This is a genomic window from Corynebacterium oculi, assembly GCF_001412105.1.
Lineage (GTDB): Bacteria > Actinomycetota > Actinomycetes > Mycobacteriales > Mycobacteriaceae > Corynebacterium > Corynebacterium oculi.
Genome location: NZ_LKST01000002.1, coordinates 622,106 through 721,185 on the forward strand (window position 1 = coordinate 622,106; position 99,080 = coordinate 721,185).

The following is a 99,080-nucleotide window of genomic DNA, read 5'->3' on the forward strand; positions in this document are numbered from 1 at the left end:
TATCGCACCAAGAGAACACACCGCAACCATTCTGATAACTCACAGGAAATGATCGGTATACCTCTAGCTCAGCAGTGCATAGTAGTGGACATGACAGCAAAGAACCCCCGCTCTCGCTTCCTGCCCCTCGCCGCCTCCGCCCTCGTCGTGGGCTTGACCCTCGGCGCCTGCTCCACTGCGGAATCCTCCACCGCAGCCACCGCCGCAACCACCAGCACCGCGCCCTCCGAGACCACGACCACGGCGGCGTCGGCAAGCACCGGCGGCACCCAGGCCACGGTGCAGGCCACGGCCACCGCCGCCCAGGAGTTCCTGGACACCCTCTCCGAGGAGCAAAAAGCCACGGTGCTCAAGGATTACACGGACGATAACAAATCCATCACCTGGTCCAACTTTCCCGTCACCTTCGTGGAACGCGCCGGCATCAACCTCAAAGACCTCAACGAGGAGCAGCGCGCCGCCACCATGAACGTGCTCAAGGCCCTGCTTAACGACGAAGCCTACGCCACCGTCACCAACATCATGGCGAGCGATGAATACCTGCTGGAAAAGAGCAATGCCACCGAGGATTCCCTGGGCCAGTACTACATCGCGTTCTACGGCACCCCCAGCGAGACCGGGGCCTGGACGCTGCAATTCGGCGGGCACCACCTGGGCCTCAACGCCACGATGGATACGGATTCTCTCACTTTCGCCCCCACGCACCTGGGCACCCAACCCACCGAGTGGGTCAACGACGAAGGCGAAACCATCACGACGATGGATAAGACCTACACCACGGCTTTTGCCTTCTACGATAGCCTCAGCCCGGAGCAGAAAAATCAGCTCTACCAGGGCGAACAAGTAGCCACCATGGTGTGTGAACCCGGCGGTACCTGCGATTATCCCACCGGCACCGGGCTCAAAGGCTCCGACCTCACCGACGAGCAAAAGGATTTGCTTATCGACGTCATCGCTAACTGGGTGGGAATGGCCGACGAGGAAACCACCACCGCGCAACTCAACGCGATCCGCGCCACCCTCGATGACACCTACGTGAACTGGTCCGGGGCCACCTCCTATGACACCAGCACCGGCGAGGGGATCTACTTCCAGATTAGCGGCCCCAAGGTGTACATCGAGTTTGCCAATCAGGAAGGCTCCGCCGGAGCCGACGTAGAAGGCGTGATCACCGCCGGGTGGGGGCACGTTCACACCATCTACCGCGACCCCAGCAATGACTACGCCAACTCCGTGGAACAGCAAGAAAGCAGCGGACCGGGTGCGGGCGGCCCCGGCGGTGCCGGTGGGCCCGGCAGCGGGGCCACCCCTCCCGGCGGTGGGGCAAGGCCGGGAGGGGCACCCGCTGATTTTTAGCAGCTACCGACTTTTGGCCTCGGCGACCGCCGGGGCCTCTCTAGGAAAACACCTGGCCGATATTCACCGCCGCCACCACGGCGCTCAGGGCCGTCATGCTCAGGCAGTTGAGCCAGAACTCGCTGCGCAGGAAGTTCGCCCGAATATGCGCCACGATGGCAAAGAGGAAATACCCCAGCACTCCGCAGGAAACCGTGGCCGCGATGCCGGGGGCTTGCCGCAGCGCCCCCACCACCAGGCCTAAAGCCGCCAGGGTCTTGATCCCGATGAGCGCCCACCACCAATCCCGGGGAAAGTTCACCCCGGAAAGGCACCGGGAGATAAAAGCGGGCGGCTTGAGGGAAAGCAGCGCGTCCCCCGCAAGCACGGCGGCGAGAACATAGGTAAGAATAATGCTGATGGTGCTCATGAGGCCCCTTCTACGAAGTGACGAATAATAGTGAACACCATATCAGGGCCATAGGTCACACGGGTTGCGCGGAATCTCCCAGCACGGAGAGAAGATCGGTAGCGTCGGCCCGCATGAATAAGTGCGTAAGGGATCGATGCCAGTCCTCCTGCCGGTTCCCCGATATTGTCAGCGGCATGAAACCGTGGGTCACCAGTTCCAGGCTGGACGTCATCACCGCCGTGCGTTTATTACCGTCCCAGAAAAACTGCGAGCGGGCCATGAAGGGCACGCGGATCAACGCTCGTTCCGCCACGTTCTCTGGTGCGTGAGATTCCCACCAGCCCCACAGATCTTCCAGTTCCGAGCGGCCGGGTGCTTGATAATTTCCCTCGGGGGTTCTCGCCGTTCCGCCCTCTCCCCCAATGTCCGAGCACGAGCGGAACGTTCCCGGATCGAGGGATACGGTGCGAGAAACAGTGCGATTAATGCTCTCTACCAGTTCCCGCGTCACCGTCCTTTGTTCCTTGGCCGCTCGCACCACTAGCCCCCAGCCCTCCGCGATAGCACGAACCTCATCGAGGTCATGGAGGGGATGTCCGCCCACCGTCATGCCGGACATGATGATCTGTACCTCGGGGAAGGTAAAGTCCAACCCCTCAAGGCGTGCCGTGGACCACGTGGCAAAGGGATGATTTTTTAAGAGCGAGTGATAGGCGGCACCAAAACCCACGCTCGGTAAGGAGGGAATATTCCCTCGATAAGAAAAATCCCGGAATGCCCGCGCCATACCCGGCAACACCATAAATCGAATAAAACGGCTTTACGGAATGTTCCGCAAACCCTCATCAATAAAAATACGTGGAGCATAGGAGAATCGAACTCCTGACCTTCTGCTTGCAAAGCAGATGCTCTACCAATTGAGCTAATGCCCCATTGTCCCTTTGGTGGGCCTAGCAAGAATCGAACTTGCGACCTCATCGTTATCAGCGATGCGCTCTAACCGACTGAGCTATAGGCCCTTGGAACGAGTATGTACTTTACATACCCGCCCGCTGGGGGCACAAATCACCAGGTCATTCCGGCAATCCGTGCCATCTCCCGCTATCCCCAGCGCCTCCAATCTGGGCAACCACCAGGCGTTTACCCCTAACGGATGTCCTCCACCTCGACGGCGAGTCCGCCGAAGAGGTCCACCACGGAGTTGTAGATCACCGCGCATAGCGGGGCGAGGAGCGTGGTAAGGATGGCGCCCAAGGCTCCCACCAGGGCGGCCACGCTAATCACCACACCAAAGTTGATGATCCCGTCGCCGCCAATCCCGCCGATCACGGAGTTGAGGCTGTCCCACACCCCGGCGGCGTTCAGCCCGATATAGAGGAGCACCACGCAGAGGATCCAGGCCACGAGCCCCACGAGGGAAAGCGCTAGGGCCACGCGGAAGGCCGCCATGGGGGGTATGCGCGATACCACTACTTCTCTGTATGCCATCTGCTTATTCCTCTACTCTTCGCTATCGGAGCTATCTGAGGTAGGAGCGCCGGAGTCGGAATCAGATTCTACCTTGGCCAGGGCGTCCGAGGCCTGGGCGGCAGCTTGCTGTTGCACCGGGCCGCCGACCTTGCCGGTGGCCACGGCGGTGGCTTCTTCCTCACCCTCGCCTTCCACGTTGCGGTCGATGGCCAGCAGTTCCACGTCCTTTTCCAGGTTCACCAGGCGCACACCCATGGTGGCCCGGGAGGAGGGACGAATCTGGGCCACCTCGGTGCGGATCACCCCGCCAGCGGAGGTGATGGCGAAGATTTCGTCGTCATCGTCCACGGTGATGGCTCCGATGAGTTTGCCGCGCTTGGGCGTGTACTTAAAGGTCACTACGCCCAGCCCACCGCGCCCTTGGGAGTTGTATTCCTCGATCGCGGTGCGCTTTCCGTAGCCGCCGGAGGTGGCCACCAGCAGGTAGTTGCCGTCGCGTACCACGCACATGGCCAGCAGTTGATCCTCGCCGCGGAAGCGCATGCCCTTCACGCCGGCGGTGGCGCGGCCCATCGGACGCAGTTGCTCGTCGTCGGCGGTGAAGCGAATGGCCTGGCCTTCCTCGGAGACCAGCAGAAGGTCACTATCCTCCCCACACAGGGCGGCGCCGATGAGGCGGTCCCCCTCGCCGAGGTTGATGGCGATGAGCCCGCCGGAGCGGTTGGTCTCGTAGTCCGCCAGGCGCGATTTCTTCACCCGGCCCTGCACCGTGGCCAGAACCAGGAAGGGGGCGTCCTCGTAGGACTGGATCTGGATCACCTGGGCGATGCGCTCTTCTGGCTGGAGTTCCAGCAGGTTTGCCACGTGCTGCCCGCGCGCGGTGCGGGATGCCTCGGGCAGCTCGTAGGCCTTGAGGCGGTACACGCGACCGAAGTTGGTGAAGAAGAGGATCCAGTCATGGGTGGAGCACACAAAGAAGTGGCGCACCACGTCGTCGGACTTCAGCTCCGCGCCGCGCACCCCCTTGCCGCCGCGCTTTTGGGACTTATAAGCGTCCACCTTGGTGCGCTTGGCGTAGCCGGTGGAGGTGATGGTCACCACCACGTTTTCCCTGGCGATGAGGTCCTCCTCGGACACATCGCCGGAGGCCGCCACGATCTGTGTGCGGCGCTCGTCGCCATGCTTTTCGACGATCTCCGCCAGCTCGTCGCGCACGATGCTGCGCTGGCGCGCGGGGGAGGCCAGGATGTCCTTGAGATCCGCGATCACGGCCTCGACCTCGTTCAATTCGTCGATGATCTTCTGGCGCTCCAGGGCTGCCAGGCGGCGCAGCTGCATTGCCAGGATGTGATCGGCCTGCACCTCATCGACGTCCAGGAGGTCCATCAGGCCGGTGCGCGCGATGTCCACGGTGGCGGAGCGGCGGATCAGTGCGATGACCTCGTCGAGGGCGTCGAGGGCCTTGACCAGACCGCGCAGGATGTGGGCGCGTTCCTCGGCCTTTTCCAAGCGGAACTGGGTGCGGCGCACGATGACGTCGATCTGGTGCGCCACGTAGTTGCGCAGCATCTGATCCAGGCGCAGGGTGCGCGGCACGCCGTCCACGATGGAGAGCATGTTGGCGCCGAAGTTGGTCTGCAACTGGGAATGCTTGTAGAGGTTGTTGAGCACCACGCGCGGCACGGCGTCGCGCTTGAGCGTGATGACGATGCGCAGGCCCACGCGGTCGGAGGTTTCATCGTCGATCTTGGAGATGCCGGCGAGTTTGCCGTTGGCCACCTGCTCCGCGATATTGGACACCAGGTTATCGGGATTGACCTGGTACGGAAGTTCCGTAATCACGATGGTCTGGCGGTTGCCCTGCTCCTCGATGCTGGTCACGCCGCGCATGCGGATCGAGCCGCGCCCCGTGGTGTAGGCGTCCTTGATGCCTTGGTCACCCACGATGAGCCCCGCGGTGGGGAAATCCGGCCCCTTGACGTGCCTCATGCACGCCTCCAGGGCCTCCTTCTCCCCAGCCTCCGGGTTTTCCAGCAGCCAGTAGATCGCCTCGGCCAGCTCGTTGAGGTTGTGCGGGGGAATGTTGGTGGCCATGCCCACGGCAATACCGCCGGAACCGTTCATCAGCAGGTTAGGCACGCGCGAGGGAAGCACGTCCGGTTCCATCGTCTTGTCGTCATAGTTCGGGGAGAAGTCCACGGCATTCTCCCGAATGTCGCGCACCATCTCCATCGCCAGCGGCGTGAGCTTGCACTCCGTATAGCGCATGGCGGCGGGGCCGTCGTTGCCTCGGGAGCCGAAGTTACCCTGGCCGTCCACCAGCGGGTAGCGCATGTTCCAGCTTTGGGCGAGGCGCACCAGGGTGTCATAAATCGCGCTATCGCCGTGCGGGTGGAACTGACCCATCGTGTCCGAGACGGGGCGCGCGGACTTCACGTAGCCACGCTCCGGGCGGTACCCGGAGTCAAACATCGCGTAAAGAATGCGGCGGTGCACGGGCTTGAGGCCGTCACGCACCTCGGGCAGGGCGCGTCCCACGATCACCGACATCGCGTAGTCGATATAACTCGACTGCATTTCCTCATTGATGTCGATGGGATGGACGCGATCAAAGAGATCGTCGCTCATACTCACCTTTTCTTAGGGAAGATCGTTCAACGCCCCAGTTTAGTGCCCAGCGGCCCTTCTGCGCCTATTCTCACCCCCACCCGGTATCATCTTGATACCGTGGCCATGACGTTGCGACTCACCGATGAACAAGACCGCGCCCTCAGCCTGCTCGCTCGTGCCCAGGATTGCAGCAAACAGGAGGCCGCCACCCGCGCCATCCTCGCCGCCGCCACAAGATTGCTTGACGACGCCCACGTGGCCCACCTCGCGCGGCAATCGCTGCGGGAATACCTGGACGCGGAACGGCGCCTGCACCCATGAGGGGCCTGAGCTTCGAGCAGATGGTGCGCGTGGCAGACGAAGTGTGCGCACATACCGATTCCCGCATACGCAGCTATGCCGCCCTGGCCTCCTGCGCGGCCATCACGAACGCGCGTCTGCACGGAGTACCTTTACACCATCACATCACGCAGATGACCAGGGACGTGCAAGACCATATCCGCGCACTGCGCCCGCTCACGCATAACAACGATGTGTTTTCCCACGTGGTAGCGGATATTGTGCAGGATCTCAACACCGAGCCCCTCTCCCGGCGTGACAAGTGCAGGTCTGACGTTTAGTATTCTCTACAGCACATTTGACTCTTTAATTCGACCCACAAGGAAGAAGTATATGCGCAAGCGCGTTTCCGCCGCCGCCATTTCCTTTGCGCTGGCTGGCTCGGCCTTTGCCACCCCCCTCGCTTTTGCCGAGGACGAGGAAGTACCCACCGTTGAGGTCACGGAGGCCGCAGAGGCCGACCTGACCGATGAGGCCGCCGAGGTCGCCGAGGAAACCACCCCCCGGGCCACCACCACCGCCGAGAGCGCCACGGTTTCCCTGAGCTACGGCACCGATAACAAGGTGGAGATCCCCTGGAACACCGAGCAGGAGTTCGAGGTCGAGGGCACCGTTCCCGCCAACGCAAAGTTCATCGCCCCCGAGGAGAAGGTGGACGGCTGGGAGTACAAGGTCGATGAAAAGACCGGCAAGCTGACCATCAAGGCCGAGGAGAGCCGCCGTCCTGGCTCCACCCTGACCCTGCCGATCCTGGTGAGCGGCACCAGGACCATCACGCAGATCGACGTAGTGGCTACCGTGGTCAAGGGCGAGACCTCCCAGAACGAGGGGGTGACCTTCACCTACCCGGAGGAGTTCACCGAGATCGCTCCCGGCGATTCCGCCACCATCGAGCCCACCGTGGAGGGCGAGATCCCCGAAGGCACCGAGTTCGTGATGAACGAGAAGAACTCGGACGGCTGGACCTTCAAGGTGGACGATAAGGGCGCGGTCACCGCCACCCTGCCGGAGGACGCCAAGATCGGCCGCACCTGGACGATGGGCCTGATCGCCGTGTTCCCCGACGGCACCACCCAGGAGTACAAGGTTCCCGTGAAGGCCGTGGCCTCCGAGGATTCCCCCAGCAAGAACCTGGAGCTGAGCTACGAGGACTTTGAGGTTCCCTTCGGCGGCGAGGCCACCCAGGAGATCACCGTCGAGGGCGGCGAACTGAAGGACGCCACCTTCGAGTTGGTTCACGAGTCCTACGCGGGCCTGGACTTTGCCATTGATTCTGCCTCCGGCGAACTGACCGTGAAGGCCGGCGAGGCCAAGCGCGGCACCGGCGTGTGGGTTCCCATCAAGGTCACCTACTCCGACGGCTCCACCGCCTATGTGGTTTTCCACGCCACCGTGGGCGCCCCGGAGAACCCGATGGCCGAGGCCCAGGAGAACGCTCCGGCCTACGAGGACGTGGAGCTTGCCGCAGGTGAGTCCGTGGAGGTCAAGCAGAGCGGTTCCGTGCCCGAGGGCACCCGATACATCGCCCCGACCACCGAGGATACCGATTGGACCGTGGACGTGGCCGAAGACGGTACCGCCACTGTGACGGCTCCGGCCGGTACGGTGAAGGGCTCCAAGCTCTTCATCCCGGTGATCGTGAAGTACATCGACGGTTCCACCGAGTCCGTTCGCTTTACCGCCACGGTGAAGTAAGCTTCCTCTTTCAGGAACGACCGCCGCGCCGAGCGCGGCGGTTTTTTCATGCCTACGCTTGTTCCCGGTGCGCTATTTGAGTAGAATTGAGGTTGTTGTGGTTGCAGTTAATTTTGTGACATTTGCTGTGGCGGAAGAGCCGCAACCTATAGCGATTTCCGTTGTTGATATTCCCCACTATAGGAATGCTAACCGTGGGAATCGCCTTTTTCTTTCCTCGCACATTCAGGAGCACCCATGACCACCCTGCACTCCATTCTTGATGATCCCCAGCGTTCCACGGCCATCGCGGAACTCGCCGCCTTCGCGGAAAAGGTGGCCCGGAGCCAATCAGGAATGACCGGCATCACCCTCAAAACCGGCCTGAAGGCCGCCCGCAAGATAGATTCTGAAATCGTCCCGCGCGGGGTCTCCCGCCTCCTGCCGGACGTGGTGGAGGCCCTCACCCCGCTGTGGCAGGAATATGCGGACTCCACCGCACAGGGCTTTGGTACACACTTGGAGTCCCACTCCTCGCGGGCCATTGATGCGCTCCTCGCCGTGGCCGACCGCCACGCCGAAAAACTGGGCGGGCCGCTGGGAACCGCCTATTCCGCCCTACGCGGCAAGGCGAGCACCATCATTGAACCCACCCTGCCCGAACTAGGCGCGATCCTGGAAAAGCACGCGGCCTAGACCGCAATATACCGCGTATCCAGGTATTCCTCTATCCCCTCGATGCCGCCCTCACGGCCGAAACCGGACTCCTTGATACCCCCGAAGGGGGCGGCGGGATCCGAGATCACGCCCCTGTTGATCCCCACCATGCCCGCCCGGAGATTCTCCGCGAGGTACCGGGCCGTGTCCAGGCTGCGGCTAAAACCATACGCGGCCAGTCCAAAATCGGTGTTATTAGCCAGCGCCACCCCCTCCTCCAGCGTGGCAAAGGTGCTCACCGTGGCCACTGGTCCAAAGATCTCCTCATGCAGAATCCGCGCGTCCTCGGGAATATCCACCACCACGGTGGCCGGGTAAAACCAGCCTGAGCGATCAGGAATCTCCCCACCCGTGGTCACCCTGGCTCCCATGTCCACGGCCTCGCGTACCAGCTCAGCCACCTTATCGCGCTGTTCGCGCGTAATCATGGGGCCCAGATTTACCCCCTCCTCTAGGCCATGTCCACACCGGATCGCCGCCATTCTTGCGCTCAGCCTCCGGCTGAACTCCTCCGCTACCGCCTCGTGCACCAGGAAACGATTGGCTGCGATGCATGCCTCCCCACCGTTGCGCATCTTGGCCTGCATGGCGGCGTCGATAGTAAGGTCCATGTCCGCGTCCTCCGCCACCACGAAGGCCGCGTTGCCGCCTAACTCCATGGAGGTGCGCAGCAGGTTCTCCGCGGACTGCCTGACCAGGTGCTTGCCCACCCCGGTGGAGCCGGTAAACGTGATCTTGCGTAGCCGCTTATCCGCCATGAGTGTGGAGGACACCCCCGAGGAATCGGTGGTGGGAAGGATGGAGACCAGGCCGGAGCATTCCGCAGGCAGCGCCTCACGCAACACATCCCCCAGTAGCAGCATGGTCAAGGGGGTTTCCTTGGCCGGCTTCACGATGATCGGGCAGCCGGCCGCCAGGGCCGGGGCAATCTTGCGTGTGGCCATCGCCAGCGGGAAGTTCCACGGGGTGATGGCCAAAACCGGGCCGACGGGCGCGCGCGTGACCAAGATTGATCCGTTTCCGGCGGGAGCCTGCTGGAAGCGACCGGGCCACCGCACTGCCTCCTCCGCAAACCAGCGGAAGTACTCGTTGCCATAGGCCACCTCCCCGCGGGATTCCGCCAGGGGCTTACCCATCTCTAGCGTCATCACGCGAGCGAAGTCCTCCCCACGCTGCTCAACGCCCCGGAAGATCCGGCCGAGAACCTGGGACTTTTCCCGAGGCGATACCTCCGCCCACCGCTGCTGCGCGGTCACAGCGGCGTCGAGAGCCGCGAGGGCGTCGGGCGCAGAGGCGTCCGCAACCCGGGTGAGAACCTCCCCGGTTGCGGGGTCGTGCACCTCAAATGTCGCGCCACCCGTGGCCGGGCGCTGCCGCGCCCCGATCCAGAGATCCGTGGGTATATCGGCTGGTAATAGCGTCATGAGGCCCACCGTACACTTGGCACCATGAAGGCCTTATTCCGCTCGATCCTCCTGGGGGCCATCGCCGGTGAGGTTCTGCTGGTCACCCTCACCCTGACCTCCCATTCCCCGCCCACGTGGCTTTTCTTCCTCATCCTCGGGGTACTGCTTCTTGCCCTTGCTCTCCCGCTGTCCTCGCTCCTACTTACCGCGAAAAAGGAACGCAATTGGATTCGAGCCATTGACCGCACCGCCACCCGCTTTGGAATACCGCGCAAGGCATTGAGTTATTGGGTATCCGAGGTACTCATGCTCGGTGGCTTTCTGCGCAAACAACCCCGGGGCACCGCCTTTGGATATGCCGGGCCGCTGCGCATCATCGTGTGGGCGATCAGCGCCCTGGTGATCGTGGAAATAGCCGTGGTACACATGCTCCTGACTAACACAGGGTGGCGAATAATCCTCGCGGTGCTGAGCCTCTACGGCCTGTGGGTGCTGCTGGGATTCTACGCCAGCCAGCGCCACCGGCCGCATAGCCTCACCGAGGAAAACCTGACGCTGCGCTCCGGGCATCGCTTTGAACTGGTAATTCCCCGGAATCTCATCGCCCGCTCCGGTGCCCAACGGCCCGGAGATGGGGCAAGCATTAGCGTGGATGAGGCGGGACTGTGCCGCCTTCCGGTGCTCAACCAGGTAAACACCGTGGTGGAATTGGCGGAGCCGGTGGTGGCCCGCGATCTCTTACTCGGAGAGATTCCCGTGCGGCGGGTGGAGTTCTCCTGCGATGAGCGGGACGAACTCCTGGCCCGTCTGGGCCCCCGCGCTTAACGACGCCGCTATACGTCCGCTACACGTCGAGGAAACGCACGTCCTTGGCGTTGCGGGTGATAAACGAGCGACGGGCCACCACGTCATCGCCCATGAGCACGGAGAAGAGCTCGTCGGCACGCTGAGCATCATGAAGATCCACCCGGCGCAGGATACGGGTGGTGGGATCGAGGGTGGTCTCCCACAACTCGCTGGGATTCATCTCACCCAGACCCTTGTACCGCTGAATGCCGTCATCCTTGTTGATCTTCCGGCCCTTATCCAGGCCCTCGGCCAACTGCTCATCGCGCTCGGCATCGGAGAAGGCATAACCCGGCTCTCCCTTTTGCCACTTCAGCTTGTACAGCGGCGGATTAGCGAGGTACACGTGGCCCTCCTCCACCAACTGCGGCATGAACCGGAACAGAAGCGTGAGCAGTAGGGTGGCGATGTGCTGGCCATCTACGTCCGCGTCCGCCATGAGCACGATCTTGTGGTAGCGCAGCTTGGAAATATCAAACTCATCGTGCACACCCGTGCCCAGGGCGGTGATGATGGCCTGCACCTCGGCGTTCTTCAGCACCTTATCCAGGCGGGCCTTCTCCACGTTCAAGATCTTGCCGCGCAGCGGCAAAATCGCCTGATACATGGAATCGCGGCCGCCCTTGGCGGAACCACCGGCGGAATCACCCTCCACGATATAGAGCTCGGATTTCATCGGATCCTTGGAGCGGCAATCCGCCAACTTGCCGGGCAAACCACCCATATCGCCGGCGGACTTGCGGCGCACCATCTCCCGAGCCCTGCGCGCCGCCTGACGCGCCTGGGAGGAGGAGATCGCCTTGTTCACGATCGCCTTGGCCTCCGCGGGATTAGCCTCCAGCCAGTGCCCCACGTGCTCGTTGGTCATGCGCTGGACAAAGGAGCGCACCTCCGTGTTACCCAGCTTGGTCTTGGTCTGTCCCTCAAACTGCGGATCGCCCACCCGCACGGAGATCACGGCCGCCAGACCCTCGCGACAATCCTCGCCGGTGAGGTTGCTGTCCTTAGCCTTGAGCATGTTGTGCTCGCGGGCGTACTTGTTCATCAGGGAGGTCAGCGCGGAACGGAAACCCTCCTCGTGCGTGCCGCCCTCGATGGTGTTGATGGTGTTGGCAAAGGTGTGTACCGACTGGTTAAAGCCGGAGGACCACTGCATGGCCAACTCCACCTCGTGATCATCACCCTTGGCATCGAAGGAGATAATGGAGGGGTGGATGGGGTTCTTGGACTTGTTGAGGTGGTTAACGTAATCCTCTAGCCCATTGGGGTAATGGAATACGCGCTTCTTCTCCCGCTTCTTGGACGCGGAATCCTCTTCCCCGTCGCGGGCGGCGTCGGCAGCCGAATCAATGTCTTCCAGGGAGGTGGCGTTCTCCCCCGCCTCCGCGAGCGCCTCAAGCTCTACCTCCTCGGCGGTGGCGCGCTCGTCGGTAAGCGTGATGGTGAGGCCCTTGTTCAGGAAGGCCATCTCCTGGAGGCGACGCGAGATCGTCTCATAGTCAAAGGTGGTGGTCTCAAAGATCTCCGCGTCCGGCCAGAAGCGAATGGAGGTGCCGGTTCCGCGAGCGTTGCCGCCCTCGATGAGATCCTCGGGGATGGCGTTGGTGAAGTTCTGCTCCCAGTGCTTGCCATCGCGCTTGATCTTGGCCTCGACGCGGGTGGACAGGGCATTCACCACGGAAATACCCACGCCGTGCAAGCCACCGGAAACCGCGTAGGAATCGGAATCAAACTTGCCGCCGGCGTGTAGCTGCGTCATCACCACCTGGACGGTGGGTATGCCGGAGGCGTGCATCTCCACGGGAATACCGCGACCATCATCGACGACCTGGACGCCGCCATCGGCAAGCAGGGTTACATCCACCTTGGTGGCGTAACCTGCCATCGCCTCGTCCACGGAGTTATCCACGACCTCCCACACCAGGTGGTGCAGGCCGCGGGTGCCCGTGGAGCCGATGTACATGCCCGGCCGCTTGCGGACGGCTTCAAGCCCCTCAAGGATCGTGATGGATGAGGCGCCATATTCGTGTTCGGTGGTAGCCACGTGAAACGTGCACTCCTCGCATTGAAAGGGTTCTAGACCGTTTCATTCTACACGCACGTACCCCGCCCCGGAACCACACCATCAATGCGTTGAAGCGGCTTTCTCGTCCGCCTGCGTGGTAGTCACCCCCGCGTGAGAATGACGGCTACCCGTAGGTATCGCGGGGACCCCGGCCCGCGACGTGCAGCGCACCATGACGCCACGAGGGAGCCTTGGGGCCAAAAATCTTCAACTTCGTGATCCCATCCGGCCCCACCTTGGCGGCGATAGTACGCAGAATCTCACGCTGCATCATGCGCAGATTCGTGGCCCAGGCGGTGGAATCGCAGGAAATGAACAACGTGCTTCCCTTCAACATCTCCACCGTGGTGTGCGCGGCGATCTTCTCCCCCACCAACTCCGGCCAATGGCCCGTCACCCACCCGCCGGCGATCTCGCGCGTCCACCCGCGATGACGGATCTCCCGGCTCACGATGCTCCCCAGCGTATCGACGTCCCGACGCCGCGGGAGCCTGCGCCCGTCCGGGCCCGTGGGAATACCGCGCCGCCTGCGACCCCCCGCGCGTGGTGATTTCTGAGTGGTTTTCTGGCCCTGGGAGTCTCCGCTCAGCCCCGGTACTCGCACCTGCCTCTCGTTCCCTTCGCCACCGGGTTCCTGAAGATCGCCGAGGATATTGCCCCTATGTACTGTGCTGCCTTTGTCTCCCGCGCCCCGGCCCCGTTGCAGGGATAAATCGGGCACCGAGCCATTGCGCTTAAGCGCCGCGCTGCGCATAGCCGCAAAGGCCTGCCCGATGGGATCGCTGGTACCGCTCGGACTTCCGCTAGGCATGCTCGGCTCCCTGGGTGGCGTCCGCGCCCTCGCTGGATGTGGTTCCTCCGGTGTCGGCGGGTTTTTGAGCAAGATCGGTGATCAGTTTCGCGTGGTCGGGGGCTTCGGGAGAACTCGGGGCTAGTACGGAGTACCGCTGCGGGGCCTGGTGGTTAGATTCTTCTTTCCCCGCTGCGCGTACCTCAATGCGGTGGCTCGCCACCACCTTGCGGCTGAGATTCTCCGGCAGATCCTCGTCCACCGCCGCCGTAATCAGCACCTGCTCCGCCTGCGTGGCGAGATCCACCAGTTTGATCCGACGCTTGGCATCGAGCTCGGCAAAAACATCATCGAGAATGAGGATCGGATCCGAGCCCTCGCTACGCAACAAAGAGAACTCACCAAAACGCAGCGCGATGGCGAAAGACCAGGTTTCCCCGTGGCTGGCAAAGCCCTTGGCGGGCTGTTGGCCCAACAACAACTCCAGGTCATCGCGGTGCGGACCCACCAGGGACATACCGCGCTCAATCTCACGCTGACGCTTAGCCCCAAGTTCCGCAAGCATGGCAGCCTCAATCACCTCGCGCCGATTCCCGTCCGGGGACCCCTGTTTCTGCCCCGCGTTCACCGCATGGGGTGGCCCCAACCGAGGCACTGCCGAGGCGAGGGGAGGATGTGTGTCCCCCGTGCCCGTGGTACCTGATTCTTCGGGGGTGCCGGAGGTCTCCCGCTCTGGGCAGCCCGATGCTTGCGTCATCTGTACGCCATGTTCTGAACTTTCGCTATGTTCAGCGTGCTCGATGTGATTGGTGCGCTTGGTGCTCGCAGGCAGGGATACCGAACACCGATAGCGCAAGGCTGCCGGACGCGATTCCGGGGCTAAAGAGGCATAGGCCTCATGAACCTCCACGTTAAGACGACGCACCAACTCCTGGCGGGCCACGATGAGCTGCGAACCCAGATAGGCCAGGTGGCCGTCCCAGGCGTCCAACGTACCGAGGGCCGCCGCACCCTCCTCCGAGGAATAGCCCCGGCGCAGCGCGTGCTGCGCGGACTTTAATAAAGCATTACGCTGCTTTAACACCTTGTCGTAGTCCGCCTTCACCCCCGCCAGGCGCGGCGAGCGAGTGGCAATGATGGCATCCATATAGCGGCGTCGTTCCGCAGGTTCCCCGCGCACAAGGGCCAAATCCTCGGGCGCGAAAAGCACTGTGCGCACCACACCCAGAATCTCCCGAGGGCTTTTAAGGCGAGTGCGATTGATCTGCGCCTGATTGGCCGCATGGGGCTTAATCAACACGTGAGCGGTGAGTTCACGCCCCTGATTGATCGCGGTGACCGAGACCCGGGCGCTCCCCGCACCCACCCGCACCAGCGGGGCATCCTGGCTGACCCGGTGGGAGGATAAATGTGCCAGATACCCCACGGCCTCCACGATGTTGGTCTTGCCAAAGCCATTGCGGCCCACAAAGAGCGTGACCCCGGGCTGGAGGCCCAAGGATAACTGCGGCCAGGAGCGAAAATCCCGCAAGGACAATTCGGATAAGTACATCTTCTTCCGATCCTCCCCTCGTATGCCCTGCTTAACGTGGCTGACTGCACAGACGGGTGATCTCCCCGCACCGGCCTTATCCTCCATCGAGTACGGCGCCGTACTCGGTGGTTCCTCTCTCCCCTACATCTTTCCTGCGATGTTCCTACTGTGGCAGGCGCACCGGCATGAGTAGGTAGGTGAAATACGTATCCGGCGTAGGAAAAACCCCCTCCTCGTTGCGCTGCGGCATCTCCTCCGGTTCCGGGATCATAATGGCGGGGCGGGAGGGCTCCGTGAAGCCAAAAACCACACGCTCCGTGTTCACCACCGCCAAACCGTCCTTGAGATAACCAGGATTGAAGGCGATGAGAAGTTCCTCGGCTCCCTGGAAAGCACAGGAAACCACCTCCTCCGCGTGGCCGGAATCATTGCCGCCGGCGGAGAGAATCACCTGCCCCTCGGAGAACTGCATGCGGATCTGCGCATTGCGATCCGTGACCAAGGAAACGCGGCGAATGGCCTCCTGCAAGGGGGCGATCTCCACCAGGGCCATGGAGGTGTGATTCTTCGGCAATAGGGGTTGCACGTTAGGAAACTCGGCGTCAAGCAGGCGGGTGGTGGTCTCCCGATTATCGGTGTGAATACCAAACAGGCCCTCCCGGCCCACCTGATCCTCCGTGCCCACGGCGAAGTCAATGGGATCGCCACGCTGCGCGTCCAGGGTGCGCGCGTTATCCAGGAGGGTCTTAGCCGGGATCAGAAGATTAACCTCCACGTCCTGCGCCGTGGGATTCCACTCCAGCTTGCGCAGCGCCAACCGGAAGCGATCCGTGGCCGTGAGCGTCATATCCTTGCCCGCGGCCTTCATGTTCACGCCGGTGAGCATAGGAACCGTGTCATCCTTACCCGCGGCTGCGGCAACCTGCGTGACGGCCTCCGTGAACAACCTCGGGTCAATGGTGCCGGTGACTTCCGGCAAGGTGGGCAGCTGAGGATAATCGTCCAACGGAATCAGGGGAAGCTCGAAGCGAGCCTGGCCGCAGGTCATCAGCACCTTGGAGCCCTCCACCGTCATGTCCACTTGCTTATTAGGCAGGCTACCGACGATCTCCGCGATGAGTTTGCCCGCCACGGCGATCCGTCCAGGACTCATCACCTCGGCGGATAACCGAACGCGGGTGGAAATCTCATAATCAAAGCCCGCCAGTTCCAGGCCATCCTCGTCCGCGTGAATCACCAATGCGCGCAGCACAGGCTGGGCCGGCTTAGAGGGCAAATTACGTGCCACCCACGCCACGGCATCCCCGAGGTCATCCTTGGCTACTCGGAAGGAAACCTGCTCTGATTCCATGTTTTCTCAGCTCCTTGACCACAACGTGTGATTCGGGTGGACGTGTAGGCGCATCACACGATCCCGCGCGGTAAATAACAACATCTCCAAAGTACCGGGACACTCCCCCGGAGGGGCAAGTTTTGTCATTCCAGGCGCGGCGCTTCGGCGCCGCTCGGTGCCCCGCCACGCGGAGGATTCGTGTCATTTCCTCACACCCCCTCTTTCCTCTAGGTAATTACAAGAAATGAAAGAGCAACAGCAGTAAGTCCTGTGCACTCTGTGGATGAGGCCTCAAATAACAAGGTAACGCCGTGATTCCGGGGTGTGAACCGAGATGTGGAGGGGCTGTGGAAAAACAGGGGTGGGTGTGGATAACTTGGGCCCGGCGGGATCTATCCCCACCTAGGGCTTGTTTGTACACAGATCATTCACAGTGCTCAGGGGTGTTATCCACATGGCTGAGCGGGGGTGTAGTGGGTGTCAAGGTGATGAACGTCATGGAGTTACATTCTTGTAATTACATGGGTGTGGATAAATCTGTGGAAACTGTGGACAGGGTTGAACAGAGCCGCTGATGATGCTGCTAGCGGGGTAATTTGGGGAGGGGTGAAGCCGGAAACCGGCGCTCGGTGCTGGTTTCTTGGGCTTCTTGATGTTGACGGAGACGCGGTGGGGATTCTCCGGCGAGAGGCCGCGATGACGCTACGCCGCCATCATGCGGATCTTGCGGGCAGGGTGAAGCTGCGATGAATCAGGCTGTAGTTTGTGGCCCGGCGGCCCTACAACTGGCGCTACGGCATGTTTGCCATCTAGATGCCGCGTCCCCTGGACTTGATGGTTTGGGTGAGCTGCTGGATCTCGTCGTACGTATCCCGCTTTTCCTGCATCTCCTTGCGGATCTTGCGATCCGCATACATGACGGTGGTGTGATCCTTGCCGCCGAACTGGGCTCCAATGCGCGGCAAAGAAAGATCAGTGAGTTCCCGGCACAAATACATGGCGAGCTGGCGGGCATGAGCCACCGCGCGGGTTTTACCCACACCACACAGGGCCTCCGTGGTGATGCCAAAGTATTCCGCCGTGACCTCAATGATGGTGGTGGGGGTTATTTCCACATCGGCGGCCTCGGGAAGAATATCGCGGAGAGCAATTTCCGCCATGTGCATGTCAATCGGCTCATTCGTGAGGGAGGAATACGCGGAAACGCGAATGAGAGCGCCCTCTAGCTCGCGGATCGAGGACTCGAATCGGGAGGCGATAAGCTCCAAGACGGAGCGATCCACGCGGGTACCGTCAGCCGCCGCTTTTTTCATCAAGATGGCGATGCGGGTTTCCAAATCCGGCGGCTGAATATCCGCTATCAGGCCGGCCTGGAAGCGGGTGCGCAGGCGATCCTCCAGCGTGGTGAGCTCCTTGGGGGGACGATCCGAGGAAAGGATGATCTGCTTCTCTGCCTGGTGTAATGCGTTGAAGGTGTGGAAGAACTCCTCCTGGGTTCCCTCCTTACCCTGGAGGAACTGAATATCGTCCACCATGAGAATATCGAGATTGCGATAACGGCGCTTAAAAGATTCCTGGCGGTCATCACGAACGGAGTTAATATAATCGTTGGTGAACTCTTCGCTGGAAACGTATTTGATTCTTAAGGTGGGTTGAAGGGCCTTGGCATAATTTCCGGCGGCGTGGAGAAGATGGGTTTTACCCAGCCCGGAGCCGCCGGAAATGAAGAGGGGATTATAAGCCTGCGCGGGATTTTCCGCGACGGCCACGGCGGCACCATTAGCGAAACGGTTGGAGGAACCGATCACAAAGGATTCAAAGGTATATTTAGGGTTAAGGGAATTTTCTTTGTTGGGGTTATGCGCCGGGGTTTCCCGAGGGAGCCGCTGACCGGTGAGCGGCTGCGTGGATTGAGTGGGGTCCATAGAGGTGTGGAGGGCGTGGTGCGCGGCCTCGGTTTGCGGAGGCTGCGCCGGGGCATGACTGGTTTGCCATTCCTGGCTGCTGCGGTAATACGGCTCGAAGGCCTGGGGGGTGGGTGCGGGCTCCTGCTGAGGGGGCTGCGCCGCAGGTGCAGGGGCCTGAGAAGCGGAAGGAGCGGTGGCTTCCCCTGCTCGCTGCGGGTCAATGCTGACCGCCAGGCCACAGGGTTGGCTCATGCGCTCGGAGAATACCTGGGTGATGTACTGGCCCAGCTCATTTTCCACCACGTCCTTGGCCATCTTATGTGGCACAGCAAGGAGCACATAGCCCTGAACGATGGTGATGGGCTTGGCCAGATTCAAGAATGCCTGTTGGCGGGCGGTGAGCGTGGGGATGGCGGAATCGGGAAGCTCCGCTTGGCGGAGTAGCTCCGCTAGTACCTCATGCCAGGTGTGGTGCAGCGCCGCGGCGTCGTCTGTCACTGGTGTTCTTATCCTTTGGTGCCTCTAGTAACCGTCAAAATTCTTGTGAGTAAACGGGTGGAAGCACCCACTTAAGCTTCTATCTTCATACGTAAGTGGGGTGCGGCTGTTGATGGAGGAAACTTGTCATTCACCGCTTCCTCCACAAGCCGAATGGTGCCGTGCCCTGGTCTTCCACATAGTTACTCACACCTGTGGATAACTCTACGTCATGGGGTTATCCACAGCCTATCCTCGCCCCTGTGAATAGCGACACCCCGGCGAAGAAGCTCTCTGACCAGGTATTTTTAGGTCTGAGCTGCATTCTCTCAAGGTGAGGTTGAGAGTTATCCACAGGGGTGAGCTTTCCTCAGGTGTGAAAACTGTGATTGCCGATCCACTTCTACACGCTTCCCTGTGGAATTGTCTAGGTACAAAAGAGCCAACTTTCGGGGAGTCGAGGGCGGCCGAAGAATGACATGTTTTCCCGCTGGTGAGTCCGGGTGGGAAGAGCGCAGAACCGAAAATACGAAGAATGTGATTCCGGGGGTACCTGATAGATCGGGCGATAAGGTGACACGTCGATTTGTTCCGGGGTTGAGCGCTCGCGTATCCTTTATTCGTCTGTTACATCCGTGGAGGCACACCCAGCCCTGCGCATGTACCTAAGTGAGAGCGACACGCGCCGATCATGTTTGCGCGCGCAACCAGACATGGCTGTGCGCCGTAGGCAGGAGTGCGACGCTGTGTACGGCGGCCGGAGCAGGGGTTAACCCTGGACAACAATTCCGGCGGCTGTCTCTCAGGAACCAACCAACAGGTTGGCCGATGAAAGCCCGGTGGGTGGCGCGAAGCCGTCGGCCGACATGCACATACTTGAGGAGAATGAAAAGTGGCAAAAGGTAAGCGCACTTTCCAGCCCAATAACCGTCGTCGTTCGCGCAAGCACGGCTTCCGCACCCGTATGCGCACCCGCGCCGGTCGCGCCATCGTGGCGGCTCGTCGCCGTAAGGGCCGCGCCAAGCTCACCGCTTAAGGTTCGTCGGGGTGCTTCCCGCGAAGCATAAGCTGACCTCGTCCAGGCAATTTCGGCACACCATAAGCCTGGGGTGGCGTGTGGGAAGCCGCACTGTGGTTCTCCACGTCTGGGAGGGGGAACCCAGTGGGGAGATCGCTCGAGTAGGCGGCCCCCGCTTTGGGCTTGTGGTATCTAAGGCCGTTGGGAACGCTGTGGCTCGTCACCGCGTTTCCCGACGGCTTCGTCATATCTGCCTTAACCTAGCGGCGGAGATGAATCCGCGCACTCAGGTGGTAGTGCGAGCCCTACCCGCCGCCGGAGAGGCAAGTTCTGAGGTTCTGGAGCGGGATATTCGCAAGGCCTGGAAAAAGGCAGCACGGAAAGCTCAGGAAGCCCGGGAAATTCCACAGCCGGGTGCGCGATGAGGGACGCTGAGCCGCCGAGGCGGATGGAAAAGCGGGATCACGGGGGCGTCGATAAGCAAAGCTCCGTGGCCGCGCGAATCCTCATCGGTGCGGTGCGCTTTTACCAAATCTATCTTTCACCCCTTAAAATGGGTTCAACCTGCCGCTTCGAACCAAGTTGCAGCGCTTATGCCCTGGAGGCTTGCAGGAGTCACGGGGCATGGCGCGGCGCGCTTTTGAGTTGCGCCCGGTTATCCAAGTGTGGCCCCTGGCATCCTGGAGGATACGATCCCGTTCCTTCCTATGTGTGGGGGCACGGCACGCGGGGATAACTTGGGCACGGAGCGCCTGTTTCCTACAATCACCAACCACACCAGGAGTTTGGACGTACAGTGCTCAACTTCATTTACTGGCCGATTTCTGCGGTCCTGTGGTTCTGGCACAAGATTTTCGCCTATCCCTTCGGGGCGGATTCCGCGGTGGCGTGGATTCTGGCGATCATGTTCCTAACCTTTACGCTGCGTCTTTTGCTGTTTAAGCCGATGGTGAACCAAATGCGGTCCACGGTAAAAATGCAGAAGTTCGCCCCGCAGATGCAGGCCATTCGAGAAAAATATAAGAATGACCAGCAGAAAATGATGGAGGAAACCCGCAAGCTCCAAAAGGAGATGGGCGTGAATCCCCTCGCCGGCTGCCTGCCGGTGCTGGCGCAGTTCCCCGTGTTCATTGGTCTGTTCCACGTGCTGCGCTCCTTCAACCGCACGGGCAGCGACGTGGGGCTGACGGTGGAACAAAACCGCCTTACCCCCAACTACATCTTCAGCGCCGAAGATGTGCAGTCCTTCCTGGACTCTAATCTTTTTGGTGTGCCGCTGTCCGCATACATCAGCATGCCCTCGGAGATGTTTGCCGCCTTCCCCAACGCGGAAGGCCTCACCCGGGGAACGATCATCGCCGTGGCGGCCCCGCTCATCATCATGATCGTGCTGGGAACGCACTTTAACGCTCGTCTTTCCGTGGAGCGCCAGGAGGCCCGTCGTGCCTCCGGGAAGCAGCAGGCCCCGGCCTCCGAGCAGGCGGCCATGCAGATGAACATGATGAACCGCATGATGCTTTGGGTCATGCCCGCCACGATCCTGTTCACCGGCTTTATCTGGCACATCGGGCTGCTCTTCTACATGGTGGCCAATAACCTGTGGACCTTCTTCCAGAACCGCTACATCTTTAGCAAGCTCGACAGGGAGGAAGAGGCCGAGGAAGCAGCCATCAAGGAGGCCAAGCGGGCGACGGCCCCCAAGCCCGGCGTGAAGCCCAATAATCCGAAGAAGAGAGGCAAGAGAGGATAGTTCTTCTGTTCCTCCAGGTTCTTCCAAGCGGCGGTCTTTTGTTGAGGCCGCCGCTTTGCTTTTACTTCCCTGTCCTGCGCCGTTGTGTGTCACGATCTGTCTTTGTTTGTCGCGGGGTATCGCTTCACCGTGGAGTGAGTGAAGGGGTAGAGCCACAGGCAGAAGTTCAACCTAGTCCGACGCCCGTGACCTCGTTGAGGTGGCGGGCGCTGACTCGTGCGGCTGATAGTCTTTTCTCATTGACCGGTGGCCGTTGATGGACGGTTGGTTAGCCCGAGGATCACGATGACCCGGGTGCGCCAGTCATCGGCATCTTTCCTGCGATTGTGCTTGGTAAGGGCAATCTAGAAAAGATGTTCGGCCACCGACGGGCGGTGACGTCCACCTACGGAATCTGCACGACCCAAGCACGAGAGCAAGGATGTTTCACGTGAAACCAAGCGATTTTCCCGCGCCACCGCCCGCCGCCGAGCGGATCTTTGGTGAGAATGTAGAAAAAGCGGTGGCCTATCACCTCTCCCTGGCCACGGTGGGATCGCAACGAGGTTTCATTGGCCCACGCGAGGTGCCGCGCCTGTGGGATCGGCACGTGCTTAATTGTGCGGTGATCGGCGAGGTAATGCCGGAGGAGGCCTCCGTGATTGATGTGGGATCGGGCGCGGGGCTCCCCGGCATCCCCTTAGCTCTAGCGCGTCCCGATCTGCGGATCACCTTGGTGGAACCCCTGCTTAAACGCTCGGTGTATCTAGGCGAGGTGATTGAGCAATTGGAGTTGAGCAACGCGCGGGTGGTGCGTGGCCGCGCAGAGGAGAAGGCCTTGCGTGCCAAGGTGGGTAAGGCCGAGGTGGTGACCTCCCGCGCGGTGGCTCCTTTGGGTAAACTATGTCAGTGGTCGATGCCCCTGGTGGGTAAGACGGGGGCGATGATAGCGATGAAGGGGGCCTCAGTGCACGAGGAATTGGAAAGAGACGAACGGCAGATTCGCGCGGCCGGAGGGGGACGCGGCGAGGTCATTCAGGTGGGGACCGAATTGCTGCCGGAACCCTCCACCGTGGTGCGGATACCGAAGGTACGTTAGGCCTCAGAGAGGTTCCTGGAATGCCCTCGCGGGGTGTGATGTCAACCCGTCATGAGGATTGCCCAGGAACAAGGAAGCCAGGAGAATGATGCAGGATCATCAAGGACAGGATCGACGAGAAAAAGGGGCGTGCGTGCGCGATGGTCGATAACGAACAGCACTACCGCGGCGGTGCCTCGGCAATACCGCGGCGGTCACCACTGCCGAGGCCGGAGAAGCCGAGGCTGATCACCATCGCCAATCAAAAGGGCGGGGTGGGAAAGACCACCTCCTCGGTGAACCTCGCCGCCGGGCTGGCGGCCTGCGGGCTGAAGGTCCTGGTGATTGACCTTGACCCCCAGGGAAACGCCTCCACGGCGATGGGGGTGGAGCATCGCGCGGGCACGGTATCGAGTTACGAGGTGCTCATTGGAGAGGCGACGCCGGAGGAGGCGCTTCAGGCCTCCCCGCACAGCGAAAATCTCCTGTGCATCCCCGCCACCATCGACCTCGCCGGGGCGGAGATCGAACTGGTATCCATGGTGCGCCGCGAATACCGGCTTTACGACGCCCTCAAGGGCGAGTTCCTGGATCGGTGGGGCTTTGACTTTGTATTTATTGACTGCCCTCCCTCCCTCGGTTTGCTGACGATCAACGCCATGACCTTCGTGGAGGAGGTGCTCATACCTATTCAGTGCGAGTACTACGCGCTGGAAGGGGTGGGGCAGCTGCTCAATAACATCTCCATGATCCGCCAGCACCTCAACCCGCAACTGCACATCTCCGCGATCCTGCTCACGATGTATGACGCCCGCACCAAACTCTCGGAACAAGTGGTGGGCGAGGTCAAGGAGCACTTTGGCGATGTGACCCTGCGGACGGTGATACCGCGTTCGGTCAAGGTATCCGAGGCCCCGGGCTATGGGATGCCCGTGCTGGCCTACGATCCCTCCTCGCGGGGGGCCATGGCGTACGTGGCGGCCGCGGAGGAGTTTGCTGTGCGGGGGGATTACGTTCCCGCCGAGGGGACGGGGCCGATCGGGGTGAGCCCGCAGACCGCCCAGCGCCTGGCAGGTCTGGCAGATCAGAGTGAGCAGGGTGGCCCGACCGACCCGGCCGGAGGCGCGAGGGCCGCGTCCGCCGGGGCCGCACAGGAAGAAAGGGAGTAAACGATTTGTCTTCGCAGGAAACTCGCAAGGGCGGCTTGGGTAGGGGCCTCGGCGCCTTGATTCCCCAGGGGCCCTCCAAGCCCCGGCTTTCTGATTCCGCGGCGGACGCGATCATCGGAACGGGTCTGCCGCGCCGCCGTGGGCAAGATTCCGCGGCGGCCGATGGTTCTCCGGCGAGGGAGGGCGTTTCACGTGAAACATCTGGGCGTTCGAGCCTCCCTCCCTTAATCGCCCAGGCGGGGAGGCGGGAGGCCGCCACTCCCCCGCCGGGTAATGACTTTGGAGCCTCCTATCGGGAAATCCCCATCGGGGAGATCATGCCGAACGAGAAGCAGCCTAGGCAGGTCTTTGACGAGGAGGCCTTGGACGAGCTGGTTCACTCCATCAGGGAGTTTGGGCTTCTCCAACCGATCGTGGTGCGCCGCGCTGCGGACGATAGCGGCTACGAGATCATCATGGGCGAGCGCCGCTGGCGCGCGGCCAGTAAGGCCGGTCTGGGAGTGATCCCGGCCATCGTGCGCGAGACCGATGACGGCGACATGTTGCGTGACGCCCTGCTGGAGAATATCCACCGCGTACAGCTCAACCCATTGGAAGAGGGGGCGGCGTACAAGCAACTTCTGGAGGAGTTTGGGGTCACCCAGGAGCAACTGGCGCAGCGCCTGGGGCGCAGCCGTCCCACGATCACCAACACGATTCGCCTGCTTTCTTTGCCGCTCCCCGTGCAGTCCAAGGTCGCCGCCGGGGTGCTTTCCGCGGGCCACGCGCGAGCCCTCATGGGCCTGAAAACGGGCGAGGAGGATCAAGAGCATCTGGCCGAGCGGATCGTGGCGGAGGGGCTTTCCGTGCGCGCCACGGAAGAGGCCGTGACGCTGCTCAACAACGGGCACGCACAGGCCCCCAAAGCCAAGCGTGCCCCCCTCCCCCAGCCCGAGCACTTCACCCGCACGGCGGAGCGCCTGGGAGATCGCTGGGACACCAAGGTGACCGTGACCATGGGCAAGCGCAAGGGGAAGATGGTGGTGGAATTTGGCGATCAAGAGGACTTTGAGCGCATCCTCGCCCTCATCGAGGGGCGCGGTTAGCGCGTCATAGGGCCATGAGCGCTGAGCTGCACCGGATCACGCAGGATTCCTTTGCCTTTCTGCTTCCCAAGGCCGTGCGCAGCGTGTTCTGGGAGGTCGAGCCGGAGAGCGCCGCGCGGGTGAGGGAGCGCGGCGAGGAGCGCTTTGAAAAGGAAGCCTGGCTCTCCTCGGTGCTTCTGGACTCCCCCGGCTGCGGATTCTATCTCTGGGACGAGTGCCCCCTGGCCACGCTCTTTTATTGCTCCCCCGCCCAGGCTCCCGGGGCGACGCAATTGCCCACCGCGCCGGTGAGCGCGGACGCCATGCTGATGACGTCTCTGCACATGGCTCCTGGCTGGGAGGGCACGGGGATGGAGGCGGTGCTGATTGATGCCGCGATCATGGATCTGGTGGTGGAGGGCACCGCCCCGGCGGTGGAGGCCTTTGGCCTGCGTGCCGCCGAGGCGGCGGAACCGCTGCTGAGCCAGGTAGAGGAGATGGGAATCATCGGCGTGGAGGCCCTGGAGGCGGCGGGATTCCGGGTGGTAAAGGAGCACCCGGTGTTCCCTCGTCTGCGCCTGGAACTTCCCCCCGAAAGAGAACTGCTGGTGGCCTGGGAGGCCCAGCCGGTGCGGGCCTCGGCCTAAAAGGCCCGCTGCTCGGCCTCCAGCAGCTCGGCAAAGCGATAGGTGCCGGTGGGTTGATTATCGTCCTCCAGCAGGTACAGGCGCTTCACGGCCACCACGATCGCCTCAGCGATGGCGTCCCGGCTGGCGGGATTGGTCATCACGGCCACGTCCTCTGGGTTGCTGAGGTATCCCGCCACCACCTCCACCGTGGGGGCCTTGGTGAAGCGCAGAATCTCCCAGGTGCGGGCGTGATTGCCGCAGTTCTGGAGCGCGGTACGGGCCACGATCTCGCGCTGAATAAACCCGGAGAGGGTTTCCCCCGTGAGTGAACTAGACCCTACCTCGGAACCGAAGTAGAAGGTGGCCACCCCGGAGGCCTTCTCATTGGGGTAGCTATCGCACTGCAAGGAGATCACCATGTCCGCGCCGAAGGCGTTGGCCATGTCCGCGCGATCCTTGGTGGAAGGGTTATCCATGCGGGGCCGGGAGAGGATGGTTTCCATGCCGATGGCCCGCATGCGATCCTGCACGCGAGTGGCAAGGTCCCACAGGATCTCCTCCTCGGTGATGCTGCCGTAGCGGCCCTGCACCACCTGCCCGGTGCTCCTGCCGCCCAGGGCGGGATCAATCACCACGCGCTTGCCCGCCAGGTGCGGCCCGGCCTGGCGCATGTCCTCGCGTTCCCGGATGGCCTGGGCCGAGCCGCCGCGGATGCGCCGGCCCAGAAGGTTGAGGGCGCGGATGGTATCTGGGCCGCAGACGCCATCGGGATCCAGGCCGCCGTTGATCTGGTAGCTCAGCAGGGCGTAATTGGTATCCGCCCCGAAGTGGCCGTCCAAGCGGCTGGAATAAAAGCCCAGTTCCTGTAGGTGCTCCTGGAGCTGCACCACGTCATCGCCCACCAGGGGGTTGTCCTCCTGGTAGGTGAGGGGCCGGGCACCGAGGGTGTAGGAAGCCCCGCGCATCTCGCGCAGCGTGGTGTCGTCGATAGCCCCGGTGGGCAGGATGCCGCGCGATTGCTGGAAGGCCTTAACCACCTCGGCCAGGGGAGCGTCGAAGTAAGTGTCGGCATCGTTGAACTGCTGGGAATCGCCGGTGGTGGGGCGAACGTCTCCCGAATAGCTCTGGAGCAGACCGAGGCGCGCAAGGGTAACGCGAGCCTCGGCGACGCGCGGGCTGCGGTCACCGACCCGGAGTACGTCCGCCACGTGAGTCCTTCCTAAAAATAAATGTTGTCAACTCAACCAGAGTAGCAGTTAGAGCACGGAATCGAGCTTTTCCGCAATGTCCGCCTTGGGGCGGGCACCCACGATCTGATCCACCTTCTTGCCGTCCTTGAAGAGCAGCAAGGAGGGGATCGACATGATCTGGAACATGGCCCCGAGGGCGCGTTCGGAATCCACGTCCACCTTGACGATCTTGAGGCGGTCCCCGTATTCCTGGGCTAGCTCCTCCAACACCGGGGTGAGTTTGGTACAGGGACCGCACCATTGGGCCCAGAAGTCCACCAGGACGGGTACCTCCGACTCGATGACGGTGGAGCGGAAAGACTCCTGAGTCACGCTGATGAGGCTGGACATAAGATTACTCTCCTCCTTAGGAAAACCGCGTTCCCCCTAGTCTAAACCAGAGACTCGGCCAGATAATTCTGCGCGTCTAGCGCGGCCCGGCACCCGGAACCCGCGGCGGTGACGGCCTGCTGATAATGATCGTCCACGAGGTCACCGGCGGCAAAGACCCCCGGCACGGAGGTCTGGGTGGAGGGCTCGCGGGTAGCCACGTAACCACCTTCCTTGAGCTCCAACTGGCCGTCCAGGAACCCCGAGCGCGGATCGTGGCCGATGGCCACGAACATGGCGGTCACCCCCAGATCGGAGGCCTCCCCGGTGACGGTATCGCGCAGCACCAAGCCGGAGACCTTTCCCTCTGCCGCCTGCACACGCTCCACCACCTTGTTGGTGAGGAACTCGATCTTCTCGTTGGCGCGGGCTCGCTCCACCATGATCGGCGAGGCCCTAAACTCCTCGCGGCGGTGCACCAGGGTGACCTTATCGGCAAACTTGGTGAGGAAGGTGGCCTCCTCCATCGCGGAATCGCCGCCGCCGATCACCGCGATGTGGTGCCCCTTGAAAAAGAAACCGTCGCAGGTGGCGCAGGTGGAAACACCCCTGCCCATCAGCTCCTGCTCGCCCTCAACCCCCAGCAGGCGCGGGGCGGCCCCGGTGGCCACGATCACGGTGCGGGCCAGGTACTCCTCCTCCCCCACGAAGAGGCGCTTCACCTCCCCCTCTAGCTCCACCCGATCCACCAACTCCATGCGCAGATCCGCGCCAAAGCGCTCCGCCTGGGCGCGCATCTGCTCCATGAGCTCGGGGCCCATGATGCCCTGCTGGAAGCCGGGGTAGTTCTCCACCTCCGTGGTCTGCATGAGGGAGCCGCCGTACTCGTAGCCCTCAAAAACCAGGGGCTTGAGTTCCGCGCGCGCCGCGTACAGAGCCGCCGTGTACCCGGCCGGGCCGGAGCCGATGATGGCTAGGTCGTGGATCGTATCGTTGCTCGCCATGATTCATGCCTTCCTCGCAAGAAGCGGTCTATGCCGTGCCCAAGTGTATCGCGGGGCACCCCTCATGGCGCTCAACGGGAAAGTGGTCTCATTCATTCCTCATCAGCTCGCGCAGCGCGGCCTTGGCCCTGGCGCGGCGCGACTTCACGGTGCCCGGTTGCACCCCCGCCCACTCCGCCACGTGCGCGACGCTGTACCCGGCGGCGTCGATAAGCACGAGTGCGGCGGCCTGATCGGGGTGAAGGTGCGAGAGCGCGGATTGCAGGGCCAGGCGGGTATCAATGCCGCTGAGCGGCTCGTAGGCGAGGCGAATATCCGCGTCCGGGGCCGTGCGGCCGTCGTCGAGCGCCGCGACCTCGCGCAGGTGACGGTGATGGGCGAAGTCATACCCGGAATTGGCCACCAGGCGGTAGAGCCAGGTGCCCAGCGCGGACTCCCGGCGGAACGTGTGCAGATTCTGCGAGGCGCGCAGCAGGGCCTCCTGCACAATATCGTGGGCGTCGTGCTCGTTACGGCCGTAGCGGCGGGCCACCCGCAGCAGGCGGGCGCCGTGGCGCGCCACGATCTCCGCGAAGGCGGAGGCCTCCCCGCCAGATACTCCCCCACGAGCTGACTATCGGATAACTGATGAAGCGTGAACGTCACGGATTCCCCCTCGATGAAGTGCGGCCTCCTCCCCCGAGGAAACCTCACCCCATTACAGCCCCGCACACCCCACGCCGGGCCGCATCCTTGCCTACTGCGTTGGGCGGGTACCCCCGATCACGCGAGGGGACGTCGTGGAGGCGGCCCCGGTGGTCTTGGTGCCCCACACCGAAATATCGGAGACGCTCACCGTGCGCGTCTGCGGAGAAACCGAATCAAACCACACCACCAACGCCTGAGTGGGCTCCTGCGTGGGAGCCAACTCAATGGTGTTCTCCTCCGCACTGAGCGTGGTCTCCGCCACCATAGGAACCGTGCTCAGATCCAGGTTTTCCTGCACCCGGGCGGAATCCAGGCTGCTGGGCACTGCGTAGATCACCGCGTGGCTACCCGGCGCGGACGTGAGTACCTGCACCTGAGCCACCTGCACCGGATTCTGCAAGCGCACCAGCAACCCCACCCCCGGCTTGTTCTGGAAGCCCTGGGGATACTGCGCCGACTCCCATGAGGTAGCCGGATTGCCGTCCGCGGCGCGCGCGGCATTCTCCGGGTGATCGCCGGGATCCTCGTCCGCGCTCCCGGAAGTGCGCGTGGCCTCCCAGACATTGATGGCGCTCAGCGGTTGCCTCTGCGGGGGTGCGGGTGCCTCGCTACTGTGCGAGGAGCCGGGATTGACCGGGGAGGAATCGCTCTGCTTGCCCACGAACGCGGCGATATACGTGGCCGCCACCGCGGCGGCGATCACGGCGGCAAAGACCACGAGGCCCAACCCGGCGGTGCCGCTGCGGGTCATGGACTTAGCTCCAAAGCCGGGACGATCCTCCACCTGCGGGGTGGCCTCCGCCGTGACGTGCAGGGCCTGGGCGCGGCGGCGGGCCTGCTCGGAGGGAGAGGCAGGGGCGCTCGCGGCGGTGGCGGTACCCGGGCGCTCCCCGGCGGGAGAATCTGCCTCAGATGCCGCCTCCGCCGGGGCGTCGCTCTGCGCCTCCGCCCCGGCCAGGCCCACGCGGCGCAACTCTTCGCTGAGATCAAGCACGTCCTGGGGATCAATCTCCCCCCTGGTGGAATCCGTGGGCGCGGCGGCGGTGGCCACCGCCTCCACCCGCTGCTTGACGCGCTGCACGTCCTCCGGGGCATCCTCCCCCACCAGCAGGTTCAGCGCCCAGGCGATCGCATCCAGATCCTGCGCGGTGGACGCCGTGGACAGCACCGCCGGGAAGGCCACCACCGCCGTGCCGGAGGTGGTGACGCGGATGCGGCTCCAGTTATCCAGACCCAGGGGGGTATGCACGGAATCGGCGGACGCGGCGGCGTGCGCCAGCGGCGCCAGCGCATACGCGGCGGCCCGAGGATGCACCCGCTCGGAGCGAGACAGCTCCTTCAGGGAGGTGCCCTCCACCCAATCGGCCACCACCAGGCAGCCGGAGCGATACGCGGACACCTCAATGTTCGGGGCGATGGCCGGGTGACGCAACGACGCCAGCGCGCGCGTACGGCGGGTGACCTCCGAGGCCGCGCCGGCGGCGGCGGCCGGGCTGGCCGGAGCCATCGGGGAGGTGCCGCTGGTATCCACGAACACCAGCGCCACCAGGCGGCCGGTGGCCTGCTCCTTGGCCTGCCAGAACCGCGCCCCGGTGACCGAGCCGTGATCCACCAGGAGCCGGAAACGGCCATCGGACACCGGGGCACCAGGCACCAAGCGCGGGCCGCGCACCACGCCCGCCGACATCGGCGGCGGAACCGGGGAGGCATTAAACGTATCCGAACCGATGAACTGCGTGGACAGCTCCTGCTGCGTGGGCGCCTCCACCTGAATCTGACGATCCGGATCCGTGCGGATCAGGCGATTCAGCCCCGGAATGCGCTGCGCCACCGCGCCGAGGTTCTGCACCTCCGGCAGACGAGAGAAGGACAGCACCACGCCGGTGACCACCAGGAACACCACGCCGATCACGGACAGCCGCACCAGAATCCACAGCGAGCCCAGGAACTCCGGCCCCGTCAGGCGGCCCAACACCATGCTGGACCCCGCCGCGACCACCACGCCCACTATCGACGCCCCCACGGCCCACACGGAGGTGCGCATGATCGTGGCGAAACCCAGGGAACCCAGCTTGCGGCGCAACAGCATTGCGCCAATGACCGCGCCGGCCACAAAACCAAAGCCATTGGCCGCGCCCAAGAGCACCACCACCCGGCCGGGCGAGGAGGCCACCAGGGGCGCCAGGAGGGAAAGAACCACCTTGGTGACGGTGATCCCCGCGATGATGAACGTGGGCGTCCAGGCCTCCTCCCGGGCGTAGAACACGCGCAGATGCAACAACACCAGGGCATAGGGAATCAGCGTGAACGCGGAGAAGCTCAGCGTCAGGCCCAAAATATCGGCGGATTCGGGATCAAAGCGGCCGTAATGGAACAGGCCGAAGGAAATATCCCGACCGAAGGCCGTGAAGAACACCACGATGGGGATCAGGGCTATGAAGGTGAGCTTGGTGGCCAGGGTGAGATCATCGACCACCCCGCGATCGTCGCCCTCGGCGGCCTTGCGGGACAGGCGCGGCATGATGGCCGTGAGCAGGGTGACGCCGATGATGCCGTACGGCACCTGGAGCAGCAGCCAGTGATTCTGATAGATCAGGGGGGCGGCGTCGCTCGCTGTGGAGGCGATGCGCATGGTGAGGGTGAAGCCCACCTGGGAGATGGCCACGTACACGATGATGGCCAGAGCCATGCCGCCGAAGTCCTTGAGGCGGGAATCAATCCCCCACAGGGGACGCAGATCCACCCCCGCCCTCCGCAACGCCGGAAGCATGATGAGCAACTGCACCACCACGCCCAGGGTGGTGCCCGCACCTAGCAGCATGATGTGCGGATCGAAGGGCCCCGAGGGGGCCGAGGGGGCAAGCTGCCCGGGGACAAACTGGTAGATCAACAGAACCGCGATGCTGATGATGTTATTGGCCACCGGGGCCCAAGCTCCCGGACGGAACACCCCCTTGGTGTTCAACACCGCCATGAAAAGGGCAAAGAGGCCGTAGAAGAAGATCTGCGGCAGGAGCCAATAGGCGAAGGCGGTGGACTGGGTGATATTGACCTCCCCGTCCTGCCGCAGCATGACCCTGGTGAGCAGCGGCGCGGCCACCACGGAAGCCAGCGTGACCACCGCCAAGAGGCTAAAGGCCAGGGTGAACAGCCGCCTGATGAAGGCCGCCCCCCGATCCGGGTCTTCCTTTTCCGCCCGCACCAGCACCGGCACCACCAGGGAGGTGAGCACCGCGCCCAGCACGATCTCCGTGATGAGGTTGGGCAACGTATTGGCCGTGTTGAAGGCCGAACCCACCGCCGTGCCCACGGTGGAACCGATGAGCACGGTGCGGATGAACCCGGTGATGCGGGAAATGAGGGTGGCCACCGCCATCGAGCCGGTGGAGCGCACCACGTCGCCGTCGCTCGTCTTTTGCGAGTCGGGAACCTGCTCTGTCCGTTCTGCCGCCGGGCGGGTGAGCGTGGCGGCTCCCGCAGTGGTTTCCGCCTCCCCCGGCGGTGCGGGTGTGCGGAGGGCCTGCCCGGGGGCGTGGCGCAGATCGGAGCGATCGACCTCGCCCTGCGGGGCGGGCCGAGGTTTCTTTTTCACCTCGGGCACCGGAGCAGGCGGTGTGGGGGGCACGATCCGCGAGCGCAAGCCTCGACGGCTTGGCTCGCTCCCGCGACCCGATTGCCTGAATTGCGGATCTGTGGCGTTCACGAGTGACCATTGTTGTGGCTGAAACGCATGAAAGGAAACTGACACGGCCCTGTGGCGCGGGATGTAATTAATTCTTAATTAAGCGTAGGGCCGGCGTTGCTGCCTGCGCCGCCCCAGCCGGAACAACATCGCCGCCAGCAGCAGCCCGCCCAACCCTAGGATGAGCGCGGAGGCCCCCACCAGGCTCGCCCTGGTCTGCACGGCGATGCGCACCGGATCGGAGATGGCGGAGCCATCCGAGGAGGCCAGCCACAGATCCATCTGGGCCTGCTCATCCTCCTTGGTGATATCCGCCGTCATACTCACCGTGATGGAGCCACGGGCAGGAATGCGCAGGTGTGTGGGAACCGTGATCCGGGCCTTCTGCGCCGTGTGGTAACGCATGGTGGCGTCCACCGGCAGCGGCAGGCCATTTTTGGCCACGATGAGCAGCGGCGAGGACTCCGAGGTACGGGTGTACACGTTGCCGGGCGGCAACAGCGTGATCGAGCCGCGCAACCCCTGCAAGACCTCGCGGTTGCCGCTGAGGCGACGAGCGGTGGCGGAGACGGCGTCATTAAAGCTCACCACGCTGCGCCGCCGCGTGGTGCTCAACGCCGCGAGCAGATCCTGGCGCAGCGGGGCGGTAAAGGCGTAGCGGGTCAGCGCGATGCTGGGATCGTTCATCATCAGGCCGGTGAGGTCATCGGTGTAATTGGCCTGCTGCGTGGTGCGCAGCACCTCGGCGTCGCTGTACACGGAGGGATCGAGGAAGGGCGCACCCAGCCGGGGATTCTCCGCGGGCGACGGCGCGGGCGTGGCCGCGACCACGGCGGCGAGATCCTCCGCCTGCTTATCCCCCGGCGTGAGATAGGCGCCCAGCGACATCGGGCGGGCCCGCCCGGAACCCAGGGCGGAATCCACCTCCGCCAAGAGCATGGCCCCGACGTCCGCGCTCAGGACCGCCGGCGGCGTCACCAGCATCGGCTGCTGCGCCTGGCGGGCCTCCGCCACCGAACTGCGCACCGCCGCCGCCGCCGTGACCTGGCGGGCCGTGGCGGAATCCAGGGTGGGATCAAAACGCCCCTCGGGGTTGGAATACCCCGCCGTGGCGGGCTCCTCCCCCGTGGCCGCCAGCGTGGCGGCCAGGGAAGCCGGGTAGGTCACCGCGCGGATACCCGGCGCGATTTGGGCAAAGCGATCCACCTCGGGGGCCGCCCACACCGTGTTATTGGCCACCAACACGGACACCGGGTGCTGCGGGGCCTGGGGGTGGGTGCCGGAGGTGGCGTCGGGAAGCGTGGGGGAATCCAGGGTGGAATCGGAGCTGCCCTGTGCCTCATGCTCCCCCTGCGCGGCGCTCGCCTCCCAAGCCTGGGTGAGATCGCCCTCCTGATCGGCCCACGCCAGGGACGGCACCGTGGCCTCGGAGACGTAACCCGAACCGGGCACCACCACCCCGCGCTCCGGCTGCACGCCGATAACCTGGGAAATGACCTCCTGGCCGCGCTGTATGGCCTCGCGCATGAGCCACGGATTCGCGGTGCGCTGCACCGCATCGAGATCCGCGTTAGCCCAGGGCAGGGACACCACGCACTGATGAGAGGCCACGCGGCCCAGCCGCTCCAACCACTCCTGGGCGGCCTGCGCCCCCGCCCCGGGGGTGCCCCGCTGATCGCCCGAGGACGAACCCCAACTATCGCGCAGGCGGCGCGTGGGCTGGCCCAGACTATGCCGAGTATTGGTCACCGTATAGCCGCCCTGCATCCGATTCACCGTGCTGAGCAGGGCGGGATCGAGCGCCAGGCAGGTGGACTCCGCCACCTGAGAGGAGGCCAGGGCCCGCTCATAGGCACCCAGCAGGGAATGCAGGCGCCCCCCGGAGGAGAGCGACCGCGCCAGGGAATCCTCGCTGAGGATCAAGGGGGCGGCCTCCGGGGCCTCTCCCGTCTCCCCCGGAACGATGTGGGTGGGCTCGGAGAGGGGATACAGCAGGGAGAGACCCTGGGGGGATTCTTCCTCGCTTGGTTCCTCCGCCGCTTCCTCCTCGGCAGGGCGCGGGTTGGTGTCCACCACGAAGCGCTCCGTGCTCAGGGACTGCATGGCCGAAGGGGCGGTGCTCGCGGCATCATCGGCCACGATCCCGGAGGCCGCCACCGCCACGGGATACGCAGAACCCGGTTCCAGGGCCAGGCCCTCCCCCGCTCCCGGGGTGGTAGAGGCGCGCAGCTCCACCGCGCGCTCCTCGCCGGGGGCCAGCGGCTCCGGCAGCACCACGGGGCTGGCGATCTGGGAATAAGCGCCGAGATCCTGGGCGATTGCCTGGCGGGCCTCCGCCACGGTGGGAACCGCCGCCGCGCGGCGCAGCTGAAGGGTGAGCCGCTCCACGGGGGCGTCGGAAGTATTATGCACGCGCAGGCTCAGCCGCAGCTCCTGGCCGGACTCCAGGTGGGCCTGGGTGCCCCCGTTTATTTCCACCAGATCCACACGCACCGGGCTCTCCCCCTCCCCTGGCCGCACCAGCGGATTCATCCACGCCTCTCGGGAGGTTTCCGAGGTGGGAGACAGGGGCAGCACGTCGGCCCGGGCGGAGGGAGGAGTAAGGGGCGGAAGCACCGTACACAGCGCCACCGTCCCGGTGATGGCCGCCAGACTCAACGGGCGCAACAGCGCGCGGCGGGAGGGAAATCCCGTCAACCTCATCGGGGAGTGCGCCTCCCCGCCTGCTTCTCCGCGCGGGCGAGATCGGGAAGGATATCGTGCGCCACGCGGGCCAATTTGCGCTCGTCCGCGTAGGCCAGATGCTCAATGAGCTGGTGCACCGGTATCCAGGCCACCTCGGTGACCTCGGGATCCTCATCGTTGAGGTAGCCGTCCACGTAACGCAGCAGGTGATGATGCACCGTCTTATGGATCCGCACGCCCTCGGAAACAAACCAATAATCGATCACGCCGAGGTCCGCAAAGACCTCGCCGCTGATCCCCGTCTCCTCCCAGACCTCGCGCTGCGCGGTACTCCGATGATCCTCCCCCGGCTCCACATGGCCCTTGGGCATAGACCACAGCAGGCGGCGGCGCCGATCCAGGCGGCCGATCAGCGCCACGTACAGCCGGGAGAGATCCACGCTGCCGTCGGCGGCCACCGCCTCGGCCAGGCCGGAGACCACCAGGCCACCAGCGGAGGTCTCCGGCCGGGTATCACAGTGCGAGACGGCGGCGCTACCGCGGGAATACGCGCCCCGGCGGTTATTGCGCCTGCCGCGCGCGGAGGAACGCCGCTGGGAATGGCCGCCGCGCTGCCCCCGGCGATTCCCCGAGCGCTGCGGGTTTTTGGCCGAGCCCTTGGCGCCGGAGCGCTGGGAGGTCTGGCGGCGTCGCTTGCGGCGGGGCTGGGCGGTGGAATCCTCCGAACCGTGGTTGTTGCTGTGGTTGCTGCCGTGGCTATCGCTGTTGTGGCTATTGCTGTTGTGGTCGCCCTGCTGCGCCGGGTGCTGGGCGGAGTTCGTGGGCTTCGCGGATTGGGGTGAGCCCGAGGACCCCGAAGATGCCGAGGTGGAGGCGTGAGTCCGACCGCGACCACCACGCCCCCGCCCGCCCCGGCGGCGGCGCTTACGGCGGGTGCCGGACGCGCCAGACGCACCGGAACCGCTGCCCCCCTGGGAGGCCGAGGCCTGGTGGGCCTGGTGCGTGCGCTCGTCCTTGTCGTTCATCACTTAGATGGTATCCGCTCGGGGCGGGCTGTGGTATTCCGCTGGTGTTCTGGCGGCATTCCGGTTGCCATTCCGGTGGCATTCTGCGGGGTGGGTGCGTGGCGGGAAGGTAGAATCAGGCGGGTGAAAAACCAGGAAAGCCAGGAACCACAGCTCGAACTTGCGGAAGCGGACATGCTCATGCGGGCAGAACGCGCGGTGCGCACGCTCAGCCCGGTGCTCAGCGGCATGGTGCGGGCCTTCTCCCAGCGAGGCGAATCGCTTTACCTGGTGGGGGGCTCCGTGCGCGACGCCCTCCTGGGCCGCCTCGGGCACGACCTGGACTTCACCACCTCCGCCAGGCCCCAGGTGATCCAGGAGATTCTGGAGGGATACGCACCGGCGGTCTGGGACACCGGCATCGAGTTCGGCACGGTCTCCGCGGAAAAAGACGGGCAGCAGATAGAGATCACCACGTTTCGCTCCGACTCCTACGACGGCGTGACCCGCAACCCCGAGGTGCGCTTTGGCGACACCCTCGACGGCGACCTAGTGCGCCGGGACTTCACCCTCAACGCCATGGCGGTGGAACTCTTTGTGGACTCGGCCGGGGAGGACGCCGGGGTGCGCGGGCGCTTCCATGACCCGATGAATGGCTTTGCCGCGCTGCGCGCCGGAATCCTCGACACCCCCGCCACCCCGGAGGAGTCCTTTGCCGACGATCCTCTGCGCATGTTGCGCGCCGCCCGCTTTGTTTCCCAGCTGGAGATCCGGGTGGCCGAACGCGTGGAGGAGGCCATGCGGCAGATGGCCGGGGAGATCCGGCGCATCACCGCAGAACGGGTGCGGGCGGAGCTAGACAAACTCATGGGCGGACAACGCCCCGAGGCAGGCTGGGAGCTGCTCGTACGCACCGGCATCGCGGACATCATCTTCCCCGAGGTGGCGGGCCTGCACCTCACCCCGGACGAGCACCTCCAGCACAAGGACGTCTACGCCCACTCCATGACGGTGCTGCGCCAAGCCATCGACCAGGAGGAGCCGGAGGAAGGCCCGGACCTGGTGTTGCGCTGGGCAGCGTTGCTTCACGACGTCGGAAAGCCCGCCACCCGCGCCGCCAAGCCGGGCGGCGGGGTGACCTTCCACCATCACGAGGTGGTGGGGGCAAAGATGGTGCGCAAGCGCATGCGCGCGCTGAAGTATTCCAAGCAGATGGTCAGCGATGTGGGGCAACTGGTGTTCCTGCACATGCGCTTCCACGGGTTTAGCGAGGGCCAATGGACGGACTCGGCGGTGCGGCGATACGTGACCGACGCTGGGCCGCTCCTGCCCCGCCTGCACAAACTGGTGCGGGCGGATTGCACCACCCGGAATAAAAAGAAAGCAGCCCGCTTGCAGGCCAGCTACGATCGCCTGGAAGAGCGGATCGTGGAGATTCAGGCCAAGGAGGATCTGGCTCGGGTGCGCCCCGACCTGGACGGCAACGAGATCATGGAGATCCTGGGACTTACGCCGGGGCCGGAAGTGGGCCGCGCCTGGGCCTACCTCAAGGAGGTGCGCCTGGAACGCGGGCCGATGGAACGCGACGAGGCCATCGAGGTCTTGCGCCAGTGGTGGGCCGGGCGGGCCGAGTAGCCTGCGCCCGGCGTGGGACTGTGGTGTGGGGGCTGTGGTAGCGAAGAAAGAGAGAGGAAGGACGAGGCCCCGTGGCCGAGGAATATTACGCGGATAGGTTATTTAACGCCCTGGAACGCAACGATCCGGCGCCGGGAATGCTTCTGGTGGCCGCCCCGGGCATGGAATCGGAGGCCTTTGCACGCTCCGTGGTGCTGGTGATCGAGCACAATGACGCGCTGACCTTTGGGGTGAACCTGGCCTCCCGCAGCGATCTGGCGGTGTATAACGTCATGCCGGAGTGGCTGGGCGTGGTGGCTAAGCCCCAGGCGCTGTACATCGGAGGCCCCCTGCAACAGCAGTCCGTGGTGGGCGTGGGGGTGCCGGCTCAGGGAGTGGAGACGGAGAATCACCCCCACCTGAATCGCCTGGCCACCCGCCTGGTGATGGTGGACCTGGGTGCCGATCCCGAGGAGCTGCGCGAGGATATTGAGGGTATGAGGCTCTTTGCCGGGTATGCGGAGTGGGGGCCGGGGCAGCTGATGGAGGAGATTGAGCGCGGCGATTGGTACGTGGCTCCCGCCCTGCCCTCGGACGTGGTGGCCCCCGGCCGCTCGGATTTGTGGGCGGAGGTTATGCGGCGCCAGCCCATGCCGCTGCCGCTCTTCTCCACCTACCCCGTCGATCCGGGAGAAAACTAATGCGCGGCCCGCGAGATGTTTCACGTGAAACATGGCGGGACATACGCGCGGGCCTCACCGATACCTGGACGGTGGGCCTGGGGCTGATCCCCCTGGGACTGGCCTTCGGTATGCTCATGGTGCAATCCGGTTATGCCTGGTGGTGGACGCCGATCTTCTCCCTGGTGATCTGCGCAGGCTCCATGGAGTTTCTGGCGATCAGCCTGGTGGCCGCGGGAATCGGCCCGGTTTCCGCCACGATCACCGGGTTCATGGTGAACTTCCGCCACATCTTCTACGGGCTGACCTTCCCCCGCGACTCCATTCCCACCGCCGCCGGGCGGGCTTACTCCACATACGCGCTCACCGACGAATCCTACGCCGTGGCCTCCTCCCACCCGCCGGGATCATTGAGCGGCGTGAGGGTGCTGACCATTCAAATATTCTGTCAGGCGCTCTGGGTGATCCCCGGCATCCTTGGCGCGCTCCTGGGGCAGGCCCTCCCGGCCGATATTCTAGGCATGGAGTTTGCCCTCACCGCGCTCTTCATCGTCCTGGCCTGGGAATCCTTTGACAATAATCGAGACCCCTTCCTGCCGCTCCTGGCGGGCGGCCTCGCCGTGGTGACCGCCCTGGTGGCACCGGGCAACATGCTCATGGTGGCCCTGGTGCTCTACGTCCTCATCCTGGTGGTGCGCTTCCGCTGGGAAGAATCACGGGCCTTTTCCTCCGTAGGGCTTCCTACGAGGGGTGGGCGGAGCGGGCTCGCTTCCGATGCCTCCGATACCGAACAGGCTCGGGAGGCTCAGCGCGACGGCGAGGGTGGGTGACCGGCATGGGACTACCGGAGGGGGTGAGCCTGGGAATGGTGGCGGCGGTGACCGTGCTTCTGCGCCAACTCCCCTACAGCGCCAAGAAGGTGCTGCGCCGAAGCCGCTTCATGGGCACCTGGGCCTGACGATGCCGGTGGGCGTGATGGTGGTGCTGGTGGTGTACACCGTTGCGGGCCAGGGGCAGAACCCCGGCGGGTTGGGGGCCTCCCTGCTGGCAGGGGCCGCCACCCTGGCACTCCACGCCTGGAAACGGCAGGCGGCCTCTCCATCATTGGGGGCACCGCCGTGTACATGATCCTGGTGAACGCGGTGTTTTAGGGGTCCAGCCCTAGGTTGTTCAGCCCTAGGTGTTTAGGCCTGGGAAGGCCTGAAGAGCGCGCTCCCACAGGACCTGGAACTCCCCCGCGCTCAGAGTTTCGGAAGAAATATCGGGGAAGGCGCTATACGTCTGGGGGTGCGGCACAACCTCCTGGGGCGGGGTATCCATGCCATAGTGGCGATCCCCTATCCCCGCGCCCACCGGGTTTCCCGAGGGATCGACCTCCACGATGCGCACCATGCGGCATTCCTCCTCGCTGAGGGGCAGGAGCTCGGCCACGTGCACGGCGGTGCCGGCACCGGGGATGGTGAGAGTGGTGCGGATAAACAGGGGGGAACTCATTGCACTGATTGTAGCGATCCCAGGGCTGTAGTGATCCCAGGGCGGTGGGTTAGCCGCGCGGCGGCTCCTCTTCCCGGAGGGCGTAACGGGAGGCCAGCCAGGAGCACATCATCAGCTGCACCTGGTGGAAGATCATCAGGGGCAGGATGAAAAGCCCCAGGGCCGATCCCCCAAAGATCACGGAGGCCATGGGCAGGCCCGAAGCGAGGGACTTCTTTGTGCCACAGAACTGTACGGCCAGGACGTCTCCCCGCTCAAAACCCAGGCGCTGCGCGCTCACGCGGGTGAACCACAACATGAAGGCCACCAGGGCTATGGAGAGCGCGACGAGGAAAAGAATCTCCGCGACGGACGTGGATCGCCACACCCCGTCCACCATGCCCGCGGAAAAAGCGGAGTACACCACCATCGTGATGGAACCACGATCCACGATCTTGGTGGCCTTGTGTGCGGCGAAGCCCTTGATCCAGCGGTGGGCCATCTGGCCCAGAACGAACGGGACGAGAAGTTGTAGGGCGATGTTCAGGAACACGGAGGCATCAATATGCAGCCCCGAGCGGGAGTTCATGAGGGCAAAAACGAGCAGGGGTGTGAGAAACACCCCGGCGAGGTTGCTCACGGAGGCCGCCACGATGGCCCCGGCGACGTTGCCCCGGGCGATGGAGGTGAAGGCCACCGAGGACTGCACCGTGGAAGGCACCAAGGTGAGAAAGAGAATACCCAGATAAAGATCCTCGGAGAGGAAGAACGTGAGTGGCCTGAGCGCCAAACCGATGAGCGGAAAGACCAGGAAGGTAAAGGAGAGGATCAGAAGGTGAAGCCGCCAATGATAAAGCCCCCGCAGGGCCTCCTGGGTGGAAAGGCGCGCCCCGTAGAGGAAAAAGAGCAGGGCGATGGCCACGGAGGTGGCCGAGGAAAACGCCTCCGCGAAGGAACCACGGGCCGGCGCCACTATGGCCACCATCACGGCGGCGATGATGAGGAAGATAAGGGGGTCTTGGCGCTTCAGCAGACTCATCTAGGAGAGTCTAGAGGCTCACGCTCAGGTTTGTTCCCTTTTCCTCAACGGTGCCCTCCGTGAGAGGAGAACGGGCCGGGCCCTCCACCACCGAGCCATCGGACAGGGAGAACACGGAGTTATGGGAGGTGCAGCGCACCGTCTCCCCCTCCACCTCGGTGATCTTGCTGCTTTGGTGCGGGCAGGTGGTGGAATAGGCGCGGTACTGGCCCCGCTGGGGTTGTGCGATGATGAAGTCCCCCACGATCACGGCGCTCCCCACGGGGACGTCGGTGGCGGCGATCTCCTCGGTAGGCCCGGAGCCGCAGGCGGCGAGCACCGCGCCGGCGAAGGTGGTGGCACTCCCCAGGAGGAAGAGGCGGCGGCTGCACGGGGGAAGCTGAGATGTGACCATGCCTTCCAGTATGCGCCGCCTGGGCCCTGGGTAAAAGCAAGCGGAGCCTAAGCGAGTTTAAGTCACAGTGTTGCCTTTTTCATCTCCCGCACGTACTCCCCCAGCTCCGCTCGGAGCGCCTCCATGTCCCCCACTCGGAAGGCCGGGAGGTCATGTTCGGAGTGCCCTGGGTGTTCAGGGCGGGGGGTGCGCGAGAGATCGGGCACGCAATGCCTCTCCACGATCCTGGTGATGGCGGAGCCGGTGATGGCCCCCGCCGCCCCCGCCTGGATAGCGGCGCGCACGTGCTCCGGGCGGGAGATGCCGAAGCCCAAGAGAATGGGTGCGCCGCCAAAGCGCGCCACGTGCCCCACGGCCTCCTTGAGCCCGGTGGTCTCCGATTGTTTCTCCGTGCCGGTCACCCCGTCACGGGAAACGGCGTAGATGTATCCCTTGGAGCACGCGGCCACGGACTCCAGGACCTTCTCCGAGGCCCCCGCCGGGGCGATGAATACGGGATCGACGCCCGCGCGTTCGGCGGCGGCGATGAAGGGCGCACCTTCCCGCACCGGAATATCGGGCAGGAGGATTGCGTCCGCCCCCGCCTCGGCGAACTCCTGGTAGAAGGTGTCTAGGCCTCGGGAAAATGGCACGTTGCCGTATACGAGGATGCCCAGTGGAAGGCGAGGGAACTCCTCGCGGATCGTGCGGATCAAGGCGAGGGCATCGGCCAGGCCCACTCCCCCGGCCAGGGCGCGGACGTGGGAGGCCTGAATGGTGGGTCCATCGGCCACGGGATCGGAGAAGGGCACGCCGAGTTCGAGGGCGTCGGCCCCGGCGGCGACGAGGGTGCGTACGATGGCGAGGGAGTCCTCTGGGGAGGGGTCCCCCAGCATGAGGAAGGGCACGAAGGCGCCTTCGTTGTGCAGACGGGAGAAGAGGGTGGTGAAGCGGCTCATCGGTTTTCCTCCAGGGTGAGTTCGGAGAGCACGAGTTCCGGGTGCTCGTCGAGGGTGCGGCGCACGTGATCCACGTCCTTGTCTCCGCGCCCGGAAAGGGAGACGAGGATGGTGAGATCCTGATTGTTTTCCTGCGCCGTGCGGGCGCGCTTGAGCGCGTAGGCAAAGGCGTGGGAGGATTCCAGGGCCGGAATGATGCCCTCGCGGCGAGCGAGGATTTGGAAGGCCTCCAGGGCCTCAGCGTCCGTGATACCCACGTATTGCGCCCGCCCGGTGGCGGAGAGATGAGCGTGCTCCGGGCCCACGCCGGGGTAATCCAGGCCGGCGGAGATGGAGTAGGATTCCTCCACCTGCCCCTCGGAGGTGCGCATGAGGTATGAGCGCGCCCCGTGAAGGATGCCCACCTGGCCGTTGGTGATAGTGGCCCCGTGGCGGCCGGAATCTATACCCTCCCCGGCGGCCTCGGTGCCCACGAGTTCCACGGAGGGCTCGTCGATGAACTCCGCGAACATGCCGATGGCGTTGGAGCCGCCGCCCACGCAGGCCACCACGACGTCGGGAAGCGCGCTGGTGCGCTCGACGATCTGTGCCTTGGCCTCCTGGGAGATCACGCGGTGAAACTCCTTGACCAGCGTGGGGAAGGGGTGCGGCCCGGCGGCGGTGCCCAGCAGATAGTGGGACTCGTGGAAGGTGGCCGTCCAATCGCGCAGGGCCTCGTTCACGGCGTCCTTGAGGGTGCCGGATCCGGCGTCCACCGGGATCACGGTGGCCCCGTGGAGCCTCATGCGATAGACGTTGGGCTGCTGCCTTTCGACGTCCTTGGCGCCCATGTAGATCACGCACTCCATGCCGAGCAGGGCGCAGGCGAGGGCCGTGGCGGTGCCGTGCTGTCCCGCGCCGGTCTCCGCGATGATGCGCTTCTTCCCCATTTTTTTGGCCAGGAGAATCTGGCCGATTACCTGGTTGGTCTTGTGGGCACCGCCGTGTACCAGATCCTCGCGCTTGAGGAAGATGCGCACGCGGGAGCCCGTCGATGTTTCACGTGGAACATTCCGGCACTCGGTGAGGGGGGTGGGCCGCCCAAGATAATCGCGGAGGAGGGAGCGGTATTCCCCCATGAAGGCCTCGTCGCTGAGGGCCTCCACGAAGGCACGCTCCAGTTGATCGAGGGCGGGAATGAGGGATTCGGGAACGAATTGGCCGCCGAACTCCCCAAAATAGGCCGGGAGCAGGGGGTGGGTATCGGACATGATTTATTTCCCTTCGTCAGGTGTGCTGGTGCTGTGCGAGCTATGCGAGCGGATCAGGCGGAAGGCGTGGTTCAGCGCGGCGGTGTCTTTCTGCCCGGCCCAGGCCCCGGATTCCGGCCCGTATTCCACGCCGGAATTGAGGTCCACCCCCGCGCAGCCAACGTCGAGCGCCTGGGAAAGGTTGCCGGGGCCGATCCCCCCGGCCAGTAGGGAGACGGAACGAACCTCGTCGGGTATCTGTGTCCACTCGAAGGCGTGGCCCGTTCCGCCGGAGCCGGAGTCCAGCACCAGCCGGGTCAGGAGACCCTCGCCAATCAGCGAGGCGAGATCCCGGGCCGTCCGCGCGGCCCCCTCTTCCGTCATGGAAACCGCGCGCCAGATTGCCACCTCTCCCCGACCGTGAGCATCAAGGTCGGTGCGGATGGCGTGGAGCATGTCTCTCTCGGCCTCCAGGGATCCCCGGTGGGGGGCGTGAATCTGAATGGCGGTGACGTCGAGGCCGGATAGGAGTTCCCCCCACCCGACATCGCGGCGGGACACGGCCACATAGTCCAGGCCGGGTTCGGCGGAGATAATGGATCGCGCCGTTTCACGTGAAACATTGCGCGGCGAGGCCTCCTCGAAGATCAACCCGCCGTACACCGCCCCGGCGGCGCGGGCGGCCTGCGCCGCCGAGGGGCGGGTGAGCCCGCAGACCTTGTTCTCACCATAGACCAGGCGGCGGGCGGCGCGGTCGATGTCCGGTTGGCCGGTGAGCTGCGATCCCACCAGGAAGGCGTGGGAGTGGCCGCCCAACCGACCAACGGTGGCGTGATCGCGGATACCGGACTCGGAGACCACCACGACGTCGTGAGGCAGAAGCGCGGCGAGGCGTTGGGAGCGGGAGAGGTCGATGGAGAGGTCGTGGAGGTTGCGATGATTGATGCCCACGATCCGTGCCCCCAGGCGCTGCGCGCGGGCCACCTCGTCCTCGTCGATGACCTCGGTGAGAACGTCCATGTTGAGCCGCGCGGCCTCGGCGGAGAGGTTGGTATAGGAGACGTCATCGAGGATGGAGAGCATGAGGAGAATGGCGTCCGCCCCGAAGTACCGCGCCGCGTGAATCTGCACGGGGTCGATGATGAAGTCCTTGCAAAGCACCGGGAGGTGCGTGCTGGCGGCCACGGTGGCCAGGTGATCGTAATCTCCTCCGAAGCGTTCCGGTTCGCACAGCACCGAGATGGCCGAGGCGTACCGGGAATAGACGGCGGCGATGGCACCCGGCTCGTAATGCTCGCGGATCACTCCCAGGGAGGGGGAAGAGGCCTTGCACTCCATGATGAAGCGGTTGGTGTTGGCGGCGCCCCCCTCCTCTCCCCCGCCAAGGCTTCGGCGGAGGGAACGGGTGGAGCGCGGCAGGGCCTCGGGATCGACGTGAGAGATGCGGGCGCGGATCTCCGCGAGGTGCGTGCGCCGGGCGTTCACGATGCCTTCGAGAACGGTGGGAAGGTTAGTTGCCATAGTTTGCCTCCTCATGCGTGTGCAACCACTGAGTCACGGTGCCGTCCGCCATCGTATCCAGGGCGCGCTCCACGCCCTCGCGGATCGAGGGGCTATGCCCGGAAACGTAGAACATCGCCCCCGCCGAGGCGGCCAGGGCCTCCCGGTGCGCGGCCGGGCCGGTGGCGTCGAAGGCGGCGTAAAGGTGGCGGGCGTTCTCCTGGGCGCCTCCACCCACGAGGTCGCTCAGGGCATGGGTGTCAAGGCCCATCTCCTGCGGGGTCAGGGTGTATTCCTCGATCTCACCGGCGGGGGTGAGTTCCCATACCTGGGTGGGCCCCCACACGGCGATCTCATCCGCGCCGGAGCCGTGAACCACCAGGGCGCGGGTGCGGCCCAGATCGCGGAACACCTCCGCGAGCATCCTGCCCAGGCGCGGGTTGGCCACCCCCATGATCTGAAACTCCGGGCGGGCCGGGGAAAGCACCGGCCCCAGGATATTGAAGATGGTGGGTACCTTGAGTGCCCTCCGCACGGGCTGCACGTGGGCGATGGCCGGGTGATAGGCCGGGGCAAAGAGGAAGGTGAAGCGGGAGGCCTGGAACTGCCGCACGGCCCGCTCGGGATCGAGGTCCAGGGGAATACCCATGGCCTCAAGCACGTCGGCGGAGCCGGAGGCGGAGGACACCGAGCGGTTACCGCACTTAATCATGGGTACCCCGCCCGCCGCCGCGAGGAGCGAGGCACCCGTGGTGATGTTGATGGTGTTCAGGCCGTCTCCCCCGGTGCCGGCGGTATCGGTGATCCCGGCCCCGGTGAGGGGGAAGGGCCTCCCGGCGGCGAGGAAGGCGCGCGCCGCGCCGAGGACATCGGCGCTGGTTTCCCCCCGCGTGCGAACGGCGGTGAGAAGGGCGGCGATGTGCACGTCATCGTAATCGCCCACCGTGAGGGGGGTGAATACCTCCTGGGCCTGTTCCGCGGAGGGGTGAGGCTCGTCCAGGTATGCGATGAGGTGGTGGAGGGCTTCGGGGCTGGTCACGCTGCTTCCTTTCCGTGATGCAGGAGATGAGTGAGGAGGCGATCGAGTAGGATCGGGCCGCTGGGGCTGAGCACGGATTCTGGGTGGAATTGCAGACCGATGGCGGGCCGGTCGGTGCAGCGGGCGGCCATGACCACCTCACCGATGCGGGAGTCTGACCAGCCCAGGGCCTCCATTTCGGCGGGTACCGTGGTGCAGCTCAGGGAGTGATACCGTGCCACGGGGACGGCGTGGCCGGGGTCCTCGGGGTGATCTGGTTCGGCGTCGATCGTCAACCCCCGGAAGAGGGCGGTGGCCGAGGCGGCCGGGGTGAGACGCATGATGTCCGTGGTGCCGTGAACGGGGCCGCAGGGCACCACACTCCCACCGAAGTGCTCCAGGACCGCCTGGAACCCCAGGCAGATTCCGAGCACGGGGATGCGGCTTTCCAGGGCGAGGGCCAGGGTATCCATCATTGTTCCCGCCTGGCGGGGATGGCCCGGCCCCGGGGAGAACACCAGAAGATCGGGCTGGGAGGCCATGATCTCCGCCACCGCCACGGTGTTGCGGAACACGGTGCAGCGGTGTCCACTGGTGCGCAGCGCATCGACGAGGTTGTACACAAAGGAATCGTGGTTATCTACGAGCACGATGTGGGCGGTCATCGGATTACCTCCAGGTTCTTACCGGCGGCGAGGGCGAGGGCGTGGAGCACGGCGTAGGCCTTGTGTAGGGATTCATCGGCCTCCGCCTGGGGGTCGGAGTCCCGCACCACCCCGGCCCCGGCCTGCACCACGGCGGTGCCGTCCTGGACGAAGGCGGAGCGAATCACGATGCAGGTATCCATGTCCCCTCCCCCGCGCAGGTAGCCCACGGCCCCGCCGTAGGAGCCGCGTCGTATTCCCTCCACGCCGCGCAGCAGCTCCGTGGCGCGCAACTTGGGCGCGCCGGTGAGGGTGCCCATGTTCATGCAGGCGCGGTAGGCGTCGAGGGCGTCGAGGCCGGGGGCCAGGGTGGCGGTGACGCGGGAGACGAGGTGCATGACGCGCGAGTAGCGATCCACCTGAAGGAGGTCGGCCACGCGGCGGGTGCCCGGCTCGGCCACGCGGGCGAGGTCGTTGCGGGCGAGGTCCACCAGCATGGTGTGCTCGGCGAGTTCCTTGGTGTCGGTGCGCATGGCGAGTTCGTGGCGAATATCCAGCTCGTGATTCACCGATCCGTCCGGGTGGAGGCCGCGCGGGCGGGTTCCGGCGATGGGATAGAGCTGCAAGGTGCGGGTGGCGGCCTCGAACTTGAGGTTGGATTCGGGGGAGGCGCCGAAGAGCTCGTAGGGGCGCTCATCGGTGGAGATGCCGCGTAGGTAGAACATGTAGGGGCTGGGATTGGTGCCGCGCAGGTGCAGGTAGGCTGAGAAGGCGTCCCGGCAGGGAGCGGTGAAGGAGCGGGAGGGCACCACCTGGTAGATGTCCCCGCAGTCGATGTGCCGCTTCATGTCCTCTACCTGGGCGCGGAAGTCGGCGTCGGAAGTTCCGGCGGTAGCGCGGAGGGTACCTTGGGGGACGGGGGTGACCGGGTCATGTTTCACGTGAAACATCGAGATTTTCTCCGCGAGTTCCTCCACGCGGCGTCGAACCTCGGACTCGTGCTCCCCCACCGCGACGGCACGTAGCACGGCGGTGCGCTCGCGGTGATTGATCTCCAGCATGACCTCGGCCAGGTGGAATTGATAATCGGGGTAGGTATTGGCGGAATCCGCCACCTCGGGGAGTTCCTCGAAGGTCCCCAGGTAATCAAAGGCCATGCCCCCCACCAGTAGCGGCAGGCCCGGGGGGAAACCGGGCAGGGATTGCAGGCGCCGCAGGGGCTCCACGGTGCTGATCGCGGTGAGTCGCTCCCCCTCCTCCGCGGCTTCGGACGGGGGAAAGCGGAAGCCCTCCCCGGTGGCGTAATCTGGGAGCGCGGCCAGGAGGGTGGAACGCAGGTGCTCCCCGGAGGGGCTGAGCGCGGTGACCGTCACGCGCTGATCCTGGCAGGTGAGCCGGAGGGAGCTGTTCAGGACGGCGAGGGAGCTAATGCCGGAACGGGTGGAAATATCGGCGCTCTCCAGCAGGGCGGCCCCGGCGGAGCCCTCCGAGGGGTCGGTGCCACCGAGTTCCCGGAAGAGGGCCGCGGCGTCCTCGTGATACGTCACATTACGCTCTATGATATGGGGTTGAGTGTGGGTATTTTTAGTCATGTGGCTTCATCCTTCATTGTTCTGCGATCTTTCGGTGAAGCGGACCCCGGATACGCGGAAGGCCCGCCGCTTCCCTGGGGAAGCCCGCGAGCCCGTGTTATGCGTGAGAGTGGCGGCTCGCTAGGAAGCGCGCCACCACCACTGGGGAGAATGAGAAATGCTCAACGTCACACCGCCATCCTAATCAGTGGCATGGGTAATAAGCAAGGGTATTAGCGATCTGAGGCTCGCGCCGCTCGGCGCAGGGCCGCTACGTCTACCGCAGGCTTGGGGCCGCCGGTCTCCGCCTCGATCATGCGGCGGGCGTCGATAGCCGCCACGGCGTGCGCGGCCTGTCCCGCCCCGGCCCCCACGGCCACCAGGGCAATCAAGACGGTGAGCACCGGCAGGGCCCACAGCCAGCCCTGGGCGATGAAGGCGAAGCACGCGCCGAAGAGCAGGGAGATGCCGCCGAGAGTCCAGAAGGGGCCGGCGATCCGGTGTGCCATCTCCCACAGGTCTTGGCTCTTGCGCACCTCGGGGACGCGGATTCCCACCACCGCGTTGCCGGGAAGCTTGGCTGCCCACGCGAGGCCGCCGATGACGGTGAGGATGAGGCCGAGGATAAGCAGGATCACGCCGAAGATCATGAGGATCATTGTAGGCCCCTCGCCGCGGAAACCTGAGCGCACTACCCTTGGTCCCATGACCGGCACGAGCAGCCCCCACGCAGTCCCCTCCTTCCGCAACTCCCCCGCCGGCTTCCTGCCCGAGGCCCTCGGCGGGATCGTCGCGGCGCACCCCCGGGCCCGCTGGGACGAGCGCGGCTTTATCGCTTACGACGCCGCCCCCACCGGCACGAAGCCGCAGGTCACCGTGGTCTCTGGCGGCGGTTCCGGCCACGAACCCCTCCACGCGGGGTTCGTGGGTGCGGGAATGCTCAGCGCGGTGTGCCCCGGATTGATCTTCACCTCCCCCAACGCCGTGCAGATCACCGAGGCCACGCGCTGGGCAGATCAAGGCGAGGGGGTGCTCCATGTGGTGAAGAATTATACGGGCGACGTGATGAATTTCCGGGTGGCCCGCCAGACACTCGCCGCCGAGGGCGTGCGCACGCGCGAGGTGCGGGTGGCGGAGGACGTGGCCACGGAAAACACCGAAAATACCGAGAGCGCCGGAACCGCGGACCCCTCCGGGGCAACCGGCGGCGCGGCAAGCGAGGGGCCGGGACGGCGCGGCACCGCGGCCACGATCCTGGTGGAAAAGATGGCCGGGGCGGCGGCCCAGCGAGGGGATGACCTGGATCGGGTGGCGGAGATCGCGCAGTGGGTGGCGGATCATTCCCGCAGCATGGCCGTGGCGCTCGCTCCCGGCCACCTCCCCACCAGAGGGAACAATACCTTTGATCTGGAGCCGGGGTGCATGGAGGTGGGGGTGGGTATCCACGGCGAGCGCGGTACCTCCCGCGAGGAGGCCGCGCCCGCCGCCGTGGTGGTGGAGCGCCTGTTAGAAAGGATCGTTTCCTCGCTGGGGCTAGAGCGCGGGGAGGAGGTGATATGCCTGGTCAACGGGCTAGGAGGCACCTCATCGCTGGAACTGCACCTGCTCTTTGGGCAGGCGGCGGGCTGGTTGGAGCGGTGTGGCATTGTGATCCGGCGCAGCCTGGTGGGCAATTACGTCACCGCCTTGACCATGGCCGGGGCCTCGATCACCCTCACCCGCGCCACCGAGGAGATAATAGGCCTTATCGACGCCCCCACCACCGCTCCCGCCTGGCCCGGGGCGCTCGGCCGCGAGGCCCGCTACTCCCCCGCCCTGCTGTGCGCGGAGGATGCCATGCCCGCCGACGGCCCGGAAAACGCCTGGCTCGGTGCCTTTGTGCGCCGGGTGTAGGAGGGCACCGGGACGCTCACCGACCTCGATCGCCTGGCGGGCGACGGGGACTTTGGCACCAACATGGAGGCCGCCCTGGGGGATCTCTCCCTGCCCCTGCGCGGGGAGAACGCCGAGGTTTTCTCCGGGCTGTCGCGCCGCTTCCTCGTTCGCTCCGGCGGCACCTCCGGGGCGGTTCTGGGCACTCTCTTCCGGGAACTCGCGGCGGCGAGCGATGGTTCCACGGGTTCCACGCGGGGACTCGCGCAGGGATTGCGGCGCGGGTGCGAGGCGATCGCGGACCTCGGCGACGCCCGGCGGGGCGACGGCACGCTTCTCGACGCCCTCCTGCCCGCCGCCGAGGAGGCCGAGCGGCAGGCAGACGCGGGGGCTGGGTTTGAGCGAGCGCTGGCGGAGATTCACCGCGCGGCCCTGGGCGGGGCGGAAAGCACGAGGGGAACGGTGGCGAGGAAGGGGCGGGCCTCGTACCTAGGCGAGGCCTCGCGGGACGTGATGGATCCGGGGGCGCTGTTGGTGGCGTGGTTGTTCGGAGGGGATGGCGGGGAGGCTCGGGGTTGAGCACGGAACTCGAAAAACGACATGTCCGTAGTTTCAGACGGAGCGGGAGCGCCATAGTGGCGGTAACAATTTGATTACTTTCTCCTGGGGGTGTGGTGGGAGCGGGGTAGTAGGTTCACCCGGGCTCGTTGCGGCGGGCCGCGTATCCCTCCTGCCCAGCGGCCTTTTCATTGATAGTCCTACCCCTAAGGTTCGATAGCGTTTTCCTTTATGTGTTTGTGACCTGCAAAAACTCCCCTGGCGGAGCGGCGAGGGCGTTGATAGCGTCGATAATGTTCGAGCAACCAAGCATGAGCGGGGTTGCAGCCGAATAGTTCAGACCCTGAGTGGCCGCCAGAGTTTTACTTAAAGAAAGGAATTGAGCATGAGCACGAAGAAGAACATCGCGGATCTCTTTGACGCCACCGCCTACGATAACGCCGGGGATAAGCTGGGCAGCATTAAGGAGGTTTTCCTGGACGATAACACCGGAAAGCCCACCTTCGTGGAAGTCAGCCACGGCCTTTTTGGTCTGAACTCCTCCCTGGTTCCGCTGCGCGGGGCCACCTTCGAGGGCGAGGAACTTCGCCTGGCCTTTGCCAAGGATCTCATCAAGGACGCCCCGGACTTTGGCTCCGATACCGCCTTGACCACCACGGATCAGAGCCGCCTGAACGAGCACTACGGCGTGGGTGCCGCCGAGTACCAGGACATCTACACCGAATCGCGGTCGCCTAAGACCCAGGAGACCAGCGAGGCCGCCGCTGCCGCCGAGACCAAGGCCGAGACCGAGCAGCAGGCGCCCAAGGCCGCCGCCACGGACGAGAACACCCTGGTGCGTTCCGAGGAGGAACTGAACGTCTCCAAGGAGAACGTGCAGACCGGCGAGGCCCGCCTGCGCAAGTTCGTGGTGACCGAGACCGAGACCGTGGACGTGCCGGTCAGCCGCGAGGAGGTGCGCGTAGTGCGCACCCCGCTGACGGGCGATGAGAAGGTGGACGGCCAGCCGCTCACCGACGAAGAGGCCTCCGTGGTGCTGCACGAGGAGCGCGTGAACGTGTCCAAGGACACCGTGGCCAAGGAGAAGGTGGCCCTGGAGAAGGAGCAGGTGACCGAGACCCAGCGCGTGTCCGAGGAGCTGAAGAAGGAGCGCATCGAGACCGACGGCACCGTCACCGAGTAATACCGCGCGTCAGGCCCCCCGATCAGTAGCGGTCGGGGGGTCTACCTGCGCAGCCAGTTCACGATGAGATCGGCCACCTCATCCGGGGCGTCGAGGTGGGTGAAGTGCGCCCCGTTATCCAGGGTTACCTCGGAGTACTCCCCGGCGAAGAGATCGGCGTTCCCTTCGGCCGTGTGCTCGGAGGTGGTGCCATCGTGCGCGCCCAAGATTTGCAGGGTGGGCACGGTGAACTTGCCCGTCAAGGGGGTGAGATCCATGTTCCGGTACTGGGCCACGGGCGAGGGCCAGGAATCCCGGTACATGGCCTTAACGCGATCCAGGTAGCCCTCCGGCAGCTCCAACTGCGGGGACCAGCGCTTCCACAGCGTGTCAATGTAGGCAAAGTTATTCGCGGGAACGCGCTTTTCCGCCAGGGTGCCCGCCGAGAAATAAAAGACGTGCCGCAATTTCCACGCATCGAGCGGGTGCCGCTTCATGTTCTGGGCGATTATGTTGGGGTGGCATACCGCCAGGAAGGTGGCGGTCTTAAAGGAATGGGGGCTAACATTGAGCGCCTCGTAGCCCATCTGCGCGCCGTAGTCATGCCCGATGAGGTGGACGCTGCCGCCCAGGGCCTCCACCTGAGCGATCACGTCCTGCCCCAGGGCCTTCATGGAGTTGTCCCCGCCGGGCGAGGGGGTGATGCCCGCGCATGTAGGTGGCCACCACGTAGAAACCGGCCTCGACCAACCGGGCGGCCAGGGCCTCAAAGGTCCAGGGGCCATCGGGGAAGCCGTGCAGGGCCAGGACGGGTTGATCCTCCGGGTTACCGGCGGCCAATGCGGCGAAATCGCCGCGACTAGTTTTTAAGGAAATATCGTGCACGGAGTCCATCTAACCACAAGGAATAGTGGCGTGCGGGAGAGAAATTATTGCGCGATATTGCAAAATTAATTTTCCGAATCACCCGTAGACGGAGGGAATACGCCTGCGCAACGGCTACCTTCCTCGGCCTGCGATCTTGTATTCTGACGGTCTACCTGGGGCGATCCCCCGTGATGTCGTCTTCCCCCTCCGGCAAGCCCGCCGGGCGCGGGGGCGGTGGCACGGAGGGCGTCGCCGCGTCGTCGATAGTAGAAAGCGCAGAACCGTATGGACATCAAGCGCATGGCGTCTTCGCTGCTCTTCCGGGTGATCGTGGCGATCATCCTGGGTATCGCGTGCAGCTTCTTCTTCCCGGAGGCCCTGGCGCGGGTCTTTATCACCTTCAATGGGCTGTTTGCGAACTTCCTGGGATTCTTTGTGCCCCTGCTGATCTTCGCGCTGATTACCCCGGCGATCGCGGGCCTGGGGCGCGGCGCGGGCAAGTGGCTGGCCATCACCACGGGCGTGGCCTATGCGTCCACGGTGCTCTCCGGGCTGCTGGCCTATGGTGTGGCGCGCGGGGTCTACCCCCGGATGCTCTCCGGGGAGCAGTTGAACACGGGGGTGACCGACATCGAGGCGGGGGCCATCACCCCCTATTTCACGGTGGAGATGCCGCCCCCACTGGAGTTGATGAGCGCCCTGCTGCTGGCCTTCTGCCTGGGCGTGGCGATGGCTACGATGAAGGCGGATCGGCTGTACCAGGCCACCCGCGAGCTGGAGCAGATCGTGATGAAGGTGGTAAGCGCCTTCATCGTGCCGCTGCTGCCGCTATTCATCTTTGGCATGTTCCTGAACCTGGGCATGAACGGCAACCTCGTGGATACCCTGGTGGCCTTCGGCAAGGTGCTGGTGCTGGCCACGGTGATGACGCTGGTCTACCTGCTCTTCCAGTTTGTTCTCGCGGGCGCCCTCACGGGCACGAATCCGATCAAGGCGCTGGGCACGATGCTGCCGGCCTACGGCACGGCCCTGGGCACGGCGTCCTCGGCGGCGACCATTCCGGTGACCTACCGCGCGGTGCGCAAGAACGGCGTGTCCGCCAGCGTGGCTGGGTTCGTGGTGCCGCTGTGCGCGATGATTCACCTGGCGGGTTCCATGATGAAGCTGACGCTCTTTGCGTTCGCCATCGTGTACATGGCGGGCATGGAGGTCTCCGTGGGCCTGGCCGTGGGTTTCATCTTCATGCTGGGGATCACGATGATCGCGGCCCCCGGCGTGCCGGGCGGGGCCGTCATGGCGGCCGTGGCGTTGCTGAGCAGCATGTTGGGCTTTAGCGACGACCAAGTGGCCCTCATGATCGCCGCGTACATCGCCATTGATTCCTTTGGCACCGCCGCGAACGTCACGGGCGACGGCGCGATCGCGCTCATCATCAACAAGTTCGCGCGCGGGGACCTTCCGGAGCAGGACGAGCCGAGCGAGGCGGAAGAGGCCGTGGCCCCTTAAACCCGCTTGCAGGTACAGAAGAAGCCCCGGAGGAGCCATTACGGCCAATCCGGGGCTTTCTCGTGCAGCCTAAACCAGCGAAACCCTATGCCTGCTCAACCTTGTGGAAGCGCAAGGGGGATATGGCCTGCTCGGCCTCGTGATCGGGGCCGAGGGGAATGCCGGTGCGATCCCGCAGCGCGAGGGCGGCTCCGAGGCCCACGAGGGTCATGAAGGCGAGGTAGGCGGAGATGGCTGCGGTGCCGCCGGTGGTTTCGAAGAGCCATTGGGCGATCATGGGGGCGAAGGCGCCGCCGAAGATCGCGCCGATGGCGTAGCTGATGGAGACGCCGGAGAAGCGCATGGAGGCGGGGAAGAGCTCGGCGTAGGTGGCGGATTGTTGCCCGTAGGTCAGGCCGAGGCCCACGGTGAGCAGCAGCAGACCGAGGGTGAGCATCGTGGAGCCGCCCAGGTTGATGATGGGGAAGAGCGCCACCGCCCCCACCAATTGCAGCAGGTAGCCCACGATGTAGGTGGTGCGGCGGCCCCAGAAGTCGGAAATCCAGCCCGCAAAACCCGTGGTGACCAGCCAGGCCACGGCGGAGGCGGTGACGGACCACAGCACCACGCTGCGCTCCAGGGCGATGGGGCCGGTGGGGTTGGTGGCGTAACCCTGCACGTAGCCGCCGGCGGTCATGTAGCCCACGGCGTTATTGCCGGCAAAGAGCAGGGCCGCCACCAACACCAGGGGCGTGCTCTTGCGCAAGAGATCCCCGATGGGGGCCTGGGCGGTTTTCTTGCGCTCCTCAATCTCGGTGAACACGGGCGATTCCTCCACGCCCATGCGCACCAGGTAGCCCACCGCCACCAGCACGATGCTCAGCAGGAAGGGCACGCGCCACCCCCAGTCGAGGAAGGCATCCCCAGGCGCGATGTTGCTCATCAGGGCCATGACGCCGGAGGAAAGGAGCAGGCCCGCGGGCACGCCCATCTGGGGGAAGGAACCAAAGAAGCCGCGCTTGTTGGCGGGGGCGTGCTCCACGGAGAGCAGCACCGCGCCGCCCCACTCCCCGCCCGCGGAGATGCCCTGGATGATGCGCAGGAGGATCAGCAGGATCGGGGCGGCGATGCCGATGGCCTCGTAGGTGGGCAGCACGCCGATGAGGGTGGTGGCTATACCCATGCCAAAGAGCGTGACCATGAGCACCACGCGGCGGCCGTAGCGGTCACCAAAATGCCCGGCGAGGAAGGCGCCGAAGGGGCGGAAGAGGAAGGAGAGTCCCACGGTGAGGTAGCTGAGGATCAGGGCTAAACCGCCCTCAAGCTCGCTGAAAAAGAGGTGATTGAACACCAATCCCGCGGAGGCGGCGTAGAGAAAGTAGTCATACCATTCCACGGCGGTACCGATGGTGGTGGCAAAGAGCACTCGCCTGCGGGCCTGGGCGTCCAATTCCGGAGCGGGAGCTGCGCTGGTCAAAGGTGGCCTCCTTTTGAGGTCGGTCTAAAGCTGCCGCGGAGGGCGTTATCTGTTGCAGAATCGCCGCCGGGGCATGGAGTGTTACTGAGGCTACAGGGCGGGGGTGGCGCGCGGGGTGGTTTTTGTTCGAAAACGGCCATATTTTTCCTCCCGCCACCGCACCGGGGTGGCTTATCGACGCCCCGGTGCCCAACCGTGCGCCCGGGGAAGCACGGGGCAGAACGGGGCGGCGTCGATAAGCATGGGGCTCTCCCCCGCCGGGCCGGCGCGCGGCGTCCTACCCACCTACTACACTGTTCAACCATGACGAATCCCAGCGATACCCCCGCTACCCCGCCGCACCGTTATACCGCGGATTTGGCCGCGCAGATCGAGCAATCGTGGCAGCGCTACTGGGCGGAAAACGGCACGTTTAACGCGCCCAATCCAGTGGGCGACCTAGCCGCGAAGGAGGGGGCCGAACCCCTGCCGGAGGATAAGCTCTTTGTGCAGGACATGTTCCCTTATCCCTCCGGGGCGGGCCTGCACGTGGGGCACCCCCTGGGGTACATCGCCACGGACGTCTATGCCCGATTCCACCGTTCTCTGGGCAAGAATGTGCTGCATACCCTGGGTTATGATGCCTTTGGTCTGCCCGCCGAGCAGTACGCCATTCAGACGGGCACGCACCCGCGCACCACCACGATGGCCAATATCGAGAACATGAAGCGCCAGCTCGGGGCGCTGGGCCTGGGGCATGATCGCCGCCGCAGCGTGGCCACCACGGACCCGGAGTTTTATCGGTGGACGCAGTGGATTTTCTTGCAGATCTATAATTCCTGGTTTGATTCCCGCCAGGGTAAGGCCCGCCGCATTGAGGAATTGGTGGCCCTGCTGGAAAGCGGTGACATGCCGTTGCCGGAGGGATACCAGGGCACTTATGCGGAATTATCGCCGCTGGAAAAGCAAAAGGTGATTGATGAGTTCCGCCTGGTGTATCGCTCCTCTTCTATGGTGAATTGGTGCCCGGGCTTGGGCACCGTTTTGGCTAATGAGGAGGTCACGGCGGACGGGCGTTCGGAGCGGGGTAATTTCCCGGTGTTCCGCAAGCGCCTTTCCCAGTGGATGATGCGCATCACCGCCTATGCGGATCGGCTCAACGATGATCTGGAGCGCGTGGACTGGCCGGAGAAGGTCAAGACCATGCAGCGCAACTGGATCGGCCGCTCGCGCGGCGCGGAGGTGGTTTTCTCCGCGCAGGGGCACGATCTCACGGTGTTTACCACCCGCCCCGATACCCTCTTTGGGGCCACCTACATGGTGCTGGCCCCGGAGCACGAGCTGGTGGATACCCTGGTGGCCGGGGGCACCGGCACCTACGAGGGGGTGGACGAGCGCTGGGCGTATGGTCAGCCGACCCCGCGGGAGGCGGTGGCGGCGTATCGCGCGGATATTGCGGCCAAGTCTGACCTGGAACGCCAGGAGAACAAGGATAAGACGGGCGTGTTCCTGGGGGCCTATGGCACCAATCCCGTCAACGGGCAGCGGGTGCCCATCTTCATCGCGGATTACGTGCTCACGGGTTATGGCACGGGGGCGATCATGGCCGTGCCCGCGCACGATCCCCGAGATTACGAGTTCGCCCAGGCCTTTGGGTTGCCGATCCGCGAGGTCATCGAGGGCGGGAAGGTCAGCGAGGAGGCCTACGAGGGCGACGGCACGCACGTCAACTCCGCCAATGATGAGGGGCTTGATCTCAACGGTACGGACAAGGCGACGGGCATCGCCCGGGCCATCGCCTGGCTGGAGGAGCGCGGCGCGGGCCGGGGCACGATCCAGTACAAGTTGCGCGATTGGCTCTTTGCCCGGCAGCGCTACTGGGGTGAGCCCTTCCCCATCGTCTATGACGCCGAGGGGGTGGCGCACGCCCTGCCGGAGTCCATGCTGCCGGTGGATCTGCCGGAGGTGGAGGATTATAAGCCGGAGGCGGCTGACCCGAACGATGCCGATTCCGAGCCGCACCCGCCGCTAGCCAAGGTGCGCGAGTGGGTGGAGGTGGAACTCGACCTCGGCGAGGGCCCCCAGACCTATTACCGGGACACCAACGTCATGCCCCAGTGGGCGGGCTCCTCCTGGTACCAGCTGCGCTACATTGATCCCACCAATGAGCAGGAGTTCTGCGACATTGAGAACGAGCGTTACTGGACCGGCCCCCGCCCCGAGCAGCACGGCCCGCAGGACCCCGGCGGCGTGGATCTCTACGTGGGCGGGGTGGAGCACGCGGTGCTGCACCTGTTGTACTCGCGTTTTTGGCACAAGGTGCTCTTTGACCTCGGCTACGTCACCTCCTCGGAGCCGTATCGCCGACTGTTCAACCAGGGATATATTCAGGCCTACGCCTACACCGACTCTCGGGGAGTGTACGTCCCGGCGGCGGAGGTGGAGGAGCGCGAGGGGGAGTTCTTCTACCAGGGCGAGAAGGTGAACCGCGAGTACGGCAAGATGGGCAAGTCCCTGAAGAACGCCGTGGCTCCCGACGATATTTGCCGCGATTTCGGCGCGGACACCCTGCGCGTGTACGAGATGTCGATGGGCCCCCTGGACACCTCGCGCCCCTGGGCCACCAAGGACGTGGTGGGTGCGCACCGTTTCCTCCAGCGCCTGTGGCGCCTGGTGGTGGCGGAGGAGACCGGCGAGCTCACGGTCTCGGCGGCCGCACCCACCGAGGACGACCTCAAGGCCCTGCACCGCACGATCGCCGGGGTGCGCGAGGATTACGCGAACCTCCACAACAACACGGTGGTGGCCAAGCTCATCGAGTACGTCAATTACCTCACCAAGGCGTACCCCGCCGGGGTGCCCCGTGAACTGGTGGAGCCGCTGCCCGTCATGCTCTCCCCCGTGGCCCCGCACATCGCGGAGGAGTTGTGGGCCCGTTTGGGCCACGATGGCACCATCGCCTTCGTGCCCTTCCCCACTCATGAGGAAAGATGGCTGGTGGATGACGAGGTGGAGCTTCCCGTGCAGGTCAACGGCAAGGTGCGGGGCCGGATCACCGTCCCCGCAGAGGCCGAGCAGCAGGCGCTTATCGACGCCGCCTTGGCCGACCCCAAGGTGGCCGAGCATGTGGCGGGCAAGAGCGTGGTCAAGACCATCGTGGTGCCCGGCCGCATGGTGAACCTGGTGGTGAAGTAGGGGGCTACGGGCTCTTAAGCCACCGACATGTTATTGCCCAGGGCGGCGGCGAGGAAGAAGAGCACCACCGCCGCCACCCACACCGCCCACCAGTGGCGCTTGGGCAGCGCGGGGAGGTGCGGGAGTTCCTGGGCGGGGCTGTGTGCCTCATTCTCGGCCAGCCACTGCCAGTTGGTGCTATAGGCCTCCTGCGTGGTGGCCCAGCGGTTAATCCGCTGGACGTCGCGGAGGGTGTGCCCCAGTCAATATCCCCCGGGTAGGCCCGTGGCGAGGGCGTAGAGAATTCCCCCGGAAAGGTTCCATAGGGCGTCGTCTCCCTCGTACACGCGGAGCCCGTGGAACGCGGCGAAGAGAAAGAGCCCGGATATTCCCAGGCTCACGCCGGACATGATGCGTTTGGCGGTGGTGGGACGGTAGGAATAGAAAGTCCCCAGGTGAGAAGCGGGCGAGGGGGATTCGCTCTTCTCTTCCTGCGTGGCATTCATGGAGGCAATGGTAATGGAATCTCCTTGGCGGAACCGGAGGAAAATGCTCGATGGCGGCTTAAAGGTACAAAGGTAGATTCCTCTGATGTTTCACGTGAAACATGGGCGATACACAGGTCGGGCACAGTCCCCTCCCCTACCGTGGCGGTCATGCTTTCTTCCCCCGTTCCCCTGCGCCGGGGAATGTATGGCGTTTTCTGCGCGCTGTACGTGCTCGTCCTCCTCGCCGCCACCCTGCTCAAGGGGTGGCTGAGCATTGACGCGGTGTGGGATGTGGAGGCGCAGCAACAGCGCAGCCTGGACTTCGTGCTTTTTGATGGCTTTGCCTCTCCCTCCGTGTGGTGGGCGCCCTGGCTCAACACGGTGGGCAACGTTCTTTTGTTCATTCCGCTGGGGGCGCTCGTGGCGCGATACCGGCGCGGCCGCCGTCCCCTCTGGTGGGCCGGGGTTGTTGGGTTGCTGACGAGCCTGGCCATCGAGGCCACCCAGTACATCGCCGCCGTGGGGTATAGCGACGTAGACGACCTCCTGTGCAATACCCTCGGGGCGCTGCTGGGCGCGGCGATCTATGCGTTGATCTACCGCCAGGGGCCGCGCGCGGCCCGGTAGGCGCGCAGTTCCCGGGCCGTGGCCCGCGAGATTGCCTCCGCGATTCGGGAGGCGGAGGTGGGAGCCGGGCCCTCGGGCGTTTCGGCGGCGATCCTCGCCGCCACGGCGTGCAGGTGAACGGCGATCACGGCGGCCTCGTGTGTCCTCTCCGGCAGTCGGGCCAGCCACGCCCCCAGCAATCCCGAGAGCACATCTCCCGATCCGGGTGTGGCAGACCAGGAATGGCCCGTATCAATGATGATGCTCACACTATCGCGCGCGACGCTGGTGAATCGCCCCTTGAGCACCACCACCACGCCGAGTTCCCGGGCCATTTCCTGAGCCTGAACCCACGGAGGCTCGGTACTGTGGCTCAGCCCCATGCCCTCGCGCAGGCGGGCGAACTCCCCCGCGTGCGGGGTGAGCACGGTGCTTCCGGGGGTTCTTGCCCGGAGTAATTCCCGCAGCTCCGCGCTCTGGGCCAGGAGGGTGAGGGCGTCGGCGTCGCAAAGCACCGGTTCGGGGCGGCGCAGGATGGTGGCCAACTCCGCCGCGGCCTCCTCCCCGGTACCGCGCCCGGAGCCAACCACCCAGGCCTGCACCCGACCGGCCTCCGCGAGGCTGGCGGTGCCCACCACCTCTGGGAGCGCAGAAACCACCCTGCGGTGCTCGCCGCCCGCGTAACGCACCATCGAGGGGGTGGCCCGCACGGCGGCGCTGGTGGTGAGCAGGCCGGCCCCCAGGTAGGCGCTCCCGCCGGCAAGGATTCCCACCACCCCGGAGCTGTATTTATCGTCCGTGCCGGAGGGCTCCAGTTCCCCGGCGATGAGCGGAATGGGCCGCAGGGGGTGAATGATTCCCGGTGCGGGATCGAGCAGGCGGGCCGGGGGCACCGAGCGGTAGAGGAAAGGCGCCGTGGTCGCCTCGGCCTCTAGGGCCTCGCTCAGGCTGGGCCCGCTCCCCAGGGAGAGATCCGCGCAGAGCACCTGGCCGCAGGCGGCGTGTGCGGCGTGTACCCCGCGCAATCCGCCGAAGGTGAGGGTGACGTGGGCGGTGATGAATCCCGCCACGGTGCGGGGCCCGGAGTCGGTGCGCAGGGGGCGCGGCTCCGGGGCGCGGCCGGTGTCGGCGGGTAGGCCAGAGGGGGCGTCGATGGCCAGCACGGGTACCCCAGAGTGGAGGAGATCGTCGGCCAGCAGGGCGGCGGTGTCCCCAAGCCCCGCGCGGCCGCTCAGGCCCGCTATGCCGTCGATGACCAGGTGGTATGCCCAGGGCAGTTCCTCCCCCACGCGCGCGGGTTCCTGGGTGAGGAAGGTTCCCCCGGCTTGTTGGAACGCCCTGGTGGCGCGCTCATGAGTGCGCTCCCCCAGGGCTAGCGCCTCCACCTTTACCCCCTGGGCGAGGAGCGTGGCACCCGCGTAGAGGGCGTCTCCCCCGTTGCCTCCCGTGCCCACGAGCAGCAGCGCGCGGCGCGGGGAAGCGTCGGGGTTGGACGTGGCGAGCATGGCGGCGGCCGTGGTGGCTACGTGCCGCGCGGCCTCGCGCATGAGCTGATCGGGCTCGCTTTCGGTGGCCAGAAGCGTGGCTTCGGCGCGGCGGACGCACTCTACCGGGTATAGGCGGCTCATAGTGGGGGATATTACCCGGCTTGCGACGCCCCGCGACCCCTCGGCGGCAGGGGGTATTTAGGTAAGCCTACCCCCATATGAGGGTAACCTTTCCTGAGCTTCACGCGGGTGACCTGCGGATATGCAGACGGCACGGATTATTTTCCACCAAAGGGTTGATACGGGAGGCTATCTAAGGTTACCCTGTGCTTAGGTCAAACAACGGGAGCCGCCGGAGAGGTTCTCGGAACTTGATCGAACGGGAAACCACAGTGAGTGCGTCCAACAGGGTCGTGCAGTGTAGAAAACTCCGGTCGCGGTGCAGGGAAACGGGCATCGAGGCCGGAGTTTTCTACGTCTCCCTGTGATTCGTGCCGCCGTTCCTCATATCCAGATCGCCGCCCCTTCGACTATGCTCAACCACCTGCTAGTGCCTCTGCTAGTACCTCGTGGAAACGGCGAAAAGCGAGAGTGATGTGGTGATGGAAAAGCTAACCCAAAGGATGCGCCGCGTTCCGCGCGAGGGCTGGGTGGTGCTTTGCGCGATGGGCTGGGTGGTCTTTTCTCTGTGGATCAGCGATCCCGAGGAGATCAACGGGGAAAGCGCCCTGTGGGCGGCGATCCTCACCACCACCGTGGCGCTGATCGTGCGCTACCCTCTCCTGGGCAGCCTCGCCTTCGTCCTGAGCTTCACACTCACCATCTTCTTTTCCCACCTCTTTTTGCCGTCCAACGTCTTTCTCTGCGCCGTGGTCATGGCTCTGGTGGGATACCACGGCAGGCTGCGGTTGGTGCTGCTCACCGGCGCTGCGGTGGGGGTACTCGGGCTGATTGATCGCAACTCCAAGACTATTGAGGCCGATTTCTCCGCCGTGCTCATCTGGGAGGGCTTCATGGCGGTAACGGCCTTCGCGGGGTGGACGCTGGGCCGCAAGGTGCGCCAGAAGATCGAGCTGGCCGAGCAGTGGCGCGACGAGTACCGCAAGCGCCGCGAGGAATTGGCCAGCACCCTGCACGACTCCGTGGCGGCCTCCCTGACCTCCATCGTCATGCGCTCCGAGGTGCTCGCCATGCAGGAAGAGGAGGGCAGCACCCTGCACGGGGAGCTATCCGGTATCGCGGAGGACGCCCGGATCACCATGTCCCAGGTGCGCTCCCTGCTGAGCCTGCTCAACGCCCCCCAGGACAGGCAGGAAAAGCCCTCGGCCCCCACCCTGGTGGAGACGGTCAAGGAGGCCACCACCAAGATGCGCGATCATCACCTGAGGGTGACGGTGGTGGATGAGAGCGAGGACGTGCAGATCACCAATCCCACCCTGGAGATCCTGCACAAGGTGCTCATGGAGGGGGCCACGAACGTCATTAAGTACGCCACCCCCGGCTCCGAGGTGCAGCTGCACCTGGCCGGCGATGGCGATCGCCTGCACATCATCCTGCGCAACGAGATCGCCGGGGAGAAAGAGCGCCGGGGCAGGCTATCCTCCTCGGTGTTGTCCTCGGGCCTGGGCATGCGAATGATGCGGCGCTCCGCCGCGAGCATGGGGGCGAAGCTTTTTAGCCATAGCGACGGAAAGACCTGGACCCTCTCCATCAAGCTCTAGGGAGTTCCGGGCCGGCCCGGAACGCCTTCCCGCACTTTTTCGCGGTGTTCGTGACCTTTGTCTCTCAAAGTTCTCTCCAACTTCCGCGCGGGAAGCGAGGATCATATAATATGGCCCTGACCAAAAACAATAATTCATGCCTAGAAAGGCTGGTGCAGTCCCCATGAACCGATCTCATCGTTTGCGCGGCGCGGCCTGTGCCGTGGCTGCCACCGCTGGCCTGCTGGCGGTATCCCCGGTGGCCCAGGCCGCTCAGGCTCCCACTGCGCAGAAGGGTGCCCCCACCGCTCTGGCGGCCCACGCGACCAAGGATTCCGCGGCGTCGATATTTAGTTGCCGTAAGAACCCGACTCTCCCGTGGTGCTCGTGAGTCCCTTTTTTACGGAACGCGGCGGAAATATCCGCCTGCTTTTAGTGGACGATGACCCGTTGGTGCTCTCCTCTCTGCGCACCTATTTCAACACCACCGCGGACATTCACGTGGTGGCGGAGGCCGCCAACGGGGTATCGGCGCTCAAGGCCCTGAGCGATTACGAGATTGACCTCGTGCTCACGGATATTCACATGCCGGAAATGGACGGCATCGCCCTGCTCCAGGAGACCCGTAAACTCCCCGATCCCCCCGTGTTCGTGGCCATGACGGGCTTTGACACCGATGAGACCATGCTCAAGACCCTCACCGCGGGCGCGGCGGGGTACATCATCAAGTCCGCGCGCCCGCAGGAGATCATCTCCTCCGTGCGCGACGCCATGAATGGCGGCACCTCCGTCTCGCCGCAGTGCCTTTCCCGCCTGGTGGATTACATTCCGGCCCGGGAATTGGCGCAGCATAACGCTCAGGAGAAAAAGGAGGAGATCGTGCTCTCCCCCGGCGAGCAGCGGGTTCTCTCCCTGCTGTGCGATGGCCTCTCCAACGCCGAGATCGCGGCCAGGACAACGTACGCGGAATCCACGGTGAAAAAGCACGTCTCCCAGCTCATCAACCACTTTGGCGTGAATTCCCGCCTGAGCCTGGTGGTGGCGGCCATGCGCACCCACTGGGGCCAGCACCCCTCCTCTTAAAAGACACGTGCCCCGGTTCCCCTACGCCCGCTGGGGCAGGGGAACCGGGGGGTTGAAGAAGTTCCCCAGGGAGAGGGCGGCGAGGACGAGCCGCCCGGCCGTGCCCGGCAGCGCGAGGAAAACGAGGAGCGCCGCCGCGTAATAGGCGAGCACGCGGGTAAGCGGCCGGGGTGGGTGCCCCTCTTTGGCCTCGCGGCCCGCCCGGCGCAGGGAGAAGAAGAGGGCGATGAGGAACCACGCGCCATACGTGAAGGGGTACCAGGGATCGTGCAGGAAGTCTTGCCACCCGTGATCCTGGATCATCGAGGAGGCGAAGATTAAAGCCCCGGCTCCGAAGGCATCCGCGTAGCGATAGTTCTGGCGGTTAAGCATTCTGCCCTTTCATTCCGTAAAACTTAGATCAGCCGCTCTTCCCTCGCCTTAGCAATGGCCGCCGTGCGGTTATCCACCCCGAGTTTCTGATAAATGTGCAGCAGGTGCGTTTTTACCGTGCCCAGGGAGATAAAAAGCGAGCGGGCTAATTGTTGATTGGTGGCCCCGGTGGCCAGGGCGCGCAGGATCTCCGTCTCCCTGGCGGAGAGCGCCTCGTGTGGTTTGCCCACGCGCTCGGCCAGGGCGGCGGCCACCTCGGGGGAAAGGGTGCGCCTGCCCTGGGCGGTGGCTACCACGGCGCGGTGGAGTTCCTCCTCGGGGGCGTCCTTGAGCAGGTAGCCCAGCGCCCCGGCGGACAGGGCGGCCACGATATCCGCCTGGGCGTCATAGGTGGTCAGGATCAACACGGGAGGCCCACCCGCCTCGCGCAGGGTGCGGGTGGCCTGGATGCCGTCCACGCCGGGCATCTGGATGTCCATGACCACCACGTTCGCGTCCTCGGGCACGTCGGCGGGGCGGGGCCCGCGGGAGCCCTCGGCCACCACGGTGATGTCCTCGAAGCTGTCCAGGATGGCGCGCAGCCCGGCGCGCACCACCGGGTGATCGTCGATAAGCATGACCCGTATCATGATTGCCTCCACGGTACTCGTGCGGTGACCACGGTGCCGTGCGGGGAGGAGTCGATGGTGAGGTGACCGCCGATCTCGCGGAGCCGGGAGCGGATGCCGGGCAGGCCGTAGCCGTGGGCGGCGGCGGGGTCGAAGCCGGAGCCGTCGTCAAAGACGTCCAGGGTGATGTCCTTGTCCCAGGCGCTCAGGGTGAGCCGGGCGCGGGAGGCGTGGGCGTGGCGCACGGTGTTGGTCAGCGCCTCCTGGGCCACGCGCAGCAGCGCGGAGGCGATGTTCACGGGTAGGGCTTGGGGGGCCTGTTCGGGCGCGATGACCTCCACGGGCAGGCCGTGGCGGTGGGTGATGCGCGCCCCGAGGTCGGTGAGCGCCTGGGAGAGGTTGCGGGTGGGTGGTGCTTCCCCGGCGATGAGTTGCCGGGCCTCGGTGAGGTTTTCTGCGGCCACGGATTCGATGGTGCGCAGTTGGTGCAGGGCGGTATCCAGGGTGGTATCGAGGGCGGTGGCGGCAGTGGGGCTGGGGCTGGGGATAGCGCCGGATGGAAGAATCCCCCGCAGGTTCTTCTCGCAGGCGCGGGAGAAGAGCAAGATGGAGTTGAAGCCCTGGGCGAGGGTGTCGTGGATCTCGCGGCTGAGGCGCTCGCGCTCCGCGAGGCGGCCGGCCTGGTTCTCGGTGAAGAGGAGTTGTTCTTGGGTGGCCGCGAGCTCCTCGGCCACCCGGCGGTGGTGCGCGGCCTCCCGGTGCAGGGCGCGGTAGGCGAAGTAGCAGGCGGAGGCGAAGGCCACGCCGAGGAAGGGGCCGAGCACCCCGCCGAGCCCCCACCCCGGCGCGGTGCTCAAGAGCGGCCCGCCCACCCTGGGCAGGGCGAGGGGGAGGGCCGCCCCCAGGGCCCAGGCGAGCAAGGTGACGGTGACTCCCCAGGCGTCGGTGGGCACGAGGTGCCAGATGAGGAAGGCGAGGGGGAAGAGCAGCCAGAGGAAGTGGTGGCTGAGCAGCAGCAGGCCGAGCCATTGGGCGAGCACGAGCCCCAGCCACGGCAGGCGGTAGGGGGCGGGATCACGCGGGGTGCGGCGCTGGGCGAAGCGGTTTTCCCAGACGGTGCCCGCGAGGTAGGTGGCGGCCAGGGTGCCGCAGAGCGCCAGCATGAGCAGCACCCCGCCGCGCCCGGTGGAGAGACTCAGCCCTTTCAGCCCGCCGAGGGTGGCCGCCGCCCCGAAGAGGAGCAGGAAGGCGAAGAGCACGTGCAGGCCCACCCGCAGGGCCTCCAGGATGCGATCCAGGGTGGAGGAATCAGACACGGCCGCCAGCCTAGGGGCCCGGGGGTGGGTCCGGCATCGGCCATATGGCCGATGCCGGAATCTGGCCGCTAGCCGATGTGCCGGCCGGGGTGCGCGGCGCAGCATGGGAATATCCGCACGATCACGAAGAAAGGATGAACACCCATGTTTCTTGCGCTGCGGGATATTCGCCGCTCCTGGGGGCGGTTTAGCCTCCTGGGCTTTGTGGTGGCGCTCATCGTGTTGCTCCTGGTTATGCTCACCGGCCTCACCGGCGGGCTGGGCAAGCAGAATACCTCCGCGCTGGAGGCCCTAGGCCCGCAGCGGTACGTGTTTAGCCGGGAGCAGGCCGCGCCGGGGGATACCCCGAAGGTGGACTTTGTGGAGTCCCGCGTACCGGAGGAGACGGTGAGCGCCTGGCGCCGCACCCCCGGCGTGACGGAGGTGACCCCCCTGGGTATCACCCAGACCAGCGCCCAGGCGGGCACCGAGACCGCCGCCGTGGCGGTACTGGGGCTGCCCGAGGGCAGCGAGGTGCCCGGCGGGGGAAGAATTCCCGCCGAGGGCGCGCTACTGCCGGAGACTATCGACGCCCCCTCCGCCCTCACCATGAGCGGGGTGGAGGTACCCGTGGCGGGCACCGTGGCCGAGGAATACTACAGCCACCTGCCCGTGGTGTGGGTGAGCATGAGCACCTGGAAGGAGGTGGCCCACTCCCCCACCCCCACCGTGCTCATGGTGGACGGCGATCCCCAGGATGCCTGGGAGGATACCGAGCGGGCCACCGGCTCGGCGGCGGTGAGCGTCACGGAATCCTTCGCCGGGCTGGGGGCCTATCAGTCCGAGCGCGGCTCCCTGCTCTCCATCCAGGGCCTGCTCTACGGCATCTCTGCGCTGGTCATCGTGGCTTTCTTAAGCGTGTGGACGATCCAGCGCACCCGCGATATTGCGGTGCTGCGGGCGCTGGGGGCGTCGAAAAGCTACGTGCTGCGCGACAGTCTCGGCCAGGCGGCGCTGATCCTGGGCGCGGGCGCGGTGATCGGCGCGGGGGCGGCCACGGCCCTGGGCCTGCTGGCGCGCCGGGCGGTGCCCTTTGACCTCAGCGTAGCCACGGTGGTGCTGCCCACGGCGGGGGTGCTGGCCCTGGGCCTGCTGGGGGCCTGGCTGGCCACGCGCAAGGTCTCCACCATTGATCCGCAACTGGCCCTGAATAACTAGATCAAGAGATAAGGAGCCCATGATGACCATCATTCTTGACCGCGTGAGCTGTGTTTTTCCCGATGGCGCCGGTACCGTCACGGCCCTGAGCGAGGTGAGCATGAGCGTGCCCGCCGGCCACCTCACCGCCGTGGTGGGGGAATCCGGCTCGGGCAAGTCCACGCTGCTCTCCGTGCTGGCGGGGCTGATCGTGCCCACCTCGGGCACGGTGACCATCGCGGAGCAGGCGATGCACGGGGCCACCGAGGCGCAGCGCAGCACGATCCGCCGCGAGCACATCGGGTTGATCTTCCAGAACCCCAACCTGCTGGCCTCCCTCACGGTGCGCGAGCAGGTGCTCATGGCCGATCACCTGCGGGGCCGCCGCCTGACTCACGGGGTGCAGAAGCGCGCCGATTCCCTCCTGGAGGAGGTGGGCCTGGGCGGGCTGGGGCACCGGCGGGTGCAGGAACTTTCCGGTGGGCAGCGCCAGCGCGTGAACATCGCCCGGGCGCTCATGGGCGATCCGGCGGTGATCCTGGCCGACGAGCCCACCTCCGCGCTGGATCGGGAACTTTCCCGGGAGATCGTGACGCTGCTGCGCGAGATTACCTATGCCCGCCGGGTGGCCACCGTGATGGTCACGCACGATCGCTCCCAGCTGGACGTGGCCGATGCGGCGCTGGAGTTGCGCGACGGCGCGGCGCGCTACTTCGATGCGGAGGTGGGTTAGCTAGGGCGGGTTGCCGCACCCACCCGCCCCTATGCTGTGCTTATTCCGGCTGGCAGGTGGGGCACCAGAAGAGATTGCGCCCCTCCATCACCTGCACGCGCACCGGCGTGCCGCACACGTAGCAGGGCTGCCCCTCCCGGCGGTACACGTACACCTCCCCGCCGTGATCGTCCTTGCGGGGTGGGCGGCCCATCGCCTCCGGGGTGTGTTCCTCGCGCACGGTGTCGATGCGTCCGCGCTCCACCCCCACCCGCATGAGGCCCACCAGGTCGGCCCATGTCTCTCGCGCCGTCTCCGGGTCGAGGTCGCGCCCCGGGGTAAAGGGGGAGATACCCAGCCTAAAGAGGGTTTCGGCCCGGTAGATGTTGCCCACCCCGGCGAAGAGGTGCTGATCCATCAGCAGGGAGCCGATGGAGCGCCGCGAGCGCAGCACGGTATCCAGTACCGGCTGGGGGTCGGCATCGGCCCGCAGGGGATCGGCCCCCTGCTTGGCGACGGCCGCGCCGCATTCTTCCTCGGTGATGAGGCGGCACCACTGGGGGCCGTGGAGGTCGGCGGCCACGCGCTCGTCGGTGATGCGCAGCCGCACCTGACCCACCGGCGCGGCGTGCGGGTGCACCGCCAGCTTCCCGATGAGCCCTAGGTGGATGTACACCACGTGCTCGGGGTGGGGCGCGTCGAAGGTGATAAAGAGGTGCTTGCCCCAGGCCTCTGCGCGTTCTAGGGTGCTGCCGTCGAGCAGCGCTGCCTCACGCGCAAAGCGCCCCTGGGGAGAGGAAACCTCCACCCGCTTCCCGCCGAACTCGGTGTTCAGGCGGTGAGCGAGCCCATGAATGACGTGACCTTCCGGCATGAGGAACAGTATAGGGCGGCGGTATGCTGAGGCGGTTGAGCGAGGATGACCGGAAGGGGAAAGCATGAGCCAGGGCCGCAAGCGGGGCTTCGATCGGGAAAAGTACATTCAGATGCAGTCCGAGCACATCAGCGCGCGCCGCGCCGAGATCGGCGGCAAGCTCTACCTGGAGATGGGCGGCAAGCTTTTCGACGACCTCCACGCCTCCCGGGTGCTGCCCGGCTTCACCCCGGATAACAAGATCGCCATGCTGGAGCACATCCGCGAGGAGGTGGAGATCGTGGTGTGCGTCAACGCCAAGGACCTGCAACGCCAAAAGGTGCGCGCGGACCTCGGCATCCCCTACGAGGAGGACGCGCTGCGCCTCATCGACGTGTTCCGCGAGCGCGGCTTCCTGGTGCACAACGTGGTGATGACCCAGCTGGAGGAGGACAACTCTCTGGCCCTGGACTTCATCGCCCGCCTGGAAAAACTGGGTCTTTCCGTGGCGCGCCACCGCGTGATCCCCGGCTATCCCACGGACACCGCCCGGATCATCAGCGAGGAGGGTTTTGGCCGCAACGAGTACGCCCAGACCTCCCGCGACCTCGTGGTGGTCACCGCGCCCGGCCCGGGCTCCGGGAAGCTGGCCACCTGCCTGAGCCAGGTGTATCACGAGTACAAGCGCGGCGTGCACGCCGGATACGCCAAGTTTGAGACCTTCCCCATCTGGAACCTCCCCCTGGAACACCCGGTGAACCTGGCCTACGAGGCCGCCACGGTGGACCTCGATGACATCAACGTCATCGACCCCTTCCACCTCTCCGCCTACGGCAAGCAGGTGACCAGCTATAACCGCGACGTCGAGGTGTTCCCTCTGCTGAAGTCCATGCTGGAACTCATCGCCGGGGATTCCCCGTACCAGTCCGCCACGGACATGGGCGTGAACATGGCGGGCTATGCCATCAGCGATGACGCCGCCTGCCGCGAGGCCGCCAACCAGGAGATCATCCGCCGCTATTACAAGGCCCTGGTGGAGGAGCGGCGCGAGGAGCGGGACCCGCTGCTCTCCGAGCGGGTGGCTATGGTGATGAGCAAGGCCGGGGTGAGCGCGGCCGATCGCCGCGTGGTGGCCCCGGCCCTGGCGGTGGAGGAGGCCACCGGGCAGCCGGCGTCCGCGATGGAGCTTGCCGATGGCACCATCATCACCGGCAAGACCTCCGACCTGCTGGGATGCTCGTCGGCGATGGTGCTCAACGCCCTCAAGCATCTGGCGGGGATCGAGAAATCTGTGAATCTGCTGTCCCCGGACTCCATCGAGCCGATTCAAACCCTGAAAACCCAGCACCTTGGTTCCCGCAATCCCCGCCTGCACACAGACGAGGTGCTCATTGCCCTCTCCGTTTCCGCCGCGCGTTCCGCCGAGGCGCGCCGGGCTTTGGCGGAGTTGAAGAACCTTAAAGGTAGCGATTGTCACACCACCACCATTCTGGGCTCGGTGGACGAGGGAATCTTCCGTAACCTGGGGGTTTTGGTCACCTCCGAGCCGAAGTATCAGCGCCGGGCGCTCTATCGCAAGCGTTAAGGTGCGCGGGAGAAGACGGACAAAGATATTTCCGTGGGGAGGGCGGGGGTGTTTCTCCACCGGCGGAGGGAAGTATGCGATAACCTCAGTAACAACAAACTGTGGAGCACCTCTTAACCTGGTGAAAGGAGAACCTGGTTCCGGCCCTCGGCATGGCGTGCTAAGCCGTGCCACTACGCGTGGGCGAGGAACCGGGAAAAACGCGCGTGAACACCGAGAATGATCCACCGAAGCTCATAGAAGGTTCCCTCTACAACGAGGTACCCCTGCCTTCCCGAGGCGGAGGTGACAATAAGACGAGGAACGCCGAGCAGGCGGGGCAATCGGGGGAGAACCCCGGGGTAAGCGGATCGGCCAGCGCGGCCGGTTCCGCGCAGGCCTCCGGCCAGACCTCGGCCCAGGCGCACTCCGATGCCGCCGAGGGAGACGCGGAGGCGGCCGCTGCGGAGGCCGCGGCGGCGCGGGATTACCAGAATCCCGATTCCGATTCCTCTTATGCCTCGCAGACGGAGATCGCCGCCGGCAGCACCAGGGCGGGCGCCTCGGGATTCTCGGCGGCGGACGTCAATGATGAGGACAAGGTGGGCTTCGGCGCCACCAGCCTGAGCACCACGGCGATGGGCGAGCAGGAACAGGAAAGCGCCTCCTGGGGCATCCCAGAGGACTCCGTGGCCCTGGGCGATGCCGAGGACCCCTCCGAGGAGGACTCCACCGAGGAGGGCGAGGAGGACCCGGAGGCCATCCGGGAAAACGCCGAGGAGGAAGAGGAACGCAAGAAGAAGCGCCGCCGCACCCTACTGACGCTCCTGGCCCTGCTGTTGCTGCTGCTCCTGATCTTCGTGGGGTGCCGCTCGGTCTTTGGCGCCGGGGATTCCTCCAATGATTCCGAGCTCACCGCCGCCGACGTGCAGCCGGTGTCCACCGACGGCATCGTCAACCGCATCGCCGTGTCCGGCACCATCGAGCCGGATAAGACGGAGACCATCTCCGCCCCGGCCGCCGCCAAGGTGGAGAAGATCGAGGTGGCCGTGGGCGATCGCGTGGAGCCCGATCAGGTGGTGGCCACGCTCAACACCGAGGATCTCGACGAGCAGCTGGCCGAGGCCGAGAAGCACGCCGACGCGGTGCGCAAGGAGGGCGACGCCGCCGTGGCCGCCGCCGAGAAGGAATACGAGCGCTTCAAGGCCGAGGCCGCGCGCGGCAACGCCACCATCATCTACGGCGGCACCGAATACACCCTGGATCAGGCCCGATCCAACCCGGAGATCGAGCCCGAGGCCCTTCAGCAGGCCCTGGCCGAGGCCAACGTGGTGGACACCGGCGTGACCCAGAAGGATGTGGACGCCCAGGCCAAGGTGGTGCGCGATACCCGCAAGAGCGCGGATGACGCGGACAAGGAGGCCGAGAAGGCCGTGGATAAGCTGCGCGAGCAGATCGACGACGCCTCCGTGAAGGCCAGCATCGCCGGCGTGGTCACGGACATCAAGGCCAAGGAGGGGCAGACCGCCGAGGGCGCCATGCTCACCGTGGCCGATGACTCCGCCTTCAAGCTGCGCGGCGAGGTCAAGGAGACGGACATCGACAAGGTGGCCGAGGGCTCCCCGGTGACCTTCACCACGCCCGCGACCGGAGAGCAGGAGTTCACCGGCGAGGTCGTCTCCGTGTCCCCCGTGGCCGGCAACGGCACCGTGCAGGAGGATGCCTCCAGCTCCTCCGGCTCTCCCGCCTCCGGCGCCAAGGTGACCTTCCCCGTGGAGATCGCCGTGACCGGCGATACCGAGGGCCTGCGCATGGGTGCTTCCGCCCGCGCCAAGATCCTCCAGGAGATCGCCAAGGACACCATGACGGTGCCCGCCGAGGCGGTGTACCCCTCCGATAACGGGAATGAAGTGGTGCTGGTGGTTTCCCGCGATTCCCGCGTGGTGGAGCGCGAGGTGCAGACCGGCGAGACGGACGGCTACCTCGTCGCCGTCACCGGCGGGGACCTCAAGGCCTCCGACCAGGTGATCCTGCAACCGTTCAACTACCAGGATCTTGAGGGCAAGAAGGTGACCGTCTCCACCGGGGCCGCCTTCGTCGAGTAACTTTCATGCCCCGTCGCCTCCGTCCCCGCGCCCGGAACATTACGCACCGGCGCGGGAGGGGGCGGCGGGGTTGGGTTGGTTTAGGGCAGTAGGAAGAAAAGCGGAGGACAGGAAAAGCACCCTCATGGCAGAACAGCAGCGCAGCCTGATCGAGTTACGCTCGATCGTGAAAACCTTTAATCAGGGCTCCCCGAATGAACTGACGGTGCTCCACGGCATTGATCTTTCGGTGCGCCGCGGAGAGTTTCTTTCCGTGGTGGGTTCCTCCGGCTCCGGCAAGTCCACGCTGATGAACATCATCGGCCTGCTGGATCGCCCCACCTTGGGCGGGTACTGGCTGGGCGGCACCAACGTGCTGGACTCGGACGATAATTCCCTGGCCCGCACCCGCGCCCAGACCATTGGCTTTGTGTTCCAGAACTTCAATCTGGTGAGCCGGATCAGCGCCCTGCGCAACGTGGAGATGCCCATGATGTACGCGGGGGTTGCGCCCCGCGAGCGCACAGCCCGGGCCAAGGAACTCCTGGGCATGGTGGGCATGGGGGATCGCATGAATCACCAGCCCGCCGAGCTCTCCGGCGGCCAGAAGCAGCGCGTGGCCATCGCTCGGGCCCTGGCCAACGATCCCGAGATTTTGCTTGCCGACGAACCCACGGGTGCCCTCGATAGCGCCACCGGCCGCATGGTCATGGATCTTTTCCACAGCCTGCACAAGGAGATGGGCCGCTCCATCGTCTTTATTACGCACAACCCAGACCTCGCGCGGGAAACGGATCGCATCATCACCCTGGTGGACGGCCGCGTGGAGATTAACTCAGGGGGTTACCTGTGAGCACTATGGAAGCTATCCGCCTAGCCCTGGGCAGCATGCGCACGAACAAGCTGCGCTCCCTGCTCACGCTCCTGGGCATCATCATCGGCATCGCCTCGGTGATTACCATTCAGACCATCGGCGCGGCCATGAAGAGCGAGACCACCGAGGGGCTTTCCCGCCTGGGCGCCAGCGACCTCCAGGTCTCCGTGCAGGAAATCCCCGACGAGGACGAGCAGCCGCTGTTCCCCGGCGCCGAGGGCGAGGAGGTGTACTACTACGGTGGTTCGGTCTCCGACGAGGAGGACGCCCTCACCCTGGACATGATTAAGGGCCTCAAGGAACGCATGGGCGACGCCATCGACGGCGTGGGCATCGGGGACATGGGTGGCCAGTCCGGCAACGTCGTCAACGACACGTCCAGCGCCTCCATCCAGATCAGCGGGGTGAACGAGGATTACCTGCGCATGACCGGCGTGGAGGTGGAGTACGGGCGCGGCATTACCGACGCCGACCTGGAAAACTCCCGCAAGGTCGTGGTGATCGGCCCCGAGGCCGTGAGCACCCTCTTCATGGGTGACGCCGCCCAGGCGCTGGGCTCCGAGGTCTCCCTGATGGTGGGCGAGGAGGAAACGCTGTTCACCGTGGTGGGCGTGTATAAGGGCGATACCAGCGGCGGGTTCTTCGGCGGTAACTTCACCATGCCCACCGCGTATATCCCCTACTCCGTGGAAAAGGACGTCACCTCCTATTCCTCCCCGCTGAGCCAGATCAGCGTGCGTCTTTCCTCGGACGCGGATCGGGATCAGGCGATGGCGGATGTGCAGTCCTACTTTGACCAGATCTACGCCAGCAACGAGGACTACATGGTGCGGGTCTCGGACTTCCAGAACCAGGTGGAGGAGGTCAATTCCGTGATTAACTCCATGTCCCTGGCGGTCTCCGCCATCGGCGGTATCTCCCTGCTGGTGGGCGGCATCGGCGTGATGAACATCATGCTGGTCACCGTCACCGAGCGCACCCGCGAGATCGGCGTGCGCAAGGCCCTGGGCGCCCGACGCCGCGACATTCGCCTTCAGTTCATCGTGGAGGCCATGATCGTCTGCCTGCTCGGCGGGCTCATCGGCGTGGTGCTCGGCGCCGCGGCCGGCATGGCGATCGCCTCCTTCGTGGGCGCCGTGGTGCTGCCCCCGCTCAGCGGCGTGCTCATCGCCCTGCTCTTCTCCATCGGCATCGGCATGTTCTTCGGCTACTACCCGGCCAACAAGGCCGCCAAGCTCAACCCCATCGAGGCGCTGAGGTACGAGTAGCTAGCCCCGCGCGATGAACGCTTCGAGGCGTTCGCGCGCGAGGTCGTCGGGAAGCTGCTCCGGCGGTGACTTCATGAGGTAGGAGGAGGCGGGCATGATCGGCCCGCCCACTCCCCTATCCAGGGCGATCTTGGCGGCGCGGAGGGCGTCGATGATGATGCCCGCGGAGTTCGGGGAGTCCCACACCTCCAGCTTGTATTCCAGGTTCAGCGGCACCCCGCCAAAGGCGGTGCCCTCCAGGCGCACGTAGGCCCACTTGCGATCGTCCAGCCACTCCACGTAGTCGGAGGGACCGATGTGCACGTTGCGGTCGCTGACCTTCCCGGCCAGGGGGCCGTCGTTCAGGTTCGAGGTCACCGCCTGGGTCTTGGAGATCTTCTTGGATTCCAGGCGCTCGCGGTCCAGCATGTTCTTAAAGTCCATGTTGCCGCCCACGTTGAGCTGCATGGTGCGATCCAGGCGCACGCCGCGCTCCTCAAAGAGCCGCGCCAGCACCCGGTGCGTGATGGTGGCCCCCACCTGGGACTTCACATCGTCACCGATGATCGGCAATCCCGCCGCCCGGAACTTCTCCGCCCACTCGGGATCGGAGGCGATGAACACCGGCAGGGCGTTGACAAAGGCCACCCGGCGTCCAGGGCGGCCTGCGCATAGGCCTTATCCGCCGCCTCCGAGCCCACGGGGAGGAAGGACACCAGAACGTCCGCTTTGGCCTCTCGCAGAGCACTAGCGACGTCCACCGGCTCCGCCTCCGACTCCGCGATCGCCTCGCGGTAGTGGGTGCCCAGACCGTCGAGGGTGGGGCCGCGCTGCACCGTCACGCCCAGCTCGGGCACCTCCGCGATGGTGATGGTGCAATTCCGGGAGGCCCGCGTGGCGGCGGAAAGATCGTGGCCCACCTTGGCGGCGTCCACGTCAAAGGCCGCCACGAACTCAATATCGCCCACGTGGTAGTCACCGAACTGCACGTGCATGAGGCCGGGAACGCGCTCGCTGGCGGGGGTATCGCGGTAATACTCCACGCCCTGAATCAGCGAGGTGGCGCAGTTGCCCACCCCGGCGATGGCCACGCGGATTTTCTTATTTCCCATGAGGAACCTTTCTTCTTTGGGTGATGTGCGGACATGCCTGTGGGGCAGCGTAGGCCCGCGTGGAGTGCGGGGCGGGCGTTTGCGGGTGAAAAGAGCAGGTGAATCGTTCAAGGGTGTAGGATGGTGGCCCCCGGATGGGGGTATTCTTCGGGGTGGTGATGAGAAATGAGAAGAAAATTAATATCAATCCCCGCGTTTGCCGCCATCGGTGCCGCAATCTATTGCCTCATGGCGCTCTTTAACATTGATATTAGTTCCACCATCGGCTCCACGGTGCGGGTGGAGGATATTCATTTCAGCTGGAAAGAGCTGGTGATCTACACCCTCGGCGGAGCGGTGGTGGGGGCGATCCCCACGCCCTCGCAGCGCGCGCGGCGGAAACAATCCCGACGCCCGGGGCGTCGGGAGCCTGGCGATGAGTCCGGCGGTGGGCGCGGCGTACACTAAGGGCCGTGTCGCTCGGGAAAATCCTTCTGTATTACAAGTTCACGCCCATCGCGGACCCGGAGGCCGTGCGCCTCTGGCAGCGCGATCTGTGCGAGTCCCTGGGGCTGCGCGGGCGGATCCTGGTATCTCGGCACGGCATCAACGGCACCGTGGGCGGGGAGATCACCGCCTGCAAGCGCTACATCAAAAAGACCCGCGAGTACCCCGGCTTCAAGGGCATGGAGTTTAAGTGGTCGGAGGGCGGTGCGGAGGATTTTCCGCGCCTCTCGGTCAAGGCCCGGGAGGAGATCGTGGCCTTTGGCGCGCCGGAGGAACTGCGCGTGGATGAACGCGGCGTGATCGGCGGCGGGGTGCACCTTAAGCCGCACGAGGTCAACGAGCTGGTGGAAAACCGGGGCGAGGAGGTGGTGTTCTTTGACGGCCGCAACGCGATGGAGGCGCAGATCGGCAGGTTCAAAAACGCCGTGGTGCCGGACGTGCGCACCACCCATGACTTCATCGCGGAATTAGAGTCCGGCAAGTATGACGCCCTGAAGGATCGCCCCGTGGTCACCTACTGCACGGGCGGGATTCGCTGCGAGGTGCTCTCCGCGCTCATGCGCAACCGGGGCTTCAAGGAGGTGTACCAGATCGACGGCGGGATCGTCCGCTACGGCGAGGCCTACGGGAACAAGGGGCTGTGGGAGGGCTCCCTGTATGTTTTTGATCGAAGAATGACCATGAACTTTGGCATCGATCCCGCGCGCCTGGGCCGCTGCGTGCATTGCGGGGAGCACACCACCTCCTTCCGCAATTGCGCGAACGAGGAAACGTGCCGCCGCCAGGTGCTCATCTGTGATTCGTGTTGGAACGGGGAGGACGGCGGCGAGACCATCCGGTATTGTGGACGAAAAGAGTGTGCGCAGGGTAGTTAGGCTATGCTTGCTGCGTGCAGAACTTATTGGAACGCGCCACGCCCGGCGCCCTCGCGTTGTATCGCATTGCCATTGGCCTGATCTTTTTCTTCTACGGCAGCTCTCGCTTCTTCGACTGGCCGGTGGCCGGGGAGTTTGAGGCGCCCGAACTCTTTGCCTTCCCCACCTGGTGGGCGGCCTCCTGGTGATCCTGGGTCTGTTCACCCGCACGGCGGCGTTCTTCTCCTCGGGTAGCATGGCGGTGGCGTACTTCTGGATGCACCAGCCAGACGGGCTCACCCCGCTGAATAACGGCGGTGTGGCCAGCGCGTTGCTGTGTTGGGCGCTGTTTATCCTGGTGTTCGTGGGGCCGGGTGCGCTGGCCGTGGACAACCTAGTGAGGAAGAAGAAGTAATTTAGTATGCAGCGCAGGCGCGTGGCAGTGGGGTTATTGATCACCGGGCTCTTTGCGGTCTCGTTGTCTTTCGGCGCGGTGCAGCAGGGGGCGGCGTGGTTTATCCCCCTCACCCTTGTGCTTCCGGTGTCCGCGTATCTTTTCCGGGGGTGGGGGATCTGGCCCTATTTCTGTGTGCTCTACGGGGAGAGCCTTGCGCTGAGGTTGCTCTTTACCCTGGTCACTGACCCAGCAGCATTACGGAACTTTGGTCAGTGGAGCTGGCCGCTCATGATGTTTGCTCTCCTCTTATTGGGCACGTGGCTGGATAGGCAAAAAACGCAGGAAACCACGCCCTAAGCGCCCTCGGGAGGTCTATGCTGGGCGGCATGAGCATCGTGAAGATCAACGCCCTGACCGTTCCCGCCGAGTCCGCAGAGACGCTGGAGGAGCACTTTGCCGCCCGCAAGCACGCCGTGGATAAGGCTCCCGGCTTCGAGGGTTTCCAGCTGCTTCGCCCCACCGCCGGGGAGGAGCGCTACTTTGTGGTCACCTGGTGGAAGGATGAGGCCTCCTATGCCGACTGGCGCGATAACCGCGCGGCGGCCGCCCACGGGGAGGGCGAGGGGCAGGAGAAGCGGCGCCCGGCGGCCACCAAGGCGGAACTCCTGGAGTTCGAGGTGGTGCTGGATTCCCGCGAGGAGGGCTAGCACCCGTCTTGCTTATCGACGCCGCAGCCGGGGCGGCGTCGATAAGGCAAGACCCCTACCCCATCGCCCCGCCGCCCACGATGGCGTAGGGCAGCGTGGTGGTCATCCACATCATCGCGTGGGGTACGAGCACCCAAAAGACGCCCATCCAGGCCCGCCATCGGGTGTAGCGCTGTAACTTGCGCACCATGATAATCATGCAGCCGATCAGCCCGGCCACGGGCACCACGGCGGAGCCGATCCCCCACCACAGTTGCGCGGCGCGGCTGCACAGCCAGGTGGCCTCGCCGGACTCGCAGTATGGCCCGCCCAGGGCGCGGGCCATCAGGGCCAGGGCGAGCGATACCACGGCGGAGAGCAGCACCGTGCCGCCTAGCCACCACAGGGCCTGGCGGGTGGAGGCGCGATTGCGCTCGTTCTGCACGGCCGGGTCGGTGGCGCTGGCGAGGTCCTCCGGCGAGTGCGGCGCGGGGGGACGTTTGTTGGTGTAGTCGGCGTCGCTATGCAGATCGTTTTCCGGGTGCTCGGGGCGCACGGGGGGAGTCACGGGCGCACCTGAATGTCGGTGGTGTGCCCGCCCAGGGCCGCCACGATGGCCTGGGCCACCTCCGTGGTTTCCAGGTAGGACTCCGGCCGCCACTGCTCCCCCAGGGCCGCCACGATTCCGCGTTGCATGTCCGTGGCGATCCGCCCGGGGTAGATGCTGGTCACGCGGATCTCTGGTTCCTCGGCGCGCAGCGCGTCGCACCAGGCGCGGGCGGCGTGCTTGGCGGCAGAATAGGCGGACCACTGCGGCTTGGAGTGGATTCCCGCCCCGGAGTTGACGTATATCACGTGCCCCTGTGCCGCCCGCAGGGCGGGCAGCGCGCGGGCGGTCAGTTCCACCGGGGCGTGGAGGTTCACGGCGAGCGATTCCTCCCACGCGGCGCGGGGCAGGGCCTCGGTGGTTCCGATGGGGCAGATCCCGGCGCAGTGAATGAGGGCGTCGATGCGCTCGGGCAGGGGGAGCTGGCCGGGAAGCGGCTGGCGGAAATCCGCTTGCCACCACTGGGCGTCAAGGGTGTGATCGGGCTGGGAGTGGTATTGGGCGCTGAGGGTCCAGCCCGCGCGCAGGAGCAGCGCGGCCACGTCCCGGCCCACTCCCCGGCTGGCTCCGGTGATGACGGCGTGGGGCATGATTCTTCCTTTCGGGGGTGGGGTGGCCTGCGGGCAGGGCACCTATTTCTTGGGTACGGGATAGATAATCACGGGCACGCGCACGTGCGGCAGGAAATCGGTGGCGGTGCTGCCCACGAACACCCTCTCGATGGGGCCCAGCGGGTTAGATCCCAGGCAGAGTAGGTCACCCTTTTTCCATTTGAGAGCGTCCACGGCCCCCGCCCAGCCAGGGCCGCTGCCTACCTCGGACTCTAATTCGAGGTCCGGGTAGAGCGAGGCGATCCAGTCGCGCGCTCGATCCAGCATGGCCAGGGAGTGTTCGCGCCAGTCGTGGGTGAGTTCCTTGGCGAGGTTGAAGTGTCCGGCCAGGGAGACGTCCGCGATGTCGGAGGGGGAGAACGCGAGTATGCGCAGCGGCGTGCCCCAGGAGTGGGCCATCTGGGCGGCGTACTGGAGGCTGGGATCGCGGTCGGTATCCTCGGTGCCCAGGTAGGCAAAGTTCACGCGCTTGATGCCGCCCTTGGCCAGCTTGACGGAGCGGGGCGCAAGCCCCAACGCCTTGGGCGAGGAGTGCAGCAGGGCATCCGCGGTGGAGTTGGCCAGGAAGCGGCCCTTGGGGGCAGCGGCCCGGGACCCCAGGATTATCAGGTGGGCGTCAAAGTCCTCGGCGGCCTGGGTGAGCAGGGCGTGCTGGGAGGGGCCATCCATAAAGACGGAAACGTGCTTGTCCCAATGCTTGTGGTCGATCTGCGCGCGTTCCAGGGCGCGGGTGACGGCCTTGTGGCAGGCGTGCTGCTGCTTTTCCCGCCACGCGCGGTACTTCCCGCCGAGCTTTTTCAGGGAGGTGGCGGGCCAGGGCCGCAGGAACGTGGTGACCACCCGAATCCGCACGTTCGTGGTGCGGGAGAGCCAAGCGGCGAACTCGATGGAGTCCGTCCGGGGGGCGTCGGGCCGCCACGCGACGAGGATTCGCTGGGGATCGTGCGAGGCACCCGTGGAGGAATCCACGCTCAAGTCATCACCTTCCTGCGCCGTGCCCTCCGGGCCGCGAGGAACTCGGGGGGCGTAAGAGGTTACTGGGAGGAATCGGGCATGCCATACTTGCTGGCCAGGACGTTAATCACGTCCACGAACTCATCGGCGCGGCCGAGTTCCTCGGGGGAGAGCTTTTCTAACATCTCGGTGAGGTTCCGCGTGCGCTCCTCGCCCACGCGCTCTAATTCCGCCATGCCCAGATCCGTCAGGCGCACGCGCACGCCGCGCCGATCATGGGTATCGCGCAGGCGCTCCACCATGCCGCGCTGCTCTAATTGGTGCAGCGCGTTGGAAGCGGTGGGCATACGGATTCCCTCCCCCTTGGCCAGATGGCTGATCCGCGACTCGCCGTTTTCCTTCATTCGGGTCATGATGGAAAGCTGCGGCCCAGTGAGGTTGGACTGGGTCGCCATGCGGAAGTACATCACATACAGTTTGGTCAGAGCGGGGCGCACCTTTCGTGCCACCGCCTCAGGGGTGGGGGAATTCATACGCTCTACTGTAGCGCTAAAAAAGTATGCAGGCAGAAACAGTACGGGCTGTGGTCCTCGCCGGAGCCTCCGCGAGGTTTTCTCTAGGCTCTTCCCCGTGATCCAGTACCGCTATGAAGTAAGCCATCAGTGGCAGCGCCGCACGCTGCTCCAGTGCTTTCGTGCAGGTCAGGTGCCCAGGGAGGAGCTTTGCGACGCCGACTTCCTCCTGGTTACCGCCGCGCGCTTCCACGGGCAGCGCGCCGGGAGTCCCTGCCCGGTGTGCGGGGCGGAGGAACTGCGGGTGGTGCGGTGGGTGCACGGTGAGGATCTGGGGCGTCGCTCCGGCACGGCGCGCAACGAGGAGGAGATCGCGGCGCTGGTGGCCGAGCGCGGCGAGGTGACGGTGCACACGGTGGAGGTGTGCCCGGAATGTCGGTGGAATCACCTTGTCAGTTCCGCCACGGCCACGGCGGCCTCTGAGTGAGGTTTGGTGTGGGGCCCGGTTTGCGCGGCTAGTCTTGAGGGTTAGACCTGGGCCGGGTGAAGCAAGTAACCTGCATGTCAAATACACGTTCAATGATGGGGACCGTAGGTGTCAAGAGATAATAGCCAGTACGAGGAGTACGAGGACGAGTACTTCGATGAGGACGATGAGCCCAAGCGAGGCTTCCGCAAGCGTCCCATCATGTGGACTTCCCTGGGTGTGCTCACCCTGCTGATCCTCGTGCCGATCATCGGGTTCATGGCGGCCTACATCATGGCTAAGGTGCCCGAGCCGGAGGAACTCTCCGCCAAGCAGGTATCGCAGATCTTCACCTCGGATTCCTCCGAGGAGCTAGCGCGGATCGTGCCTCCGGACGGCAACCGCCAGCAGATTCCCTACGATCAGATCCCCGAGGGCATGCGCAACGCCGTGCTCGCGGCGGAGGATCGAGAGTTCTGGACCAACCCCGGGTTCTCCATCACCGGCTTTGGTCGCGCCGTGCTGGGGCAGCTGCGCGGGGACAGCTCCGCCGGCGGCGGCTCCACCATCACCCAGCAGTACGTGAAGAACATGCTGGTGGGTAACGAGCACTCCGTGGAGCGCAAGCTGCGGGAGTTGGTGTACTCCACCAAGATGGCTAATGAATGGTCCAAGGAAGAGGTGCTCTCCGCGTACCTCAACACCGTGTACTTTGGCCGCAACGCCTACGGCGTGGAGTCCGCCGCCCAGGCATACTTTGGCAAGCACGCGGCGGAACTCACCCCGGAGGAGGCCGCCGTGCTGGCGGCCGCCATCCAGCGCCCCAGCCAGCTCGATCCGTGGGTGAACCGCTCGGAATCCGAGTTGCGCTGGAACTACGTGCTCGACGGCATGGTGGAGATCGGCGGCATGACCGCCCAGGAGCGCGCGAACGCCGTGTACCCGGAGACCACCGATCCCGCCTCGTATAGCGCCTATACCGAGGCCGATGGCACCAACGGCATGATTAAGAATCAGGTGATAGCGGAGCTGGAGAACCTCGGCATCACCGAGCAGGACGTGACCACCCGCGGCCTCAAGGTCACCACCACCATCGATAAGCAGGCCCAGGAGGCCACCGTGAACGCGGTGCACAATAACCTCCAGGGCGAGCAGGAGAACGTGCGCACCGCCGCCGTCTCCGTGGAACCGGCCACCGGCGCGGTGCGCGCCTACTACGGCGGTGAGGACGCCCACGGCTGGGACTACGCCAATGCCGGCCTGCAAACTGGCTCCACCTTCAAGATCTTTGGCCTGGCCGCCGCCCTGCAACAGGGAATCCCGCTGTCCACCGGCTATTCCTCCGATCCGGTGACGCTGCCCGGCGGCATCACGGTGAACAATGTGGAGGGCTTTAGCTGCGGCTTCTGCTCCATCAAGGACGCGCTGAAGTACTCCCACAACACCAGCTTCATCCGCCTGCAAAACGATCTGACCAACGGCACCCAGGACACCGCCGATATGGCGCACGCCCTGGGCATCGAGCGCTCCCTGCCGGGCATTCCCCAGACCCTCACGGAAAACGGGGAGCAGCCCTACGAGGGCATCGTGCTGGGTCAGTACCAGTCCCGTCCGCTCGACATGGCCGTGGCCGTGGCTACGCTGACCAACCGCGGCGTGTGGCAGCAGCCCCACTTCGTGCAAAAGGTGGAAACCGCCAACGGCGAGGTGCTCTACGAGCGCGAGGGTCAGGAGGGCGAGCGCCGCGTGAACGAGGTGGTGGCCGATAACGTGATCGACGCCATGCAGCCCATCGCGGCCTACTCCAACGGTAAGACCCTGGCCGGGGGCCGTCCCTCCGCCTCCAAGACGGGCACCACCCAGTTGGGCGACACCGGCTACAACAAGGACGCCTGGATGGTGGGCTCCACCCCGCAGCTGGCCACCGCCGTGTGGGTGGGCACCGAGGACAACTCCCCGCTGCTCAACGCCTGGGGCGGTTCCATGTACGGTTCCGGCCTGCCCACGGACATCTGGAAGGCCACTCTCGACGGCGCCCTTGAGGGACGGGACTTCGAGGACTTCGCCCCGGCGGGCCCGATCACCTGGGGCACGGGAGCGTATGGCGGCGGCTATGCCGCGCCGGGCACGGTGACGGATTCTTCCTCTTCTTCCTGGAGCGATACCTCCGGCTCCACCACCTCGGGCACGGGGACGGCTGGCACCAATGACCCGGGCACCGAGCAAGAGGCCGTGGGAGACTCCCCGGCGCCGCAGCCCGCTCCGGAGGCACCCGCCCCCTCCCCGGCGCAGCCCGCGTCGCCCGCTCCCGCGCCCCAACCGGCTCCCGCCGAGCAACCCGCTCCGGGCCCCAACCCGCAGGATTACAACCAGGGCGGAGACATAGATATCCTGCCCAACGAGGTCGGGGAACTCTTGGGGCTATAAACCTGGGGAGAAGAGATTAACCGTGCCGTATTCCCCTGATTCTCCCCGCGCCGTCGATCGCGTCTCGCCGGCGCGTACCGAGCCGCTGGCGGCCGGTGTGATCGAGCGCCTGGGCGGCCCGGTGGGGCGGTTCGGGCGGGTGGGAAACCAACCCTGGTGGACGCCGCTGCGCGTGCTGATCGCCCTGGGCATGACCTTCCTCTCCCTGGGGTACCTTTCCAAGGCGCATTGCCTGCACGGTGTCGCTAGCGAGGGGGAGGTCACCCTCAACTGGTCGGGCAACCGCCAATACATGTCCGCCTGTTATAGCGATATTGCGGGTACGTACGGCACCGTCCACGCCGAGGGCGTGGGCAATCCCTTTGCCGCCCGCGTGGCAACGGAGCCCGTGCTCACCTCCCTGTTTCAGTGGCTGTTGGGGGCGCTGAGCGATCTCACGTATCCGCTTATCCGTGCCCTCCCGGTCGCCGTCGCCCCGGCGGCGTGGTACTTCATGCTTACCGCCGTGGCACTCGGCGGCCTGTGGATCATCACCCTGCGCCTGCTGTTTGACGTGGCGGGCAATCGCCCGTGGGATCTGGTGCTGGTGGCGGCCTCTCCCCTACTCATCGTGTATGTGTTCCACGGCTGGGAGGTGCTCTCGGTGGCCGCGCTGGCGGCGGCCCTGCGCGCGGTACGCTATCGACGCCCCGCGCGCGCCGGTATCTGGGTGGGGCTCGGCGCGGCGTGCCAGGGGTGGCCGATCCTGCTGTTGGTGGCGCTTCTGCTCCTCGCGGCGCGGGCGAAGAGCCGGGCGCAGTGGGTCTTTCTGCGCCGGGCCGCCGGCGCGGCCGGGGCAACCTGGCTGGCCATCAGCCTCCCCGTGGCGGTGCTTTATCCCCAGGCCTGGTTGGACTCGTATCGCACCCTGTTGGGCCGGGAGGCGGGCTGGGGCACCCTGTATCACCTCGTGGGCGAGGCCTTGGGCGCGGCATTCCCCCCGGTGGCGCTGAGCGTGTTGGTGCCGGGCCTGTGGGCGGTGGCGGTGCTGATCGTGGCGCAGTGGGTCATCTCCGCCGCCCGCCCGCCACGCCTGGCGGAGGTGCTTTTTCTCCTTATCGCCGTGACGCTCCTTGTTAGCAGGCAGTGGTTGCCTCAGCAGTCCTTGTGGCTGCTTGTTCCGGCCGTGCTGGCCCTGCCCCGGTGGCGGTGGTTGCTGGGGTGGATGGGATTAGAGTTTCTGGTGTTTCCAGCCACCATGCTCTACAGCGGGGCCGAGGACGCCAATGCCCTGCCGCTGTGGCTCTTTGCGGTGCTCATCTTGGTGCGCGGCGGGGCGGTTACCGCCCTGGTGGTGCAGGTGGTGCAGCAGATCAAGGGTCAGCGCGAGGATAAGGTGTATGCGGCGCAGCGCGGCGTTGATCCGTTGCTGCCGTGGCGGGAGGATTCTGCGGCGGAGGTGGTGGGGGTGAACCGACCATGAGCATGACGTGGGTGCTGGTCACCATGATGAGCGTGTTTGCCGGGTTTTTGTGCATCCTGGGGGCCTTTGCCAGCTTCATGTATAAGAAGCCTGCGGCCTTGACCTGGGCGTTGGGCGGGGCGGCGTTGGTTCTAGTCACGGTGATTCCGGTGGCGATCGCGGTGTTCTATGCGGCGGGAACAAACGTCTAGGAGCCGCCGGGGGCGTTCGCTTTTTAGCTGGCAGTGCGCTATCTTTGAAAGGTTGCTTGACGCAACGACCCTCCTGCCACACCCACGAGGGGTGTAGCCGAATATCAATTACTAGACCATAGGAGGTGATGAGGTCCGTGCGTCACTACGAAATCATGGTCATCCTGGATCCCACTCAGGATGCACGCACCGCAGCCCCGTCCCTGGAGAAGTTCCTCGACGTGGTTCGCAAGGAAAACGGCACCGTTGAAAAGGTCGATGTGTGGGGCAAGCGCCGCTTGGCCTACCCGATCGACAAGAAGGAAGAGGGCGTGTACGTCGTCATCAACCTTGAGTGCGAGTCCAGCACCGTCAATGAGGTTGATCGTCTCCTGAACCTCAACGACAACATTCTGCGTACGAAGGTTCTGCGCACCGACAAGTAAGAGTGGATAGAATCTCGGGTAAGACCGGGGGGCTGGCTTGATGTGGCCCCGTGGCCGCCGTTGATCGCACAAGAAAGGTGAAGCAGTATGGCACAGGGAGATACCAACATTACGGTCGTGGGCAATTGCGTCAACGATCCCGAACTGCGGTTCACGGCCTCGGGCGCCGCAGTGGCTAATTTCCGTGTGGCCTCCACCCCCCGCCGGTTCAACTCTCAGACGAACCAGTGGGAGGACGGCGAGGCGCTGTTTTTGACCTGCAACGTGTGGCGGCAGGCCGCCGAGAACGTAGCGGAGACCATCTCCAAGGGTATGCGGATCATCGTGACCGGGCGTTTGCGCCAGCGTTCCTATCAGAACCGTGAGGGTGAAAACCGCACGGTCTATGAGATCGAGGTCGATGAGGTCGGCCCCTCCCTCCGCTACGCTTCCGCCCAGGTGAACCGCAATCCCCGCGAGGGCGGCGGCAACCGAGGCGGGCAGCCCGGCGGCGGCTTTGGCGGCAACTACGGAGGCCAGCAGGGCAACCAGGGTGGCTTCGGTGGCTCCCAGCCCCAGCAGCAGCCGATGGGTGGCGGTAACTCCGCCCCGGCTAACGATCCCTGGAATTCCGCACCCCCCGCCGGTGGTTTCGGCGGGGCGGACGACGAGCCCCCGTTCTGATCTCAGAGATCCTTTCCACACCATCCTCTTTTCAACAACGAAAGGCAGGGATCATGAAACTGATCCTCACCGCTGCCGTTGAGAACCTCGGTGTCGCTGGCGACATCGTTGAGGTTAAGGACGGCTACGGACGCAACTACCTGCTTCCGCGCGGCCTGGCCATCGTGGCTACCCGCGGTGCTGAGAAGCAGATCGAGGGCATCAAGCGTGCCCAGGAGGCTCGCGCGATCCGCGACCTCGACCACGCCCGTGAGATCCGCGAGCAGCTTGACACCCTGGAGGGCGTGACGGTTTCCGTGCGCACCTCGGACAAGGGCAAGCTCTTCGGCTCCGTGAAGGCCGATGACATCGTGAGCGCCGTGAAGAAGGCCGGTGGCCCGAACCTGGACAAGCGCGTGATCGAGCTTCCGAAGAACCTGGTCAAGACGACCGGCAAGTACCGCGTGAAGGCGCAGCTGCACAAGGATATTGCGGCTAATGTGAACTTTGAGGTCGTCTCCGCGTAAACCACGCGGCAGACGGCGGCCAGCCCCCGGAATCCTCCGGCTAGGGCGTGGCCCAACGACAACAGCACACCGACGGCCCCCGTCTCCCCGCTCAGGGAGAGGCGCGGGGCCGTCGGTGTTTTCATCGCTCTGGGCGGCTCTCTCACCCCTGTGGATAGGTTGTGGATAACTGTGGAGAAACGGCGGGAATAAGTGCGCAGGTCAGTGCGTTGAGGGCGGTCTAACAGAGCCCGGGAGGCGGTGTCAAATGCCCTGGTGTAACGGCGTGTCGCGGTATTTTCTCAGAAACATTGTCCGCGAAAATCCCTCTGAACTGTGTATATGTCTATTTCCTGTGGTGGAACTGGCGGAAGTATGGGCCATGCTTCTCGGGTTTGTGCACAGCCGGAGGCGGGGCCGGTGGATAAGTCCCCCGGTTATCCACAGGCCCTGTGGATAACCTAGTGTCCCGCGCTGTGAATGGCCCACGATTGTGGGTAGATTATGGGGAACAAAGAGCCCCCGTAAGCCCGTCAGAAAGGCCCGCTCCATGCCCAGCACTCCCCTAGAGGATTACGCCCTCCTCTCCGATCAGTCCACGGCGGCCCTGGTCTCCCGCGAGGGGTCCATTGATTGGCTCTGCCTCCCCCGCTTCGATTCCGGGGCGCTTTTTACCGCCTTGTTGGGCGATCCCTCGGATGGGCGCTGGAAGTTGGCGGTGCGCGGCGGCGAGGTGACGGGGCGTCGATACGTGGGCAGCACCTTTATCCTGGAAACGTTGTGGGAATCGCCCACCGGTACCGCCCGGGTGTTGGACTTTATGACTCCGCACAACGGCAAGGCGGATCTGATCCGGCGGGTGGAGTGCCTTAGCGGCACGGTGGACGTGGTGATGGATCTGCGGATCAGCTTCAATTACGCCCGGGTGAAGCCCTGGTTCCGGTGGATCGAGGTGCCGGGCACCGGGGAGCAGGGGTTGTTGTGCACGGGCGGCCCGGAGGGCCTGCTGCTGGCGGGGGCCGAGATCACCCCGAACACGGAGGCCGAGGCGTATGACGCCGATGCGATCGGCGGCAGCGTTTCTCTGAGCGCCGGGCAGCGCGCGGATTGGTCGTTGACGTGGTTTAAGCCCTGGGATCCGGTGCCGGAGCCGGAGGACTCCGATGTGGCCTTGGCGGCGGCGGAGGACTTCTGGGGTGACTGGATCGAGCGCCTGGACGTGGGCGCGCACACGCACTCCCAGGTGGAGCGCTCCCTCCTGGTGCTGCGCGCACTCACCCACACGGAAACCGGCGGTATCGTTGCGGCCCCCACGGCCTCGCTGCCGGAGTCCTTTGGCGGCAGCCGCAACTGGGATTATCGCTACACGTGGCTTCGCGACGCCGCCCTCACCGTGGAGGTCATGGTGGCGCACGGTTTGATTAAGGGCGCGACGGCCTGGCGGAATTGGCTGCTGCGCGCGGTAGCGGGCGATCCCGCGAAGTTGCAGATCATGTACGGCCTGGGCGGTGAGCGAGAACTGCCGGAAAAGGAGCTGCCGCACCTGCGAGGCTACGAGGATTCCCGCCCGGTGCGCATCGGCAACGGCGCGGCGGATCAGTACCAGGCGGACGTGGTGGGTGAGGTCATGCTGGCGCTGGCGGCGCTGCGCGACGCGGGATATAAGGATTCCGATTATTCCTGGGCCTTGCAGGTCAAGCTGCTGGATTATGTGATGGAGCACTATGAGGATCGGGATCACGGCATCTGGGAAATGCGCGGTGACCTGCACTATTTCACGCATGGCCGGGTGATGATGTGGGCCTCCTTCAATGAGGCGATCCGCGCGGTGGAGCAACACGGCTACGAGGGCGATGTGGATACCTGGACGCGATACCGGGATCGGCTCCGCGCGGAGATCATGGAGGGGGGATGGAACGAGGAACTGGGTACCTTCACCCAGACCTACGGCAGCAGCGAGGTGGATGCCTCCCTCCTGCAACTGCCGCACACGGGGTTCATCGCCGCCGATGACCCCAAGATGCTCAGCACCGTGGCCCGCATCGAGAAGGACCTGGTGGACCAGCACGGCCTGGTGTATCGGTACCGCACCGTGGAGAGCGGGGGGATCGACGGCCTAGAGGGCGAGGAATACCCCTTCATGATGTGCGCCTTTTGGCTGGTGGAGCAGTACGCGGCCGCGGGTAGGCTGGCGGAGGCCAAGGAGAAGTTCGAGATGCTGTGCGGGCTGGCCACGGATTTGGGCCTGCTGGCGGAGGAGTATGATCCCACCACGGCGCGCCTGGCGGGGAACTTCCCCCAGGCGTTCTCGCATCTTTCCCTGATCCGGGCGGCGGACGCCATTGCCCGGGCGGAGTCCGCTGCTAAGGAGGAAGCATGACGGTCGGCGTCAACGGCGCGAGCTTTGATGATGAGTACGTTCCCCCCGCGGAACCGGAGGCCCCCGAGGGGGGCGGGGAGTACCGGGGGCGCGGCGATTATCAGCGGCGCGGCGCGGCGGACGGGGGGTTCCGCCAGCCCCCGCACGATCGGGAGGCGGAGCAGGGCGTGCTCGGGGCGATGCTGCTTAGCCCCACCACGGTGCTGGACATCATCGAGGTGCTGGCCCCGGATGACTTTTATCACCCGGCGCACACGCTGATCTACCGGGCGATCATTGATCTCTTCTCGGAGAGCAAGGACATTGATCCGGTGATCGTCTCGGCGCGCCTGGAGCGCCAGAACGAGTTGGATAGGGTGGGCGGGGCGCCGTATCTGCACACGCTCATTGCCTCGGTGCCCACGGCGGCCAACGCCCGCTATTACGCGGAGATCGTGGAGGAGAAGGCCACGCTGCGCAAGCTGGTGGACGCCGGTACCCGCGTGGTGCAGTTGGGCTATGAGGGCGCGGAGGGCGCCGAGGTGGACGCCGTGGTGGACATGGCGCAGCAAGAGGTCTTTGGCATTAACCGGGATAAGTCCGCCGAGGACTACGAGGTGCTGGCGGACATCTTGCAGCCCACCATTGATGAGATTGACATGATTACCTCCAACGGCGGCCTGGCCCAGGGTATTCCCACGGGGTTCATTGATCTCGACGAACTCACCCAGGGCCTGCACGGGGGGCAGATGGTGATCGTGGCGGCCCGCCCCGGCGTGGGTAAGTCCACCCTGGCCCTGGATTTTGTGCGCTCGGCGTCGATCAAGCACAACAAGGCTGCGGTGATTTTCTCCCTGGAAATGTCCAAGACGGAGATCGTCATGCGCCTGCTTTCTGCGGAGACGGAGATCAAACTCTCCGATATGCGCTCCGGGCGCATGGACGGGGTGGCCTGGGAGAAATTGGCCAGCCGCGTGGGCCAAATCTCCGAGGCCCCGCTGTTTATCGACGACTCCTCCAACATGACCATGATGGATATTCGGGCCAAGGCTCGGCGGCTGAAGCAGAAGCACGATCTGCAATTGATCGTGGTGGATTACCTGCAATTGATGAGTTCGGGTAAGCGCGTGGAGTCGCGCCAGCAGGAGGTCTCGGAATTCTCCCGCTCGCTGAAGCTCCTGGCCAAGGAGCTGGACGTGCCGCTGGTGGCCATCTCGCAGCTCAACCGTGGGCCGGAGTCTCGCACGGATAAGCGCCCGCAGTTGGCTGATCTGCGCGAGTCCGGTTCCCTGGAGCAGGACGCGGACATCGTGATGCTGCTCTACCGCCCGGACTCTCAGGATAAGGACAATGAGCGCGCCGGGGAGGCGGACATCATTCTGGCCAAGCACCGTGGCGGCCCCATTGACACCGTGAGCGTGGCCCATCAGCTGCACTACTCGCGGTTCGTGGATATGGCGCGGGGCTAGGCCACCGAGAGCACCGAGAGGGAGGGCGCCGGGCTCAGCCCCGCTTCGGGGACGCAAAGGCCGAGCGGAATCCCCGCAGCCGCAGGGAATTGCTCACCACCAGCACGGAGGAGGCGGCCATGGCGATTCCGGAGAACATGGGGTTGAGCAACCCGAGCGCGGCCACGGGAATAAGGACCACGTTGTAGGCGAAGGCCCAGAAGAGGTTGCCCCGGATGGTGCCCAGGGTGCGCCGCGCGAGGCGCAGGGCGTCGGCGGCCGAGCGGAGGTCGTTATTCATTAGGGTGATGTCCGAGGCCTCGATCGCCACATCTGTTCCCGCCCCCATCGCCAGGCCCAGATCGGCCTGGGCGAGCGCGGCGGCGTCGTTAATGCCGTCTCCCACCATCGCCACGGTGCGCCCCTGCCGTTGCAGCGCGGCCACCTGGGCTACCTTGTCCTGGGGGAGCACCTCGGCCAGCACGTCCTCCTCGGAGATGCCCACGGCGCGCGCGGTGGTGGCGGCGGCCCCGGCGTTATCCCCGGTGAGCAGCATGGGGCGCAGGCCGAGGTCGCGCAGCGCCGCGATGGCCTCGGCGGAGGTGGGCTTGGGGGTATCGGCCACGACGATGATCGCCGCAGGTTCGTCGTCCACGCTCATCACCACGGGGGTGGCCCCGGAGCGCTGGGCCCGCGTCACGACCTCGTGTTCCCGGAGCGCCGGGCCTGGGCGGGCCACGGTGATGCGCCGTCCGTTCACGAGCCCGCTGATGCCGTGCCCCGAGTGGGCCTGAATATCGCTGGCGGCGGGGAGTTCTTCCTCCCCCATCGCCGTCGCTATTGCCTTGCCGATGGGGTGCTCGGAGCCGGCCTCCACGGCGGCGGCTAGGCGCAGCGCCTCCCGCTCGGAGTATCCGCCCAGGGTGATGACCTCGCTAAGGCGCATGATCCCGGTGGTGACCGTGCCCGTCTTGTCCAGCACGATCGTATCGATCTTGCGCGCGGATTCAATCGCCTCCGGGCCCCGGATCAGCAGCCCCATCTGTGCGCCTCGCCCGGTGCCCACCAGCAGGGCCGTGGGCGTGGCCAGGCCCAGGGCGCAGGGGCAGGCGATGATGAGCACGGAGACGGCCGCCGCGAAGGCGTCGGCGGTGGAACCGGAACCGAGCAGGAGATGCCCGGCCAGGGTCAGGGCGGAGATTGCCATGACCACGGGGACAAAGACCTGCGCTATGCGATCCACCAGGCGCTGCACCGGAGCCTTGCCCGCCTGGGCCTGGGTAACAAGCCGCCCGATCTGCGCGAGCGTGCTCTCCTCCCCCACCCGCTCCACGCGCAGGGTGAGCTTGCCGGAGGTGTTGATCGTGGCTCCGGTGACGCGCCCCCCGGGGGTTACCTCCACGGGGAGGGATTCGCCGGTGAGCATGGATTCGTCCACGGCGGAGGTTCCCTCGATCACCGTGGCGTCGGCGGGGATCTTCTCTCCCGGGCGCACCACCACGAGGTCTCCCACCGCCAGGCGCGCCACGGGCACGCGCTCCTCTCGCTCCCCGCGCAGCACGGTGGCCTCCTTGGCCCCCATGTTCAGCAGGTGGCGCAGCGCCTCCGAGGAGCGCCCCTTGGCGCGATCCTCGAAGTAGCGGCCCAGAAGGAGGAAGGAGATCACCACGCCCACGGTCTCCAGGTATATCTCCGATGTCCCGGCGTGGGCGTGGGCGCTGAGGCTCATGTGCATCACCATGCCCGGCTCCCCCGCCCCGCCGAGGAAGAGCGCCCACATCGACCACGCGTAGGCGGTGGTGGAGCCGAGCGAAATCAGCGTGTCCATGGTGAACGCGCCGTGGCGCAGGTTGATGAGCGCGGCGCGGTGGAAGGGCCACCCGCCCCAGAAGAACACGGGGGAGATCAGGGCGAAGGCCAGCCACTGCCAGTGGGGGAACTGCCACGCCGGGATCATGGAGAGCACCACCACCGGCAGGCTGAGCAGGGTGGAGAGCCACAGGCGGGTATCTGCCTTTGGCGTTGCGCTTTGCGACGCCTCCCCCGCCGTCTTTGGAGCTTCAGTAGCCCCCGGCTCCGGGTGCAGGCGGAATCCCTCGTAGCCGGTGGCGCGGATGGTGTCGAGCAGGGCGTTTGGGCTGGTGCGGGAGGGATCGTAGGAGACGCTGGCGGTCTCGGTGGCGAAGTTGACGGTGGCCTGCACCCCCTCCATCTTGTTGAGCTTGCGTTCCACGCGAGAGGAGCATGAGGTACAGGTCATGCCGGTGATGCCGAGATCAATGTGCGTGGGTGCCTGGGTAACCATGCCACTAGACTATACCCCCAGGGGGTATATGGCGGGGGTGGGGAGCCCTCATGTCCCGTACCCTGGACGGGGAATAGCGCGCCGGGCGTGCGCGTTGGAGCCTGTGTAACGCAAAAGAAACCAATAAGGAGATGCAAGCATGGCGACGATCGACGTCACCGAGGACACCTTCGAGCAGACCGTGAGCGGCGAGGGGATCGTTCTCGTCGATGCCTGGGCCTCCTGGTGCGGCCCCTGCCGTGCCTTCGCCCCTACCTTTGAGAAGTCCTCGGAGCAGCACGAGGACGTGACCTTTGCCAAGCTGGACACGGAGGCCAACCAGCAACTCGCCGCCGCCCTGGAGATTCAGGCGATCCCCACGCTGATGGCCTTCCGCGACGGGATCATGGTGTACCGCGATGCCGGCGCCCTGCCGCCCGCCGCCCTGGAGGATCTCATCGGCCAGGTCAAGGGCCTGGACATGGACGAGGTGCGTGCTCAAGTGGCCGCGCAGAACGCGGAGCGCGATGCTCAGGAGTAACGCCCGGAAGTAACCCGGAACCACCGGGCCGGCCAGGGGCACCCGCCGCCATTTATCGGCGCGGGTGCCCCTTCGTGCTGCTTGCGTACACTCGCGGGGGAACGGCTCGGGGAGCGGAAACGGCCCCCGGGTGATAAACCACTACCCCAGGAAGGCGGGACGAGCGATCATGGCTAATCCCTTCAGCACGGGCTGGAAGTACCTCAAGGCATCGCTGGACCAGAAGATTGATGAAAACGCCGATCCCAAGGTGCAGATCCACCAGGCGGCGGAGGCCGCCAAGCGGCAGCACCAGGAGATCACCGAGCAGGCCGCCGCGATCATCGGGAACAAGCGCCAACTGGAGATGAAGCTGGATCGCCTGCTCAAGGAGCGGGATTCCCTCCAGAATCAGGCCAAGCAGGCTATCACCATGGCCGATCAGGCCACCGCCGAGGGGAATAGCGCACGCGCCACGGAGTACACCAACACCGCCGAGGTTCTTGCCAGCCAATTGGTGTCCGTGGAACAGCAGATCGAGGAACTCAAGGCCTCCCACCACCAGGCCGCCCTGGCAGCTGAGCAGGCTCAGCAGAAGCAGCGCGAGTCTGAGGCGCGCCTCAAGGAGCAGATGAGCCAGATCGACCAGCTGCGCGCTCAGGTGGATCAGGCCAAGATGCAGGAGGCCTCCAACGAGGCGATGGGGGCGATCACCGCCACCGCCGATGATTCCACCCCCACCCTGGACGGGGTGCGGGAGAAGATCGAGCGCCGCTACGCTACCGCCCTGGGCGCGCAGGAACTCGCGGAGGGCTCCATGACCTCCCGGATGGACGAGATCGCGGCGGCGGGCCGGGACATGCAGGCCAGCGCCCGCCTCGACCAGATCTGCGCGGAACTGCGCGGCGGGCCGGACGGCGCCGACAAGAACGCCGCGGCACTCGAACAGGGAACTGGCGAGGGCCGCGGCGAGGTGGATTAATCCCGCCGGATATTGATGAGCACGCCCCTGATCCCGGAGTGGAACCCATCGCGGAGGTTCACCCGCTGGGACTCGGAGAGGGTGTACTCGTGCAGCGTCTCGCAGGCGAATTGAAGGAGGGGGCGATCCACCTCGGGGGGAAGCCCGCCGCCAGAAAGCAGGTGCGCCTGATCCCGCTGCTCGGTGGAGGCGGCGTTCTCATACCACCAGGCTGCGTACTGCTGGCCCACGTCATAGGGCGTTTGGTTGCCTGCCGAGGCCCACACCTCGTTGGGTAGCGGCACGTAGCGCGAGCGCAGTTTCCGCTTGGGGGCCATCATGGAGGGCTTGGGAGTGGGCTTTGGTGGCGCGGGGGTGTCCTCCGGCTCGTCCGCTTTGGCGTCCGACACGTCCGACGCGACCGACGTGCCCGGGGAGGCCGTAGAGGTCGAGGCGGCGGGCCGTTCCCCGGAGGGGGCGTCGGTTGCCGGTGTCTCCGGGAGCGCCGGGGCGGTGGTGGCCTGCGCCTCGTGGTCTCCGCGTTGGCCTCGGGCCGCAGCGGTGTCTGCCGGGGTCACCGGGGCACTCGGCGTGCGCTCCGCAGCGGGCGACGCGGGGGCGTCGATAAGCTCCTCGGCTGCGTCCTCCGCGTAGGGGGTTTCCGTGTGCTCTGCGTTGTCCGCGGCGGTGGGGGTGCTGGGCGGGCGGTGGCCCTGGGTGGCCGCTTCTGGGACGAGGGTGGGGCCGGGTTCCTCCGGGGGCTCGGTCTCCCCCAGCGGCTTGGCGGGCACCGAGGGCGGCAGCGGGCCTTCGAGTACCTGGAGGCGCATGGAATCGGAAAAGTCCTCGCGCGGGTCCAGGATCGTGGTGGTATCGCAGGCGTAGCGCAGGGCGGAGGACATGGAATCCCAGCCAAAACCGTAAAGGTGCACGCGGATACCGGCGGCGGTGGCCTCCTGCACGCCGGGGATCATGTCGGCGTCGCCGGAGACGAGCACGATGTCCGTGCAGCGTTGGTGAACGGAGGCGATCACCATGTCCGCCACCAGGCGGGTGTCCACGGCCTTTTGGGTGCGGCGTTCGCCCCAGGCGATGAGCTGGCCCGCGCGTAGTTGCACGCCGTTGCAGGAGCGCAGGGCGCGTTGGTAGCGGTGCGGGCCGGTCTCGGGGATGCCGTCGTACCAGAGTTGCCGGTGGATGGGTTGGTGCAGTTGATTTTCGATCATCCCGCCCAGGACTCCCACGACCTCGGGCAGGTCAATTTCTAACTGTGCGCGTGCGCCGGTCTCCCACGAGTTATAAAAACTCGCCAGGAGGTACGAGGTATCCACGAACACGAGTGTGCGTTCAAGCATGGCTCCTAATTTCCGTTTCATAACTATTGCTCTAAATTGCAGTACCCCCAGCATGCCCCATGAGGGGGTCATACGTCGAAGTTCCCCGTGTTTTTCCTGCTGAGCGCGGTGCGGCGTGCGGCGAGGGCTTTGCGGGGGTCGTCGCAAGGCGCTCTCCTTGCGTGCGGAATCCTTGACAGCCACCCAGTCGGTTGGTTACATGAGTAACTAAGCAGTGAAGAGGAGGTTGGGATGGACGAGGCGGCGGCACCCCTATTCCAGCAGATAGCCAGGCTCATCGAGGACAGCATCGTGGAGGGCACCCTGATACCGGGACAACGCGCCCCCTCCACTAACGAGCTGGCCGCATTCCACAAAATCAACCCGGCCACCGCCCGCAAGGGACTCACGCTGCTGGCGGAATCCGGGGTGCTCATCAAGCGCCGAGGCGTGGGCATGTTTGTCACGGAACACGCCCGCAGCCTCATCATGGAGCGCCGCCGGGAGGAGTTCCCCGGCACCTACCTCGCCCCCATGATCGACGAGGCCCTGCGCCTCAACCTCGACCGAGCCCAACTCCACGACCTCGTTGATCGCGTAGCAGAAAGCAGAGGACTGTACTCATGACCACCACTCCCCTCATCCAGGCCCATGACCTGCGCGCCCGCTACGCCCGGACGCGCATCTTCCACGGCCTGAACCTCAGCATCCCCAGCGGCGGAATCCACGGGCTCATCGGCCCCAACGGAGCCGGCAAGACCACCCTCCTGCGCGTCTTCTCCGGTCAACTCCCCCACGACGGCACCCTGAACATCTGGGGGCACGATCCCTTCGACAACCCCGAGGCCATGCTGCGCATCGCGCTCGCGGGTATCGACGCCCCCCTCCCCGCCGACTGGCACGCCATGCGGCTCTTCCGAGTGGCCGCCGCCCGCTACCCCACCTGGGATCACGGCCGAGCAATGGCGCTGCTGCGCGCCTTCTCCCTGCCCAGCTACCAGAAATATCAATCCCTCTCCCGCGGACAGAAATCCGCCCTGGGCGTGATCTTCGCCCTCGCCGCAGGGTGTGACCTCACCCTCCTCGACGAGCCCTACCTGGGCCTTGACGTGGAAAAACGCGACATCTTCTACCGGGAACTGCGCGCCGAGCGCGACCGACGCCCCGAGGCCACCTTCCTACTCTCCACGCACGAACTACACGAATCGGAAAAACTCCTCGACACCGTGACCATCATGAACGGCACCGGCGTGCACCTCAGCGGCCCCCTGGGCGACATCCTGGAGGGATACAGCAGCTTCCTCGGCCCCAGCGCCGCCATACGCAGGCTTATCGACGCCCACCCGAGCGCCCTGCTGCACAGCGAGGAACTAGCGGGCAGCGCGCGGGTGGTGCTCGCCGTCTCCCTGGCCCAGGCCGAGGCACACGGGATTCCCGGAGGGGTGCGAGGGCAACAACTCACCCTGGAAGAACTGGCCCGAGCAGTGGAGGAGGCTCAGCGATGAACGCAGTGCGGTTGTGGTGGGGGTTGTCGCGGCGGTGGAACGTAATTTTCTATCTGCTCGCGGTGTTATTCCCGATAGGTGTCTTGAGCGATGGAAATAATAATCCGTTCAGACTTGTGCTTGCCTTTATTTGGATGATTGCCATCATGGGCGCGGGGCTCCGGGAGGATGAGGTGTATGCCTCGCTGAATGTTTCGCGGCGCGTGTGGGCCAAACACCGGCGGGCCGACCTGCTGTTCAGCATTCCGATTTATCTTGGGATCCTCTGGGTATTGCCTATGGGATCCGTGGAGCAGATTTTTTCGGAATAGTGGGGCTGATACGTCCGATGCGCGTGTTGCTGAAAAGGGATCTCCGCCCGCTGGGTGCTTCGTATATTGGCGAAACTCTGGTGCAGCGGGCCGCCCATGCGGATACAGATTCCGGATCTACCAAAACCAAGCGGAAGTGGTGGCCCTGGCAGTGGATCAAGTATTCCGATACCCCGGTGGGGCAGGGGATTTTAGAACCACAGGTCTCTGCCTGGTTTGGTTGGAGCATCGGGATGATCTTTGTGGCCTTGGTGACGGCCTTGGTGGGATGGATCCTAAATATGTCCGCTCTAGGAATCTTTATGGTCGCACTGGTGACCTCGACCATGGGAGTAGGGCTCTCTGTGGAACAAGAAATCCAGCGTAGCTATGCCCACTGGATCCGCTTTGGCGGCCCCCGTGTTGTGTGGTCGCGGTGGACGGCCTTTCTCTGCGTAATACCGATCTGCTTTGCGATGCTCATCGGAGGGCTTTTGGGAGTCGTGGGGGCGCTTGGAGTTAGTCAGGGCCTGTTCTATGGCCTCGGGTACGCGGTAGTGATGGTGCCTGCCTTGGTACTGCTGGCGGTGGCCGGCAAGAACAACGCGGTGTGGGTGGTTCTGGGTATTGCCGTGATGGCGATCTGTGGAGCGCTCGCGCTGTCACAGTCCGTGAGCGTTACCCAGTGGTTCCTGCTCCAAAGTGTGCTGGGTTTGGTGATTTTGCTGGCCCTACCTGCGCTTATTCGAGGTTCCGCGCACGAGCTATGGGGCCTGGGAACCTTCTTTGGCTTCAAGAAGGCAAACGTAGATCAAACATGAGGTAAACAAGGGTGCTGAAAAACATGCTTTGACCTGGTTGTTTGTGTGTTGGGTGGGGGGTGTGTAGGTTATGGGGGGTCGCCGCAACGGCCCTGGGGGATCACTAGTGTTGGTGGTTCTTCGTTTGGTTGGGTGGTGGGGTGGTTGGTTGTG

The 99,080-nt window shown here is 65.1% G+C and carries 92 protein-coding genes, 2 tRNA genes and 3 pseudogenes; 53 read left to right on the top strand and 44 right to left on the bottom strand.

Features of this window, described 5'->3' with window-relative positions:
- Positions 1 to 90 precede the first annotated feature (90 nt).
- Positions 91 to 1,356, top strand: a complete 1,266-nt coding sequence (locus Cocul_RS06980; protein WP_055122670.1) for a DUF3500 domain-containing protein — start codon at positions 91 to 93, stop codon at positions 1,354 to 1,356.
- A gap of 40 nt (positions 1,357 to 1,396) precedes the next feature.
- Here the strand turns inward: Cocul_RS06980 and Cocul_RS06985 are convergent, their stop codons facing one another.
- The 6 genes from Cocul_RS06985 to gyrA all read right to left on the bottom strand — a co-directional run bounded on the left by Cocul_RS06985 (position 1,397) and on the right by gyrA (position 5,845).
- Positions 1,397 to 1,765, bottom strand: coding sequence for a DoxX family protein (locus tag Cocul_RS06985; protein WP_055122545.1), 369 nt, complete (start codon positions 1,763 to 1,765; stop codon positions 1,397 to 1,399).
- A 55-nt stretch (positions 1,766 to 1,820) separates the two neighbouring features.
- Complete coding sequence (locus Cocul_RS06990; RefSeq protein ID WP_150114405.1) at positions 1,821 to 2,534, bottom strand: Fic family protein; 714 nt, start codon at positions 2,532 to 2,534, stop codon at positions 1,821 to 1,823.
- 72 nt (positions 2,535 to 2,606) lie between these two features.
- Positions 2,607 to 2,679 (bottom strand) — tRNA-Ala (locus tag Cocul_RS06995).
- 10 nt (positions 2,680 to 2,689) lie between these two features.
- Positions 2,690 to 2,766 (bottom strand) — tRNA-Ile (locus tag Cocul_RS07000).
- 127 nt (positions 2,767 to 2,893) lie between these two features.
- Positions 2,894 to 3,235, bottom strand: coding sequence for a DUF3566 domain-containing protein (locus Cocul_RS07005; protein ID WP_055122547.1), 342 nt, complete (start codon positions 3,233 to 3,235; stop codon positions 2,894 to 2,896).
- Positions 3,236 to 3,247: 12 nt separating this feature from the next.
- Entirely contained in the window at positions 3,248 to 5,845 is a 2,598-nt protein-coding gene (gene gyrA, locus Cocul_RS07010; protein ID WP_055122548.1) for a DNA gyrase subunit A, read from the bottom strand.
- Positions 5,846 to 5,944: 99 nt separating this feature from the next.
- Between gyrA and Cocul_RS07015 the strand changes: the two genes are divergently transcribed.
- The 4 genes from Cocul_RS07015 to Cocul_RS07030 all read left to right on the top strand — a co-directional run bounded on the left by Cocul_RS07015 (position 5,945) and on the right by Cocul_RS07030 (position 8,536).
- Positions 5,945 to 6,148 carry a hypothetical protein gene (locus Cocul_RS07015; protein ID WP_055122671.1) on the top strand — a complete coding sequence of 68 codons (204 nt, stop codon included), beginning with the start codon at positions 5,945 to 5,947 and terminating at the stop codon, positions 6,146 to 6,148.
- The gene (locus tag Cocul_RS07020) at positions 6,145 to 6,447 is read left to right on the top strand and encodes a hypothetical protein (protein ID WP_055122549.1); all 303 of its coding nucleotides are present in this window, start codon (positions 6,145 to 6,147) and stop codon (positions 6,445 to 6,447) included. The genes Cocul_RS07015 and Cocul_RS07020 overlap by 4 nt, the downstream gene beginning before the upstream one ends.
- Before the next feature lie 52 nt (positions 6,448 to 6,499).
- The gene (locus tag Cocul_RS07025) at positions 6,500 to 7,861 is read left to right on the top strand and encodes a YPDG domain-containing protein (protein WP_055122550.1); all 1,362 of its coding nucleotides are present in this window, start codon (positions 6,500 to 6,502) and stop codon (positions 7,859 to 7,861) included.
- Positions 7,862 to 8,098: 237 nt separating this feature from the next.
- The gene (locus Cocul_RS07030) at positions 8,099 to 8,536 is read left to right on the top strand and encodes a DUF6918 family protein (RefSeq protein ID WP_055122551.1); all 438 of its coding nucleotides are present in this window, start codon (positions 8,099 to 8,101) and stop codon (positions 8,534 to 8,536) included.
- Here Cocul_RS07030 and Cocul_RS07035 read toward each other — a convergent pair.
- On the bottom strand, positions 8,533 to 9,981 hold the full coding sequence (locus tag Cocul_RS07035; protein ID WP_055122672.1) for an NAD-dependent succinate-semialdehyde dehydrogenase: 1,449 nt from the start codon (positions 9,979 to 9,981) through the stop codon (positions 8,533 to 8,535). The two genes, Cocul_RS07030 and Cocul_RS07035, sit on opposite strands and share 4 nt — an antisense overlap.
- Before the next feature lie 24 nt (positions 9,982 to 10,005).
- Here Cocul_RS07035 and Cocul_RS07040 point away from each other — a divergent pair, with 24 nt between their 5' ends.
- A complete protein-coding gene (locus Cocul_RS07040; protein WP_055122552.1) occupies positions 10,006 to 10,788 on the top strand; it encodes a hypothetical protein in 783 nt (260 codons plus the stop codon).
- A 19-nt stretch (positions 10,789 to 10,807) separates the two neighbouring features.
- Here Cocul_RS07040 and gyrB read toward each other — a convergent pair whose 3' ends face one another.
- The 5 genes from gyrB to dnaA form a co-directional block, all read right to left on the bottom strand.
- Positions 10,808 to 12,853: a DNA topoisomerase (ATP-hydrolyzing) subunit B gene (gene gyrB / locus Cocul_RS07045; RefSeq protein WP_055122553.1), complete on the bottom strand. Its 2,046-nt coding sequence runs from the start codon at positions 12,851 to 12,853 to the stop codon at positions 10,808 to 10,810.
- A gap of 145 nt (positions 12,854 to 12,998) precedes the next feature.
- Positions 12,999 to 13,685 (bottom strand): DciA family protein, encoded by a 687-nt coding sequence (locus tag Cocul_RS07050; RefSeq protein WP_055122554.1) that lies wholly within the window; start codon positions 13,683 to 13,685, stop codon positions 12,999 to 13,001.
- The gene (locus tag Cocul_RS12845) at positions 13,678 to 15,216 is read right to left on the bottom strand and encodes a DNA replication/repair protein RecF (RefSeq protein ID WP_082422205.1); all 1,539 of its coding nucleotides are present in this window, start codon (positions 15,214 to 15,216) and stop codon (positions 13,678 to 13,680) included. Before Cocul_RS12845 ends, Cocul_RS07050 begins: the two co-directional genes overlap by 8 nt.
- 145 nt (positions 15,217 to 15,361) lie before the next feature.
- Positions 15,362 to 16,549, bottom strand: a complete 1,188-nt coding sequence (gene dnaN, locus Cocul_RS07065; protein WP_055122555.1) for a DNA polymerase III subunit beta — start codon at positions 16,547 to 16,549, stop codon at positions 15,362 to 15,364.
- Positions 16,550 to 17,340: 791 nt separating this feature from the next.
- Positions 17,341 to 18,936 (bottom strand): chromosomal replication initiator protein DnaA, encoded by a 1,596-nt coding sequence (gene dnaA / locus Cocul_RS07070; protein ID WP_055122556.1) that lies wholly within the window; start codon positions 18,934 to 18,936, stop codon positions 17,341 to 17,343.
- A gap of 871 nt (positions 18,937 to 19,807) precedes the next feature.
- Between dnaA and rpmH the strand changes: the two genes are divergently transcribed.
- The 8 genes from rpmH (at position 19,808) to Cocul_RS07095 (ending at position 25,620) form a co-directional block, all read left to right on the top strand.
- Positions 19,808 to 19,951 carry a 50S ribosomal protein L34 gene (gene rpmH / locus Cocul_RS11920; protein ID WP_082422206.1) on the top strand — a complete coding sequence of 48 codons (144 nt, stop codon included), beginning with the start codon at positions 19,808 to 19,810 and terminating at the stop codon, positions 19,949 to 19,951.
- Positions 19,952 to 19,962: 11 nt separating this feature from the next.
- Positions 19,963 to 20,358 (top strand): ribonuclease P protein component, encoded by a 396-nt coding sequence (gene rnpA, locus Cocul_RS11925; RefSeq protein ID WP_082422207.1) that lies wholly within the window; start codon positions 19,963 to 19,965, stop codon positions 20,356 to 20,358.
- 23 nt (positions 20,359 to 20,381) lie between these two features.
- Complete coding sequence (gene yidD, locus Cocul_RS11930; protein WP_082422229.1) at positions 20,382 to 20,669, top strand: membrane protein insertion efficiency factor YidD; 288 nt, start codon at positions 20,382 to 20,384, stop codon at positions 20,667 to 20,669.
- 60 nt (positions 20,670 to 20,729) lie between these two features.
- Positions 20,730 to 21,683, top strand: a complete 954-nt coding sequence (yidC, locus tag Cocul_RS07075) for a membrane protein insertase YidC (protein WP_055122557.1) — start codon at positions 20,730 to 20,732, stop codon at positions 21,681 to 21,683.
- Between the two features lie 421 nt (positions 21,684 to 22,104).
- The gene (gene rsmG / locus Cocul_RS07080) at positions 22,105 to 22,761 is read left to right on the top strand and encodes a 16S rRNA (guanine(527)-N(7))-methyltransferase RsmG (protein WP_055122558.1); all 657 of its coding nucleotides are present in this window, start codon (positions 22,105 to 22,107) and stop codon (positions 22,759 to 22,761) included.
- Positions 22,762 to 22,901: 140 nt separating this feature from the next.
- Positions 22,902 to 23,909, top strand: a complete 1,008-nt coding sequence (locus Cocul_RS07085; protein ID WP_055122559.1) for a ParA family protein — start codon at positions 22,902 to 22,904, stop codon at positions 23,907 to 23,909.
- A 5-nt stretch (positions 23,910 to 23,914) separates the two neighbouring features.
- Positions 23,915 to 24,994: a ParB/RepB/Spo0J family partition protein gene (locus Cocul_RS07090; RefSeq protein WP_055122560.1), complete on the top strand. Its 1,080-nt coding sequence runs from the start codon at positions 23,915 to 23,917 to the stop codon at positions 24,992 to 24,994.
- Positions 24,995 to 25,008: 14 nt separating this feature from the next.
- On the top strand, positions 25,009 to 25,620 hold the full coding sequence (locus Cocul_RS07095; protein WP_055122561.1) for a hypothetical protein: 612 nt from the start codon (positions 25,009 to 25,011) through the stop codon (positions 25,618 to 25,620).
- On the opposite strand, the gene Cocul_RS07100 is transcribed toward Cocul_RS07095, so the two are convergent.
- The 7 genes from Cocul_RS07100 to Cocul_RS07130 all read right to left on the bottom strand — a co-directional run bounded on the left by Cocul_RS07100 (position 25,617) and on the right by Cocul_RS07130 (position 36,247).
- Positions 25,617 to 26,810 (bottom strand): N-acetylmuramoyl-L-alanine amidase, encoded by a 1,194-nt coding sequence (locus tag Cocul_RS07100; RefSeq protein WP_055122562.1) that lies wholly within the window; start codon positions 26,808 to 26,810, stop codon positions 25,617 to 25,619. The two genes, Cocul_RS07095 and Cocul_RS07100, sit on opposite strands and share 4 nt — an antisense overlap.
- 48 nt (positions 26,811 to 26,858) lie before the next feature.
- The gene (trxA, locus tag Cocul_RS12340) at positions 26,859 to 27,182 is read right to left on the bottom strand and encodes a thioredoxin (protein ID WP_055122563.1); all 324 of its coding nucleotides are present in this window, start codon (positions 27,180 to 27,182) and stop codon (positions 26,859 to 26,861) included.
- A gap of 41 nt (positions 27,183 to 27,223) precedes the next feature.
- Positions 27,224 to 28,165: a thioredoxin-disulfide reductase gene (trxB, locus tag Cocul_RS07110; RefSeq protein ID WP_055122564.1), complete on the bottom strand. Its 942-nt coding sequence runs from the start codon at positions 28,163 to 28,165 to the stop codon at positions 27,224 to 27,226.
- Between the two features lie 88 nt (positions 28,166 to 28,253).
- Complete coding sequence (locus Cocul_RS07115; RefSeq protein WP_245622129.1) at positions 28,254 to 28,727, bottom strand: sigma-70 family RNA polymerase sigma factor; 474 nt, start codon at positions 28,725 to 28,727, stop codon at positions 28,254 to 28,256.
- A 174-nt stretch (positions 28,728 to 28,901) separates the two neighbouring features.
- Positions 28,902 to 32,555 (bottom strand): murein biosynthesis integral membrane protein MurJ, encoded by a 3,654-nt coding sequence (gene murJ / locus Cocul_RS07120; RefSeq protein ID WP_245622130.1) that lies wholly within the window; start codon positions 32,553 to 32,555, stop codon positions 28,902 to 28,904.
- Between the two features lie 78 nt (positions 32,556 to 32,633).
- Positions 32,634 to 35,237, bottom strand: coding sequence for a hypothetical protein (locus tag Cocul_RS12485; protein WP_055122566.1), 2,604 nt, complete (start codon positions 35,235 to 35,237; stop codon positions 32,634 to 32,636).
- A complete protein-coding gene (locus Cocul_RS07130) occupies positions 35,234 to 36,247 on the bottom strand; it encodes an NUDIX hydrolase (protein ID WP_245622131.1) in 1,014 nt (337 codons plus the stop codon). Before Cocul_RS07130 ends, Cocul_RS12485 begins: the two co-directional genes overlap by 4 nt.
- Before the next feature lie 177 nt (positions 36,248 to 36,424).
- Here Cocul_RS07130 and Cocul_RS07135 point away from each other — a divergent pair, with 177 nt between their 5' ends.
- The 4 genes and pseudogenes from Cocul_RS07135 (at position 36,425) to Cocul_RS07150 (ending at position 39,668) form a co-directional block, all read left to right on the top strand.
- Positions 36,425 to 37,858: a CCA tRNA nucleotidyltransferase gene (locus Cocul_RS07135; RefSeq protein ID WP_425388781.1), complete on the top strand. Its 1,434-nt coding sequence runs from the start codon at positions 36,425 to 36,427 to the stop codon at positions 37,856 to 37,858.
- A 71-nt stretch (positions 37,859 to 37,929) separates the two neighbouring features.
- Positions 37,930 to 38,538: a YqgE/AlgH family protein gene (locus tag Cocul_RS07140; protein ID WP_082422208.1), complete on the top strand. Its 609-nt coding sequence runs from the start codon at positions 37,930 to 37,932 to the stop codon at positions 38,536 to 38,538.
- A complete protein-coding gene (locus tag Cocul_RS07145) occupies positions 38,538 to 39,347 on the top strand; it encodes an AzlC family ABC transporter permease (RefSeq protein ID WP_082422209.1) in 810 nt (269 codons plus the stop codon). Before Cocul_RS07140 ends, Cocul_RS07145 begins: the two co-directional genes overlap by 1 nt.
- Before the next feature lie 5 nt (positions 39,348 to 39,352).
- A pseudogene (locus Cocul_RS07150) lies at positions 39,353 to 39,668 on the top strand (AzlD domain-containing protein).
- Between the two features lie 25 nt (positions 39,669 to 39,693).
- Here Cocul_RS07150 and Cocul_RS07155 read toward each other — a convergent pair.
- The 10 genes from Cocul_RS07155 to Cocul_RS07200 form a co-directional block, all read right to left on the bottom strand.
- The gene (locus Cocul_RS07155) at positions 39,694 to 40,011 is read right to left on the bottom strand and encodes a hypothetical protein (protein ID WP_055122569.1); all 318 of its coding nucleotides are present in this window, start codon (positions 40,009 to 40,011) and stop codon (positions 39,694 to 39,696) included.
- Positions 40,012 to 40,060: 49 nt separating this feature from the next.
- Entirely contained in the window at positions 40,061 to 41,029 is a 969-nt protein-coding gene (locus Cocul_RS07160) for a bile acid:sodium symporter family protein (protein WP_055122570.1), read from the bottom strand.
- A 10-nt stretch (positions 41,030 to 41,039) separates the two neighbouring features.
- On the bottom strand, positions 41,040 to 41,423 hold the full coding sequence (locus Cocul_RS07165; protein ID WP_055122571.1) for a Rieske (2Fe-2S) protein: 384 nt from the start codon (positions 41,421 to 41,423) through the stop codon (positions 41,040 to 41,042).
- 62 nt (positions 41,424 to 41,485) lie between these two features.
- Entirely contained in the window at positions 41,486 to 42,361 is an 876-nt protein-coding gene (gene trpA, locus Cocul_RS07170) for a tryptophan synthase subunit alpha (protein ID WP_055122572.1), read from the bottom strand.
- Complete coding sequence (gene trpB, locus Cocul_RS07175) at positions 42,358 to 43,611, bottom strand: tryptophan synthase subunit beta (RefSeq protein WP_055122573.1); 1,254 nt, start codon at positions 43,609 to 43,611, stop codon at positions 42,358 to 42,360. Before trpB ends, trpA begins: the two co-directional genes overlap by 4 nt.
- A 3-nt stretch (positions 43,612 to 43,614) precedes the next feature.
- On the bottom strand, positions 43,615 to 45,126 hold the full coding sequence (gene trpCF / locus Cocul_RS07180; protein ID WP_055122574.1) for a bifunctional indole-3-glycerol-phosphate synthase TrpC/phosphoribosylanthranilate isomerase TrpF: 1,512 nt from the start codon (positions 45,124 to 45,126) through the stop codon (positions 43,615 to 43,617).
- On the bottom strand, positions 45,101 to 46,129 hold the full coding sequence (trpD, locus tag Cocul_RS07185) for an anthranilate phosphoribosyltransferase (protein WP_055122575.1): 1,029 nt from the start codon (positions 46,127 to 46,129) through the stop codon (positions 45,101 to 45,103). The genes trpCF and trpD overlap by 26 nt, the downstream gene beginning before the upstream one ends.
- Positions 46,126 to 46,773, bottom strand: a complete 648-nt coding sequence (locus Cocul_RS07190; protein ID WP_055122576.1) for a glutamine amidotransferase-related protein — start codon at positions 46,771 to 46,773, stop codon at positions 46,126 to 46,128. The genes trpD and Cocul_RS07190 overlap by 4 nt, the downstream gene beginning before the upstream one ends.
- Positions 46,770 to 48,344: an anthranilate synthase component 1 gene (locus Cocul_RS07195; protein WP_055122577.1), complete on the bottom strand. Its 1,575-nt coding sequence runs from the start codon at positions 48,342 to 48,344 to the stop codon at positions 46,770 to 46,772. The genes Cocul_RS07190 and Cocul_RS07195 overlap by 4 nt, the downstream gene beginning before the upstream one ends.
- Before the next feature lie 212 nt (positions 48,345 to 48,556).
- Complete coding sequence (locus Cocul_RS07200; protein ID WP_082422231.1) at positions 48,557 to 48,973, bottom strand: SdpI family protein; 417 nt, start codon at positions 48,971 to 48,973, stop codon at positions 48,557 to 48,559.
- Positions 48,974 to 49,028: 55 nt separating this feature from the next.
- On the opposite strand from Cocul_RS07200, the pseudogene Cocul_RS07205 reads away from it, so the two are divergent.
- Positions 49,029 to 50,774: pseudogene (locus Cocul_RS07205) on the top strand (dihydroxyacetone kinase family protein).
- A gap of 364 nt (positions 50,775 to 51,138) precedes the next feature.
- On the top strand, positions 51,139 to 51,936 hold the full coding sequence (locus Cocul_RS07210) for a DUF2382 domain-containing protein (protein WP_055122579.1): 798 nt from the start codon (positions 51,139 to 51,141) through the stop codon (positions 51,934 to 51,936).
- Positions 51,937 to 51,977: 41 nt separating this feature from the next.
- Here Cocul_RS07210 and Cocul_RS07215 read toward each other — a convergent pair whose 3' ends face one another.
- The gene (locus tag Cocul_RS07215; RefSeq protein ID WP_082422210.1) at positions 51,978 to 52,700 is read right to left on the bottom strand and encodes an alpha/beta fold hydrolase; all 723 of its coding nucleotides are present in this window, start codon (positions 52,698 to 52,700) and stop codon (positions 51,978 to 51,980) included.
- A gap of 367 nt (positions 52,701 to 53,067) precedes the next feature.
- Between Cocul_RS07215 and Cocul_RS07220 the strand changes: the two genes are divergently transcribed.
- The gene (locus Cocul_RS07220; RefSeq protein WP_055122581.1) at positions 53,068 to 54,288 is read left to right on the top strand and encodes a dicarboxylate/amino acid:cation symporter; all 1,221 of its coding nucleotides are present in this window, start codon (positions 53,068 to 53,070) and stop codon (positions 54,286 to 54,288) included.
- Positions 54,289 to 54,373: 85 nt separating this feature from the next.
- Here Cocul_RS07220 and Cocul_RS07225 read toward each other — a convergent pair whose 3' ends face one another.
- A complete protein-coding gene (locus tag Cocul_RS07225; protein ID WP_055122582.1) occupies positions 54,374 to 55,744 on the bottom strand; it encodes an MFS transporter in 1,371 nt (456 codons plus the stop codon).
- A 303-nt stretch (positions 55,745 to 56,047) separates the two neighbouring features.
- Between Cocul_RS07225 and leuS the strand changes: the two genes are divergently transcribed.
- Positions 56,048 to 58,918 (top strand): leucine--tRNA ligase, encoded by a 2,871-nt coding sequence (leuS, locus tag Cocul_RS07230; RefSeq protein ID WP_055122583.1) that lies wholly within the window; start codon positions 56,048 to 56,050, stop codon positions 58,916 to 58,918.
- 242 nt (positions 58,919 to 59,160) lie between these two features.
- On the opposite strand, the gene Cocul_RS07235 is transcribed toward leuS, so the two are convergent.
- On the bottom strand, positions 59,161 to 59,403 hold the full coding sequence (locus Cocul_RS07235; RefSeq protein ID WP_055122584.1) for a hypothetical protein: 243 nt from the start codon (positions 59,401 to 59,403) through the stop codon (positions 59,161 to 59,163).
- Positions 59,404 to 59,553: 150 nt separating this feature from the next.
- On the opposite strand from Cocul_RS07235, the gene Cocul_RS07240 reads away from it, so the two are divergent.
- Positions 59,554 to 60,012: a VanZ family protein gene (locus Cocul_RS07240; RefSeq protein ID WP_055122585.1), complete on the top strand. Its 459-nt coding sequence runs from the start codon at positions 59,554 to 59,556 to the stop codon at positions 60,010 to 60,012.
- Here Cocul_RS07240 and Cocul_RS07245 read toward each other — a convergent pair.
- Entirely contained in the window at positions 59,982 to 61,619 is a 1,638-nt protein-coding gene (locus tag Cocul_RS07245; RefSeq protein WP_055122586.1) for a bifunctional ADP-dependent NAD(P)H-hydrate dehydratase/NAD(P)H-hydrate epimerase, read from the bottom strand. The genes Cocul_RS07240 and Cocul_RS07245 overlap by 31 nt on opposite strands.
- A gap of 461 nt (positions 61,620 to 62,080) precedes the next feature.
- Between Cocul_RS07245 and Cocul_RS07250 the strand changes: the two genes are divergently transcribed.
- The 3 genes from Cocul_RS07250 to Cocul_RS07255 all read left to right on the top strand — a co-directional run bounded on the left by Cocul_RS07250 (position 62,081) and on the right by Cocul_RS07255 (position 64,261).
- Entirely contained in the window at positions 62,081 to 63,199 is a 1,119-nt protein-coding gene (locus Cocul_RS07250; protein ID WP_150114407.1) for a sensor histidine kinase, read from the top strand.
- Positions 63,200 to 63,362: 163 nt separating this feature from the next.
- Entirely contained in the window at positions 63,363 to 63,569 is a 207-nt protein-coding gene (locus Cocul_RS12350) for a hypothetical protein (protein ID WP_150114408.1), read from the top strand.
- The gene (locus Cocul_RS07255; protein WP_082422212.1) at positions 63,557 to 64,261 is read left to right on the top strand and encodes a response regulator transcription factor; all 705 of its coding nucleotides are present in this window, start codon (positions 63,557 to 63,559) and stop codon (positions 64,259 to 64,261) included. The genes Cocul_RS12350 and Cocul_RS07255 overlap by 13 nt, the downstream gene beginning before the upstream one ends.
- 21 nt (positions 64,262 to 64,282) lie before the next feature.
- Here the strand turns inward: Cocul_RS07255 and Cocul_RS07260 are convergent, their stop codons facing one another.
- From Cocul_RS07260 to Cocul_RS07270, 3 genes are read right to left on the bottom strand one after another with little or no spacing between them, the layout of a single operon-like run.
- Positions 64,283 to 64,633 (bottom strand): hypothetical protein, encoded by a 351-nt coding sequence (locus tag Cocul_RS07260; RefSeq protein WP_055122588.1) that lies wholly within the window; start codon positions 64,631 to 64,633, stop codon positions 64,283 to 64,285.
- A gap of 23 nt (positions 64,634 to 64,656) precedes the next feature.
- Positions 64,657 to 65,262, bottom strand: coding sequence for a response regulator (locus Cocul_RS07265; RefSeq protein ID WP_055122589.1), 606 nt, complete (start codon positions 65,260 to 65,262; stop codon positions 64,657 to 64,659).
- On the bottom strand, positions 65,259 to 66,557 hold the full coding sequence (locus tag Cocul_RS07270; RefSeq protein WP_055122590.1) for a sensor histidine kinase: 1,299 nt from the start codon (positions 66,555 to 66,557) through the stop codon (positions 65,259 to 65,261). The genes Cocul_RS07265 and Cocul_RS07270 overlap by 4 nt, the downstream gene beginning before the upstream one ends.
- Positions 66,558 to 66,701: 144 nt before the next feature.
- Between Cocul_RS07270 and Cocul_RS07275 the strand changes: the two genes are divergently transcribed.
- The gene (locus tag Cocul_RS07275) at positions 66,702 to 67,754 is read left to right on the top strand and encodes an ABC transporter permease (protein WP_055122591.1); all 1,053 of its coding nucleotides are present in this window, start codon (positions 66,702 to 66,704) and stop codon (positions 67,752 to 67,754) included.
- A gap of 22 nt (positions 67,755 to 67,776) precedes the next feature.
- Positions 67,777 to 68,466, top strand: coding sequence for an ABC transporter ATP-binding protein (locus tag Cocul_RS07280; RefSeq protein WP_069723588.1), 690 nt, complete (start codon positions 67,777 to 67,779; stop codon positions 68,464 to 68,466).
- A 40-nt stretch (positions 68,467 to 68,506) separates the two neighbouring features.
- Here Cocul_RS07280 and Cocul_RS07285 read toward each other — a convergent pair whose 3' ends face one another.
- On the bottom strand, positions 68,507 to 69,319 hold the full coding sequence (locus Cocul_RS07285; RefSeq protein ID WP_055122593.1) for an Fpg/Nei family DNA glycosylase: 813 nt from the start codon (positions 69,317 to 69,319) through the stop codon (positions 68,507 to 68,509).
- Between the two features lie 64 nt (positions 69,320 to 69,383).
- On the opposite strand from Cocul_RS07285, the gene Cocul_RS07290 reads away from it, so the two are divergent.
- The 4 genes from Cocul_RS07290 (at position 69,384) to Cocul_RS07305 (ending at position 75,088) form a co-directional block, all read left to right on the top strand.
- Entirely contained in the window at positions 69,384 to 70,883 is a 1,500-nt protein-coding gene (locus Cocul_RS07290) for a DUF1846 domain-containing protein (RefSeq protein ID WP_055122594.1), read from the top strand.
- Positions 70,884 to 71,089: 206 nt separating this feature from the next.
- On the top strand, positions 71,090 to 72,967 hold the full coding sequence (locus Cocul_RS07295; protein WP_055122595.1) for an efflux RND transporter periplasmic adaptor subunit: 1,878 nt from the start codon (positions 71,090 to 71,092) through the stop codon (positions 72,965 to 72,967).
- Between the two features lie 124 nt (positions 72,968 to 73,091).
- Positions 73,092 to 73,799: an ABC transporter ATP-binding protein gene (locus tag Cocul_RS07300; RefSeq protein ID WP_055122596.1), complete on the top strand. Its 708-nt coding sequence runs from the start codon at positions 73,092 to 73,094 to the stop codon at positions 73,797 to 73,799.
- Positions 73,800 to 73,804: 5 nt separating this feature from the next.
- Complete coding sequence (locus Cocul_RS07305) at positions 73,805 to 75,088, top strand: ABC transporter permease (protein ID WP_245622143.1); 1,284 nt, start codon at positions 73,805 to 73,807, stop codon at positions 75,086 to 75,088.
- On the opposite strand, the pseudogene Cocul_RS07310 reads toward Cocul_RS07305, so the two are convergent.
- Positions 75,089 to 76,179, bottom strand: a pseudogene (locus tag Cocul_RS07310) (inositol-3-phosphate synthase). It lies immediately after the preceding gene.
- A 228-nt stretch (positions 76,180 to 76,407) separates the two neighbouring features.
- Here Cocul_RS07310 and Cocul_RS07315 point away from each other — a divergent pair.
- Genes Cocul_RS07315 through Cocul_RS07335 form a run of 6 tightly spaced genes read left to right on the top strand, consistent with a single transcriptional unit; the run spans position 76,408 to position 78,623 of the window.
- Positions 76,408 to 76,626 carry a hypothetical protein gene (locus Cocul_RS07315; protein ID WP_055122598.1) on the top strand — a complete coding sequence of 73 codons (219 nt, stop codon included), beginning with the start codon at positions 76,408 to 76,410 and terminating at the stop codon, positions 76,624 to 76,626.
- 5 nt (positions 76,627 to 76,631) lie between these two features.
- A complete protein-coding gene (gene trhO, locus Cocul_RS07320; protein ID WP_055122599.1) occupies positions 76,632 to 77,540 on the top strand; it encodes an oxygen-dependent tRNA uridine(34) hydroxylase TrhO in 909 nt (302 codons plus the stop codon).
- Positions 77,541 to 77,554: 14 nt separating this feature from the next.
- Positions 77,555 to 77,728: a hypothetical protein gene (locus Cocul_RS12850; protein ID WP_245622132.1), complete on the top strand. Its 174-nt coding sequence runs from the start codon at positions 77,555 to 77,557 to the stop codon at positions 77,726 to 77,728.
- Positions 77,710 to 77,934, top strand: coding sequence for a DoxX family protein (locus tag Cocul_RS12855; protein WP_055122600.1), 225 nt, complete (start codon positions 77,710 to 77,712; stop codon positions 77,932 to 77,934). The genes Cocul_RS12850 and Cocul_RS12855 overlap by 19 nt, the downstream gene beginning before the upstream one ends.
- A 6-nt stretch (positions 77,935 to 77,940) precedes the next feature.
- The gene (locus tag Cocul_RS07330) at positions 77,941 to 78,273 is read left to right on the top strand and encodes a hypothetical protein (RefSeq protein ID WP_055122601.1); all 333 of its coding nucleotides are present in this window, start codon (positions 77,941 to 77,943) and stop codon (positions 78,271 to 78,273) included.
- Positions 78,274 to 78,302: 29 nt separating this feature from the next.
- Positions 78,303 to 78,623 (top strand): antibiotic biosynthesis monooxygenase family protein, encoded by a 321-nt coding sequence (locus tag Cocul_RS07335; protein ID WP_055122675.1) that lies wholly within the window; start codon positions 78,303 to 78,305, stop codon positions 78,621 to 78,623.
- Between the two features lie 55 nt (positions 78,624 to 78,678).
- Here the strand turns inward: Cocul_RS07335 and Cocul_RS07340 are convergent, their stop codons facing one another.
- From Cocul_RS07340 to Cocul_RS07355, 4 genes are read right to left on the bottom strand one after another with little or no spacing between them, the layout of a single operon-like run.
- On the bottom strand, positions 78,679 to 79,170 hold the full coding sequence (locus Cocul_RS07340; RefSeq protein ID WP_245622133.1) for a hypothetical protein: 492 nt from the start codon (positions 79,168 to 79,170) through the stop codon (positions 78,679 to 78,681).
- A complete protein-coding gene (locus Cocul_RS07345; RefSeq protein WP_055122602.1) occupies positions 79,167 to 79,799 on the bottom strand; it encodes an SDR family oxidoreductase in 633 nt (210 codons plus the stop codon). The genes Cocul_RS07340 and Cocul_RS07345 overlap by 4 nt, the downstream gene beginning before the upstream one ends.
- 42 nt (positions 79,800 to 79,841) lie before the next feature.
- Positions 79,842 to 80,795 carry a universal stress protein gene (locus Cocul_RS07350; protein ID WP_055122603.1) on the bottom strand — a complete coding sequence of 318 codons (954 nt, stop codon included), beginning with the start codon at positions 80,793 to 80,795 and terminating at the stop codon, positions 79,842 to 79,844.
- A gap of 59 nt (positions 80,796 to 80,854) precedes the next feature.
- Positions 80,855 to 81,307 carry a MarR family winged helix-turn-helix transcriptional regulator gene (locus tag Cocul_RS07355; protein WP_055122604.1) on the bottom strand — a complete coding sequence of 151 codons (453 nt, stop codon included), beginning with the start codon at positions 81,305 to 81,307 and terminating at the stop codon, positions 80,855 to 80,857.
- 97 nt (positions 81,308 to 81,404) lie between these two features.
- Here Cocul_RS07355 and Cocul_RS07360 point away from each other — a divergent pair, with 97 nt between their 5' ends.
- The 9 genes from Cocul_RS07360 to dnaB all read left to right on the top strand — a co-directional run bounded on the left by Cocul_RS07360 (position 81,405) and on the right by dnaB (position 91,233).
- Complete coding sequence (locus tag Cocul_RS07360; RefSeq protein ID WP_055122605.1) at positions 81,405 to 81,773, top strand: DUF5318 family protein; 369 nt, start codon at positions 81,405 to 81,407, stop codon at positions 81,771 to 81,773.
- A 201-nt stretch (positions 81,774 to 81,974) separates the two neighbouring features.
- Positions 81,975 to 84,179, top strand: coding sequence for a transglycosylase domain-containing protein (locus tag Cocul_RS07365; RefSeq protein WP_245622145.1), 2,205 nt, complete (start codon positions 81,975 to 81,977; stop codon positions 84,177 to 84,179).
- A gap of 22 nt (positions 84,180 to 84,201) precedes the next feature.
- A complete protein-coding gene (locus Cocul_RS07370; protein WP_055122607.1) occupies positions 84,202 to 85,641 on the top strand; it encodes a glycosyltransferase 87 family protein in 1,440 nt (479 codons plus the stop codon).
- Entirely contained in the window at positions 85,638 to 85,832 is a 195-nt protein-coding gene (locus Cocul_RS07375) for a hypothetical protein (protein WP_055122608.1), read from the top strand. The genes Cocul_RS07370 and Cocul_RS07375 overlap by 4 nt, the downstream gene beginning before the upstream one ends.
- Before the next feature lie 137 nt (positions 85,833 to 85,969).
- Positions 85,970 to 86,257 carry a 30S ribosomal protein S6 gene (rpsF, locus tag Cocul_RS07380; protein ID WP_186337400.1) on the top strand — a complete coding sequence of 96 codons (288 nt, stop codon included), beginning with the start codon at positions 85,970 to 85,972 and terminating at the stop codon, positions 86,255 to 86,257.
- Between the two features lie 87 nt (positions 86,258 to 86,344).
- Positions 86,345 to 86,920: a single-stranded DNA-binding protein gene (locus Cocul_RS07385; protein ID WP_055122610.1), complete on the top strand. Its 576-nt coding sequence runs from the start codon at positions 86,345 to 86,347 to the stop codon at positions 86,918 to 86,920.
- Positions 86,921 to 86,973: 53 nt separating this feature from the next.
- Positions 86,974 to 87,426: a 50S ribosomal protein L9 gene (gene rplI, locus Cocul_RS07390; protein ID WP_055122611.1), complete on the top strand. Its 453-nt coding sequence runs from the start codon at positions 86,974 to 86,976 to the stop codon at positions 87,424 to 87,426.
- 529 nt (positions 87,427 to 87,955) lie between these two features.
- Positions 87,956 to 89,785, top strand: a complete 1,830-nt coding sequence (locus Cocul_RS07395; protein WP_055122612.1) for a glycoside hydrolase family 15 protein — start codon at positions 87,956 to 87,958, stop codon at positions 89,783 to 89,785.
- Complete coding sequence (dnaB, locus tag Cocul_RS07400; protein WP_055122613.1) at positions 89,782 to 91,233, top strand: replicative DNA helicase; 1,452 nt, start codon at positions 89,782 to 89,784, stop codon at positions 91,231 to 91,233. The genes Cocul_RS07395 and dnaB overlap by 4 nt, the downstream gene beginning before the upstream one ends.
- A gap of 34 nt (positions 91,234 to 91,267) precedes the next feature.
- Here the strand turns inward: dnaB and Cocul_RS07405 are convergent, their stop codons facing one another.
- Entirely contained in the window at positions 91,268 to 93,517 is a 2,250-nt protein-coding gene (locus Cocul_RS07405) for a heavy metal translocating P-type ATPase (protein WP_055122614.1), read from the bottom strand.
- Positions 93,518 to 93,656: 139 nt separating this feature from the next.
- Here Cocul_RS07405 and trxA (Cocul_RS07410) point away from each other — a divergent pair, with 139 nt between their 5' ends.
- Together trxA (Cocul_RS07410) and Cocul_RS07415 are read left to right on the top strand one after the other, a co-directional pair.
- Positions 93,657 to 94,037, top strand: a complete 381-nt coding sequence (trxA, locus tag Cocul_RS07410) for a thioredoxin (protein ID WP_055122615.1) — start codon at positions 93,657 to 93,659, stop codon at positions 94,035 to 94,037.
- Between the two features lie 169 nt (positions 94,038 to 94,206).
- Positions 94,207 to 94,998, top strand: a complete 792-nt coding sequence (locus tag Cocul_RS07415) for a PspA/IM30 family protein (RefSeq protein WP_055122616.1) — start codon at positions 94,207 to 94,209, stop codon at positions 94,996 to 94,998.
- On the opposite strand, the gene Cocul_RS07420 is transcribed toward Cocul_RS07415, so the two are convergent.
- Positions 94,995 to 96,332, bottom strand: a complete 1,338-nt coding sequence (locus Cocul_RS07420; RefSeq protein WP_055122617.1) for an NYN domain-containing protein — start codon at positions 96,330 to 96,332, stop codon at positions 94,995 to 94,997. The two genes, Cocul_RS07415 and Cocul_RS07420, sit on opposite strands and share 4 nt — an antisense overlap.
- A gap of 231 nt (positions 96,333 to 96,563) precedes the next feature.
- On the opposite strand from Cocul_RS07420, the gene Cocul_RS07425 reads away from it, so the two are divergent.
- Genes Cocul_RS07425 through Cocul_RS07440 form a run of 4 tightly spaced genes read left to right on the top strand, consistent with a single transcriptional unit; the run spans position 96,564 to position 98,927 of the window.
- Complete coding sequence (locus Cocul_RS07425; protein WP_055122618.1) at positions 96,564 to 96,938, top strand: GntR family transcriptional regulator; 375 nt, start codon at positions 96,564 to 96,566, stop codon at positions 96,936 to 96,938.
- The gene (locus Cocul_RS07430) at positions 96,935 to 97,816 is read left to right on the top strand and encodes an ATP-binding cassette domain-containing protein (RefSeq protein ID WP_055122619.1); all 882 of its coding nucleotides are present in this window, start codon (positions 96,935 to 96,937) and stop codon (positions 97,814 to 97,816) included. The genes Cocul_RS07425 and Cocul_RS07430 overlap by 4 nt, the downstream gene beginning before the upstream one ends.
- Positions 97,813 to 98,127, top strand: a complete 315-nt coding sequence (locus Cocul_RS12355) for a hypothetical protein (RefSeq protein WP_150114410.1) — start codon at positions 97,813 to 97,815, stop codon at positions 98,125 to 98,127. Before Cocul_RS07430 ends, Cocul_RS12355 begins: the two co-directional genes overlap by 4 nt.
- Positions 98,128 to 98,144: 17 nt before the next feature.
- Positions 98,145 to 98,927 carry a hypothetical protein gene (locus Cocul_RS07440; protein WP_150114411.1) on the top strand — a complete coding sequence of 261 codons (783 nt, stop codon included), beginning with the start codon at positions 98,145 to 98,147 and terminating at the stop codon, positions 98,925 to 98,927.
- The last annotated feature ends 153 nt before the right edge of the window (positions 98,928 to 99,080 follow it).

Coding starts and splice junctions, on each gene's coding strand:
- Cocul_RS06980 (WP_055122670.1), top strand. CDS start 91: ATGACAGCAAAGAACCCCCGCTCTCGCTTCCTGCCCCTCGCCGCCTCC.
- Cocul_RS06985 (WP_055122545.1), bottom strand. CDS start 1,765: ATGAGCACCATCAGCATTATTCTTACCTATGTTCTCGCCGCCGTGCTT.
- Cocul_RS06990 (WP_150114405.1), bottom strand. CDS start 2,534: ATGGCGCGGGCATTCCGGGATTTTTCTTATCGAGGGAATATTCCCTCC.
- Cocul_RS07005 (WP_055122547.1), bottom strand. CDS start 3,235: ATGGCATACAGAGAAGTAGTGGTATCGCGCATACCCCCCATGGCGGCC.
- gyrA (WP_055122548.1), bottom strand. CDS start 5,845: ATGAGCGACGATCTCTTTGATCGCGTCCATCCCATCGACATCAATGAG.
- Cocul_RS07020 (WP_055122549.1), top strand. CDS start 6,145: ATGAGGGGCCTGAGCTTCGAGCAGATGGTGCGCGTGGCAGACGAAGTG.
- Cocul_RS07025 (WP_055122550.1), top strand. CDS start 6,500: ATGCGCAAGCGCGTTTCCGCCGCCGCCATTTCCTTTGCGCTGGCTGGC.
- Cocul_RS07030 (WP_055122551.1), top strand. CDS start 8,099: ATGACCACCCTGCACTCCATTCTTGATGATCCCCAGCGTTCCACGGCC.
- Cocul_RS07035 (WP_055122672.1), bottom strand. CDS start 9,981: ATGACGCTATTACCAGCCGATATACCCACGGATCTCTGGATCGGGGCG.
- Cocul_RS07040 (WP_055122552.1), top strand. CDS start 10,006: ATGAAGGCCTTATTCCGCTCGATCCTCCTGGGGGCCATCGCCGGTGAG.
- Cocul_RS07050 (WP_055122554.1), bottom strand. CDS start 13,685: ATGCCTAGCGGAAGTCCGAGCGGTACCAGCGATCCCATCGGGCAGGCC.
- Cocul_RS12845 (WP_082422205.1), bottom strand. CDS start 15,216: ATGTACTTATCCGAATTGTCCTTGCGGGATTTTCGCTCCTGGCCGCAG.
- dnaN (WP_055122555.1), bottom strand. CDS start 16,549: ATGGAATCAGAGCAGGTTTCCTTCCGAGTAGCCAAGGATGACCTCGGG.
- yidD (WP_082422229.1), top strand. CDS start 20,382: ATGGAAAAGCGGGATCACGGGGGCGTCGATAAGCAAAGCTCCGTGGCC.
- rsmG (WP_055122558.1), top strand. CDS start 22,105: ATGTTTCACGTGAAACCAAGCGATTTTCCCGCGCCACCGCCCGCCGCC.
- Cocul_RS07085 (WP_055122559.1), top strand. CDS start 22,902: ATGGTCGATAACGAACAGCACTACCGCGGCGGTGCCTCGGCAATACCG.
- Cocul_RS07095 (WP_055122561.1), top strand. CDS start 25,009: ATGAGCGCTGAGCTGCACCGGATCACGCAGGATTCCTTTGCCTTTCTG.
- trxA (WP_055122563.1), bottom strand. CDS start 27,182: ATGTCCAGCCTCATCAGCGTGACTCAGGAGTCTTTCCGCTCCACCGTC.
- trxB (WP_055122564.1), bottom strand. CDS start 28,165: ATGGCGAGCAACGATACGATCCACGACCTAGCCATCATCGGCTCCGGC.
- Cocul_RS12485 (WP_055122566.1), bottom strand. CDS start 35,237: ATGAGGTTGACGGGATTTCCCTCCCGCCGCGCGCTGTTGCGCCCGTTG.
- Cocul_RS07135 (WP_425388781.1), top strand. CDS start 36,425: ATGCGGGCAGAACGCGCGGTGCGCACGCTCAGCCCGGTGCTCAGCGGC.
- Cocul_RS07145 (WP_082422209.1), top strand. CDS start 38,538: ATGCGCGGCCCGCGAGATGTTTCACGTGAAACATGGCGGGACATACGC.
- Cocul_RS07155 (WP_055122569.1), bottom strand. CDS start 40,011: ATGAGTTCCCCCCTGTTTATCCGCACCACTCTCACCATCCCCGGTGCC.
- Cocul_RS07160 (WP_055122570.1), bottom strand. CDS start 41,029: ATGAGTCTGCTGAAGCGCCAAGACCCCCTTATCTTCCTCATCATCGCC.
- Cocul_RS07165 (WP_055122571.1), bottom strand. CDS start 41,423: ATGGTCACATCTCAGCTTCCCCCGTGCAGCCGCCGCCTCTTCCTCCTG.
- trpA (WP_055122572.1), bottom strand. CDS start 42,361: ATGAGCCGCTTCACCACCCTCTTCTCCCGTCTGCACAACGAAGGCGCC.
- trpB (WP_055122573.1), bottom strand. CDS start 43,611: ATGTCCGATACCCACCCCCTGCTCCCGGCCTATTTTGGGGAGTTCGGC.
- trpCF (WP_055122574.1), bottom strand. CDS start 45,126: ATGAGGAGGCAAACTATGGCAACTAACCTTCCCACCGTTCTCGAAGGC.
- Cocul_RS07190 (WP_055122576.1), bottom strand. CDS start 46,773: ATGACCGCCCACATCGTGCTCGTAGATAACCACGATTCCTTTGTGTAC.
- Cocul_RS07195 (WP_055122577.1), bottom strand. CDS start 48,344: ATGACTAAAAATACCCACACTCAACCCCATATCATAGAGCGTAATGTG.
- Cocul_RS07200 (WP_082422231.1), bottom strand. CDS start 48,973: ATGATCTTCGGCGTGATCCTGCTTATCCTCGGCCTCATCCTCACCGTC.
- Cocul_RS07210 (WP_055122579.1), top strand. CDS start 51,139: ATGAGCACGAAGAAGAACATCGCGGATCTCTTTGACGCCACCGCCTAC.
- Cocul_RS07215 (WP_082422210.1), bottom strand. CDS start 52,700: ATGGCCCCTGGACCTTTGAGGCCCTGGCCGCCCGGTTGGTCGAGGCCG.
- Cocul_RS07220 (WP_055122581.1), top strand. CDS start 53,068: ATGGACATCAAGCGCATGGCGTCTTCGCTGCTCTTCCGGGTGATCGTG.
- leuS (WP_055122583.1), top strand. CDS start 56,048: ATGACGAATCCCAGCGATACCCCCGCTACCCCGCCGCACCGTTATACC.
- Cocul_RS07235 (WP_055122584.1), bottom strand. CDS start 59,403: ATGAATGCCACGCAGGAAGAGAAGAGCGAATCCCCCTCGCCCGCTTCT.
- Cocul_RS07240 (WP_055122585.1), top strand. CDS start 59,554: ATGCTTTCTTCCCCCGTTCCCCTGCGCCGGGGAATGTATGGCGTTTTC.
- Cocul_RS07245 (WP_055122586.1), bottom strand. CDS start 61,619: ATGAGCCGCCTATACCCGGTAGAGTGCGTCCGCCGCGCCGAAGCCACG.
- Cocul_RS07250 (WP_150114407.1), top strand. CDS start 62,081: ATGGAAAAGCTAACCCAAAGGATGCGCCGCGTTCCGCGCGAGGGCTGG.
- Cocul_RS12350 (WP_150114408.1), top strand. CDS start 63,363: ATGAACCGATCTCATCGTTTGCGCGGCGCGGCCTGTGCCGTGGCTGCC.
- Cocul_RS07260 (WP_055122588.1), bottom strand. CDS start 64,633: ATGCTTAACCGCCAGAACTATCGCTACGCGGATGCCTTCGGAGCCGGG.
- Cocul_RS07265 (WP_055122589.1), bottom strand. CDS start 65,262: ATGATACGGGTCATGCTTATCGACGATCACCCGGTGGTGCGCGCCGGG.
- Cocul_RS07275 (WP_055122591.1), top strand. CDS start 66,702: ATGTTTCTTGCGCTGCGGGATATTCGCCGCTCCTGGGGGCGGTTTAGC.
- Cocul_RS07280 (WP_069723588.1), top strand. CDS start 67,777: ATGACCATCATTCTTGACCGCGTGAGCTGTGTTTTTCCCGATGGCGCC.
- Cocul_RS07285 (WP_055122593.1), bottom strand. CDS start 69,319: ATGCCGGAAGGTCACGTCATTCATGGGCTCGCTCACCGCCTGAACACC.
- Cocul_RS07290 (WP_055122594.1), top strand. CDS start 69,384: ATGAGCCAGGGCCGCAAGCGGGGCTTCGATCGGGAAAAGTACATTCAG.
- Cocul_RS07300 (WP_055122596.1), top strand. CDS start 73,092: ATGGCAGAACAGCAGCGCAGCCTGATCGAGTTACGCTCGATCGTGAAA.
- Cocul_RS07305 (WP_245622143.1), top strand. CDS start 73,805: ATGGAAGCTATCCGCCTAGCCCTGGGCAGCATGCGCACGAACAAGCTG.
- Cocul_RS07315 (WP_055122598.1), top strand. CDS start 76,408: ATGGCGCTCTTTAACATTGATATTAGTTCCACCATCGGCTCCACGGTG.
- Cocul_RS07330 (WP_055122601.1), top strand. CDS start 77,941: ATGCAGCGCAGGCGCGTGGCAGTGGGGTTATTGATCACCGGGCTCTTT.
- Cocul_RS07335 (WP_055122675.1), top strand. CDS start 78,303: ATGAGCATCGTGAAGATCAACGCCCTGACCGTTCCCGCCGAGTCCGCA.
- Cocul_RS07345 (WP_055122602.1), bottom strand. CDS start 79,799: ATGCCCCACGCCGTCATCACCGGAGCCAGCCGGGGAGTGGGCCGGGAC.
- Cocul_RS07355 (WP_055122604.1), bottom strand. CDS start 81,307: ATGAATTCCCCCACCCCTGAGGCGGTGGCACGAAAGGTGCGCCCCGCT.
- Cocul_RS07365 (WP_245622145.1), top strand. CDS start 81,975: ATGTGGACTTCCCTGGGTGTGCTCACCCTGCTGATCCTCGTGCCGATC.
- Cocul_RS07375 (WP_055122608.1), top strand. CDS start 85,638: ATGAGCATGACGTGGGTGCTGGTCACCATGATGAGCGTGTTTGCCGGG.
- Cocul_RS07385 (WP_055122610.1), top strand. CDS start 86,345: ATGGCACAGGGAGATACCAACATTACGGTCGTGGGCAATTGCGTCAAC.
- rplI (WP_055122611.1), top strand. CDS start 86,974: ATGAAACTGATCCTCACCGCTGCCGTTGAGAACCTCGGTGTCGCTGGC.
- Cocul_RS07395 (WP_055122612.1), top strand. CDS start 87,956: ATGCCCAGCACTCCCCTAGAGGATTACGCCCTCCTCTCCGATCAGTCC.
- dnaB (WP_055122613.1), top strand. CDS start 89,782: ATGACGGTCGGCGTCAACGGCGCGAGCTTTGATGATGAGTACGTTCCC.
- Cocul_RS07405 (WP_055122614.1), bottom strand. CDS start 93,517: ATGGTTACCCAGGCACCCACGCACATTGATCTCGGCATCACCGGCATG.
- trxA (WP_055122615.1), top strand. CDS start 93,657: ATGGCGACGATCGACGTCACCGAGGACACCTTCGAGCAGACCGTGAGC.
- Cocul_RS07415 (WP_055122616.1), top strand. CDS start 94,207: ATGGCTAATCCCTTCAGCACGGGCTGGAAGTACCTCAAGGCATCGCTG.
- Cocul_RS07420 (WP_055122617.1), bottom strand. CDS start 96,332: ATGCTTGAACGCACACTCGTGTTCGTGGATACCTCGTACCTCCTGGCG.
- Cocul_RS07425 (WP_055122618.1), top strand. CDS start 96,564: ATGGACGAGGCGGCGGCACCCCTATTCCAGCAGATAGCCAGGCTCATC.
- Cocul_RS07430 (WP_055122619.1), top strand. CDS start 96,935: ATGACCACCACTCCCCTCATCCAGGCCCATGACCTGCGCGCCCGCTAC.
- Cocul_RS12355 (WP_150114410.1), top strand. CDS start 97,813: ATGAACGCAGTGCGGTTGTGGTGGGGGTTGTCGCGGCGGTGGAACGTA.
- Cocul_RS07440 (WP_150114411.1), top strand. CDS start 98,145: ATGCGCGTGTTGCTGAAAAGGGATCTCCGCCCGCTGGGTGCTTCGTAT.